Below are 110,566 nucleotides of genomic sequence, written 5' to 3' on the forward strand. Positions count from 1 at the left end.
GCGCTGGTTCGGCCGTCGGCTGCGGCACGGCAGATGATCCCAGGGGTGCCGAGCTCGACGGCCTTGGCGGCGCGGCGGATTGTGCCGGCCTCGGCGAGGGTGAGCCGGTCGGCGATTCCTGCGGCGAGGCTGTCGCGCTGTTCGGGGGTGGTGGCGCGGGCGTAGTCCTGGGCGAGGGTGAGTAGCCGGGTGCTGTCGAGCGTGCCGGGGCCGTCGTGGGGGGTTTCGGCGGCGCGGTCGCGCTCGTACTGCTCAAGTGCGGCCAGGATTCCCGCTTGGAATCGGCCGACGGCGGGCGGGGTGTCGTTGGTGCTCAAGGGGCCCTTTCAGCGTGCGGCGAAGAGTGCGCCTTGTGTGGGCGCGGGCTGGCCAATGATGACGAGTTGCTGCGCGCCGTATACGTAGGCGGGCGTGAGCTGTGCGGCGCGGCGGGCGCGCGCGGGTGCGGGTGCCGGGGAGGCCGGCGCGTCGCTGAGGTGCTGCTCGGCGACGGCGGCGGCTTCGGCGCGGTCGCGCTGCTCGGCCTTGGCGCAGGAGCGGCAGAGTTTCCAGCCTCGGGCGGCTGTGAAGATCGCGTTGCGGCCTCCGGCGGGGCGCCCGCAGTAAAGGGTGAGCGTTCCGGGACGGCGGTAGTGGCCGGTGGCCTGGTGTGCTGCGCCTCGCACGGCGTGGGTGTCCATGGGGGTGCTCCCGTGGTGGGGCGAGGTGTGGAGCCTCGCGGTACTCGGTACCGTAGCGGGGCGGTACCGAGTACCGCAAATGGCTAGAAGAAAAGGGGCGCCGGAAGTTGCCGGCGCCCCACGGGCCGTTCAGTGAGTGCGCATGATGGTGGGCCCGCTTGTGTGTGGGACTACTGGGCGTCGCGCGGGGCGGTGGCGGTACGGGCCCGAAGGATTCGGTAGACGTAGGACTCGGTCACTCCGAGGTCGTCGGCGGTGGCTGCGGGGCTGACGCCGTGGTCGGCGTCGGCGTAGATGAGCCGCGGGGTGATGGCGGCGGCGGCCTCGGCGGCGAGGCGAAGCGCGCGTACCTCGCTGGTGTCGAGCGTGTCAGTGAGGTGGTCGAGTAGGGCGGTGCGGCCGTCGGGGTTGTCGGCGGTGTCGGCCCAGTCGTCGGCGATGGCGCGCACGGTCTCGAACGGGTCGCGGTCTTCGTCGGGGTCGCCGCCCGCCGCAATGATTTCGGCGCGGCGTTCGTTCTCGTACTGCTCGAAGATGGCGAACAGCTGCTCTTGCAGTCGTCCGTTAGTAGGTGGGCGTTCTTTGTCCATGTGGCAGTACTCCTGTCGGTGGGTGTGTGACACTCACACTGTACGGAGTTCTGGACTAGGTACACAAGTGGGTGAAGAGGTGGGGCGCCAGGCCAATACCCGACGCCCCATGGGCCGTTCAGCGGCGCGCCGACTCCAGCGCCACGTACAGCGTGACCAGATCGGCCCCCGCCCATACTCGCCGGCCCCGGTCGAGCAGCACAGGTGCGGCGCATGCCGAGCCGGTCGAGCAGACCACGGTGGCGGCCATGGGATCGCCGGATCGGGTGTGGGCAGTGAGCTGCCCGGCGCAGTACGGGCACGGCCGGTCGAGCACGGTTGGGCGACCGTCGCGGCCGAGTGCGGTCTCGACGCGCTGCCGGGCGTGGCGGGCGGTCGCCGCGATCTCCTTGCCGAGCACCGGCCGGACGGGGCTGAAGAGGTCGCCGGCCTCCTCGCCGAGGGCGCGCCCCTCCAGCCACACGGCGGCCCAGTGCAGCCCGTACGTACGGCTTCCGGGGGAGGTGGGTGCAGCGTAGTGCCACCGTGCGGGGTCGTCGCGGTCGGTGGCGTCCTCGGCCCACCGTACGAGGGTGGCCTCGACAGTACGGCGGCCGACAAGGTGGCGGCGTACGGGGCGCTGTACGGCGGCGGCCACGGTGTCGCACAGGTCGAAGAGCTCGCGCTCGGTGGTGGTCGCGGCGTCGAGCGCGGTGAGGTTGGCCGGCGCGGGGTGCTCGCGGAGTACGAGCGGGAGTCGGCCGACGGCCGGTTCGTCGTCCGGCTCGGGTACGGCTCCGAGTGCGGCTCCGAGTGCGCGTGAGTCGCGGGGCGGCCACTCGGCGCGCGGCGGCCGGCCGATCGCTGCGAGGAGGTCGCCCCACTGCTCGCGCACGGCGCGCAGATCGGCGGCGACGGCGTCGGGTGCGGTTTGGGTGGTCACTGCTGCTCCTGGTGGGCGAGGTTGGCGAGAGCGGCGCGCAGCTGGTCGCGGTCGGTGACGACGCGGGCCGTGTGCTCGGTCCATGCGGCCATGGCCTTGCGGGCGCGGGCGGCGCGGGCGTTGGCCTTCTGCTCGCGCTCCTTGGCCTGCTTGGCGCGTAGGCAGGCGTTCTGCCATGCGGCCTCGAACCGGTCGGCTCGGGCCTTTCCTGCAAGCAGGCGTTCGCCGTTGCGGTTGAGGGTGCGGGCGGCGTACTCGGTGAGCTCGTCGAGGGGGGTCTCGGCGGAGCGAGCGAGGATGGCGGCGAGGTTGCGGCGGTGGGTGTCGAGGCGCTGCTCGGCCTTCTCGGCGCGGGCGGCCATGAGCCGGTTGAGCCGGTCGCGGTAGATCCTGGCGTCCTGCTCGGCTTGCTCGGCGCGCTCGCGTTCCTGGCGGGCTCCGCCGTTCACCATGCGGTTGGTGCGCTTCATCCGCTCGATGGTGGCCTCGGCCTTCTCGGCGCGGGCCCGTACGTCGGCGACGTCCTCGACCACACCCCGGACCGGTCCCATGCCGGCGCGGAGGGTGCGGAGTTCCTTCTCCGCGATCGTGGTGCGCTGCTCGGCGGTGGCGACGTGCTGCCCGGCGTCGGTGAGGGCGTGTCCGGCGCGGCCGTAGGCGTCGGCGAGCGCGGTGCGTAGCCGTTCGAGGGTGGCGGCCATGTCGTCGAGGGCGAGGCGTGCGGCGTCGGTGGGGGTGGTCACAGCTGCGGCTCCGGGGTCGAGCGGGTCAGGTGGGCGGTCTGCTCGTTGAGGAACGCCCGGATACGGCCGGCGCGCGTGCCGGGCTGTCCGGGGCAGATGAACGGGTAGGGCGGGTTCGTGCCGTGGCAGGCGGGGCAGTCCTCGGCGTTCCCGCCGGTGTGCTTCGGGGCGGCGCGGTCGGCCTGGCGCTGCTCCTCAACGGCCCGGTACACATACAGCTGCTCGGCAAGGTCGGCGGCGCGCTGCTCGGCTTCGCGGATGGCGTCATGTGCGGCGTCGAGCTGGCGGCCCTGGCGCTGAATGGCGGTCTGCTGCCCGGCCACGGTGCGGCGCAGCTCGTCGGCCTCGGTGAGCTCGACCTCGATGTGTGCGCGCAGCAACGACGCCTCGGCGGCCGTGGTCGGTACGCCTCGCTGGATGCGGGAGAGCAGCACGAGCATGCTGTCGCGGCGGGCCTGGCGGTCGGCTCCGCGAAGCTTCCGTTCGGCCATGGTGCGGCGGGCCATCAGACACGCTCCCATGTCGTCGTGGCCTTCTCGATGTGGCCGGTGGCGAGGCTGCGGCCGGTCGGCTCGAAGGTGTCCGGGTCGTGTTCGGCGTAGTGGTTGGTCCAGAACGTGACGCGGGCGCGGGCTGCTCCGGGCTTGTCGTAGGGCCCTTCGTGCTTTGTCCAGGTGGTGCCGTCGGGGCGGGTGATGGTGATTACGGCGCGGTAGACGTCGCCGTTACGGTCGGCTCCGATGCTGCGTGCCATGGGGTGGCTCCCGTGGGGTGTGGGGCCCGCCGTGGTGGCGGGCCCCGTGCGGGTCAGATGGTCAGTGCTGGCACTGGGAGCTGTGGCACCCGTGCGAGTGGCACCACTCGGGATCGCGCTGCTCTTCCTCGGTGGCCCGTACGGTGACGGGCGGGAGCGCGGCGAGGATGCGGCGTTCGCGGCGGTCGCGGATGCGGGCGGTGAGGCTGGTCATTGGCGGCGCACCTTCCGAGTGAGGCGGGCGGCGGTGTTGTCGGAGTGCCAGAGACGGCGGTTCTCGCGGCTGGCGTGGTGCGTTGAGTGGCCGATCGGCCGGCCGCAGCGGGCGCATCGGGCGAGGGGGCGGAGCCTGGGGCGGAACCAGTGGCGCGGGTCCATCCACTCGCCGACCGACTCGACGTGCTCGGCCTGGGGCCGGCCGCATGCGGAGTAGGCGCACGGCTGGTCGGCTGTGTCGGCGCGGAACCAGTGGCCGCGAATCACTGGCTGGCCTCCTGCTCCTGGGCCTCGGCAGGTGTGGTGGGGATGCCTTCGGCCCGCGGCCAGAGTGACGGCCAAAGTGACGGGCGAGGCTGCTCGGCCGGCTGCGCGTCGGCCTCAACGTCGGCTTGCGGGTCGAGCAGGGTCGCGCGGGCGTCGAGCATGCGGGCGACGTCGCGCATGCCGGTACAGGTGGCGCGGCGGCTGCGGTCACTGGCCTCTCGCATCTCGTTGCCACGCTGGGTGGTTTGCTCGTGGGCGGCGGCGGCGAGTAGGCGGGTGTGGGCGGCGAGCAGCACGCGGGCGGCGGCCTCGGCGGTGGCGGGGGTGTGTGCGTCCACGTCGAGCAGGGCGTCACGGAGGGCGGCCACCATGTTGCCGCGGTTGAAGGTGACGTTGTCGCGCTGCTCGGCGGCGGCCTGCTCGATGGTGTGGGGCGCGGCGGCCCGCCCGGCTTCTAGCTCGGCGACCCGGGCCCGCAGCTGCTTGGCCTCGGTGCGGGCGTCGTCGCGCTCGATCGCGGTCCGGGCGTACATCTCGACCGCGTGATCAGCGCGGGCCTGCCAGGACAGCGGCGCGGGCTGCTCCTCGGCGGGCGCGGCGGTGCGGGCCAGCTCGGCGCGCACCGCTTCCTGAAGTCCAGCTGTGGCAACACCGAAAGCCGCGGTCTGCTGCTCGGCGCGGGCGGCGGGGTGCGGGGTGTGATCCATAGTGTGTTCCTGTCTCGTGTGGAGTCGAGCGAGGGGACGGCGCGGGGTGCTCGCGCGCGCGGTGTGGGCGGCGACCGGACGGCCGCGCCCGGGGTTAGAACGGGGGCTCGTCGCTGTAGCCGTGGGGCTGTGCGTTCTGCTGCTGGCCGGTGGCCCATGGGTCGGTGGCGGGCTGCTGGGCGCCGTATCCGCCGTTGCTGGGCTGCTGCCGGCGCTGCGCCGAGTTCTGGTTGCCGTTGGTCTTGGTGACGGCGGCGGTCGCGGTCTTGAGGCTCGGGCCGATTTCCTCGGCCTCGATCTCGTACACGGTGCGCTTGACGCCTTCGCGGTCTTCGTAGCTGCGCTGTTTGAGGGCTCCGCGGACGATGGCGCGCATGCCGCGGGCGAGGCTGCCGGCCGTGTTCTCGCCGAGCGACCGCCACGCGGTGACGGTGAGGAACAGTGCGTCGCCGTCCTTCCACTCGTTCGTGGACTTGTCGAACGTGCGGGGCGTGCTGGCGATGCGGAACTTGGCGACGGCGTGGCCGGCGGGGGTGAAGCGGAGTTCGGGATCGTCGACAAGGTTGCCAACGATCGTGATCACGGTTTCACCTGCCATTAGGCGGCCTGCCTTTCAGTGGTGTGCGCGGGGTGGAGCTGGATTACGGGGGCGGGCTTGCGGCGGCATGCGCGGCACTGGCGGTATCCGGCGGGGGTCCGGTACGTGTTCTGCGCGTCGTACGGATGTCCGGCCGGGCAGTGCGTGGCGCGGGCGTTGCGGGCGGTGGGGGCCGTCGATCGGAGGGTGTTGACGCGGTGCGTGACGGGCTCGGTGTGGTCCGGGCGGACGCATGCGCGGGTGCGGCAGAGGTGGTCGAGTTCCAGGCCGGCCGGGATGGGGCCGAGCAGCTGCTCGTACGACCAGCGGTGAGCACCGATGACGCGACCGGCGTACTTGAATCCGCCGTATCCGCGGTTGTTGAGTCCGGCGGTCCAGGTCCAGCAGCGGCCGGGGGCCTGGCGGTGGAGCGAAATCGGGCCGTCGAAGCGGACTTTGGACCAGTAGCGCCATGCGGCGGTGGGGCGGGGCCGGGCCATGGGCGGTCCTTCCTGGTCTGAGCACAAAGGCTCGCGGTTCGTCGCATGAAACGAACTGTGTCGTTTCTGTAGAGAAATTTAGCATGCAAGGGGGTGCGATGGTGAGTTGTGCTGCACCCCCCTGCGGTGGGGCTATGCGTCTTTCTGGGGCCGTTTCGCGGCGCGGTGGTCGCGGAGTGCGGCGAGCAGCGTTTCGCGGCGCCTGGCAGCTTCCAGGGGGTGTGTCGGGTAGGGCACGTAGCCCGGATCCTCGCGCATGGCGCGGGCCTGGCCGAACGTGCCGTCAGGGACGGCTTCCGCGGCCTGCGCAGCGGTGAGTCGGGTCATCGCTGGCTACCGGTGATGTGGCGGGCGGTGGCCTGGCCGGTAGCGGCGCGGGCGATTGGCGGACGGCGCATGAGGCGGGCCATGGCGTCGCGCTCGGCCGCGGCCTCGACTGCGCGGGCCATGACGTTCCTGGCGGTCTGCTGGCCGGAGTCGGCGCGGTGTCGCTGCTCGCGCTCCTCGACGGCGGCCTGGTCCCGCTTGGCGCGCTCGGCGGCGGCCAGTTGGGCGGCGCCGTCGACTTCCCGCACAGTCCGCCACTTGAAGCCTTTCGCCTCCTCAACGATCACGTATGCCCCGTCGGCGGCGAACCCGTTCACCATGCGGTCACGCGCCTTGCGGTCGGTCGTGGTCCGGGTGGCCGGCCGGTTAGGGCGGGCGTCCCATGACGCGGTGATCCGCCACGTACGGCCGCCGCGGGTGCGGTCGCCGCTGTTGGCCTTCCGCTTATACGTGCGGTCGGGGTGCTTGCTGTACTTCATGCGGCCTGCCCCTGTCGGGCGGTGGCGAGTTCGAGCCGGGACGGGTGGGGGGTGGCCCTGCGCTTGGCGCCGTTCTTGCCCATGCGGCATGGCTGGCCGGGGTCGGCGAGGCACGGCTCGTACGGGCACCGGACGTCGAGCGGGTCGGGCAGGCCGTGCCGGGCCAAGGACTCGCGTTCGGCCCGGATCGGTCGGTGCTCGGCGAGGTCGTCAGCCACGATGCGCGGCATGTAGTTGCCGAGTGCGGCCAGGCGCTCGGCGGCGAACGTTTCGCGTTCCTCGCGGGTGGCGCCGCCGGGAAGGGCGGGGCGGTCCTCGGAGAAACCGACGGCCTGTGCGGCGGACTGCGGGGCAACGCGGCCGTCGGCGATGGCGGTAAGCAGGGCGCGGCGGCGGACGATGGATTCGGCGCCGGTCTCACCGGGCCGGCCGTCGTAGACGACGGTGGTCGCGGCAACCCGCTCGGACCGGATTTTGTGCCGCTGCTTGCGGACATGCGCGGGGGTAAGCCAGTCGGACGTTTCGACGTAGTGGCGGGCGACGGCGGCGCGGGCGTCGTCGTCGAGCGGCATGGAGTTGAGCGCGGCGGCCCATGCGCGGGCGTCGGCCTCGCCGACGGTGCGGCGGTCGAACGCGGCGGCGAGGGTCAGCAGTTCGGCGGCGTCGGCGGGTGTCACTGTGCGGCCTCCTGGGCGCGGAGACGGGCGGCGAGGGTCATGCCCTCGGCAACGCGCTGGTCGGTGGTGGAAGGGCGAGTGGTGGCGGCACCGATAGGGACGACGTTGCTGCCGGCCGCGGGGCGGGTGGCCTGGAGCCGCAAGGTGTCGTACTTCTCGCGGAGCTTCGGCATCGACAGAACGTTGCCGCGCCAGAAGTCCGAGTTCTGGCACCAGTCGATGCAGCCGTGTACCTGGTCCTCGGTGCGGCCGTCCTTGTCGAGCAGCAGCCGGGCCGCGGTCCTCCACGTCTTCGTGATCGTGGGGCGCTTGCTGCCGTTGCCCTCGATGCGGTCGGCCAGGTGGGCGCAGAGCCGTTCGACGTCTTCACGGTCCGGCGCCGGGTCGGGGGTCCGCGGAGCGGGCGCCGACGACGCGTTCTTGTTCCCTGTTCCTTTCCCTGTTCCCTGTTCCCTGTTCCTTTCCTGCGGTGAGTCCTCAGTGAGCTGTGCGTGAGTGCTCGCTGAGTCGTCATTACCGCAGGTCGGGGCGGGTTCAGGGGCGGCTTCGCCCTGCTCGGGGGCGGGGTAGCGACTTTTCGTCGGGCGGTTGATGCGCTGGTGCTCACGCCACCCCGAAACGGTGATGTACGACTTCCGCGTGAGCGTGTAACGAACGATCAGTGAGGACTCAGTGAGTGCCCTCAAGTCGGCCTCAACGTCGGCGGCGGTCCGGTCGTCGAGCGGCCAAACGGCGGCCTTGATCAGCCGGGCGTCATCGACACACCGGCCCTCGTCGTCCACATGGGTCCACAGACCGATGAACGTCAGTCGCTGTTCGGGGGTGAGGTCGGCGATGGTCAGGCTGGTGAAGAACTCGGGCTTGATGGTGCGGATGCGGGCCACTGTGGCGCTCCTGTGCGGGTGGGGCGCCCGGGGCGAGGGGCGGTGGGCTCGTCCTCGCCCCGGGGCGTGCGGGGGTTACTGCGGGGTGGCGAGAGTGGCGGCGAACTGGGTGAGCAGCCCGGCGCGTTCGGCGGCGCGGCCGATGCAGGCGGGGCACCACTCCAGACCGGGCGGCGGCGCGGTCGGCATTGGGTCGAGAATCACCGGGTCGCTGTCGCGGTGGGCCCATCCGGCGGCGTTGCACTCGCCGGACCGGCCGGGGAACTTGCCGTCCTCGCGCATGATGTGGAGGCGGCGAACCTGAGCGGCGCGGTGACCGGAACGGCTGTTGTAGCCGCGGTAGAACGCCCTCACGGCTGCTCCGGAGTGGCGTAGGGGCGGGTTCGGCTCGGCTGGTGCTCCTCACACCGCGGACCGCAGACGTACGGCCGAGTCGGGAGCGCGCGGCACTGCGGGTTGCCGTGGCCGCACGGGCGCGGCGGCCGGACGGTGGCGGGGAGTTCGACCGCGAGTTGTCCGGCGACCGGATCGGCCGGTGGGGTGTCCAGGTGGCGGCGGGCCCGGTCGAGTCGGGCGGCGGTGGTCATTGCAGTGCCTCGGCGTCGGCCAGGGCCTCGGCGTCGTTCAACTCGGCCTGGATGTTGACTCCGGCCTTTTCCAGCTCCCACATCAGGTCGGACATGTCGTAGTCGCCGCCCTCGTTGGCGGCGTAGATGACTGTGGCGAGGGTGCGGCGGGTGGTGTCGAGTAGCTGCTCGACCTCGACCAGCCGGGCGGCCAGGGCGAGCGCGTCGGCGGCGAGGAGACGGCCGACAGCAGCGCCGCTGTACCCGGAGCGGTGTACGCCGGACGCGGCGGCCACGGTGTCGGAGACGGCCAGGCTGGCGGCCGGCGCAATGGCGCCGAGCTGGGCGGCGAGCACGGCCCGCTGGTCGGCGGTCATCAGGGTGATGCGCATGGTGGTCCTTCCCGGGGCCCGCCCGCGCGGAGCGGGCCCCACGGGGGCTACTCGGCGGCGGGCTGCTCGGCGGAGGGAAGCGCGGGCGGCGATTCCGTGCTGATCTGGCCTGCCTGGATTGCCTGCGCGGCCAACTCACGGCCGTCAAGCGGCTGACGCTTGCTCGCCCGGCTGAACAGCCACCGGAAGTACGGGCTGCGCGTCGGCCGAATGGCCACGCCCGGCACGTCGTGCACCACACCCGTCGCCGGGTCGGCGTACTCAGCCACGTTGGCGGCGGTCACGGCAGACAGCACCCGATCGGCGAACGCCCCATCGACGACGGTCTCGGTGCGCGCCGGAACGACCTTGAAACTCCAGTGGTCCGGGTAGGTGTCCCGCACCCATGCGTGAAACGCGTCGCGGTCGGTCACCTGCGCCTCGGCCTCACCCCCGACCCGGGTCACGGTCGCGAACTTCGTTTCCCCGTCTGGGAGCGTGATCTCTGCCTTGGTGGACTTGGTGGCCCTGTACTGCTGGGCAAGCAACGCGGTGGCGTCGGTGTCGACCTCGGCGAACATGGCCTTGGCACGGTCAAGCTGGGCGGCCATGACCTGCCGGTGGCGGAGCACGGCGGCGAGGTACGCCGGATCCGGCGCCTGCGGCTTCTGGGCGACGTCGGTCACTGAGCACCCCCGGCGGCTTCGATGCGCTCGCGGAACGTGTTCAGCTGCTGCGCGGTGGCCTGCTCGATCGGCAGGCCGTAGACCAGTTCAAAATCGGCGTCCAGGGTGGGGAGGTTGGCGCGGGATGCGGCGAGCCTGAGCCGCTGCTCGGCGGCCTCGGCGTCGGCGACCGGCCGGGGGCTGGCCGCGGGTGCCTGCTGCGTCGTCGGGCGCTGCTCGGCGGGCGCGGACGGCTGGTTTGCGGCCGTCCGCTTCTGCTCGGCCACGGTGTCGAGCCGGGCGAGGTAGTCGGCCGGCGCCCCGGCCTTGACCGCTGCGGCCCGCACCTTGGCGAACTCCTGCGGGTTGGGGGCGGCGGTGGCCTCGGCGATGAAGTCGCGGCCCGGTCCCCGCTGCGCGGGCTGCTGCTGCGGGCCGGGCTCGGCGCGGTTGGTGCGCCGCTCCTGCCGTTGGTTCTGCTGCTGGTTGCCCTGGTGCCGCTGCTGGGCCCTGCGCTGCTGCTGGTTCGCACGCTCGGCGCGGTGCTCCTCGGAGGGCTCCGGGTGCTGGCGGTCGCCGTCATCGATGCTGCGACCGTCGACAGGCAGCATGAACAGCGTGAACAGCAAGTACTTCAAGGCCGCGCTTTGCGCTTTGTTCGTGCTCTTGTCTGCAAAGTCGAATGCCTCGCCCGGCACGTCGGCAACCAGGCAGTCACCCGCGGGCCCGTACACCCGATACCGCATGGTGATCAGGGTTCGGGTCATCTTTCCGTCGCGCTGGGTCTGGTGGTCAGCGATCGTCGGGAGGATGAACACGCCATGCGTTCGCAGCGGACCGGCCATGGCCGACATCACGTCGTCGATACCGCGGAACTTGTAGTTCTGCTGCTCGTTCCGCTGATTCTTTCCGACGGGCATCGCGTCGCGCATCACGGCGGCAATCGCAGTGAACACCCGGGGCGTGTCAACGGGGGTGCCGTCCGGGGCAGGCACGTAGGCGACGTCAGGGGCCCGGACAGGCGTGGGACCAAGCGGCGCGGTCGGGTTGGGGTGCAGCGCGGTCACGGTCACGGGGTGGCCTTTCGGGTGTGGCGGATGTGTCCGGCGAGGCGGGTTAGGTGCCCGGCGAGCGTGATTGCGGCGTCCGGGCCGAACTGCGGGTCGAGCAGGCACCCGGCCGGGAGCTCGGCGAGCAGGGCCTCGCGGCTTCCGTCGGCGAGTGCGGCGGCCACCGCCCGCTCGTGATCCGGCGCGGTGACGGAGCAAGCGGCGTGGTCCAGGCGCCGCACCGACTCGGCGTGCACGGCGAGGAGCGCGCCGACCGTCTCGGGGTCCTCGGCGTACGCGGTCGCCAGATCATCGAGCAGCGGGGCGAGCAGCGTCTCGCCGACCGGCACGCGGACCGCGAGACCGTCGGCGGTGAGTCCGGGGCGCATCATCGGCCGGCCTCGGCGGTGTCGATGGCGAGCGCGACCGGCGCGGCCGGGGTGTCCGGGGCGAGGTGTCCGGTGTGGACGTCGTACCGCTGCGGAGTCGTCCAGTCGGCGCGGGGGAACATGTGGCGCAGCAGTCGGACGGCGGCCGTACGCGCATCGTGGCCAGTGGTGACCGGCTGGATGAGGTCGTTGAGCAGTACTGCCCACGTACGGGGCTGGTCGTCGATGGTGACGGGCACGGTGCGGACCTCGGCCGTCCCGGGGGCGATCTGGTTGAGCTGGCGGCCGATCAGGGCGGTGCGGGCGAGATGCAGGCGGGCGCTGCGGGCGCCGTAGATGGCGATACCGGCGCGGAGTCTGCGGGTAGTCTGCGGGGTGTTCACGATTCGTGGCTCCTCACGGGTTGTGCGGGTCGTCCGGGGTCCAGCCGGGCGGCCCCTTTTTCGTGGTCAGGCGGCGGCGCGGTCGGCGTTACGGCGGGCGGCGCGGGCCTGCTCGCGTTCCAGGCGCCGGACGATCAGTTCGACTTCGGGGGCGAGCCGACCGGCGGCGCGATCGGCGTCGCGGCGGGCTCGGGCCCGGTCAAGGGCGGCGCGGGCGTTGGCGAACGCCTGCTCGCGGGGGATCACGTCGCCAGTCATGCGGCGGCCTGCTCGATCAACTGGGCGGCGCCAAGGCCGTATTCGCGCTGTACGGCGGCGGCGGTGTCGGCGGACGGCTTGCCACGCCCGTTCCACAGGCGCCATGCGGTGGCCCTGCTGAGTCCGAGTCGGGCACCCATCTGTTCGTAGTGCTCGTCCCCCCGGCCGTGGGCGGCGGAGAGCAGGGTTCGACGGTCGTACATGGCCGTGATTCCTCTCATGGGTGGAACCAGTTGGTTTCACGAGAGAAACGTAGCACGCGCTTTAGTGGGATGTGAGCAGACCGTGCGGTCGGGTTTACGATCCCTTCACAAGTGGATCCGCGTTGACAGGGCGCTACGTAGGGTGCACGATCGGTCAGTAGTTCGAATAAATTTGCACACCGGGGGGATCTGTGCCGATTTGGGGGGCCGCTTCCGCCCGCATGCACGTGCTGTCTGGCCAGCAGATTTCACGCGCGGTACGTTTCATCCATGAGACGAAACGGGCCCAGAGAGTTCGCCGCGTGGCTGCGCGACCAGCTCACCCAGCGCGGATACGACCTCAGCACGCGCGGAGGTGGTCAGAAGGCATTTGCTGAGCGATCCCACATCAGTCGCTCCACCATCAGCAGGATGCTTTCCGGCGAGTACGAGTCCACTGACATTCGCGCCCTTGCCTCACTCGCCGACGCGCTCGGCCTCCCCCTTCCCGCGGTCCTTGTCGCCGCAGGGGTTCTCACCGCCGAAGAAGTGGCCGGCGTGCAAGCACCCGCCGACCGCACGACGCCCGACCAGGCTGCCGACGCGCTCGGCCTCCCTGCCGACCCTCAAACCCGCAGCATTTTCGCGAATTTCGTAAAGAGTCTCAGACCGCCCGGCAACGACGCTGGGTAACCAGCACAGGAGGCACCATGCGCATCACAGTTCCGGCCGCCACCGCCATTACGGCCGGACTCACCATCGGTGCACACCTCCTGATTGCTCGTCATCGACCTCACCACGCCCCCACCGCTGCCCAACTCGCCGCGGCGCACACCGACGGATACCGCCTTGCTCTGTCCCACATCACCCACGGGCGCTTTACGACCGCGCCGGAGGAACCGTGACCACACCGCACCTACCACCCACATTCCAGGGCTCGCCGACCGAAGAGGACGGCGAGCCCTGGCTCGGTTACATCCGGGTTTCGACCTGGAAGGAGGAGAAGATCTCGCCGGAGCTACAAGAGGCCGCACTCCGGGAATGGGCCAGGCGTACCGGCCGGCGGCTGATTGAACCCCTGATCATCGACCTCGATGCCACCGGCCGGAACTTCAAACGGAAGATCATGGGCGCGATCGAACGCATCGAGGCCGGCGAAGCGCGCGGCGTGGCCGTGTGGCGGTACTCCCGCTTCGGCCGGAACCGCACTGGGAACGCGGTCAATCTCGCCAGGCTCGAAGCGGCCGGGGGGCGACTCGAATCGGCAACCGAGCCTGTCGACGCGTCCACCGCCATCGGCGAGTTCCAACGCGAGATGATCTTTGCGTTCGGCAACTTCGAGTCCAACCGCGCCTCGGAGCAATGGCGCGAGACCCACGACCATCGGCGCGACACCCTCAAACTTCCGGCCACCGGGCGAGGGCGCTTCGGGTACGTCTGGCACCGCCGATGGGATCCCCGCACGGAAACGCTCCAAAGAGAGCGCTACGACTTGTCCGCAGACAACGGCGCAGCAGAAGCCCTGTACGAGGCATATGAGCGCAAGGTGGGTGGTGACGCCTTCGCTACCGTGGCCGGGTGGCTCAACGCGGCCGGGTACCGCACGGTTCGCGGCCACTTGTGGGACGACAGCGCCCTACGGAAGTACATGGATTCCGGGTTCGCGGCCGGCCTGCTTCGGGTCCACAGCAAGGCGTGCAAGTGCGGCGCACTGTGGAAGTGCCCCAACTACACCTTCCATCCTGGCGCACAGCCATCGATTTTTGCCGAAGGTGACGATCTGTGGGATCGGTACCTCAAGCACAGGGAGCAGACCAGAGCCATCGCTCCGCGTGCACGAGCAGCAACGTACGCACACAGCGGGCTCATGCGGCACGGAGACTGCCGACAGGGCATGGCGGCCTCGCAGGGCATCACCTCGCAGGGCGAGAAAATGAACGGGTACAGCTTCCGGTGCAGTTACTACATCCGGACTGGCGGCACCGGGTGTAAGGGCGGGCAGATACTTCGCGAGCGGGTCGAACGCGAAACCCGGGAATGGCTCACCGGAGCCGTGGCCGAAGGTGTCGACGCCGCAGCGCCGGCCATTCCCGGCCCGCGGCGCGACGTGGTCAAGGACCGGGCCCGCGCGGCCCGCGAGCGGGCACGGCTGCAAGGGGAGCTGACAAAGCTTCAGGACGGACTAGCAAGGCTCCAGGCAGACCGCGCCGTGAACCCCGATGACTACCCGCCAGGTGTCTACGAAGCCGCCCGCGACCGCATCAAGGCTCAGCGTGAAACGACTGAAAAACTGCTCGCCCAGTCCGCCGACATCGAGGACACGCCCGATGTATCTGACTACGAGCCGCTGATCGTCGGGCTGCTGGACGAATGGGACACCATCAATGCGAGCGAGTGCAGCGCCATTCTCCGGCAGCTGCTCCGCCGCGTCGCCGTTTACCGGGTGGAGCGTGAAGGGTACGCCCGCGCGACAAGCCGCATCGAGTTTCACCCAGTGTGGGAACCGGACCCATGGGCCAAGTAGCCCCGCCGCTCAAAAGTGCTTTAGAGGATCAGCCGAGAAGGAGGGCGCGGGCGGTGAGGACGGTGGCCGGCATGGGCGGGCTCCAGGGCGCGGGGAGGCGGAGACAAGGAACAAGCAGCCTCGCCCGCCGGTCAGGGGGTGGCGGGCGGAGGCTACTTTGTTCCATCACGATACAAAAACCTGTCCGAGAAAGCCAATCCCTTCCGTTCCGGGTGGTCCGGTCCCTTCCGTCCGGGGTCTTCGGGGTGGCCGACGGGCTCGCCCCGGGGTCAGGACGCTCCCCGGCCCGTCGTCTCCGCCTCCAGTGCGCGGCGGGTGTTGGGTCCGTACACGCCCGAGGGATCGCCCTCGATGGACTTGTACGACTGGTAGACGCTGACGGCGTGCTCGACCTGGTTCGAGTAGTCGCCGTCGTCGCGCCCGTGGTACAGCCAGACCTCCTCCAGGCGGCGCTGGAGCTCGGCCACCTCGGGGCCCTGGTCGCCGCGGCGCAGCGCGGGCCCGGCCAGGGATGCGGGCGGTGCGGCCGAGGCCGGGCCGTCGGCGGTCGGCGAGGGCGTGGTGGCGGGCGGTCGTGAGGAGGCGGTGGACGCGGAGGGGGACGGCGAGGCGCTTGCCGTGGGCGAGGCCGAGGCCGATGCGGGCGTGGACGGTGACGCGGGAGCCGATGCGGAGGGCGAGGGTGACGGGGAGGCCGGTGCCGGCTCCGTCGCCCGGACGCTCGCCCCGGGGATGTCGGCCGCCGTGCCGGGCAGCGCCTGTTGCCGGCCCGTGTCCCCGTCGCCGCCCCCACCGAGGAGCCCGGTCGCGAACGCCGCCGTGCCCACCGCGGCGACCAGGGCCACTCCCGCGGCGACGGCGGCGAAGGGGCGGCGGCGTGGCGGAACGGGTTCCTCGTGTCCGCCGGGATCGACGGACGCGACAGGTGCGAAAGGACCGGCAGGACCGGCGGGGCCGACAGGGTCGGCCGGGTCCGGCAGTGCATCCGCCGTCGGACCGCCCGTCGGACCCGCCGTCACCGGGCCGAGGAAGAGCGGCATCGTCGACGCCGCGTCCCGCGAAGGACGCCCCGGCCCCGGCTGTTCCCCGTCGGCCCCCGCCGCAGCCGTGTCGTTCCCCAGCGTCACGTACGGCCGGATCCGCAGGGGATCGAAGTCCTCCGCGGCCGCCATCTCGGCCCGGTCGGCCGCCGATCGCCCGGCCCGGTGCCGCTCGGCGGCGAGGTACTGCTCGGCGGGCGGCTGCCCGCAGGCGCACGCGGGCCCGGTGCCGGGCGCTCCGTCAGGTCTGCTGCCGATACCGCACTCCGGGCATATATGTCCGGTCATGGTGGACCCCTCCCCTTGATTGCCCTGCGATTATGCAGCTCGCTTCCGGTCCGTACCTGCTCAGCAGGCCATAACCGTACGGAAAGGCCAGGATGGGGATGTAGCGGACCCGAGGAGATGTTCCATGGCCCAGCATCATCCGAGCCCCCCGGCCCCGGCCCAGGCCCCCGGTGAAGGGCGCTCTATGCGGTCGGTCCTCGTGCCCATCGGTGCGTTGCTCCTCGGCATGTTCCTGGCCGCACTCGATCAGACCATCGTCTCCACCGCGCTGCCGACCATCGTCAGCGACCTCGGGGGCCTGGAGCATCTCTCCTGGGTGGTCACGGCCTATCTGCTGGCGTCGACCGCCGCGACCCCGCTCTGGGGCAAGCTCGGCGACCAGTACGGACGCAAGAAGCTCTTCCAGGCCGCCATCGTCATCTTCCTCATCGGCTCGGCGCTCTGCGGCGTCGCCCAGAACATGCCGCAGCTCATCGGCTTCAGGGCGCTTCAGGGGCTCGGTGGCGGCGGCCTCATGGTGCTCTCGATGGCGATCGTCGGCGACATCGTCGCACCGCGCGAACGGGGCAAGTACCAGGGTCTGTTCGGGGCGGTCTTCGGTGTGACGAGCATCCTCGGACCGCTCCTCGGCGGCCTGTTCACCGAACACCTCAGCTGGCGCTGGGTCTTCTACATCAACCTGCCGATCGGTGTCGTCGCGCTCCTGGTGATCGCCACCGCGCTGCACATCCCGGTCCGCGGCGCGAAGCACACCATCGACTACCTCGGCACCTTCTTCATCGCCTCCGTCGCCACCTGCATGGTCCTCGTCGCCTCGCTCGGCGGCACCACCTGGGCCTGGGGATCGGCGCAGATCATCGGTCTCGCCGTCCTGAGCGTGCTGCTGCTGATCGCCTTCGTGCACGTCGAGCGCCGGGCCGCCGAACCCGTCATCCCGCTGAACCTCTTCCGGATCAGGACCTTCAGCCTCGTCGCCGTCATCAGCTTCGTCGTCGGCTTCGCGATGTTCGGCGCGATGACCTATCTGCCGACCTTCCTCCAGGTGGTGCACGGCATCTCGCCGACGATGTCCGGTGTGCACATGCTCCCGATGGTGCTGGGTCTGCTCCTCACCTCGACCGCGTCCGGCCAGATCGTCAGCCGTACCGGCCGCTGGAAGGTCTTCCCGATCGCCGGCACCGGCCTCACCGCCATCGGGCTGCTGCTCCTGCACCGGCTCACGGAGACCAGCAGCACCTGGCAGATGAGCAGCTACTTCTTCGTCTTCGGAGCGGGGCTCGGCCTGGTGATGCAGGTCCTGGTGCTGGTCGTGCAGAACGCCGTCACGTACGGGGATCTCGGTGTCGCCACCTCCGGGGCCACCTTCTTCCGTTCCATCGGCGCCTCGTTCGGCGTGGCCGTCTTCGGCACGATCTTCACCAACCGGCTCACCGACAAACTGACCGCCGCGCTCGCCGGTCACCCGCTGCCGCCCGGGGCCGGGGTGAACGGGCTGGCCTCCGACCCGCGCGCCATCGGACAACTGCCGCCCGCGCTGCGGCCCGCGGTGCTCCACGCGTACTCGACGTCGATCACGGACGTGTTCCTGTACGCGGCGCCCGTCGTGCTGATCGCCTTCGTCTTCGCCTGGTACCTCAAGGAGGACCGACTGCGCGGCTCGGTGACCGCCCCCGAGCCCACCGAGACCCTGGCGTCGAACCCGGTCGAGCGGTCCTCGTACGACGAATGCGCCCGCGCCCTCTCGGTGCTCGCCACGCGTGCGGGGCGCCGCGAGATCTACGTGAAGATCACCGAGAAGGCGGGGTACGACCTGCTGCCGGCGGCGAGCTGGATGCTGCTGCGCATCAGACGGCACGGCACGGTCGAACCGGCCATGCTCGCCGACTCCACCCCCGTGCCGCTGCGGGTGATCAGCGACGCGGCCCGTCAGCTGGAGGAACGCGGACTGGTGCGGCGCGAGGGCGTGCAACTGGTGCTCACCGCGGCCGGGGCGGAAGCGGTGGTGAGGCTCGCGGAGGCCCGGGAGGAGTCCATGGCCGAGCTGCTGGGCGACTGGTGGGGGCCGGACCGCCCGACCGATCTGGTCAGGCTCGTGGAGGAACTGACCGCCGAGACGAGCGGGTCGAGCAAGGAACGGCCGCACAGTCCCGAACCCAGGCGGGACCACGCGGCCTGAGTCCGACGGGATCTGCTACGGCCTCGTGGACGTCGGGACCGTCGCGGGCAGTTCCTTCGCGAACCAGTGCTCCGCGTACTGCCGCCGGTGGAACGCCGGGACCTCCCGGTAGCCGTGCTTGGCGTACAGCCCCCGCGCCTCGACCAGGTCGTTGCGGGTGTCGAGCCGGAGCGTACGGATGCCGAGGGCGCGTGCCGCGTCCTCGACGGCCGCCAGGAGCAGCCCGCCGCCGCCCGTGCCGCGGTGCTCGGGGCGTACGAACACCCGGGTCAGCTCCGCGGTGTCCGCATCCACCACCAGCAGCCCGGCGCAGGCCGCCGCGGCCCCGTCGAACCGGCCGACGACGAACTGACCCGTGGGCGGGACGAGCAGGCCGGCCCCGTCGTCGGTGAGCCCCTCGTCGATCTCCCGGTCGGTGGCGGGCCGCCCCCAGTACCGGCTGGCGACCTCGTCGTAGTAGTCGCGGCGCAGCGACGAGGCGTCGGGGGAGTCGAACGGTTCGGGGGCCAATGTCCAGGTCATGCCGGTCATTCTGACCTGAGCACGATCAAGCGGGCCAACGATTTCAACGGATGCCCGCCGCCGCGGGCGGCACCGTCCGCAGCCGTCGGTTCCGCCGTACCAGCAGCACCAGCGACACCGCGGCGACGAACGCCACCAGCACGGCCCCGAGCAGCGACAGCACCCAGACGGGCATGCCGCCCACGGTCAGCAGCTCGTTCCTGTACACCTGCCTGCGGTACGGGGTGTCGGCGTCGGCCGTGCGCAGCTCGTGATCGCCGTCGATCCGCTCCGGGTGCGGGAACGACTGCTCGATCGCCGTGAGGTACACCGGCTTCCCGCCCGTCAGCCTTTCCAGGTGGACCGTGTCGTCCGTCGCCGACCGGGGATCGATCCGGCCCGCGTACGTCACCTCCGGGGCGTCGCCGCCGATCGGGCCGCTCGGCTCCATCCGGTGTGCGGCGAGGACGTACAGGCCGAGCTGCTGGGGGGTCGAGGCGAGCTTCGACAGCCGCATCGGGTAGACCAGCCGCTCGCTGGCGAAGCGCAGCCGCAGCGGTTCGAGCGTGCCCATGAGCGGATTTCCGGTGTCCCGGGGAGCGAGGCGGATCGCGACGTACTCCCACTTCTGGTCGACATAGGGTTTCAGCGCCGTCGCCAGCCGGTCGGGCAGTTCGAAGCCGTTGTCCGACAGCCATTTCTGCAGCGCGTCCGGGTCGGTCGAGGCCAGCCGCGCCACATCGAAGGGGCCGAGCCGCTCCCGGCCGACCACCTGGACCGACGGTGCCGCGGCCGACGGTGGCGCGGCCGAGTCCCCGACGCTGCCGGAGCCGGAGAACGGCCAGTCGTGCGAGCGGGGCCAGAAGTAGTGCGTGGTCACGAGTTCGGGCTCGGTGAGGACCGAGAGCTCGGAGAAGAGGCCGGGATCACCGAGCTCCACGGTCGCGCGGTGCGGCACCGGCATGATCCAGGCCGCCTCGGGAGCGTTCCCGCGGACCGTGAGCCGCATGACGATCTGCTCGGTCCGGCCGTCCCAGTCGACCACCGATGTCTCCTGGCCGACGGCGACCTGTGCGTCCCCGCTCGGGACCATCGCCCCGCAGCCACAGGCGTACGCCGGACTGATCAGCGACCCCAGCTGCAGTGACAGCAGTACCAGCAGCAGAGGCAGCGCACGTGTCGTCCACGCGCGCCCGTCACCCCACGCACTCCGTTTCACCCTTGTGTGCCGCATCCGCCGCCCGCCTCCCCCGTGATCGACAACACGGGAAGGGACGTGCGAACCGGAGTTCCGGTTCCGGCCGTGCAGCCGTATCCGATGGCCCGGCACGCCTGTCCGCTCGGACACCCATTCGGACGAAAACGGGACGGTGGTCAGGTGAAGAGAGGGTTGATTGGGTCTATCTCGTAGTGCAATGCGATGGTTTGACGGCGCGCCCGGATCGAGGCACGGGTACCGGAACGGCGGGAGGGTCGGCGCAGCGTGGCGAATGCGGAGCACAGTGTGCGCACAGACGCGGTGACGGGGGCGAGGACCGGGACGGCCCGGGCTCTGCTCTGGCTGGTCGTGGCCGCTCTGGCGGTACGGCAGATGGCGGTGGTGCTGAGACGGCCGCCGGGCGAACGGCTCACCGATCTGGAGACCTGGATCGGCGAGAACGGCGTCCTGCATGTGACGGGCTCGCTGTACGACAGCGACCGGTTCACCGGCACCCCGTTCGCCGGACTGGTGCTGAAACCGCTGACCCGCATCGCCGAACAGAGCCTGGGGGTCGTCTGGACCTTCGGCTCGCTGCTGCTGGTCGCCGCGCTGGGCGTCGTCGCCGCCCGCGCGCTGCCGGGACCGGTCTCCCGCCGTACCGCGCTGCTGGCCGCGCCCGTCGCGATCAGCCTGCTGATGCTCTCGCTGCCGGTCCGCAACGCGCTGCACCTGGGGCAGACCAGCATCCTGCCGGTCCTGCTGGTGCTGCTGGGCTGTTTCACGGTCCGCGGGGAACGCGCCTCGGGCGTCCTGATCGGACTGGCGGCCGCGCTCCAGCCGACCGTGCTGCTCTTCGCCGCACTGTTCTGGGTGACCGGGCGCCGGAGGGCGGCGCTGACCGGCGGCGCCGCGTTCGCCGCCTGCACGGCGCTCGCCTGGGCCGCGATGCCGGGCGACTCCTGGACGTACTGGGTGCACCACGTCGCCGGGACCGGGCTCGGCGGGAACGCGGACAGCCTCGCCAACCAGTCCCTGCACGGCGCCCTGCTCCGGCTCGGGCTCACGGGCCCGCTGGAGATCGCGCTGTTCGTGGTGCTGGCGGCGGCCGTCTGCTTCTTCGGGCTGCGTCGCGCCGCACGGTACGCGGGTGACGGGCAGCTGCTCCTCGCCGTAGCCGTGACCGGCTGCGTCGCCGTCGCCGTCTCGCCGACCGCCTGGCAGTACCAGCTGCTGTGGGTGCTGCTCGCCGTGGTCGGCCGGGCCGGGAAGCGGGCCGGCGACCGGCTGGTCTGGCCCGCGGTCGTGGTCCTCGTGCTCACGCTGCCGGGAACCATGCTGCTGCCGAACATCGCGGTGCTCTTCCCCGTACGCGACAACGTGCTGCTGATCGCCGCGCTCGCCGCGGCCTGTGCCGTGCCGTTCCTGCCGCGGACCTCGGAGTACTGGCAGCACCCGGTTCCCACGGACTGCGCGGCCCCCGTTCCGGCCCGCTGGAGCCGCGTCCCGCTGCTGCCGTTCTGGCGGCGGGTGCTGAGCCGGCCCAACCTGCTGCTGGAACTGCTCCTGATCAGGGTCGTGTACTCCGCGTACGCCCATGTCAGGCTCGCGGCGACGGCCGGCCGCGCCACCGCCGAGCACCACGGCCGGCAGATCCACTCCATCGAGCAGTGGCTGCACATCGACATCGAGCACCGGGTCAACCACGCGGTCGTGGAGATCGGCCGGCTGCGGGGTTTCTTCGACTACTACTACTCGACGTTCCACTTCATCGTGCCGCTGGCGATCCTCGGAGTGCTCTACGTACGACGCCCCGCGGACTACCGCTGGGCCCGCAGCACCATCGGCTTCGCCACGCTCCTCGCGCTGGTCGGCTTCTGGCTCTACCCGCTGGCCCCGCCGCGCCTGATGCCGGGGCTCGGCTTCATCGACACGGTCCACGGCGTCCAGGACCTCGCGAAGCCGGACTACGGAAGCCTGACCGCCATGACCAACCAGTACGCGGCGATGCCCTCGCTGCATTTCGGCTGGTCGCTCTGGTGCGGGGTGGTCGTCGTCGCGCTGGCCCCGAAGATCTGGATGAAGGCGCTGGGGCTGCTGCACCCGCTCTTCACGGTCTCCGCGATCGTCGCCACGGCCAATCACTGGGTGCTGGACGCGGTGGGCGGAGCGGTCGTGGTCGCGCTCGGCTTCGGGCTCACCCATCTGCTGGCGGGGCCGCGGAGGCTGCGCCGGGTGACCGTACCGGCGGCGCGGCCGCCGGACGGCCTGGAGCGGCCGGTGCCGGCGCCCGTACCGGAACCGAGGACGACGGACGAGGCGCTGGGCAGCAAGCAGCTCTGAGGGCGCGAAAGGGCCGAAGGGGTGCCGGGACGAACACCTCGTCCTGGCACCCCTTCGGCATGGATCGCCGCCCGACCAGCATCCGCCCTCCGGTGCCGGTCCGCCACTCGAACGGCCCGGAGCCTGCCGGGTGACCTCAGGAGCCGGTCGCCCCGAGAGCCCATGCGGCGAGCGAGAGCGTCGCCATGGAGACCACCGTCGAGGCCACCACCGCATTGCGGGCCGGCCGGGTGTCCAGTCCGTACTGCTGGGCGTAGATGAAGGCGTTCTGAGCGGTCGGCAGCGCCGAGCAGAGCACCACGGCGAGGAGTTGGTGCTCCGGCAGATGCAGCAACGGGCCGCCGACGGCGAACGCGATCAGGGGCTGGACCAGCGTCTTCAGCGCCACCGTCACGGCGACCTCGGCACGCGCCCCGCGCCCCGCGCCCGGCGCTCGTACCGGCTGTGCCGCGTTCGGCGCGGGGTCCGCCGAACCGGCGGTGTCCGGGCGGGCGTTGAGGGACATCCCCAGCGTGATCAGGGCCGTCGGCACGGCGGCGGCGCCGAGCAGGTCGCAGGAGTGGGCGAGCGCGTGCGGCAGCCGCAGCCCGAGCGCGGACACGGCCACCCCGAGCAACGAGGCCATGATGACCGGGTTGCGGACCGGCATGGTCAGCATCCGCCGGAACACCACGGCCTTCCCGGAGCGCGCCCCCGTCCCCGTTCCCGTTCCCGTCCCCGTGTCCAGCATCGTCAGGATCACCGGGGAGACCAACAACACCTGGAACAGGATGATCTGGGCGACGAACGACGCGTCACCGAGCACCTGGACCGCCACCGGAATGCCGAGGTTGGCGGAGTTGACGTAGCCCGACGTCATGCTGCCGATCGCCCGGTCGGCCGTGCCGCGGCCGAAGAGCCGGCCGGCCGTCAGGAACCCGAGGCCGCAGACCAGCGCGGTGCCCGCGGCGAACGCGAGCATCGAGGAGTTGGCGAAGGAGGCCGGCCGCGCCCCGGACACCATGGTGAACAGGGCGGCGGGCATGGCCACATGGAAGACGAACCGGCCGAGCACGGCCTCCGCCCGGTCGCCCAGCAGACCGCTGCGGCCGACCGCGTAGCCGATGGTGGTGAGGATCCAGATGGGGGCGAAGGCGGAGAGCAGGGCGTGCATGCCCGTCATGATCCTCGCGCGGTTGTGCGCCTCCTGCGCGGGGGTTCGGCGAGGGAGCCAGGTGCCGGTACGGACGGCGGGGGCCGGGGCGTGAGGAGTGGGACCCCCGCCGTCCGAAACCCGGCGGTCAGCTCGTGGCGGTGCTGACCTGGAGCTGCTTGATCCCGTTGAGCCATGCCGAACGCAGCCGCCGAGGATCGCCGACCAGCCGCAGATCGGGCAGTACGTCGGCGATCGCGTTGAAGATCAGGTCGATCTCCATCACGGCAAGGGACTTGCCGAGGCAGAAGTGCGGACCGCCGCCGCCGAAACCGAGGTGGGGGTTGGGGTCGCGGGAGATGTCGAAGGCCTCCGGGTTCTCGAAGACCTCGGGGTCGTTGTTGGCCGACGAGTAGAACAGCCCGACCCGGTCGCCCTTCTTGATCCGCTGCCCGCCCAGTTCGGTGTCCTGGGTGGCGGTCCGCTGGAAGGAGACCACGGGGGTGGCCCAGCGGACGATCTCCTCGGCGGTCGTCTCCGGGCGTTCGCGCTTGTAGAGCTCCCACTCGTCGGGGTGGGTGAGGAAGGCGTGCATGCCGTGGCTGATGGCGTTGCGGGTGGTCTCGTTGCCGGCGACGGCGAGCAGGATCACGAAGAAGCCGAACTCGTCGGAGGAGAGGTTCCCTTCGCCCTCCGCGGCGACCAGCTGGGAGACGATGTCCTTGGCCGGGCACTCCTTGCGGGCGGCCGCGAGATTCATGGAGTACGAGACGATCTCCATGGCCGCCTCGGTGCCGACCTCCTCGGTGATCGCGTACTCGGGATCGTCGTACGCGGCCATCTTGTTGGACCAGTCGAAGATCTTGGACCGGTCCTCCTGCGGCACACCGATGAGTTCCGCGATGGCCTGGAGCGGCAGTTCGACGGCGATGTTGGTGACGAAGTCGAACGATCCGTCGTCGTCGGCCGCGGCGAGCGCCGTCTCGACGATCGAGCGGGCGCGGTCGCGCAGGGCCTGCTCCAGGGAGCGCACCGCCCGGGGGGTGAAGCCCCGCTGGACGATCTGGCGGACCCGGGTGTGCTCGGGCGGGTCCATGTTCAGCATGATCAGCTTCTGGACCTCGATCTGGTCCCGGCTGATCGACTCGTTGAAGCGGATGACCGCGGTGTTGGTGTGTGAGGAGAACAGCTCCGGGTGGGTGGAGACGTACTTGACGTCCGCATGCCGGGTGACGACCCAGTAGCCCTCGTCGTCGAAACCGGAGATGCCGGACGGCTGGGCGCACCACCAGACCGGTGCGGTCTGCCGCATCTGTGCGAACTCCGGGTGCGGAATGCGGGCTTGGAGCAGATCGGGGTCGGTGAAGTCGAACCCTTCGGGCAGATGGGGGCAGGACATCGGCAGCTCCAGGTCGGTCCGAGGGTCGCCCGGACGTTGCCTGACGACCCATCAGATGTTGACGGAAAGGTAGTAACGAGTTCTACAACTGGCAAGAGCGGCGGTCCGTTCTGTTGCGTGAAGAGTGAGTGGGGTCGGTATGAAGCGGGCGCAAGGAGCGTGCAGCACTCTTGCGTACCGGGGGTAAGCCTCATAAGACTGCTAAAGAACTAGAACGCGTACTAGTTCCATCCGCGGGCGCCGGGACGCCCCTGCGGAAGTGCGAGGAGAGGACGAGCTCATGGCCGCGGAACCCGTCATCGTCGAAGCCGTACGCACCCCCATCGGCAAGCGCCAGGGCGCGCTCGCCAATCTGCATCCCGGCTATCTGCTGGGCGAGACCTACCGAGAACTCCTCGGCCGCACCGGCATCCACGCCGACTGCGTCGAACAGATCGTCGGCGGCACGGTCACCCACGCCGGCGAACAGTCCATGAACCCGGCCCGCAACGCCTGGCTCGCCGTGGGCCTTCCGTACGAGACCGCCGCCACCACCGTGGACTGCCAGTGCGGTTCCTCGCAGCAGGCCTCCCACATGGTGGCCAACATGATCGCGGCCGGAGTCATCGACGTCGGCATCAGCTGCGGTGTCGAGGCCATGTCGCGGGTGCCGCTGGGCAGTGGCTCCAAGCACGGGCCGGGCAAGCCCTGGCCCGACGAGTGGAACGTCGACCTGCCCAACCAGTTCGAGGCCGCCGAGCGCATCGCCCGCAAGCGCGGACTGACCCGGGAGAACGTCGACTCGCTCGGGCTGATCTCGCAGGAGCGGGCCGCCGTGGCCTGGGCCGAGGAGCGGTTCAAACGGGAGACGTACGCCGTCCAGGTGCCGACCACGGAAGAGGAGCAGGCGGCCGGGCAGGGCATGTGGCGCCTGGTCGACCGGGACGAAGGGCTGCGCGACACGACCATGGAGGGGCTCGGCCGGCTCAAGCCCGTCATGCCCACCGCCATCCACACCGCGGGCAACTCCTCGCAGATATCCGACGGCGCCTGCGCGATCATGTGGGCCTCCAAGCGGATGGCACGCGCCCTCAAGCTCAAGCCCCGCGCCCGGATCGTCGCCCAGGCCCTGGTCGGCTCGGACCCGCACTTCCACCTCGACGGGCCGGTCGACGCGACCCGCGCGGTGCTCGGCAAGGCCGGGATGTCGCTCAAGGACATAGACATCGTCGAGATCAACGAGGCCTTCGCGTCCGTGGTGCTGAGCTGGACCCAGGTGTTCGGGCAGGACCTGGAGAAGGTCAACGTCAACGGCGGCGCCATCGCGCTCGGCCACCCGGTGGGCGCCACCGGGGCCCGTCTGATCACCACGGCCCTGCACGAACTGGAGCGCCGGGAAAAGGAGTTCGCCCTCATCACGATGTGCGCGGGTGGCGCACTGGCGACCGGGACGATCATCCAGCGGCTCTGAGGGACAGGCTGCCCCCCGGCCCCGGGGTGTTGTCAGGTGTACCCCGGGCCGGGGGCCCACGCCGATGTCGGCGCCGCGCCCGACGGCCTAGCGTCGCAGTCATGGAAAACGACAACAGCCGTACGGGGCAGCAGACTTCGCGCAAGGGCCGGCGCATCGCCCGCCGGACGACGGCCGCCGCGGCGCTGGTCCTCGCCGCCCTCGGCGCCGCCCCCGCCATGGCACACCAGCCCGCCGGGACACCGGGGGCACAGCACCGGGCCACTGTCCAGGGCAGAGGGACCCTGCTGGGCATCACCCCCGTGGCCGAGCTCGACCGCGCGGACGTCGCCCGCTTCCTCGCCGCGGGCGGCATGGACACCGGCACCGTCCGCCACGGACTGCGGGCCTACCGCCTCACCTACCGCACCGTCACCCCGCAGGGCGCACCCACCACCGCGACCGGCCTCCTCGCCCTCCCCGAGGGCGGCCCCCACCGGCTCGACCTGGTCTCCGACGCCCACGGCACCATGGCCCACCGCGACTACGCCCCCTCCGTCGGCGAGGACTTCGGCCGCTTCGCCCCGTACCTCCACGCCTCCGCCGGCCGGGCCGTCGCCGCGCCCGACTACCTGGGCCTCGGCAAGGGCCCCGGACGCCACCCGTACATGGACACCAAGTCCTCCGTCACCGCCACCGTCGACATGCTGCGGGCCGCCCGCACCGCCGCGCAGCGCCTGGACCGGCCGCTCACCGGCGATGTGTACGCCAGCGGCTTCTCCCAGGGCGGCCAGGTCGCCATGGCCCTGGGCAAGGCCCTCGACAACGGAGCGGACCGGCACTTCAGGCTCCGGGCCCTGGCCCCCGTGTCGGGCCCCTACGACATCGAGCACGCCGAGACACCCGCCCTGTTCGACGGCAGGGTCAACGACACCAGCGCAGTCTTCTACATGTCGTACTACCTCACCGCGCAGAGCAGACTGCACCCGCTCTACAAGGACCCGTCCGAGGCGTTCCGGAAGCCGTACGCCTCGATCGTTGACGACCTCTTCGACACCAACCACACCGAGGAGGAGATCATCCCGGCGCTGCCCGCGACGCTGAAGGAGCTGCTCACCGACGACTACTACCGCCGGCTCCAGCACCTCACCGGCGGTCTGCTGGACGCGGCGCGTGCCCAGGACGGCAACTGCGCCTGGAAGCCGGACGTTCCGGTACGGCTCTACTCCTCGTCCGGCGACACCGATGTCCCGATCGCGAACGCCCGCCACTGCGCCGCCGATCTGGCGGCCCGGGGCGTCGGGGCCCCGGTGATCGACCAGGGCGGGGCCGACCACAACACCACGTACATGAAGTCGGGTCCGCAGATCGTCCGCTGGTTCGACACGGTGGCCGCGCGTCGCTGAGCGCGGCGGGCCGTGGGGCGAGGGGGAAGTGGGGGGAGCGGGGGAGTGGGGGAGTGGGGGAGTGGGGGGAACCCCGGCCGGTCGTCCGGCCGGGGCCCGCGTCGCCGGGGCGACGGCAGGCGTGCCTAGTACGGCATGTGGGTGGGGAAGGTGGCGGTGGGGCTGAACAGCGCCGCGTATCCCTCTTCGTGGTGGTGGCGGCGGTGCCGCCCGGACCGGCCGACGTCCGCGACCGGGGTCGCGAGAGTGAGCAGCCCGTCGTTGGCGAGTTCCTGTACGCGCATCAGCAGTGTGCGTACCTCCAGGCCGAGTTCGGCGGCCACCGTCTGCAGATCGAGACCGGACTCCCAGCTCCACAGCAGTACGGAGTCCATGCTCGGCGACCAGATGACGGTGTTCTCCATCTCGACGGGCGGAGACGGCGACGGGATATAGGCCAGGGTCCCGGTCGTGGCCGGCGCGGGGGCCGAGACCGGGGCCGGGGGCGCAGCCGGTGGTGGGGTGGGCTGCGTGGCCTTGGGCGGCGGCGGAGGGGTCTCGTCGGCCGGGCGCGGCAGGGGGTTCTCCGGCGCGGCGGCGGGCTCGGCCGGCGATTCGCCCGCCGGGGACGAGGACCGGCTCAGGAGCTTCTCGGCGAGGGACCGTGCGTCGGTGCGGCCGACGGTGCGTCGTGCTAATCGCACTTCCCGCTCGTTCAGGCCCATCAGGTCCGCGATCGATCCGTCGTCGCCGACCGTGACGGCGAAAGCGGCCAGCGTTCTGCTCCGCTCCGCCTGCGTCTCGTCCAGCAACGCCTGTGCGCGGCGCATGCGTTCGTCGCTGGCGCAGAAAGCTTCCGCCAGGACGGTGTTCCGCTCCCAGAATTCTCTTGGTTCCACGAGATTCACAACGCGCGGGTGGCCGCCGGGAATGTTCGGGCGAGCTAAATGCGCCTAAATGGACTAACGAGTAATAAGTCGGCCAAGTGATATCAAGTGCTATGTGCCTGGCGGATGGCCCGGTACGGACGCGGGCACGGCGAAGGCCCCGACCGGCGGTCGGGGCCTTCGTGCCGGAAGCGCCGGCTCAGTACCAGTGGTTGGCCTGCCAGAACGACCAGGCGGCGCACGGGCTGCCGTAGCGGGACTTCATGTAGTCCACGCCCCACTTGATCTGGGTCGTGGGGTTGGTCCGCCAGTCGGCCCCGGCGGAAGCCATCTTCGAGCCGGGCAGCGCCTGCACGAGACCGTAGGCGCCGGAGGAGGCGTTGGTCGCGTGGTGGTTCCAGCCGCTCTCGCGCTGGACGATGTTGCTGAAGCACCGGAACTGCGCGGCGTCGCCGATCATCGACTTCGCCGTGGCCTGCGCGCTCGCCGCGACCGACGCCGGCGCGGTGGCCGGAGCGGCCATGGCCGGGGTGACGCCGAGGCCCAGGCCGGTGGCGCCGAGGAGTACGGCGGCGACGGCGGACGTGCGGCGGGCGGTGCGGGGCTTGGCGAGGATGGTGCGGGCGAACGACACAGAGAGACCTAACGTCGGGTACGGGGGAGTCGCGGGCCGGTCCGGATCGTGCGGTGGTGCGGGTGGACCGGTCTTCGTCGACCGCGGTCCGGTTCGGCGGACCCTGCGGTGCTCGGCGACTCGTCCAGTGTTAGCGGCGGCCTTCAGCCACCGCAACGACCCCGGGTACGAGCCCGCCTGGTACCCGGACCCGAAGGGCCCGGACCGCCCCGGCCGCCCGGCGGGCGTCGCGGCAGGTCGGCGGGGGTGCCGGGAAGGGGCCCGGCCCCAAGGCGGCTACTACCTCCGATAGTGGTGGACCAAGGTCCTGTGGGAGCCCTCACTCGCGGGGAGCGTCAAATGTGACCTGGGCCTCGAAGTTGGCGCGGCGGGTGGCCCGCCGCAGCGCCTTCAGCAGCGCCGGACCGACCGCCAGCGTCAGCACCGCGGTGAGCGCCGCCCGGCCCAGGTCCCAGCCGAGCGAGGTGGCCACGCAGTACGCGAGGAAGCGGACCAGGTTGTCGGCCGGCGGATCGCCCGCGTGGAACGAGATGCCCGAGCCGGCCGGGGGCACCATCGTCCAGCCGTACAGGTTCATCACCGTGCCGTACGCGAACGACGCCACGAACCCGAACCCCGCCAGCATCAGCAGCTCGGCCCGCCCGCGCAGCCGGTCCGGGCCCGGCAGCAGGCCCGCGCCCATCGCGAACCAGCCCATCGACAGCATCTGGAACGGCATCCACGGCCCCACCCCGCCGGTGAGCAGCGCGGACGCGAACATCGTCACCGAGCCGAGCACGAAGCCGAAGCCGGGCCCGAGCACCCGGCCGCTCAGCACCATCAGGAAGAACATCGGCTCCAGCCCCGCCGTGCCCGCCCCCAGCGGCCGCAGTGCCGCGCCGACCGCGGCCAGCACCCCCAGCATCGCCACCGCCTTGGCGTCGAGACCGGAGTCCGCGATCATCGCCACGACCACCCCGACCAGCAGCGGCAGCAGCGCGGCGAACAGCCACGGCGCGTCCTGCGAGTGCGCCAGACCGGCATCGGGGCCGGCCAGCAGCGGCCAGCCGAACGCGACCACACCGATCGCGCTGACGATGACGAGCGCGGCGATCGCGCGCGGCCCGAGCCGTACCGGCCGCACCCGGCGCCCGCTCACGACGGTTCTCCCAGCGCGGCGCGCACCTGCGCCACGGTCAGCCACTCCTGCGGCGCGAGGATCTTCGAGGTCTGCGGCGCGAACGCCGGGGACGAGACCACCACCTGCCGGGTCTCCCCGTCCGCGACGGTCTCCCCGTCGGCGAGGATCACCACCCGGTGCGCCAGTTCCGCCGCGAGCTCCACGTCGTGCGTGGCCAGCACGATCGCGTGACCGTCGGCCGCGAGGCCCCGGAGCACCCCGACCAGCCGGGCCTTCGCCGCGTAGTCCAGACCGCGCGTCGGCTCGTCCAGGAGCAGCAGCGGGGGCCGCGCGGCGAGCACGACCGCCAGGGCGAGCGCGAGACGCTGGCCCTCGGAGAGATCGCGGGGATGGGTGTCGTCCGGCACGCCCGGCAGCAGCTCGGAGACCAGCGCCCGGCAGCTGCCCGGGGCGGCCCCCGCGTCGCTGTCGGCCGCGGCGCACTCGGCGGCGACGGTGTCCGCGTACAGCAGATCGCGTGGCTCCTGCGGTACGAGCCCGACCCGGCGCACCATCTCGCGCGGCTCGGTGCGGTGCGGGGTCCGGCCGCCGACCAGGACGGTGCCGGTGGTGGGCTCGACCATGCCGACGAGGGTGGCCAGCAGGGTGGACTTGCCCGCGCCGTTGCGGCCCATCAGGGCGACGGTCTCGCCGGGGGCGACGGTGAGCGTCACCCGGCGCAGCGCCTCGACCCGGCCGCGCCGTACGCCGAGCCGTTCGACCCGGGCCGTGGCGTCGGCGACGGGCTCGGGCACGTCGGGCGTCCGCGCGCCGCGGCCCAGCAGCCGGGCCAGGGCGCCGCGCCGCACCGGGGAGGGGGCCGGGGCCGGCAGGGCGGGGACGGACACCGGCTCCGGAGCGGGCGGACGCAGCGGAGCGAGCCGCTCGCGCAGGCCCGCCGCCCGGCGCCGGGCATCGCGGACCGAGAGCGGCAGCGGCTCCCAGCCCGCCAGCCGGCCCAGCGCGACGACCGGCGGGTGGACGGGGGAGAGGGCCATGACGTCCGCCGGCGCGCCCATGACCGGGGCGGCGCCCGGCGACGGCAGCAGCACGACCTGGTCCGCGTACTGCACCACCCGCTCCAGCCGGTGCTCCGCCATCAGGACCGTCGTGCCCAGGTCGTGCACCAGCCGTTGCAGCACGGCGAGGACCTCCTCGGCCGCCGCCGGGTCCAGCGCGGACGTCGGCTCGTCGAGGACCAGGACCTTCGGGTGCGGGGTGAGGACGGAACCGATCGCGACCCGCTGCTGCTGGCCGCCGGAGAGCGTGGCGATCGGCCGGTCGCGCAGCCCGGCGAGTCCCAGCAGGTCCAGGGTCTCCTCGACCCGCCGCCGCATCACGTCGGGGGCCAGGCCCAGCGACTCCATGCCGTACGCCAGCTCGTCCTCGACCGTGTCGGTGACGAAGTGGGAGAGCGGGTCCTGGCCCACCGTGCCGACCAGATCGGCGAGTTCACGCGGCTTGTGGGTGCGGGTGTCGCGCCCGTCGACCGTGACCCGGCCGCTCAGCGTGCCGCCGGTGAAGTGCGGCACCAGACCCGAAACGGCCCCGAGGAGCGTCGACTTTCCGACGCCGGACGGACCGACGAGCAGCACCAGCTCGCCCTCGGGAACGGTCAGATCGACCCCGGAGAGGGTGGCCCGCGCCGCCCCCTCGTAGTGCACCGAGACCTGCTCGAACCGGATCACTGGATCTCCTTGGAACGCGGGGCGCCCGCGGACGGCGGCACCGGGGCCACCACCGCGGGCAGCAGCCCGATCAGCACCGCGGCCGCGGGCCACAGCGGAAGCACCGGCGCGACCAGCGGTACGACTCCCGGGTGCAGCGCCGCCCCGTCGGCACCGCCCGCCCAGATCATCGCCGCCGCCACCGCGGCACCCGAACCCGCCACCAGCCAGGCCCGCGCACCCCACCGGTCGGGCCGGTAGCGGGTACGCACCGAACGGGCCCCGCCGAGCCGCAGCCCGGCCGCCGCGGCGACGAGCCCGGCGACCAGCAGCGGCAGCCCGTACACCGCACCCTGCGCGGCCAGCAGACCGTACGTACCGGCGCACACCCCGAGCAGCCCGCCGAGGGTGAGGACGTTCGTGGTGTGCCGGACGGCGGGCGGGACCTGGGCGGTGCGCCCGTATCCGCGCGCGTCCATCGACGCCGCCACCGCGACCGACCGCTCCAGCGCGCCCTCCAGGACCGGCAGCCCGATCTGGAGGACGGCCTTGACGCCGCCGGTCGGGCGGCCCCGCAGCCGCCGGGCGGTGCGCAGCCGCATCACGTCGGCGACCATGTTCGGCGCGAACGTCATCGCGACGACGACCGCGACGCCCGCCTCGTACAGCGCGCCCGGTAGCGACTTGAGCAGCCGGGCCGGGTTGGCGAGCGAGTTCGCCGCACCGACGCAGATCAGCAGGGTGGCCAGCTTCGCCCCGTCGTACAGCGCGAAGACCAGCTGTTCGGCGGTGACCCGGCCACCGATCCTGACCCCCTTCGCCCAGTCGGGCAGCGGCACCTCGGGGAGCGTGAACACCGTGTGGGTACCGGGGATCGGTGAACCGAGAAAGACGGAGAAGACCAGCCGCACACCGACGACGAACAGCCCGATCCGGATGAACGCCCCGTACGAACGGGCCCACGGCGCGTCCGTGCGGCGCGCCGCCACGACGTAACCGGCCACCCCCACCAGCATCCCGAGCAGCAGCGGATTGGTGGTCCGGGACGCGGCGGTGGCGAGGCCGAGCGCCCACAGCCACCAGGCCCCGGCGGGCAGGGCGTTGCTCCGGTTCGCCTCGGGGGCGCGCAGCGGGCGGCTGCGCGCCAGGACAGCGGAGCCGGTCGGGGCGGTCATCCGCGGCGGCGGCGGGACTGCACGACCGCGGCGACGCCGAGGAGGAGGACGGCGCCGACCCCGACGAGCACCCCGGCGGAGGGGCCGGAGGAACTGCCCGGACCGGAGGACGCGGCGGACCCGGCCGGCGCGGCCGAGGCGGAGGCGGATCCGGCAGGCGTGTCCCGCCCGTCGTCGGAGACCTGCTCACCGCAGCCCGAGGCCGGGTAGCCGGTGATCGCGCAGAGCATCGCGTCACTGCTGTACCGCAGCGGCTTCGCCACCGCGGCGAGCGCCTCCGCGGCGCTCGCGTCGGGGCTCACCCGCGCGCACGCGGTGCGCGGCGCGGGCGGTGTCTCACCGGCCGGGGCGTCCGAGGCCGTGCCCGGGTCGATGACGAGCGCGATCCGCTTGGTGCCGTCCTCGGCCGGGGTGTTCGCGCATATCTTCGTGAAGTCGGGGGCGCTGCGCGGCTTCGCCGAGTCCTGGGAGTCCTCGCTCACCGAGAACCGGAAACCCTGCACCGTCCCGTCGTCCGGCCGGACCAGGGACGGGCCCTGGGTGGCGTACGTCCAGTCGGAGCCGGAGTTCTCCCAGAACGACCAGTACCGGTAGCCGGCCGCCTGGGCCGGTCCCGCGCCGAGCACGGCCAGGACGGCGCCCAGGACCACCAGCAGAGCGGTGGTCCGTCCCGCGCGCCTCACGGCTGCCGGTTCTTGCGGCGGCCGCTGATCAGGAAGAACGCGATCGCGGAGAGGACGAGGCCGATGCCGATGTACCACCACACGCCGCCGATCACGTCGTCGCCGCTGTGGACCTGGTCCTTCTCGGTGGCCTCGTACCCGGTGTCGGCGGACGGGTCGGGCGTCACGACGGCGGCGGGCTCGGGGCCGGCCGCGTTCAGCCGGGCGACCAGGTCGACGCCGCCGAAGTCCCGGGCGTCGTCGCCGGTCGAGTGGGCGGCCAGGATCAGCTGGGCGTAGGCGGCCGGGCCGCTCCGGGCGGCCCAGTCCGCGGAGTTCTTCTTCAGCCAGCCGATGGCCCCGGCCGCCTTGTCCTGGTGGCCGGAGGCGGACAGGGCGACGACCGCGTCGGCGGTGTTGCCGAAGTCGGGCTGCGGGGTGGTGTCGGTGGCACCGGGCATCGGCGCCAGGTCCAGGTGGTTTCCGCCGGCGAGGGCGCCGACGAGGTAGTGGGCGCCGTTCTGGGCGGCCTGCTCGGGCGTGAGGCCGGAGCCCGGGTGGCAGCCGGGCGCCTTGCCCGCGGCGTTGTTCCCGACGGCCATCGCCTTGCCCATCGTGCCGAGCACGGCGGCCGCGGTGGCATCCGCGTTCGCGGTGAGCTTCCCCTTCTTGTCGGGCTGGTACGCGAAGGCACCGCCGTCCTTGCCGCCGCACGGGATCGCGAGCGCGAGCAGTGGGTCGTAGGGGGTCTTCCCGCCGGGGGTCGTGATGTCCGCGAGCCGCTGCCCCTGCCGGGCGAGGGCGCCGATCACCAGGGAGGTGGAGTTGGCGTCGCTGGGCGCTTTGGCGGTGTAGCCCCAGCCGCCGTCCTCGTTCTGCACGGACTTCAGCCAGCGCACCGAGTCGTTCACGGTCTCCCGGTGCCCGCCGACCTCGACCAGCGCCTGGGCGGCGGCCGCGGTGGCGTTGGTGTCCCGCACCGTCTTCGCGTCGCACGGCTTGGAGACATCGGGCCGGAACGCGGCGTAGGAGCCGTCGGCGCACTGCTGGGAGACCAGCCAGTCCACCGACTTCGCGGCCGGAGTGACCCCTTCCAGCCGCTGGGCGAGGAAGGACATCGACTGCCGCCACACCCCGTCGTAGGTGGGGTCGCCCGTGCCGTACAGCCCGGCGGGCAGTGCGGCGGACGGCGAGGGCGAGGGGGACGGCGCTGCGACCGCGACCGGCGCTGCGGCCGCGCAGAGCACGGCGGCGGTGGCGGCGAGCGTCGCTGCGCTGCGGCGTACGGTCATGGCGGGCGGGGCCTCTCCTGCGGGGTGAACCGGGCACAGGCACGCTCAGGCACCAGGCTCCGGCTCCGTATACCTCGACGGTGCCGACCACCGGTGGGTCCGGTGGTCCGAGCCGGTCACGACCGCGGACAGGGCATTCCGACTCACCGTCTCCCAGACGGTTCACGGCTGCGTGGTCAGTGCCGGATTCGCACCGGCTTCCCCCTGAACGGGCATGATGACGACCCGCACACTCTACCGGGCGGGCCCGGCCGGGCCCGGGGCGGCTTCGGCCCGCCGGCGACGCGGAACACCCACCGGAGGGCAACGGGGGAAACCCACTGGCGAGTTCGGCCCCGAACGGACGACCATGTCCCGCATGAGCGATCAACCCGCACGCTGGACCCAGGCGACCGTCTACCCCGACATGTGGGCGGACCCGGACGACGACCCCCGCAGCAAGGAGGGCACGAACCCGGAGGGCGAGCTCGCGACGCTCGCGGAGTATCTCAACGACTACCGGCTGACCCTGCGGATGAAGTGCGACGGCCTGGACGCGGAGCAGCTGGCCCGCCGCTCGGTCCCGCCGTCGACGCTGTCACTGCTCGGCCTCCTGCGCCACCTCGCCGAGGTGGAGCGGGACTGGCGCAACTGGATCACCGACGGCGAACCGCTGCCCAAGCTGTACGGCAAGCGTGACGCGGACTTCGACGGAGCCGTCGCCGACCAGGCCGTGGTCGACGCCGCCTACGCCGACCTGGAACGCGAGCAGGCCGCGACCGACGCCGCGCTGGCCGGCCACCCGGACCTGGGCGAGCGGCTGGGGAAGGACCGGATCTCCGTCCGGGAGCTGCTGGTGCACAGGATCGAGGAGTACGCCCGGCACTGCGGGCAGGCCGACCTGCTGCGCGAGTGCATCGACGGACGGGTGGGCCAGTGATGCCCGGCCGGTGAGCCGAACCGCGCGGGGCGGAGCGGCCCGCCCCGCACTCACACGGCCGTGTACGTCACCGGCTCGCTCCCCGGCACCGCCTCCGCGCGCCCGAGCTTCACCAGCCGCCGCAGATGGGCCTCCGCCTCCGAGACGGCGATGTTCCGGGAACCGTGCGGGATCTGCTCCCAGGGCCGGTTCCACTCCATCCGCTCGGCCAGCTCCCACGGCGTCAGCGGCTCCGCGAGCAGTCCGAGCAGCCCGGTGAGCCGCTCCTCGTGATGGCCGAGGAGCTCTTCCACACGTCCCGCCGCATCGGTGAAGGCGTACTGATGGGCGGGCAGCACCTCGGCGGCCCCGAGCCGGCCGATCCGCTCCAGCGAGTCGAGGTAGTCGCCGAGGGGATCGCTCACCGTCGTGTCGTCGGGGTCCTCGTACAGCCCGATGTGCGGACTGATCCCCGGCAGCAGATGATCCCCGGAGAAGAGCCGCCCCCGGCCCGGCAGATTCCCCGGATGTTCCTCCTCCAGATGCAGGCACACATGCCCCGGTGTGTGCCCGGGCGTCCAGATCGCCCGCAGCCTGCGCCCCGCCAGATCGAGCAGCTCACCGGGGACGATCTCCCGGTCCGGCAGCGCGGCCCGCAGCCCCGGCAGCGCCCGCGCCCGCCCCCCGGCGGCCGCGGCGGCCCGCAACGGCGCGAGGTGCTCCTCGGGTGCGCCGACCGCCGTGAGCTTGGCCGCGAGATACGTCAGCCATCTGCCGGGTTCGGACTCCCGGGTACGGCGCACGATCGCGGTGTCCGCCGCGTGCATGGCGATCCAGGCCCCGGAGGCCTCGCGCACCTGCCCGGAGAGCCCGTGGTGGTCGGGATGGTGGTGGGTGATGACCACCCCGTGGATGTCGGCCACCTCCGTACCGACGGCGGCGAGCCCGGCACCGAGCGTGTCCCATGCCTCGGGGTCGTCCCACCCGGTGTCGATCAGGACCGGGCCCCGGTCGGTGTCCAGGACGTGCACGAGGGTATGGCCGAGCGGATTGTCCGGGATGGGCACCTTGATGCTGTGCACGCCCCCGCCGTGGTCGGTCACCTGCGCCATGAGGTCCCCATCTCTCCAGACAACGTGCGGAATTGCGGCTCCGGTGCGTCGCCCCCACTGTAACGAGAACTTGTTCCAGTAGTAGCCCTGGTCGACCATCTCGTCCGGGGTGCCGTCGCGGCCGTGGACTCCTGGAACTGGAACTGGTATCAGTTCTGACAGAGAGTCAGATGCCGGGTCGGGCACCGATCCGGGCAACGCGCCGGGCCGCGGGAGGCAGCAGCCATGACCGAGCTTGTCGAACACGGAAAACTGTTCATCGGCGGGGAGCTGGTCGATCCGCTGGGCCGGGACACCATCGAGGTCGTCTCGCCCCACACCGAGCAGGTCATCGGCCGGGTGCCGCATGCCTGCGAGGCGGATGTGGACCGGGCTGTCGCGGCCGGGCGGCAAGCGTTCGACGAGGGGCCCTGGGCGCGGATGGGCCTGGACGAGCGGATCGCGGTGGTCACCCGGATCAAGGACGGGTTCGCCGCGCGGTACGAGGAGATCGCCCGGGTCATCAGCTCGGAGAACGGCACCCCGTACACATCGAGCGTCATGGTGCAGGCGCTCGCCGCGATGATGGTGTGGGACTCGGCGATCACCGTCGCCCGCGACTTCCCGTACGAGGAGCGGCGGGCCGGGGCGCTCGGGCCGCTGCTGGTGCGCCGGGAGCCGGTCGGGGTGGTCGCGGCCGTCGTGCCGTGGAACGTCCCGCAGTTCACCGCCGCGGCCAAGCTCGCGCCCGCACTGCTGGCCGGCTGCTCCGCCGTGCTCAAGGTCTCGCCCGAATCCCCGCTGGACGCCTACATCCTGGCCGAGATCGCCGCCGATGCCGGGCTGCCGGAGGGAGTGCTGTCGATCCTTCCGGCCGACCGCGAGGTCAGCGAGTACCTGGTCGGGCACCCCGGCGTCGACAAGGTGTCGTTCACCGGTTCCGTGGCCGCCGGGCGCCGGGTGATGGAGGTCGCCTCCCGCAACCTCACCCGGGTCACCCTGGAACTGGGCGGCAAGTCCGCCGCCGTGATCCTCCCCGACGCCGATCTGGACGCCGCCGTCGCGGGCATCGTTCCCTTCGCCTGGATGATCAACGGCCAGGCGTGCGTGGCCCAGACCCGCATCCTCGTCCCGCGCTCCCGCTACGACGAGACGGCCGAGGCCTTCGCCGCCGCGGCGGGTGCGCTGAAGGTCGGCGATCCGCTGGACCCCGCCACCGAACTCGGCCCCCTGGTCGCGCGGCGCCAGCAGCGGCGCTCGCTCGACTACATCCGGATCGGGCAGGACGAAGGCGCCAAGATCCTCACCGGCGGCGGCCGTCCGGCCTCCCAGGAGCGCGGCTGGTACGTCGAGCCGACCCTCTTCGGGGACGTCGACAACTCCATGCGCATCGCCCGCGAGGAGATCTTCGGCCCCGTCATCTGCCTGCTGCCGTACGGCGACGAGGACGAGGCCGTACGGATCGCCAACGACTCCGACTACGGCCTCAGCGGCAGCGTCTGGACCGCCGACACCGGACGCGGCATCGACATCGCCCGCCGGGTCAGGACGGGCACGTACAGCGTGAACACCTTCAGCCTCGACATGCTCGGCCCGTTCGGCGGGTACAAGAACTCCGGTCTGGGGCGGGAGTTCGGCCCCGAGGGGTACGGCGAGTACTTCGAGCACAAGATGATCCACCTGCCGGCCGGATACGAGGGGGAATGATGGGGGACCGCTGGGCCGTCGAGGTCGACCGGGGGATCTGCATCGGCTCCGGGATGTGCCTGAACCACGCACCGGGCCGGTTCGCGCTGGACTCCGCCCGGCAGTCCCGCCCGTCGGCCCCGGAGACCGACGCCGACGAGCAGGTCCTCGCGGCCGCCGAGGGATGCCCGGTCGAGGCGATCACGATCACGCTGAGCGGCTCGGACGAGGTGGTGTTCCCTCCGGAGGAGTAGGCGGCGGGCAGCTCGTGCCCGAGCGGGCGAGGCGGAAGCCCACATCGTCGACGCGGAACGTCGGGTGGCTGCGGCGGCGGGCGGAGGCGCGGCAGCTCCAGTGCTCGTCGAACCAGCCGCCGCCGCGCAGCACCCGGTAGGTGCCGTACACCTCGGCGTCGTAGACGTCCCAGCACCAGTCCCAGACGTTGCCCAGCATGTCGTGGAGGCCCCACGGGTTGGGGGCCTTGCCGCCCACCTCGTGGATGCGTTCACGCGAGTTGTCGCGGTACCAGGCGATCTCGTCGATCTCCCCGTGGCGCGGCCCGGTCGTGCCGGCGCGGCAGGCGTGCTCCCACTCGGCCTCGGTGGGCAGCCGGTAGCCCTCGGAGGTCGCGTCCCACTCGATGGTGTCGTCCTCGTCGGCCGGGAGGCGGTACGCGGGCGCCAGCCCCTCGCGCAGGGACAGGGTGTTGCAGAACCGCACCGCGTCCCACCAGGAGACGGACTCGACGGGCAGCCGGTCCCCGCGCGCGGCGCTCGGGCGGAGGCCGGTGACGTGTGCGTACAGGCCCTGGGTGACGGGGACGGACGCGAGTCGGTACGGGGCCAGTCCGACCGCCCAACTGCGTTGCGTCCGCCGGTCCGTCAGCGTCACCGTTCCCGGCGGGACGTCGACCAGTTCGGTTCCCGTCCCCGGCGGGACGTCGACCAGTTCGGTTCCCGTACCCGTATGTGCGTGTGCGTCCATGACCAGGAGACCCTACTGGGGTGTACCGGACGGCCGGGCCCACCGCACGTCCGGCCCCGCCCCGCCACGTGGCTCGCGTGGGAGGTCGGCGGCTGGAAGGACCCCGTGGAAGCGGGCGCGCACGAGTCTCCGGTGGTCCGCGCCGGGATATCTCCCATGTGCCTAAATTTATCCAAGTGTTTCCTGTCGGAATTCATCCGTGTGTGATACACGCAAATGCGGCTGAAGGTTTGTGACCCCTCGGGATCCCGTTCCGCGCGAAAGGCGCGAAATGCGTGGATGCAACTTCCTGTTCGGTCAAATGACAGGTACGAAATGTTCAACCTATGATCAAGATTTTCACGCCTGCGGGGCCGCCGCCCCTGTGAGGCGCTGCGCGAGAGCGCCGTTGATCAGCGAGTGTGCCTGAAAGTGTTCATCACATCACGTTGAGTGCGTTTTTTCGATGCTGTTTCCGTCTCGTTACCGGGCGTACCGTCTCAACAGATTGTTGATCAAGATCCATGTCTCTCGGAATGCGAGAGATCTGGGTGAATTCGTCATGCCCTCATTCGTCATGTCCTCAAAAGGAGAAGGCATGCCCGCAGTGGAACAGGCGGCGCAGGCGCAGGGCCGGTCCGCACCCCGTTCCGGGCTGGTGCAACTGCGCGGCGTCGCCCAGGTCGCACTTGTTTCCAGCCCCTGGTCCGGGCTGCTGTTCACCGTCGCGCTGTTCGTCGGCGGATGGCGTATCGGTGTGTACGGACTGCTCGGCACCGCCTCGTCCGCCGGTGCGGCGGTCCTGCTGGGCGCCGACCGGCAGGGCGTGGCCAAGGGGCTCCAGGGCTACTGCGGTTGCCTCACCGGCATCGCCCTCGTCGTCCGGCTCGGTGCCTCGTGGCAGACCGCGGTGCTGGCCGTGCTCGGCGCGGCGGTCTGCTCGGTGCTGAGCGCCGCCGCGGGCCGCCTCCTCACCCAACTCGGGCTGCCCGTGCTGACGGCCCCCTACTGCCTGGTCGTCAGCGCCCTGACGATCGCGTTGCCGAACGGCCCGGTCACCGCGGGTCCGGCCGTCCGCGTCCCGGGGTTCACGGAGTTGACGGCCGCCGATGCCGGACGCGCCCTCTGCAACAACATCGGCCAGATCTTCTTCCTGGACAAGTGGTACGCCGGCCTGATCCTGCTCGCCGGGCTTCTCGTCGCCTCCCGGGCCGCGGCCCTCGCCGCGGCGGGCGCCAGCGCCCTCGCCCTGCTGACCGCCTGCGCGACGGGGCTGCCCGCCGACCGGATCGTCGAGGGGCTGTACGGCTACAACGCGGTGCTCTGCGCGATCGCCCTGGCGGCCACCTTCCTGCCCCGCACCCCCTGGACCGCCGGGTACGCCGCGCTCGCCGCCATGGCCTCGGTCCCCTTCGCCGCGGCCTGGGAAGCCTTCGCCCAGCCGTCCGGCACAACCCCCTTCACCTGGCCGTTCACCGTGACGACCTGGCTCTTCCTGGTGGCCGGTCCGGCTCTGGGCCGCCCCGGGCTCTCCGTCGAGAAAGCACCCTTCGAGAAAGCAGACGTGACGTCATGAACCTCGCACCGCGGGAAATCGACAAACTCCATGTCTACGTGGTCGCGGACCTGGCCCGCCGCCGCAGGGACCGGGGAACCAAGCTCAACTACAGCGAAGCCGCCGCCCTGATCACCGAGGCCGTCCTGGAGGCCGCGCGCGACGGCCACACCGTCGCCGAATGCATGGAGCTGGGCCGCACGGTCGTCTCCGGCGACGACGTGATGCCCGGAGTACGGGAGATGCTCACCGTCCTCCAGGTCGAGACGGCCTTCGTCGACGGAACGAAGCTGGTCACCTGCCACGACCCGATCAGCGCCTGAAAGACCGAGGAGACACAGATGTCGGGCGGAGCCCACTACCTCTACGGGGACGAACCCGTGGAGATCAATGCCGACCGGGCCAGGATCAGGCTCACCGTCGCCAACACCGGTGACCGGGCCGTCCAGATCGGTTCCCACTACCACTTCTTCGAGATCAACCGCGCGCTGCGCTTCGACCGCGAGGCCGCCTACGGCATGCGCCTGGACATCCCCTCCGGGACCGCCGTGCGCTTCGAGCCGGGCGACACCCGCGAGGTGGAGCTGTGCGCCTTCGCCGGCACCGGCCGGCTCACCGGCTTCGCCGGACTCGTCAACGGGGGCCTGTCGGCCCCGGACACCAAGCGCGTCGCGCTCCGCCGCGCCGCGGAACTCGGCTTCATCCACTCCGACGCCGACAGCGCCGGGACCAGGAACGAAGGGGACCGGATCTGATGGCGATCATCCCGCGCAAGCAGTACACGGACCTGTTCGGTCCCACCGTGGGCGACCGGTTCCACCTGGCCGACACCAACCTGGTCGTCGAGGTCGAGTACGACCACAACGCCGGTTCCTACGGCGAGGAGGCCGTCTACGGCGGCGGCAAGGCCATCCGCGACGGCATGGCCCAGGACCCCTCCGCCCTCAACCGCGAGGGCGCCCTGGACCTCGTCATCACCAACGTCGTGGTCCTCGACCCGGTCCTGGGCGTGGTCAAGGGCGACATCGGGGTCCGCGGCGGCCTGATCGTCGGCGTCGGCAAGGCGGGGAACCCGCACCTCCAGAGCGGCGTCGACCCCAAGCTCGTCATCGGCCCCGGCACCGAGGTGATATCCGGCGAGCACCTCATCGCCACCGCCGGCGGCGTCGACACGCACATCCACTTCATCGCGCCCCAGCAGGCCCAGGAGGGCCTGTCCAACGGCATCACCACCTTCTTCGGCGGCGGCACCGGACCCACCGACGGATCCAACGGCACCACCTGCACCCCCGGCCCCTGGAACATCCACCGGATGCTGGAGGCCGTGGAGGACCTGCCGGTCAACGTGGGGCTGCTCGGCAAGGGGAACGGCAGCCTGCCCGAGGCGCTGCGCGAGCAGGTCGAGGCCGGAGCCGCCGGGCTGAAGGTGCACGAGGACTGGGGCGCCACCCCCGCCTCGATCGACACCGCGCTGAGGGTCGCCGACGAGTACGACGTCCAGATGGCCATCCACACCGACACCCTCAACGAGGGCGGCTTCTACGAGGACACCCTCTCGGCGATCGACGGCCGGACCATCCACACCTTCCACACCGAGGGCGCGGGCGGCGGCCACGCCCCCGACATCATCCGGGTGTCGGGCGAGGCCAACGTACTGCCGGCCTCCACCAACCCCACCCTGCCGTACACGGTCAACGCGGTGGACGAGCTGCTGGACATGGTGATGGTCTGTCACCACCTGTCCCGGGACATCCCCGAGGACGTCTCGTTCGCCGACAGCCGGGTCCGCGCGGAGACGATCGCGGCGGAGACCGTGCTGCACGACCTCGGGGTCATCAGCATCTTCTCCTCGGACTCCCAGGCCATGGGCCGGGTCGGCGAGTCCTTCGTCCGCGCCTTCCAGACCGCGCACCACTGCAAGGAGATGCGCGGTCCGCTGGCGGAGGACAGCTCCCGCAACGACAACGCGCGGGTCCTGCGGTACCTGGCCAAGCTGACGATCAACCCCGCGCGGGCGGTCGGCGCGGCGGACGTGATCGGCTCCCTGGAGCCCGGGAAGCTCGCCGACATCGTGCTCTGGCCGATCCACTCCTTCGCCGCCAAGCCCAAGCTGATCATCAAGGGCGGCATGGTCAACTGGGCCCTGATGGGCGACCCCAACGCCTCCCTGCCGACACCGCAACCGGTGTACTACCGGCCGATGTTCGGCACCCACGGCCGCGCGAAGCAGCGCACCTCGGTGACGTTCATGTCCCAGGCGTCCATCGCCGCCGGGGTCCCCGGGGAACTGGGGCTGCAACGCCGGATCGAGCCCGTGCAGCGCTGCCGGACCATCGGCAAGCAGCACATGGTGCGCAACGACGCGCTGCCGCGCATCGAGGTGGACCCGGAGACGTACAAGGTCACCGTCGACGGGGAGCCCGCCACCATCGAGCCGGCCGAACGGCTCCCGCTCAACCACCTCTTCTACATCGTCTGACGACGCCCGAACGCACGGCATCGCCCGACGACCCGCCCGAACGGAAACCCCGGTGTGAACGACCCGATACCGATCCCGGCCCTGCTGACCGGGCTCCAGCTCACCGACTCGGCCTTCCCCAGCGGCTACTACACGCTCTCGCACGGCCTGGAGGGCTTCCAGCAGGCCCGCGCGGTCACCCCGTCGAGCCTGCCGGCGCTCCTGCACGACCTGCTGCGCCACAGTGTGGGCCCGGCCGATGCCACCGCCCTCGCGCTCGCCCACCGTGCGGTCACCGCCGACGACTGGGACGAGGTGGTGGCCGTGGAACAGCGGCTGCACGCCACCAAACTGGGCCGCGAGGCCCGGCAGGCCGCCGTCCGCACCGGACGGCAGCTGCTGGACCTGGCCGGCGAGGTGTACGGCACCGTGCCGATCGAGCGGTACCGGGGCCTCTACCGGGACGGCGCCGTACGCGGCTGCCAGCCGGTCGTCGCCGCCGTCGTCCACGCGGGCAACAAGCTGCCCGTCCGCCAGGCGGTCACCTGCGAACTGTTCGCCTTCGCGGCCAGTTTCGTGGGGGCCGCCATGCGGCTGCGGCTCACCGACCACCGCCGCGCGCAGGTCGTCCTGCACGGGGCCGCCCCGGTCATCGAGGAGACCGTCGACGCGGCCCTGGAGCGGGAACTGCCCGACATCGGCGGCTGCGTCCCGGTGGCCGACGTCATGGCCGGCCGCCACGAGCGCGCCGAGGCACGGCTGTTCGCCAGCTAAGGGCTGTCCCCGTACCCCTTCCACCGCACCCACACCACCAGGACAAGGACCCCCATGCACGACCCCATGCAGGCCAGGCACCACCACCACGACCACGACGAGCTGATGCGGCGGCCGAAGGACGGCGTGCTGCGCGTCGGTGTCGCCGGCCCGGTCGGCTCCGGCAAGACCGCCCTGATCGAGGCGCTCGTCCCGGTGCTGATCGAGCGCGGCCGGACCCCCGCCGTCATCACCAACGACATCTTCACCACCGAGGACGCCGCGCATGTGCGCCGCACCCTGGCCGGGATCCTCGACGCGGACCGGATCGTCGGCGTGGAGACCGGGGCCTGCCCGCACACCGCCGTCCGCGACGACCCGACGATGAACCAGGCCGCCGCGGACGAACTCCTGGAGCGCTTCCCCGAGGTGGACACCCTGCTCTTCGAGAGCGGCGGGGACAATCTGACCCTCACCTTCAGCCCCGCGCTGGTCGACCTCTTCCTTTTCGTACTGGACACCGCCGAGGGCGACAAGATGCCGCGCAAGCGGGGGCCCGGCATCACCGAGTCCGAACTGCTCGTCATCAACAAGGTGGACATCGCCCCCTACGTCCGGTGCGATCTCGGCGTCATGGAGTCGGACGCCCACCGTGTCCGGGAAGGCCGGCCGGTGGTGCTGACCAACTCGCTCACCGGGGAGGGCCTCGGCACCATCGCCGACTTCCTGCTGTCCCACGAAGCCGCCCAGGAGACGGCCTCCGCATGACCGAGGCGCCCGCGCGGCTGGATCCCGCGCACTACGAACCCCGTCGGGTACCGGCCCGGATGCTCGACCTCACCGGGACCCCGGACACCCTGGCCGCCGGGCGCCCCGGCAAGGTCGGCCTGCTCGAACTGCGCTACGTACGGGTCGGCGGGCGGACCGAACTCGTCGACCGGTACCAGAAGTCACCGCTGCAGATCATGCGCCCGCTGTACATCGACCCGGCGCGCCCCGACCTCCCGGTGACCTATCTGATGTCCACCGGCGGTGGCATCATCCAGGCCGACCGCAACCGGATCGACATCGACTGCGGCCCCGGCACCTCGGTCCACCTGACCACCCAGGCCGCCACCAAGGTGCACCGGATGGAGTTCGACCACGCGACCCAGGTCGTCAACCTCGCGGCCGGCGAGGGGAGTTACGTCGAGTACCTGCCGGACCCCCTGATCCCCTACCGGGACGCACGCCTCTACCAGCACACCCGGGTGACCGTCGACCCGACCGCCACCGTGCTGCTGGGCGAGACGATCGCGGCCGGACGGCTGGCCCGCGGCGAACGGCACGCCTACCGGATGCTCTTCAGCGACCTGGAGATCCGGCGCCCCGACGGGACGCTCCTGGCCGTGGACACCGTCCGTCTCGATCCGCAGGGTTTGGGCCCGGTCACCGGACCCGCCGTCCTCGGGGACCACGACCTGATGGCCACCCTGTACGCGGTCACCCCGCTCGCCCCCGCGGACCGGGTCGCCGACACCCTCCACGAGGCGCTCGCCCCGACCGGCCTGGCCTTCGGGGTGAGCACCCTGCCCGACGACTGCGGGGCGTGGGTCCGGGTCGTCGGCAGCGACCCGCCCGCCCTCACCCGCGCGATGCGCGCCGTGTGGGACGCGGTGCGGCGGATGCTCATCGGCGTCCCGGCCCCGGACCTGCGCAAGACCTGACCGCGCCGGGCCGGACACCCGCGCCGGACACCGCTCAGGCCGTGCACCCGGTGTCCGCGATCACGAAGTAACCGGACGGCGACTCCCTCAGGGTGTGGGTGACGAAGACGTTGTACAGGCCCATGTTCTCGTCCGAGCCGTTGGCGTACACATGACCGCCCGCCGTCCGGGCCCGGCCCGCCGCCACCTGCGCGTAGTTGGTCGCCGTGAAGCACCGCGCGGGTGCGCCGCCGGTCGTGGTCGCGGTCACCTGGGCCGAGGCGGTGCCGGGCGTGCCCGACCCGTCGACCGCCGCCACCGTGTAGCGGTACGCCGTGCCGGCGGAGAGACCCGGGTCCGTGTACGAGGGGGAGGCGGTGGCGGCGACCTTCACGCCGTCGCGGTGCACCGCGTACGAGCCCGCGCCCGCGACCGTGTCCCAGGACAGCGAGACACTGTCCGCCGTGACGCCCGTGACCCGCAGGCCGGACGGGGCCGGAAGCTGCCCACCGCCGCCGGGAACGCCCTGGTCCAGGCCCCAGAAGACCCCGGTGTGGTACGTCGAGCAGATGGTGCTCAGGAAGTAGGCGGCCGTCGCCCCGCACTGATCGGTGCCCGAGCCGGGGCTCACGGGCAGACCGTGGCCCATCCCGGAGACGGAGTACGTCACCACCGCGGGATCGCCGGAGGCGTCGTCGTACACACTGCGCGTCGTGCCGCCGGGGAGGCTGTCGGTGGCCGACGGGGTCTGGCCGATGCCCCAGACGTCCGTCCACTGGTCGCGCAGGGCCGTGGCGTTGGCGGGGTACACGGTGTAGTCGGCGGTGCCCTGCCAGATCGCCACCCGGGGCCAGGGGCCCGAGTACCCGGGATAGGCGCCGCGCACCTTGTCGCCCCACTGCGCGGGCGTCAGCTTCTGCGGCCCGGTCTGGCAGCCCGACGCGCCCGCCTGGCTCGTCGCGCACTGGGCGGGCAGCCCCGAGGCCACGGAGCCGCCCGCGAACACGTCCGGGTACGCGGCCAGCAGATCGGCCGTCATGCCGCCGCCCGCCGAGAGGCCGGTGACGTACACCCGGCGGCCGTCCGAGCCGTACCGCTGCTTCGCGTACTCCACCATCTGCACGATCGAGGCGGCCTCGCCCCTGCCCCTGCTGTCCTCGGCCGGATCGAACCAGCCGAAGCAGGACAGCGCGTTGTTGGCGGCCGTGGTCTGCGGGAAGACCACGGCGAAGCCCCACAGATCGGCGTACTTCGGCCAGCCCGAGGACGTGTAGTAGTCGTTCGCGGTCTGGGTGCAGCCGTGCAGGGCGACGACCAGCGGCGCGTTCGCGGGCAGGCCGGCCGGGGCGTACTCGTACATCTGGAGGTTGCCGGGGTTCGAGCCGAAACCGGTGACCTGCTGCAGACCGCCGGCGGCCGCGGCCGGCTGCGCGGCGGCGGCCGTGCTCAGTGTCGCCGCGACGAGCGCGAGCGCGGCCGCGGAGGCGACGCGCCGCAGCAGACGTCGCAGGATCGATGGGCGCACGGGTGCCTCCTGGGTGGGGGAGCGGGGCCGTTCCGGCGGTGCGGGCACGAGCTGTGGGGCGGACCCTAGGAGGCGGGGACGTGCCCGCCCATGGGCCCGGCGGACACACCCCTGACCCGGCTGTGTGCGGCCCGGCCGTTGCGTCCGCTTGCCATGAAGTGCACTCCAAGGAGCAGACTCCCGCTCGACGCCCGCACCGAGACGGGCTATCGGGAGAGGACCCGCCGTGCGTTACCGCACCATCGGCACCAACCCCGCCACCCGCCGGAAGGTGAGTGTGCTCAGCCTCGGCGCCATGCTGATGGGCACGCTCACCGACGAGGCGACCTCCTTCGCGATCCTCGACCGGTACGCGGAGGCGGGCGGCACCTTCATCGACACCTCCGACAACTACGCGTTCTGGGTCAACGGCACCCGGGGCGGGGAGAGCGAGGCGTTGCTCGGCCGCTGGCGCCGCAGCCGGGGCGTCGGCGACGGGATCGTCATCGCCACCAAGCTCGGAGCCCGGCCCAACGTCCCCGCCACCGACTTCACCAAGGGCATCGTGGGCCTCTCCGCCGGGGTGGTCCGGGAGTCCGCGGAACGCAGCCTCGAACGCCTCGGCGTGGAGAAGCTGGACCTGCTGTACGCACACGTCCAGGACCGGGACGTCCCCCTGGAGGAGACCGTCGGGGCCTTCGGGGAGCTGGTCACCGAGGGCACCGTCGGACTGCTCGGGGTGAGCAACCACTGGGCATGGCAGGTGGACCGCGCCCGCAGGATCGCGGCGGACGCCGGGGTGCCGGGCTACGAGGTGCTCCAGTACCACCACAGCTATCTGCGCCGCCGCACGGACCAGCCCAGCTGGCGTTCGCCCGACGGCCAGGAGGGTGTGACCTCCGGGGACCTGCTGAGCTATCTGCGGGCCGAGCCGGAACTCGTCCCGGTGGCCTACTCCCCGCTGCTGGCCGGGGCCTACGTCCGTGCGGACAAGCCGCTGGGACCGGAGTTCGACCACCCGGGCACGCCCGCCCGGCAGGCCGCGCTGCGGGCGGTCGCGCAGGAGACCGGCGCGACCGTCAACCAGGTGGTCCTCGCCTGGCTCATCGGCGGCGAGATCCCGTTCGTCCCGCTGGTCGGCGCCTCCTCGGTGGCGCAGCTGGACGAGAGTCTGGCCGCGGTGGACCTGGAGCTGACCGCGGAGCAGCGGGCGGCACTCGACGCGGCACACTGACGGCCCGCCGCCGGACCCGCACCATGTGGGCCGTCACCATGCCGGGGTACGACGGTGTGTGCACCGGCCCCGTGTGACGGGGGCCCCGGCCTCCTTACGGTGACGGCCATGGAGACTCCTCAGCGCCCGGACCCCGGGCCCGCCCCGCTCACCGTCCCGCCGCCCGCGAACCCGCAGCTCGCCGGGCGCACCGCCCTGGTGACCGGCGCCGCGAGCGGGATCGGGCGGGCCTGCGCCCAGGCCCTGGCGGCGGCCGGCGCCCATGTGCACGTGGTGGACAAGGCCGCCGAAGCCGCGAAGAGCCTGGCGGAAGGGATCGGCGGGACGGCGTGGGTGGTCGACCTCTCCGATCCCGACGCGGTGGACACCCTGCCCGACGGCGCGGACATCGTGGTCAACAACGCCGGGCTCCAGCACGTCGCGCCCGTGCACGAATTCCCGCCGGAGCGCTTCGCGCTCATCCAGCGCGTCATGGTGGAGACCCCGTTCCGCATCTTGCGCCGGACCCTTCCGGGCATGTACGAACGCGGCTGGGGGCGCGTGGTCAACATCTCGTCCGTGCACGGACTGCGGGCCAGCCCCTACAAATCGGCCTATGTGACGGCCAAGCACGCACTGGAGGGGCTCAGCAAGGTGGTGGCGCTCGAAGCGGCGGGGCACGGGGTGACGAGCAACTGCGTCTGCCCCGGCTACGTACGCACCCCGCTGGTCGAGAACCAGATCGCGGACCAGGCCCGTACGCACGGCATCTCCGAGGAGGAGGTGGTGGGCCGGGTCATGCTGGAACGCAGCGCGATCAAGCGGCTGATCGAGCCCGGTGACGTCGCCGAGGCCGTGCTGTGGCTCTGCGGGCCGCGCACCGGGCACATCACCGGGACCTCGCTCTCCATGGACGGCGGCTGGACCGCCAATTGATCCCCGCCCCCTACGATTGCCGGCCCGCCCATGTCTGAACCGTCCGCCTCCGCCGCGCCCCATCTGCGGCGCCTGCTCGACCTGCTGGCCGACGACGCCCCCGCCGAGGCGCTGGGCGCCGTCTCCTCGCAGGCCCGTGCCGCCGGGGTGCCCGCGGGCGATCTGGCGGAGGTGGAGCGGGCCACCGCCACCGCGCTGCGGATCAGGGGCGCCCTGCGCCAGCACCGCCGCCGCGAGCTCCAGCTCACCGCGCTCTTCGACACCGCGGGCGACCTGGCCGCCTCGCGCGACCTGGACGAGGTGCTCAAGGCGATCGTCCGCCGGGCCAGGATGCTGCTCGGTACGGACACGGCGTATCTCACCCTCCCCGACGAGGAGGCGGGGGACACCTACATGCGGGTCACCGACGGATCGGTGTCGGTGGTCTTCCAGCGGCTGCGGCTGGAGCTCGGCCACGGGCTGGGCGGCCTGGTGGCGCAGACCGCACGCCCGTACGCGACCCCCGACTACCGCACCGACGACCGCTTCCACCACACCCGCAACATCAACGCCGGGGTGCTGGACGAGGGGCTCGTCGCCATCCTGGGCGTACCGCTGCTGCTCGGCTCCAGCCGCGGCGGCACCGGAAAGGTCATCGGCGTCCTCTTCGCCGCCGACCGCGCGGCCCGCGTCTTCAGCCCCGACGAGGTCGCGCTGCTCTGCTCGCTCGCCGCGCACGCCGCGATCGCCATCGACACCGCCCGCGCGCTCGCCGACACCCGCTCCGCACTGGACGAACTGGCCGGGGCCAACGCCGAGCTGGCGGAGGCGAACGCGGCGGTACGGGCGCACTCGGCGGCGATGCGGCGGGCCGAGGAGTCCCACGACCGGCTGACCGATCTGGTGCTGCGCGGCCGGGACGTCACGGATGTCGCGGCGGCGGTCGCCGGACTGCTGGACTCCCCGCTGACCATCCATGACCCGGGCGGACGGCCCCTGGCGGCCGTCCGGCCCGACGGCACGGACTTCGCCGCCGACAGCATGGACGCCGGGTGGCTGGCCGAGACCGCCGAGGAATCCCGTACCGGCGCCCGCGCCGTGCACCGCGACGGCCGGTGGATCTGCGCGGTCCTCGCCGGGCAGGAACTCCTGGCCGGACTGGTCCTGCACCGGCGCGGACAGCTCGACGACTCCGACCGGCGGCTGTTCGAGCGGGCCTCGGTGGTCACCGGACTGCTTCTGCTGCTGCGGCGCACCGTGGCCGAGACCGAGAACCGGATACGCGGCGAGCTGATCACCGATCTGCTGACCGACGTGGACCGCGACCCGGCCGGGCTCACCGAACGCGGCCGGCGCCTGGGCATCGACCTGGACCGACCGCATCTGCTGCTGGTCGCCGAGGGCGGACCCCGGGAGCGGCTGGCCCCCGCCGCGGTGCGCTATCTGTTCGGCGGCGACATCCACGGGGTGAGCGCGGAACACGCCGGGACCGTGGTGCTGCTGGTGGCGGCCGGTGACCACGGACCGGCCGCGGGCGAAGTGGCGCGCACGGCCGCGGCCCAGCTCGGCCGGCTCGCCCAGACCCCCGTCACCGTCGCCGCCACCGGCCCGGCGCGCGGTGCCCGGGAACTGGCCGCCGCGTACGGGGAGGCCGCCCGCTGCCTGCGCGCGATGCGGGTCCTCGGGCGCACCGGGGAAGGGGCCTGTGTCGAGGAACTCGGCTTCCTGGGCGTGGTCCTGGGCAACGCCCAGGACGTCGACGGCTTCGTCTCGGCGACGCTCGGGCCGCTGCTGGAGTACGACGCGCAGCGCGGCACCCACCTGGTGCGCACCCTCGGCGCCTACTTCGGGTCCGGCGGCAGCCTCGTCCGCGCCAAGGACGAACTCCACGTGCACGTCAACACGGTGGTGCAGCGGCTGGACCGGGTGCAGGTGCTGCTGGGCCGCGACTGGAACGAACCGGGCCGCGCGCTGGAGCTGCAACTCGCCCTGCGACTGCATCTGCTGACGGGCGGCCGGGACCGGTGAGGGCGCTCCGGCCGCCCCGGGCGGCAGCGAGTGCTCAGACGCCGGACAGGTCCACCAGCCGGCGCGCGATCTCCTTGCCGCCCGCGTCCCCCGTCAGCACCGTGTAGTGGTTGACGTCCCGGACCGCCACCGGCGTCACCCGGGTCCCCCCGAGATCCGCCGCCGCCAGCCGGGCCTCGTCGTACAGGCCCTGCTCCTCGTCCATGAGGCCGCGCTGCGCCCACAGCAGCGTCGCCGGGACGGGCAGCTTCCGTACCGCCGTCAGCACCTCCTCGTCGAAGAGGCCGATGCCGTCGGTGCGCACCGCCTCGATCCGGCAGGTGGAGCGCATGGCGGGCTCGTCCCCGGTCAGGTCGCGCTGGATGTACGCGTCCACCTCGTCCGACCAGGAATCCGCGAACGCGGGGTGCGCCTGCCAGAACGAGCGGTACGCGGCCCGGTCGGCGAAGGTCATCGACAGCCGGTCCATCGCCGGGCCGATCACGGCGGTCATCAGCTCGTCCGGGGACAGGTGCGTGGGGGCGGGGAAGCCGATGCCGCCGTCGACCAGCAGCAGCGGCCCGAACCGCTCCGGGTGGCGCACGGCGGCCAGCGCCGCCACGAACGCGCCCATCGAATGGCCCGCCAGCACCACCCGGCCCGGTCCCAGCGCCGCGGCCACGGCGGCGGCGTCGTCGGCGTGCGCCGCGATCCCGTACGGGCCGGGCAGCGCCGAACTCCCGGCCCGGCCACGCAGATCCGGTGCGACCAGGGTGACGCGTCCGTCCAGCAGCCTCGCCACCGGACCCCAGGACAGTGCGTTGGCGGTGATGCCGTGCAGGGCGAGGACGACCGGCGCCCCGGGCTCCCCGGCCGGCCACCGCAGCACCGTCAGCTCGCCCCCGGTCACGGGGACTCGTACCTCTTCGTAGGCGATCACGGGCGTCCGTTCTCCTTCCGGGACTTGCTCTGCGCGGGCGTTCCGGGGCCGGCCGGTCCACGGCGTGCCGCGGCCAGCCGGGAGGGCAGCCGGGCCAGGCCGCCGGGGAGCAGGTGTACCACGGCCACGAACAGCACACCGAGCAGGAACAGCGGCTGGGAGAGCGGCACCCGCAGCACCGCGGGCAGTTCGGCGACCGCGCCCGAGCCGGCCAGATCGCCGAGCCGGTGATCGGCCCAGGTGTAGAGGATGCCGCCGGCCATCGGCCCCCACCGGGTGCCGGATCCGCCCAGCACCACCATCACCAGCAGCGACAGCGTGAAGTCGGAGGTGGTGGTCTGCGGGGTCGAGCCGCCGGTGAGCAGCAGGTGCACCAGACCGCCCAGCGCGGCCAGGGCGCCCGCCAGGACGAAGGCGGTGAGCTTGAACCCGTACGGCTTCAGCCCCAGCACCTCCACCCGGCGTTCGTTCTCCTTGATGCCCTCCCAGACGCGCCCGGTGGGGGAGTTGACCGCCCGGTGGACGACGGCGAGGGTCAGGACGAGGTAGGCGAGGGCCAGCCAGTAGAGGTTCGCGGTGTTCCCGATGCCCACCAGCCCGGACGGCAGCAGCTCGGCGGGGGCGGCCCGGCCCTCCTCGCCGCCGGTCAGACCGCCGGGGTCGCGGGAGACCAGGATCGACCCGGCCTGGGCGAAGGCCAGCGTCACCATGGAGAAGCCGATGCCGGTGACCCGCAGGCTCACCGACCCCAGGACCAGCGCGAGCACGATCCCGCAGCAGACGCCGAGCAGCGCGGACACGGCGAACGGGAGGCCCGCCTCCAGCAGGAAGGTGTTCGTGGCGTAGCTGCCCGCCGCGAAGTACAGCGCATGCCCGAAGGAGAGCAGTCCGGTGCGGCCGAGCAGCAGGTCGTAGCCGGTCGCCAGCGCGCCGAACAGCAGGCAGGTGGCGAGGAGTTGCAGACTCCCCGGGCTGCCCAGCGGACCGTCCAGGAGCCCCGGCAGCGGCAGTGCGCTGAAGGGGGCGAGGGCCAGGACCAGCAGGGCGGCGGCGGGCCACCAGCGGCGCAGCAGCCGGGCGGTGTTCCCGGGGGCCCGCGCGGCAGTGCGGTCCTCGCCGGTGCGGTGGTGTGTCTCGGTGGCGGTGCTCACGCGAGCCTCCCGGTCAGTCCGCGCGGCCGTACGAGCAGCAGCGCGGCGAGCAGGACGACGACGGCCAGGTCGCCGAGGCCCGCTGCGGTGTAGTAGTTGGCGAACTGCTGGACCAGGCCGATGACGACGGACGCCACGGCGGCGCCGCTCACCGACCCCATGCCCCCGGTGACCACCACGACGAACGCGAAGATCAGCAGCGAGGTGCCCTGGCGCGGGTCGACCGAGCCGAAGTACAGGCCCCCGAGCGCCCCGCCGAGCGCGGCCACGCAGCCGCCGATCGCGAAGACGAGCGTGAAGGCCTTCCGCACGTCGATGCCGAGAGCGGTGACCATCGCCCGGTCCTCGACCCCGGCCCGCACGACCAGACCGTGCCGGGTGCGGCCCAGGAAGAGCCGCAGCGCCATGAGCACGACGAGCGCCGCGGCGACCAGCACCAGCCGGTTGACCGGCACCTGGGCACCGAACAGGCCGAAGGTGCCGGACAGCGCCTTCGGGCCCGGGAAGGTACGGGCGTCCGAACCCCAGATGCCCGACAGCAGGGCCGGGACGGCGAGCCCCACCCCGACCGTGGCGAGCACCTGCTCGCGCGGCCGGGTGTAGAGCGGGCGGACGACGGCGAGTTCCAGCAGCACGGCGGCCGCGGTGCCCACCGCCGTCCCGAACAGGACCGCGAGGACGAAGCCCGCCCCGCCCGGACCGGCGCCGGGCAGATGGCCGGACGCCGCCCACCAGGTGCCGTACGCGCCGATGGACAGCAGCGCCCCGTGCGCGAAGTTCAGCACGTCCATCAGGCCGAAGATCAGCGAGAGTCCCGACGCGATCAGGAAGTAGAGGGCTCCCAGACCGAGTCCGGTCATGGTGAGCAGAACAACGGTGGACATCAGGAATCCGCCTCCACGGAAGGTGCTCGGGTGGCCGGGCCGTGTCCGACACCCAGCAGTCGCCGTGCCGTCTCCGCGTCGCCCAGCAGTTCGGCGGCCGGTCCCCGGTGGGCCGTCCGGCCGTCGGCGAGCACCGCGCAGTGCTCTGCCAGGCGCCGTACGACGGCGAGGTTCTGTTCCACGAGCAGCACCGGCACCGCCTCGGCCGCCCGCTCCAGCACCTGGGCGACCTCGGTGACCACCTTGGGCGCCAGGCCCTTGGTGGGTTCGTCGGCGATGATCAGCCGGTTGCCGTTGAGTAGAGTGCGGCCGATCGCCACCATCTGCTGCTGTCCGCCGGACAGCGTCCCCGCCAACTGCCGCTCCCGGAGCTTCAGTTCGGGGAACACCTCATGGACGAGTCCGTACGCGGGCCCGTCCGCGCCGCGCCGCTCGGCCAGCCGCAGGTTCTCCGCGACGGTCAGCCCGGCGAAGACGCCGCGGTCCTCGGGCGCGTACCCGATGCCCCGCCGCACCACGGTGTGGGTGGGCATTGCCACGGTCTCCTCGCCGTCCAGCCGTACGCTGCCGGTGCGCGGGACGAGGCCGAGCACACCGCGCACGGTCGTGGTCTTCCCGGCGCCGTTGCGGCCGAGGAGCGCGGTCACGCCGTGCCGCGCGACGTCCAGGTCGACGCCGTGCAGGATGTGCCGGCCGCCGATCAGGACCCGCAGGTCCCGTACGGCGAGCAGGGGCCCGGTCGTCACAGTCCCTCCCCGAGATAGGCCTGCTGGACGGTCGGGTCGGCGGTCACTGCCCCGGGGGTGTCCAGCGCCAGCAGCCTTCCGTGGTGCATCACGGCGAGCCGGTCCGCCAGCCCCAGCAGGACGTCCATGTGGTGCTCGACCATCAGGACGGTGCGGCCCTCCTCCCGGTGCAGGGTGCGGATCAGTTCGGTCAGCGCGGGGACCTCCTCCGCACTGACCCCGGCCATCGGCTCGTCGAGCAGCATGAGGCGCGGCTCGCCCACCAGCAGCACCGCGAGCTCCAGCTTCCGCTTCTCGCCGTGCGACAGTTCGGCCGCCGTCGCCCGTGCCCGGTGGCCGAGACCGGTGCGTTCCAGTACGCCGTCCACCTCGGCGGTGTACCGGGACGCCCGCCGCCACAGCCGGTAGGAGCCGCCCCGGGCCGCCTGGGCGGCCAGCCGGACGTGGTCGGCCACGCTCATCGCCGGCCAGAGGCTGGACGTCTGGAAGGTGCGGCCGATGCCACGCCGTGCCCGTGCGTGCGCGGGGTCGGCCGTCATGTCCGTGCCGTCCAGCGCGATGGTGCCGGAGGTGGCCGTGGTCAGCCCGCTGATCAGGTTGAACAGCGAGGTCTTGCCCGCCCCGTTGGGGCCGATGAAGGCCAGGAACTCGCCCTCGTGGACGCCGAACGTGACGTCCTCGACGATCGTCGCCCCGCCGACGCCCCAGCCGAGACCGGTCAGCTGGAGCACCGGGGCGGTGCCCCGTGTCCCGGCCGTGCGCCGTGCGGTGGTGTCCGGTGCGGCCACCGGTCAGCCCGCCGAGGGCTTCGCGGGCGGTGCCACCTCGGCCATCGGCGCGGTGGTCACCAGCTCCGGCCGGGCTCCCGCGCCCTTCCCCTTGAGCTTCGCGACGAACATCGGCTGCACCAGGGCGTGGTCCTCGGCCCGGACCTGCTCCTTGCCCTTCACCCCGTCGAAGCTCCAGCCCTCCAGGGCCTTCACCATGGCGGCGGTGTCGGTGGCGCCGCCCTTCTCGATCGCGCGCACCACCATCTGCGCGGCGGTGAAGCCGTCGGGGGTGAACAGGTCCGGGGTGCCGCCGGCCTTGGTGACCGAGTCGAGCATGGACTTCTCCACGGCGTTGCCGCCGCCCGCGCCCGGGAAGTAGTGCGCCAGGAACGACACCTTGGACCCGGCGTCGCCGAAGACCGGGTACGAGGCCGTTCCGGCGAGCCCCGTGACGACCTTGCCCGCCTCCAGCACGCCCTGCTGGTCCAGCGCGGTCCACAGCGCCGGCGCGGTCGAGCCGGCCCAGGCGACGAAGACCAGATCGGGCCCGCCCGCCTTCACCTGCCGGGCGAACGGGGTGAGGTCCGTGGCGCTGGGCGGAGCCAGTACGGAGCCGACCTTCGCGCCGCCGGCACCGAGGACGGCCTTCACGGCGGCGACGTTGGCCTGGCCGAAGGTGGAGTCCTGGGCCAGCACCGTGACCTTCTTGCCCTTGGCGTCGCCGAGCATCGTCCCGGCGGTGAGGATGTCCTGGTAGGACTGCCGGCCCGACCGGAAGGTGTAGTCGTTGATGCCGGTCACCGCGTCGGTGGCGGCCGGGCCGCTGATGTAGAGCACCTTGTTCTGGGCGGCGAGCGGTGCCATCTGGAGCGCCACGCCGGAATCGGTGGTGCCGGCCAGCACCTTGTAGCCCTTGCCGATCAGGTTCTTGGCGGCGGAGACCGCCTTGCCCGGGTCGCCCGCGTCGTCCTGCTCGGTGACCTCGATACGGTGCCCGGCCACCTCGCGGGTGCCCTTCGTGGCGTGGTCCAGGCCCGCCATGAACCCGTCGCGGTACTGCTTCCCGTAGTCCGCCAGGAGCCCGGTCCGGGAGTACACCAGACCGACCTTGACGGTTCGGTCCTTCGAGTCCCCGCCGGAGTCGCTCCCGCCGGCCTTCCCGGCGGCGGTGCACCCGGCCAGCACGAGACCGGCGGCGGTCAGCACGGCGGCGGTGGAGAGGGATCTGCGGTGACGGACGGTGCCCGTGGCTCTGCGACGCATGGTGACCGGCTCCTCGGCGTGTTCATGTGATGTCGCCGAACCGTATGAACACTGTGGAGCCGTCGACATGGTGCAGGACACCCCACCTGGCGCGGTGCGCGTGTGGGGGCCGCACATGGCCCGGAATGCGAAAGCCGCGCCGGGGAACCGGATCGTACGGTTCCTTCGGCGCGGCCCGGCGCTCGGCGCGTGCGCCGTGGGCGGTGGCCCGTCACATCGCGGTGATGCCCTGGACCGTGGCCACGATGATGCCCAGCACGGCGAAGGCGATGCCGACGCTGCCCATCACGATGCCGGCGACCGCCTGGCCGCGACCGCCGCCCTGGCCGCGGTCGGCCATGCGCTTGGCCGAGATGCCGAGGCACAGCGCGATGATCGGCAGGATGATCGGGATCAGCAACAGGCCGAGGATGCCGAGAACCATCGAGGCGGTGGCCTTGCCGCTGGGCAGCGGGGCACCACCGGGGTAGCCGTAGCCGGCCGGCGGCTGGGTGCCGTATCCCGGTCCGCCCGGGGCCTGCGTCCCGTTGGCGCCGCCTGCGATGCCTGACTGGTCAGCCATGTCTTCCTCTCGATCGGTACTGGTCATGACCATGGTAAAGAGCGGCTTGTGGCCCTTCCGGTCAGAACGGTGAGAGGAGTGTGATGAAAACGCCACGAAACAGGGTTCGGGTGTGCTAAGGGGCTTCCGTGGGCTTCGTCACGTCGATCAGCCGGCACACGGTATCGATGTCGATCTTCACCTGGGCGATCGATGCCCGCCCCGACAGCCAGGTGATCAGTGCCGAGTGCCAGGTGTGCTCGATGACCCGGACCGCGGACAGCTGCTCCGGCGTCGGATGCTCCAGCCCCATCGCGTCCAGGATGATCGCCGTCGTGATCCGCGAGACGGTGTCCACCTCCGGGCTGACGCTGCGGTCCGCGAAGGTCAGCGCCCGCACCATCGCGTCCGCCAGATGCGGCTCGCGCTGGAGCGCGCGGAACGCCCGCATCAGGGTGTCGGCGACCCGCTGCGCCGGGTCCTGGCCGGCCGGGGGGTGCTTGTGCAGCGTCGTGTGCATGTGCTGGAGCTGGTCCTGCATGGTCGCGACCAGCAGATGGATCTTGGACGGGAAGTAGCGGTACAGCGTGCCCAGGGCGACCCCGGCCTCCTCCGCGACCTCGCGCATCTGCACCGCCTCGAAGCCGCCCCGGCCGGCGAGCTGGGCGCTGGCGTGCAGGATGCGGCGGCGACGGGCCTCCTGCCGTTCGGTCAGGGGCGGCGATGCCGGCTTGGCTTCCGCTGTCATGTGTCCCCATCCATGGCTTCTGTCCGCGACCGGCGGGAGGCGCTCGGTCCCCCGCGGGCGCACAGCATGCCAGCGTGCCCGGTGGTGGTGCGAATCACCTGATCCGGCCGTTGCACCGACGCTACCTGCCGGTAGATTCGTAGCTCATTGAACGATCCAGTCTGAAACTTGTTCTAGATTAGCGTGAGCGGTTACGCTCCGGCGAACACGCAGGGAGAAGGGGGCCGAGTGTGACCGCTGAGGCCATAGAGTCGGGCCCCCGCACGGGCGGCGACCCGTCCGGCAGCGCCGGCGACCGTCCGTTGCGCATCGCACTCCTCACCTACAAGGGAAATCCTTTCTGCGGCGGCCAGGGCGTCTACGTACGCCACCTCGCCCGCGAGCTCGCCCGGCTCGGCCACAGCGTCGAGGTGATCGGCGCCCAGCCCTATCCGGTGCTCGACGAGGGCGTCCCGCTCACCGAACTGCCGAGCCTGGACCTCTACCGCCAGCCCGACCCGTTCCGCACCCCGAAGCGCGGCGAGTACCGGGACTGGATCGATGCCGCCGAGGTCGCCACCATGTGGACCGGCGGCTTCCCGGAACCGCTCACCTTCAGCCTGCGCGCCCGGCGCCATCTCGCCGCCCGGCGCGGCGAGTTCGACGTCATCCACGACAACCAGACCCTCGGATACGGGCTGTTGGCGGACCTCGGCGCCCCGCTCGTCACCACGATCCACCACCCCATCACCGTCGACCGGCAGTTGGACCTGGACGCCGCCGAGAGCCGCCGCAGGCGCGCCTCCGTGCGCCGCTGGTACGGCTTCACCCGCATGCAGAAGCGGGTCGCGCGCCGGCTGCCGTCGGTGCTCACCGTCTCCGGCTCCTCCCAGCAGGAGATCGTGGAACACCTCGGGGTGCGCCGGGACCGTATCCACGTCGTGCACATCGGCGCGGACACCGACCTCTGGTCGCCGGACCCGTCGGTCGCCGAGGTGCCCGGCAGGATCGTCACCACCTCCAGCGCCGACGTACCGCTCAAGGGCCTCGTCCACCTCGTCGACGCACTCGCCAAGCTCCGCGCCGGGAACCCGGACGCGCACCTCGTGGTCGTCGGCAAGCGGGCCGAGGACGGACCGGTCGCCCAGGCCATCGAGCGGCACGGACTCCAGGGCGCCGTCGAGTTCGTCAGGGGCATCAGCGACGCCGAGCTCGTCGACCTGGTGCGCGGCGCCCAGATCGCCTGCGTCCCCTCGCTGTACGAGGGCTTCTCGCTGCCCGCCGCCGAGGCCATGGCCACCGGCACCCCGCTGGTCGCCACCACCGGTGGCGCGATCCCCGAGGTCGCGGGCCCGGACGGCGAGACCTGTCTGGCCGTCCCGCCCGCCGACGCCGGAGCACTGGCCGACGCCCTCGCGCGGCTGCTCGGCGACCCGGAGCTGCGCGCCCGGCTCGGCGCCGCGGGCCGCGAGCGGGTGCTCTCCCGCTTCACCTGGAAGCAGGCCGCCATCGGCACCGCCGCCCTCTACCGCGAGGCGATCGCCGCCCGGTCCGGCGCCACGCGCCCGGGCAGCCGTCGTTGACCCCGCACCCCGTTCCCGTCGTCCCCGCCCCCTGACCCCTCGACCGCGAAAGCAGGCATTCGTGCTGACCGTGGACTTCACCCGCTTCCCGCTCGCCGCAGGTGACCGAGTGCTCGACCTGGGCTGCGGCGCCGGACGCCACGCCTTCGAGTGCTACCGGCGCGGCGCCCAGGTCGTGGCCCTCGACCGGAACGGCGAGGAGATCCGCGAGGTCGCGAAGTGGTTCGCCGCGATGAAGGAGGCCGGCGAGGCCCCCGAGGGCGCCACCGCCACCGCGATGGAGGGCGACGCGCTCAACCTGCCGTTCCCCGACGAGTCCTTCGACGTCGTGATCATCTCCGAGGTCATGGAGCACATCCCCGACGACAAGGGCGTCCTCGCCGAGATGGTCCGGGTCCTCAGGCCCGGCGGCCGGATCGCGATCACCGTGCCGCGCTACGGTCCCGAGAAGGTCTGCTGGACGCTCTCCGACGCCTACCACGAGGTCGAGGGCGGCCACATCCGCATCTACAAGGCCGACGAACTGCTCGCCAGGATCCGCGGCGCCGGCCTCAAGCCGTACGGCACCCACCACGCCCACGCCCTGCACTCGCCCTACTGGTGGCTCAAGTGCGCCTTCGGCGTCGACAACGACAAGGCACTGCCGGTCCGCGCGTACCACAAGCTGCTGGTCTGGGACATCATGAAGAAGCCGATGGCCACCCGGGTCGCCGAGCAGCTGCTGAACCCGGTCGTCGGCAAGAGCTTCGTGGCGTACGCGACCAAGCCGCACCTGCCCGTGGCCGCCGCCGAGGACCTCACCAAGGCCGAGGCGTGACCGTTCCCGAGCAGACCGAACACCTCGTACTGCCCGGAGTCCTCACCGCCGAGCAGGCCGCCGAGACCGTCGCCGCCCTCCTCGCCGTGCAGCGCGAGGACGGCGCCCTGCCCTGGTTCCGCGGCCACCACCTCGACCCGTGGGACCACATCGAGGCCGCCATGGCCCTCGACGCGGCGGGCGAGCACGCCGCCGCGGAACGCGCGTACGACTGGCTGGCCCGCCACCAGAACGAGGACGGCTCCTGGTACGCCGCGTACCACGACGGGGACCCGGACCGGCCGACCGACCGCTCGCTGGAGACCAACTTCTGCGCGTACGTGGCGGTCGGCGTCTGGCACCACTACCTCGCCACCGGCGACGACGCCTTCGTCGACCGGATGTGGCCGACCGTCTACGCCGCCGTCGAGTTCGTGCTGCGGCTGCAGCGGCCCGGCGGTCAGATCGGCTGGAAGCGCGAGGCCGACGGAACACCCGTCGACGACGCGCTGCTGACCGGCTGCTCCTCCATCCACCAGGCGCTGCGCTGCGCGCTCGCCATCGCGGAACGGCGCGAGGAGCCGCAGCCCGACTGGGAGCTGGCGACGGGCGCGCTGAGCCACGCGATCCGCAAGCACCCGGAACGCTTCCTGGACAAGAGCCGCTACTCGATGGACTGGTACTACCCGGTCCTCGGCGGCGCGCTCACCGGAACGGCCGCCAAGGAGCGGATCGAGGAGGGCTGGGACCGCTTCGTGGTCCCCGGCCTCGGGGTGCGCTGCGTGCTGCCCAACCCGTGGGTGACCGGCGGCGAGAGCTGCGAACTCGCCCTGGCGCTCTGGGTGATGGGCGAGTCCGACCGGGCACTGGAGATCCTCCAGTCCATCCAGCACCTGCGCGCCGAGGGCGGCATGTACTGGACCGGGTACGTCTTCGAGGGCGACCGGGCGTTCTGGCCCCAGGAACTCACCACCTGGACGGCCGGATCGCTGCTGCTCGCCGTGGCCGCGCTCGGCGGCGACGAGGCGACCACCGCGGTCTTCGGCGGCGAACACCTGCCGCACGGGCTGGAGCCGGACTGCTGCCGTTAGCAGCCGGACGGCGGCAGCGGACCCGGACGGCGTTTCCCGAGTGGCACGCCGTCCCGGGCCGGGCGAACCTTACCGGGAGTGGCAAGGATCGCCACTCTCCGCAGAGACCGCCCGACGTCCGGCCAGGGAGGCCCGCCGTGCCCAGATCCGCCGTGACCGGTTCCGCACCGCTTTGCCGTCCGCTCGCCCCGCTGCTGCTGTGCTGCGCCCTGGTGGTGGGTGCCACCGGGTGCGGCGGGGGTGACGGCAACAGCGCGAGCAGCTCGGCGTCCCCGAGCGGTACGTCGTCGGCCGAGGCGCAGAAATTCGCCAAGACGCGGTTCGTCGCCAACGCCGGGCTCGCCGCCGGTGCGACGTACCAGTGGATCGTGAAGCCGTACCGGGCGGGCAAGTTCAAGAAGGGTGCGGACGGGCGGACGTTCGCCCTGGTCAAGGCCGGGCTCGCGGGCGGCTTCACCTACAACCGGCTGAAGGCGGCGGTGGCCAACGCCAAGGGCGACCCACTGCTGTCCAAGGCGGTCGCGCCACTGACGGCGGGCATCGAATCGCTCAAGGGACTCGGCGACAAGCTCCGCAAGGGCGAGGCGGGTTCGGGCGACATCGGCGCCTTCGAGAGCGTGATCAACGGCATCAAGTCGGCCGGCAGCAGCGCGGGCGCAGAGGTGAAGGACAAGGTGCCCAGCGCCTCCCAACTCGGCGGGTAATCGCTGGGGTTCGGCTCATGATCGAACTAGGGTGCGTGGTATGAGCCGACTCACCCATGACCGTTACTGTGACGAGATCATCGCCCGCACCGACGCGTTGAGGGCCACGATCCGTGGCGCGGACCTCGGTGCCACCGTCCCCACCTGCCCCGACTGGACCCTGCGCGAACTGGCTCTCCACGTGGGCAGGGCCCACCGCTGGGTCGGCGAGATCGTACGGACCCGCGCCACCGAGGCGCTCCCGTTCGATCAGGTGCCGGGGGACGCCCCCGGGAGCGACGACCCGGCCGCGCTCGACGCCTGGCTGGAGGAGGGCGCCGCGCTGACCACCGAGGCGCTGCGGGCCGCCGGACCGGACGAGGACGTGTGGTCGTGGGCGTGGGAGCGGGGCACGGGCTTCTGGGCGCGCCGGATGGTGCACGAGACGATCGTCCACCACGCGGACGCGGCGCTCACCGCAGGCACCGGGTACGAGGTGGCGCCGGAGCTGGCCGCCGACACGATCGAGGAGTGGCTGGAGATCGTCGCCTTCGCGCGGGCCGCGGGCGACAAGCGGGCCGCCGGGCTGACCGGGGCCGGGAGCTCCATCCATCTGCACGCCACGGACGCGCCGGACGCCGAGTGGCTGATCGAGTTCGGCGAGGACGGCTTCACCTGGAGCCACGGCCACGAGAAGGCGACCGTGGCGCTGCGCGGCCCGCTCACCGACGTCATGCTGGTCTTCAACCGGCGTCTGGCGCCGGACAGCGACCGGGTCGAGGTACTGGGTGACGCGGAGCTGCTGGACTTCTGGCTGGAGCGCGCCGTGTTCGGCTGAGCGGACACCCGGTGCCGTTGTGCGGGCCGGGCCGGGCTGAGCGAAGCTGGAGGGGAGAGCTCGTAGTGTCCGGCGGCCCCGTGGAGGTGCCGATGGAGCCCGTCCGCGCCCTGGAACGGATCGCCTTCCTGCTCGAACGCGGCAGGGCCGACACCTTCCGTGTGCACGCGTTCCGCACCGCCGCCGACGCGGTGGCCGCCATGCCGGACGGCGAGGTCGCCCGGCGCGTGGCGGCCGGTTCGCTGGAGGCGGTCAAGGGCATCGGGCCGAAGACCGCGCAGGTCGTCCGGGAGGCGGTGGCCGGGGAGGTGCCCGGCTATCTGGAACGCCTGGAGGAGGCCGCCGCCTGCCCCGCCGAGGGCGGCGAGCGCCTCCTCGCCCTCCAGCGCGGAGACTGCCATCTGCACTCCGACTGGTCGGACGGCGGCAGCCCCGTCGAGGAGATGGGCCGCACGGCCGCGGAGCTGGGCCACGAGTGGGCGGCCCTCACCGACCACTCGCCCCGGCTGACCGTGGCGAACGGCCTCTCCCCGGACCGGCTGCGCCGGCAGCTGGACGCGGTCGCCGGACTCAACGAGCGGTGGGCGCCGTTCCGGCTGCTCACCGGCATCGAGTGCGACATCCTCCCCGACGGCTCCCTCGACCAGGAGGACGAGCTGCTGGAGCGGCTGGACGTCGTGGTGGTCTCCGTCCACTCCGGGCTGAGGACGGCCCCGGCCCCGATGACCAGGCGCCTGGTCACGGCCGTCCGCCATCCGCGGGCGAACATCCTCGGGCACTGCACGGGGCGGCTGATCGCGGAGCGCAAGCGCCCGGAGTCCCGCTTCGACGCGGACGAGGTCTTCGCCGCGTGCGCCGAGGCCGGTACCGCGGTGGAGATCAACAGCCGGCCGGAACGGCTCGACCCGCCCCGGCGCCTGCTGAGCCGCGCCGTCGCGGCGGGCACCCTCTTCGCCATCGACACCGACGCCCACGCACCCGGACAGCTGGACTGGCAGATCCGCGGCTGCGCCCGCGCCGAGGAGTGCCGGGTCCCGGCGGAACGCGTCGTCACCACCTGGCCGGCCGAGCGGCTCCTGGCCTGGTCGCACGCGGGCACGACCCCGGAGCGGGCCCGCTCCGGGGCGGACGGGGCCGTCGGCAGGGCCCCGGGACAGGAGCGGTGAAGCCATGACGGCCACAAGCGTGCGAGGCATCGACCACATCGGGGTCACCGTGCCCGACCTGGAGACCGCGACCCTCTTCCTCGCGAGGGCCTTCGGCGCCGAGGTGCTCTACGACACCCTGCGCCGCCAGGACGGCCCGAACGGCGGACCCGGCGTCGAGCAGCGGCTCGGCGTCCCGGCGGGCACCCAGCAGCTGGCGATCCGAATGCTGGCGCTCCCCGGCGGCGGGCCGGGCATCGAGCTGTGCGAGTTCCAGGGCCCCCGCCGCGAACCCCCGGCGCTGCCCTGCGACTTCGGATGGCAGCATGTGGCGCTGTACGCCGACGACCTGGACGCGGCCGTACGGGACTGCGTGGCCGCCGGCGCCTCGCTGCTCGCCGAGGCGCAGCCGCTGCCGGGCCCCGAGGCGGGGGAGCACAACCGGTTCGCGTATCTGCGCACCCCGTGGGGCAGCACCCTGCAGCTCCTGACGTACCCCGACCCCCAGCCCTGGGAGCGCACCGCGACACGACGGAGCGGACGCCCGGCCGCTACCGGCACCTGGCCGACCGACCCGGCCCGTCCAGAACCTAGTTGAGCTCCGCGAGCACCCGCAGGGTGTGCGGGTCAGGTGCCGTCACCAGGAGATCGGTGACCGGCCCCTTGCGCCACAACTCCAGCCGCTCCGCGATCCGTTGGCGCGGTCCGACGAGCGAGATCTCGTCCGCGAAGGCATCCGGAACCGCCAGTACCGCCTCCTGCTTGCGCCCTTCGAGGAACAGCTGCTGGATCCGCCGCGCCTCCTCCTCGAACCCCATCCGCGCCATCAGATCGGCGTGGAAGTTGCGGGCCGCGTGGCCCATCCCCCCGATGTAGAAGCCGAGCATCGCCTTCACCGGCAGCAGCCCCTCGGCGACATCGTCACAGACCACGGCCCGGACCATCGGCGCGATCATGAATCCGTCGGGCAGCTCCGTGAGCGATGCCTCGTACACATCGGTGCGCATCGGGGACCAGTACAGGGGTAGCCAGGCGTCAGCGATGACGAAGGCGTCCTTCTCATCCGTCTTGCCCTGGCCCCGATACGCGGTCGACGCCTGGTGCACGGCCAAGCCAGTGATATAGACCATCGGCTGGTCGTGGCTGAGTAGCAGGCCGATCAGCAACGCGGCGCACCCGTGGTTGATGTCCACCGCCCACAGCGTCTCGCCGGAGAGCGCCGGCACATCTGAAATCAGCTCCAGCAGAGCCGTCTCATCATTGAGGACTCGGCGTGAAAGCAGCTCGCCCTGGGTATCCAGCACCACGCAGTGATGGTGTTCCTTGCCGATGTCCACTCCGGCTCATATCTGGCGCACGGTCACCTCTGCCAGTTCGTCGTCCAACACGGTCCCGCAGACGACCTCGCCGACGTTGTCCTACGAAGCGATCAAGTCGCGCATCCCAATTAGCGGTCGAGTCGTCGCGGGGCTCCGGGCGGCCAAGTTCTTTGAGTCATCCAACGGCGACAAGCTCACCGCTATACCCAGAAATCCCGGGCCTGCCGACCTTATGAATGACCAGCTCAGACCCACGCTTGGATTAGGACAGGCTTGGAGGATTTCTCATGCAGCGAGTATTGCGAGCTTCTCGCAGCAGGCGAGGACTGCGGGCAGGTCGATTCGCCGCGTCGCCGCAGCTGAGACCGGTGAAGATGCATCTGGACACGGCCGTGCGGCCAGGTGTTGCGTCACGACAACACCTGGCCGCACGGCCTGCTTCATGCCCGGGCAGAGGCCTGATTGCTGCCGCGCGCGATGCCACAGGCGCAGGGTCTGTGGCGCTGACGGATCAGTGTAGGCGTAGCCATAGGCTTCTCAAGCAGGGACCGCTGGCATGAGAAAGTTTACGCATAGCCAGAATTGGACCACTTGCAGCGGAGGTTCACGCCATCCCTCCTGACGCACGCCTTCACCCAAACGACTGTCCCCTCTGCCACGTTCGCGGAATTAGTAGAACAATTCCCATTTCCGCCAGCAGAGGTGGACTTAATGAATGTGCCTTTGCCGTTGTAGACGAACTTGTAGAGGCCGGCCCATGCGCTGTTGCCGTCAGCCATGGTGTCACAGACGGTCAACTGATCGCCGTACGAACCGAATCCACCCGTCGCGTGGATGTTGGGGGACCAGTCGTACAGGCGCACCACGACGCCCGTATCCCCGCCATTCGCGCTTGCCTGTGGCGCCGACAGCAGCGAGGTGCCTATAACGAGAGCGCCCACTGCAGTGAACTTGGCTATCTCGAACTTTCGCGTCACCGATCCCCCTACTTGAATTAGGTGAGTGTGTGCAGTTCGCAACTTTATGCCCTGAGTGGAGTATTCGAACGGACTTTCTCGTCAACCTGGGCTGTGATTTACGGCACTCGTGAATAGGGGGAAAGGGGGGCTCAGTAACTAAAATCTCATGTTTGGGCCTATTTTTGCTTTTTGTCAGTCCTGTTGGCTGATGTAGTGGGGTGGTGGCGTGTGTTCCGCAGCAGGTCCTGCGCCGCTGATCATCAAGCGGTGATTGCTCTGTGGGGTGCGGAGATGACCCTTCTCCTCCCGTACGACTGCTACTGCGACGAGATCCAGCGGTGCTCAAGGATGCGGACCTCGGTGCGAAGGTCCCCACCTGCCCCGAGTGGAGCCTGCGTGCCCTGGCCGTCCATGCGGAATGGCTGATCACCTTCAGCGAGGACGCCTTCACCTGGACCCACACCCACGAGAAGGTGACGGTCGCCGTACGCGGCACGCTCGCCGACCTCATGCTGCTCTTCCACCGCAGCCTGGCTCCCACCAGCACCCGTGTGGAGCTCCTGGGAGACGCGGACCTCTTGGACTTCTGGCTGGAGCGGGCGTCGTTTGGCTGACAGCACTCAGGGGCCTGTCCTAGCCGTTGAGTTCCGCCAGTACCTGGAGGGTGTGCGGGTCGGGCGCCGTCACCAGGAGATCGGTGACCGGCCCCTTGCGCCACAACTCCAGCCGCTCCGCGATCCGTTGGCGCGGTCCGACGAGCGAGATCTCGTCGGCGAAGGCGTCCGGAACCGCCAGTACCGCCTCCTGCTTGCGCCCTTCGAGGAACAGCTGCTGGATCCGCCGCGCCTCCTCCTCGAACCCCATCCGCGCCATCAGATCGGCGTGGAAGTTGCGGGCCGCGTGGCCCATCCCCCCGATGTAGAAGCCGAGCATCGCCTTCACCGGCAGCAGCCCCTCGGCGACATCGTCACAGACCACGGCCCGGACCATCGGCGCGATCATGAATCCGTCGGGCAGCTCCGTGAGCGATGCCTCGTACACATCGGTGCGCATCGGGGACCAGTACAGCGGCAGCCAGCCGTCCGCGATCCGGGTCGTCTGCGCGATGTTCTTCGGCCCCTCCGCCCCGAGCAGTACGGGCAGTTCCGGCCGCAGCGGATGGGTGATCGGCTTCAGCGGCTTGCCCAGACCGGTGGCGTCCGGGCCCCCGTACGGATGGGAGTGGAACCGGCCGTCCAGTTCGACGGGGGCCTCGCGGCGGAGGACCTGGCGGATGACGTCGACGTACTCCCGGGTCGCGGTCAGCGGGCTCTTCGGGAACGGCCGTCCGTACCAGCCCTCCACCACCTGCGGCCCGGACAGCCCGAGGCCGAGCATCATCCGGCCGCCGGAGAGATGGTCCAGGGTGAGGGCGTGCATGGCGGTCGCGGTCGGGGTGCGCGCCGCCATCTGCGCGATGCCGGTGCCCAGCCGGATCCGGGAGGTGTGCGCGGCGATCCAGGTCAGCGGGGTGAACGCGTCCGACCCCCAGGCCTCCGCCGTCCACACCGACCCGTACCCCAGCGCCTCGGCCTCCTTGGCCAGCTCCAGGTGAGCGGGGTTCGGGCCGCGGCCCCAGTATCCGAGCGCGAGTCCGAGCCGCATGTCCGCCGCCTCCCAGTAGTTCTGACTGTCCGTCAGAAATTGAGGTACGGACGGAGGGTACGACAGCGGCCCCCCGCCCGGAAGGGGCGGAGGGCCGCTCGCGTACTGCCGTGGGGCACGGGGTCAGCCGCGCTGGATGCCCGTGGTGTCCTGGAGCAGACCGCGACGGCCGTCCTGGGTCTGGGCGATCAGGCTCGGACCGCGCTGCTCCACCGCGAGGTACCAGGTGCCGGGCGCCAGTTCGGCGATCGGCGACGGCGAACCGTCCTCCCCGTACAGCGGGCGGGCCACCGGCACCGCGAACCAGAACGGCGTGAAGTCACCGGCCGGCGCACCCGCGGCGGGAGCCTGCTGGGCCCCGGCCTGCGGCTGCGGCTGCGGCTCGGGCTGGCCGGGCTGCGGCTGGCCGCCGAACGGCTGCTGCTGACCCGGCTGGCTGCCGTACGACGGCTGCGGGGCGCCGGGGTATCCGTACCCCTGGCCGGGCTGCGGCTGACCACCGTACGGCGGCTGCTGCACGCCGCGGGGGGCCGAGGCGCTCACCAGCGGGGCCTTGAGCGCGGGGACCAGCGGGGTGGCGACCGCGCCGCCCGCGAGCACGATCGTGGCGAGCAGGCCGAGGATCATGCCGGCGCCCGCGTTGCTGGCGTCGATGATCGTCCAGAAGGCCGTCCACGCCGCGAAGACGCTGAGCGCGGCACCGAATTGACCGAGGTCGAATCCGACGACCTTGCGGCCCGGAACGGCGCGGCTCACGATGACCAGCGCCGCCGCGATGATTCCGGCCAGGTAGACGCTCATCAGGAGCCCGAGCGAGTCCCAGGCGTTCGGGGCGTTGCGACTGGAGCAGTTGATGCCCGCAGGGCAGTCGAAGCCGAAGAGGTCGAGGAAAGAGGCGATGAACAGCACGGCCGCTGCTCCGATCACCACGCCGTCGCCTCGAGTGAGGGAGCGGATATTCACGTGAAGTCCTTAGTCGATCGTCTCGTCGGGGCGGTCGTCGCTGCCGCCTGCATGGGTGCGGCGGGCACGGCACGAAGCTCGGGGGGCGGCCCCCATCGTACGGATGAATCTATCGTCTGCCCGGGCGGGTTGTGTCTCCGCCGAGACGCCGGACGCACATCCCCCCGATTTCGCCTCAGAACAACCTCTTGCTACCCGTTGAGGTAGCTGCTGATGCCATCGGCGATGCCCTGTGCCGCCTTCTGACGCCAGCCCGCGCTGGTGAGCAGGGCGGCATCCTTCGGATCACGCATATTGCCGCATTCGATGAACACTTTGGGCACGGTCGACAAATTAAGTCCGCCCAGATCCTTGCGAACGTCCAATCCGGTATTGCCACCGACGTAATTGGAAGGAGCACTTCCGGTAGCGCGGACGAATAGCCCGGCGATCCGGGTGCCGAGATCGCGCGAGGGGTCGACGATCTTCGTGGTGTCCGCCGCCCCGGCCCGCACCGGCCCGGGGAGGATCACATGGAAACCGCGGTTGCCGACCGCGGAGCCGTCCGCGTGTACCGACACCACCGCGTCGGCCCGCGCCTGGTTGCCGATCCGGGCCCGCTCGTCCACGCACGGCCCGTACGGGCGGTCGTTGTCGTACGTCAGCACGACCTTGGCACCCTGAGCCCGGAGCAGTGTGCGCAGCCGGTGCGAAACGTCGAGGGTGAACCGGGCCTCCGCGTAACCGGAGTCGGTCGATGTCCCGGTGGTGTCGCACTCCTTGTGCGTGGTGCCGATGTCCACCTGGCGGTTGATCTCGCGGGTGTGCAGATGGTTGTCCGGGTTGTGCCCGGGGTCGATGACGACGGTCCTGCCCGACAGCGGACCGGAGTTGCCGCCCGCGGGCGGGGCGGACCGGGTGGGGGAGGCGGACGTCCGCGCCGGCGCCGGAGCGCTCTTCGAGGGCGGGGCCGAGGGCGACGGCGATGGGGCGGCGGAACTGCCGCTCGGGCCGGGCCGGGCCGGCGCTCCGGCACCGATGTCGCCCGCGCCGCAGCCCGCGGCGGTCAGGCACACGGTCGTGAGCGCGGTGGCGGCGAGCAGGGACCGGCGGCGCCGGGTGGGGGGAACGCTCTCGTCGTACGGCACCACGCGATGCTATCCGGGCGGTCCGGGGACCGCCTCAGATTCCCGTACCCGTGCGCCGCAGCACCCGCAGCGAGTCCGTCACCGAGACCTCGGTGAAGGCCCCTGATTCCAGCGCCCGCAGATAGACGCGGTACGGCGCCTGGCCACCGTGCGCGGGGTCCGGGAAGACGTCGTGGATCACCAGCAGCCCGCCCTCGGCGACATGCGGCGCCCAGCCCTCGTAGTCGCCGTTCGCGTGCTCGTCGGTGTGACCCCCGTCGATGAAGACGAAGCCGAGCTTCCCGCCCCAGACCGCCGCGACCTGCGGGGACCGCCCCACCAGCGCCACGACGTGGTCCTCCAGGCCCGCCGCGTGCAGGGTCCGGCGGAAGGTCGGCAGGGTGTCCATCCGGCCGACCTCCGGGTCCACCACGGTCGGGTCGTGGTACTCCCACCCGGGCTGCTGCTCCTCGCTGCCGCGGTGGTGGTCGACGGTGAGGGCCGTCACACCGGCCGCCCGCGCCACGTCGGCGAGCAGGATCGTGGAGCGCCCGCAGTACGTGCCGACCTCCAGGACCGGCAGCCCCAGCGCGGCGGCCTCGGTGGCGGCCGCGTACAGGGCCAGCCCCTCGCCCACCGGCATGAAGCCCTTGGCGGCCCGGAAGGCGGCGAGAATCCCGGGCGACGGCTGGACGGCGGACTCGGCGGGCACGGGTTCCTCCTGGTGGGGCGGATTCGGGACTACGCGTTCGACGGCGCCCCATCGTGCCGCACGCCTCCGCCGGAGGCGTCGGCGGGGGCGTGCCCCGGCACCTTGGCCCGGCATCCATTCTCTGACTAAAGTCAGAGAATGGATGAGGCGCAGATCGACCAGGTGCGACGGTTCAACCGCACCGTCACCGAACGTGTGGGCGTGCTTCACGACCACTACCTGGGCCTGGGCCGGCCCGTCGCCGAGGCGCGGCTGCTCTGGGAGATCGGGGAGCGGGGCCAGGACGTACGATCGCTGCGTGAGCGCCTCGGGCTCGACTCCGGTTACGTCAGCCGGCTGCTGCGCTCCCTGGAGGGCGACGGCCTGGTGACGGTGGAGCCGCAGCCCCGCGACAGACGGGTGCGCACCGTCCGGCTCACCGGCGCGGGCCGCGCGGAGCGCGCCGTACTCGACGGCCGCAGCGACGCGCTGGCCGGCTCCCTGCTGGAGCCGCTCAACACCGGCCAGCGCGCCCGGCTCGTCGCCGCCATGGCCGAGGTCGACCGGCTGCTGACCGCCGCGACGGTCGCACTGGACACGGTCGACCCGGACCGCCCCGACGCCCGGCACTGCCTGCGGTCCTACTTCGCCGAAATGCAGGACCGGTTCGAGACCGGATTCGACCCCGCCCGGAGCCTGCTCCCCGACGCGGGCGAACTCCGTCCGCCGCACGGCCTGTTCCTGGTCGCCCGGCTGCACGGCAGACCGGTCGGCTGCGCGGGCCTGAAGCTGCCGGCCGGAGCCCCGGCCGAGATCAAACGCATGTGGGTCGATCCGCGGACCCGCGGCCTCGGCCTCGGCCGCCGGTTCCTCGCCGAGCTGGAGGCACGCGCGGCCCGGCACGGCTACGACGTACTGCGCCTGGACACCAACAAGGCGCTCACCGACGCGATCGGCCTGTACCACTCCTGCGGTTTCCGGGAGGTCTCCGCCTTCAACGACGAGCCGTACGCCCACCATTGGTTCGAGAAGCGGATCGCCCCGCCGCCGTCGCAATGACCTGGGGCCTCTTCCCGGACCGGGCGCGATGACGTACGCCCCCGCCGGGCGTGGTACGTGCTCGGCGGGGGCGTACGAGGGGTGAGCCCGGGTCGGGGCACCCCTGGCAGGGCTGCGATGCGGAGGTCAGCAGCTCTGCCAGAGTCGGGTCATGACGCGGACGCCGAAGCGCAGGCCCTCCAGCGGGACGCGCTCGTCCACGCCGTGGAACAGGCGGCCGTAGTCCAGGTCGTGCGGGAGCTTGAGGCCCTTGAAGCCGAAGCAGCGGATGCCGAGGTGGGTGAAGGCCTTGGCGTCGGTGCCGCCCGGGTTGCAGTACGGGACGGGGTGTCCGTCCGGGTCCTCGGCGCGCACGGCCTCGCACATGGCGTCGACCAACGGGCCGTCGAACGTGGTCTCCAGCGCGATGTCGTGGTTGACCCACTCGCGGGTGACCGAGGGGAGCAGCAGCCTGTCGATGGTGTCGATCAGCTCCTGCTCGTGGCCGGGCAGGAAGCGGCCGTCCACCCGGGCGGTCGCCTTTCCGGGGATGACGTTGGTCTGGTAGCCGGCGTCGAACATGGTGGGGTTCGCGGAGTTGCGGAGCACCACCTGCATGAAGTCGGAGACCGGGCCCAGCTTCGCGAGGCTGCCCTCGATGTCGTTCTCGTCGAACTCGACACCGTAGAGGCGGGCCGCCTCCTCCAGCAGGGCGCGGACCGGCTCGATCAGCCGGATCGGGAAGGTCTCGCGGCCGATGCGGGTGAGCGACTCGGCGAGGTCGGTGACCGCGTTCTCGTCGTTGGGGGACGAGCCGTGGCCGGCCCGGCCGGTGGCGGTGAGCTCCATCCAGGCCATGCCGCGCTGGGCGTTCTCGATCGGGTAGAGACGGCGGGTTTCGTCGATGGCGAAGGAGAAGCCGCCGCCCTCGCCGATCGCCTCGGTGACCCCGGCGAACAGCTCCGGACGGTGCTCGACCAGCCAGTGGGCGCCGAACTTCCCGCCCGCCTCCTCGTCGGCGAGGAAGGCGAGGACCAGGTCGCGCGAGGGCCGGGTGCCGGTGCGGGCGAAGTGGCGGGCGGTGGCCAGCATGACGGCCACCGTGTCCTTCATGTCGATCGCGCCGCGGCCCCACAGGTAGCCGTCGCGGATCTCGCCGGAGAACGGCGGGACCTGCCACTCGGAGGCGTCGGCGGGGACCACGTCCAGGTGACCGTGGACCAGCAGGGCACCACGCTCCGGGTCGGCACCGGCGATCCGGGCGATGACACTGGCCCGGCCCGGGGCGGACTCGACCAGCTCGGACCCGATGCCCACCTCGGTGAGGCGGCCCACCACCCAGTCGGCGCTCGCCCGCTCGTCGCTGGTGGGGTTGGAGGTGTCGAACCTGATCAGTTCGGCGCAGAGTTCGATGACCTCGTCCTGGGCCCGGTCGGACGCCGGGACGAAGGAGGCGGAGGGGTCGGCGGTGGTCATGCTGCTCCCACAGGGGTTGTCGCACGGGCGGCGGGGGCGGCGTCCTCGTCGTCCAGGGTGGAGGTGCCGTACGGCTTCACCCAGCCCAGCAGGCCGAGGACGCTGTACAGGATGAAGGCGGTGGCCAGGGAGTTCAGGGCCGGGATGCCGCCGTCGTAGAACTTGCCGACGCAGAACGCCGCGATCCAGATGGCGATGGACATCGGGACCCAGGTCGGCGAGGAGCTCGGCAGGGTCTCGGACTCGCGGGTCTCGTCCAGCGGCTTGCGCATCCGCTTCACGATCCAGTACTCGGCCACGATGATGCCGCCGATGGGCGGGATCGCGACGCCGAGGATCGAGAGGAACTCGGTGAAGTGGGTCATGATCCCCACCGCCGACAGGGCCGTGCCCGCGACGCCGAGGACGATCGTGACCGCACCGCGGTGGACCCGCTTGCCGAAGACGACCTGGAAGAAGTTGACGACACCGAGCGAGGAGCCGTACAGGTTCCAGTCGTTGATCTTGGCGGTGGACATCAGGACCACGATCACGCCGAAGGCGCCGGAGGTCGAGAGCACGATGCTGGAGACCTCGCTGCTCTTCACCAGGTGGCCGAGCAGTACACCGGTCATGCCGACGATGTACTCGGAGAGGATCATCGACGAGGCGCTCTGCAGGAAGACGTGCGAGCCCTTCCGGTTGTACCGGGTCATCTCCGGGGACACGATCGCCCCGGTCATGTAGCCGCCCGCGATGGCGGTGGCGGCGACGGCGAGCGGGATCGTCTGGCCGGGAGCCGGCGAGTTGATCAGCTCGCTGAGCGAGTGGTCCTTCAGCGTCGAGATGATCGACCAGGCGACCATGGCGAAGAAGAGCGGGGTGACGATCTTGGCGAAGACGGCCATGTACTTGAAGCCGAAGATCACCAGGGCGGTGATGGCGACGCCCGCCAGCACGCACCACATCCAGGACGGGCCGCCGACCAGCGCCGAGACGCTGTTGCCGAAGATCGTGTTCTGGACGCCGAACCAGCCGACCAGGCTGACCGCGATGACGAAGCTGACCAGCGCCGAGCCGTTGCGGCCGAAGCCGACCCAGCGGGTCAGCATCGGGGTCGCCAGGCCCTCGCGCATACCGGCCAGGCCGATCGCGAAGATCACGACCTCCAGGATCACCGCGCCGAGCGTGAAGGCGAGGAAGGCGTCCCCGAAGGTCATGCCGACGCCGATGGTGGCGCCGAGGGTGAACTGGGAGATCGAGCCGGACTGGGCCAGCCACTGGAGCAGCATCGACCAGAAGCCGAAGCGCTTGTCGCGCGGGACGCGGGACAGCGAGTAGTCGTCGCTGCCGATGCTCTTGGCCTGGGGGGCCACGGCCTCGGCCTGCGGGGTGGCTGCCATCAGGACTCCTGGGGTGTGCGGCCGAGGGTCTGGAGGTGTGCCAGCGACCCGTAGCGGTTGACGAGGTTGTCGAACTCCACCGCGTCGTGGAAGTCCAGTTGGCCGCTGCCGTAGGCCTTGGCGACCTCCACGGCGTAGCGGGCGGCGGACGCGATGTCCGTCTCGTGGCTCGCGCCCGTACCGCAGCCCGGTACCGCGGCGGCCGAGGTGACGGCCAGACCGACGACCGGGGCGGCCGTCGCGGTGGCGGGCTGCAGGATCGAATTGATGTGGTGTGCCCCATTACCGTACGGGGTGATGTCCTGTGTGGTCACGGGGTACGTGACCAACGGCTCACCGGTCACCACGGCCAGCAGTTCGCCCAGCTGCTCGCTGACGCGGAGCACCCAGCCCTCCTTGACGGTGGGCGACAGGGCGAGGCCCTTGTGGTTGATGATCCGGTTGCCCTTGGTGGTGTCGATGGAGAGCACGGCCTCCATCTCGCCGGTCACCTCGTGGCGGTTCATGGTGGCGATGTCCACGGGCGAGCCCATGAACGGCACCGGGTCGTGCGGCTCGGTCGGCGCGTTCGGGCAGATGTGGGTGGCGACGATCACATCGCCGGGCAGCACGTCGCCGCGGCGGCGCATGTCGAGCAGCTTGGCGGCGGCGGCGATCGCCGCGACCGCGCCGTCGGCGTCGGAGACCAGGCCGGTCACCTCGGGCCGGGCGCCGATGCCGCCGAGCCGGCCCACCACGCCCAGCGTGCGGGCGCTGCCACCGGACGTACGCCCGTGGGAACCCGGGATACGGACCATCACGAAGTCCGTCGAACCCTGCTCGCCGGCGACCGTGGTGACCTTCGCGGACGAGCCCTCGGTCCCGCTCACGGAGTCGAGGTACTCGACGACCGTCTTGCCATTGACCTGGGGATCGTCCAGCAGATCGACGATGTCCAGCACGTACTTCAACATGGGGGCCCTACTTTCTCGCTCATCCGGGCACCCGGGCCGAGGCCCTCGGCTGGGGAAGCGCGGGGCGGGGTGCTGAGGCCACATTCGGGATCGGATAGCGTTGAACGCAACTGTTTCCCGTTATTTGCAATTCAGGTCTGAATGGTGAGATGACGATGGCGGACTTCGATCTGGACCGGCGCACCCCCGCCGGAGCCCTGCAAACCGTCGACCGGGCGCTCCTCGTGCTGCTCGCCTTCGAGCGGACCAGGCCCGACTGGGGCGTCACCGAGGTCGCCGAGGAGTTCGGCTGGGACACCTCGGTGGCCCAGCGGCTGCTCGCCACCCTCGCCGGACGCGGCTTCCTGGTCTCCGACCCGGTCACCCGCCGCTACCGCATCGGCCCGGCCGTGCTGCGCCTGGGCCGGCTCTGGGAGCGCTCCGGATCGCTGGAGCTGCTGGCCGGGCCGGTCCTGGAGGAGCTGCGCCGGGTCACCGGCGACACCGTGCTCTTCTGCCTGCCGGACAGCTTCCACATGCGGTGCGTCGCCGCCGAGGAGGGCGTGGCCGGGCCGCTGCGCTACTACCCCCTGGTCGGCGAGCTCTACCCGGCGCACGCCGGGGCGACCAGCAAGTCGTACTACGCGTACCTTCCCGACGAGCAGCGCCACCGGCTCTTCCGGGGCCGCCCGATGGCCCGGTTCACCGACCGGACGGTCACCGACCCGGACCGGCTGGAGGAGGAGTTCCTCAAGGTCCGCGCCCAGGGGTACGCCTGGACGGTCGGCGAGTACGACACCGGCATCGCGACCGTCGCCGTACCGGTCTTCCTCGGCCGCGAACCGTACGGCAGCCTCAGCCTCGGCGGCGCCGAGGAACTCTTCGCGGGCGCACCGCACGACCGGCTCGACGCGCTGCGCCACGCGGCCCAGCTGCTGGAGAAGAGGCTCACCCACCCTCCGCAGCGCCCGAAACCCCGCACCCGACGCCCCCGTACCGACCGATGACCCGGAAGAGAACCAAGAGGAACGCCATGAATCTGCTGCTGCTCTCCAACTCCACCCAGCACGGCCGGGGTTACCTGGAACACGCCCTCGACACCGTCACCGCGTTCCTGCCCTCCGGCGCCCGGCTGGCCTTCGTCCCCTACGCGCTCGCCGACTACACCGCGTACACCGCGCGCGTCCGCGAGGCCCTCGCGCCGTCCGGGATCACTGTGCGCGGGGTCCACGAGAACGCCGACCCGGTCGCCGAACTCGCCGCTTCCGACGCCGTGTTCATCGGCGGCGGCAACTCCTTCCGGCTGCTGAGCGCCCTCTACCGGACCGGCCTGCGGGACGCCGTGACCGAGGCGGTGCGGGGCGGGCTGCCGTACATGGGGGCCAGCGCCGGTACGAACATGGCGGCGCCCACCCTGCGCACCACCAACGACATGCCCATCGTGCAGCCGCCGTCCTTCGAGACGCTGGGCCTCGTCCCGTTCCAGATCAACCCGCACTACCTGGACCCGGACCCGGCCAGCACCCACAAGGGCGAGACCCGCGAGGAGCGGCTCACCGAGTTCCTGGAGGAGAACGACGTGCCGGTGCTCGGCCTGCGCGAGGGATCGTGGCTGCGGGTCGACGGACGCCAGGCCCGGGTGCAGGGCGCCCGGCCCGCCCGGCTGTTCACCCGCGGCGCGCAGCCGCAGGAGCTCCCGGCGGGCTCGGACGTCTCTCATCTGCTCACGACGACACCGCGGTTCGACGCTCCGGTGCGCTGACCGTCAGCACCAGGTCCGTGTCGACGGGCAGGCCGTCGCCCGGGTGGACGGCCGGGCGGGCACTCGGCGCGTACCCGGTGGCCGACCCGGCCAGCACGAAACTGCCGCCGTGCGGGACGGCCAGCGTGTAGTGGCCGTCCTCGTCCGCCACGGTGAGACCGGCCTGCCGGCCCCGGTGGTCGATCAGCGTGACATTGGCGCGGGCCACCGGGGCGCCGTCCCCGTCCAGCACCCGGCCGCGGAAGCCGTCGGAGCGGGCGACCGGGCGGGAGACCGGGCGGGAGACGGCGGGCGCCGGGGCGTCCTCGTCGCTGCTCGCCAGCAGCGCCGGGCGCATCGCCTCGCGCCGCGACGGCAGGAACGAGGCGAGCACCAGCCCGATCACCACCGCACCCGTCGCGATCAGGAACGAGATGCGGAACCCCTCCATCGAGGGCAGCACGGCCCCGCCGGCGTGCACCGAGGTGTTCGCCAGCACCATGCCGATCACGGCGCTCGACACCGACGTCCCGATCGAGCGCATCAGGGTGTTGAGGCCGTTGGCCGCGCCGGTCTCCGACGGGTCGACGGCCCCGATGATCAGCGCGGGCAGCGAGGAGTAGGCGAGCCCGATGCCGGCGCCGAGCATCACCGCGATCACCACGGTCTGCCAGGCGGCGCTCATCAGCCCGAGCCCGGCCCCGTAGCCGATCGCGATGATCAGCATGCCGAGCATCAGCGAGACCTTGGGGCCCCGGCGGGCGGAGAGCCGGGCGTACAGCGGGGCGACGAGCATCATCGTCATGCCGAGCGGAGCCACGCACAGCCCGGCGACCACCATCGACTGCCCGAGCCCGTACCCCGTCGAGGCCGGCAGCTGGAGCAGTTGCGGCAGGACCAGCGAGACGGCGTAGAAGGCGACCCCGACCATGATCGAGGAGAGGTTGGTGAGCAGCACCTCGCGCCGGGCCGTGGTCCGCAGATCGACCAGCGGGGCCGGGCTGCGCAGTTCGAACAGGCCCCACAGAACGAGGATCACCAGCGCGGCGGCGATCAGCCCGAGCGTGCTGCCCGAGGTCCAGCCCCAGTCGCTGCCCTTGGTGATCGGCAGCAGCAGGCAGACCAGTCCGAGCGAGAGCCCCAGCGCGCCGGCCACGTCGAACCGGCCGGGGGCGCGCAGCGTGGTCTCCGGGACGACCAGGACGGTGAGCGCCATCGACAGCACGCCGAGCCCGGCCGCGCCGAAGAACAGGGTGTGCCAGTCGGAGTGCTGGGCGACCAGCGCGGAGGCGGGCAGCGCCAGTCCGCCGCCGACCCCGATCGAGGAGCTCATCAGCGCCATCGCCGAGCCGAGCCGCTCGCGCGGCAGTTCGTCGCGCATGATGCCGATGCCCAGCGGGATGGCGCCCATGGCGAAGCCCTGGAGCGCACGCCCCACGATCATGACGACGAGCGCGTCGGTGAAGGCACATATCAAGGAGCCGACCACCATCACGGCGAGGCTGGCGAGCAGCATCCTCCGCTTGCCGTGGAGGTCGCCGAGCCGCCCCATGATCGGGGTGGAGACGGCTCCCGCGAGGAGTGTCGCGGTCATCACCCAGGTGGCGTTCGACGGGTCGGTGTGCAGTAGGGCGGGCAGGTCCTTGATGACGGGGACGAGCAGGGTCTGCATCACCGCGACGGTGATGCCCGCGAAGGCGAGCACGGGGACGACACCGCCGCCCGCCCTGCGCGGCCGCGGATCGGGGAGTTCCCCGGCGTGCTGTCCGTTCGTCGTCTCTGGCATGCGTGCGGCCTCCGGGCGGCGTGATCGAGGGTCTGAAGAGGCATGCGGGTGCGGCGGGCGGGCAGCGCCGACCGCCAACTGCGTGCAGGCTGAAACCTTCCCGGTGTCCGCGGTATTCCGGTGAACGAGGTGCGAACGGGGGCACGACGGCGTACTCGGATCGGCGCGTGCGGAGATCCGGTCAGTATCTGACCTTCCGTCAGAATGGAACGTGTTCTACTCTTGCGCCGTTCCAGTGGCTGCGACCGGCGAGGATCCGCATGGGCATCGGAATCACCGAAGAACACAGCGAGTTGGCGCAGGCCGTACGAGGCTGGCTGGCGCGCGCCGTACCGCCGCAGGAGATCCGCAAGCTGCTCGACGCGGACGCCCCACATGCCCCCGGCGTACGCCCCGGGTACTGGGACGGGCTCGCGGAACAGGGCCTGCTCGCCGTCCATCTGCCCGAGGAACACGGGGGCGGCGGCGGCCGGCTCCTCGATCTGGCCGTGGTCCTCGAAGAGGCGGGCCGGGCCGCGCTCCCCGGCCCGTACCTGGCGAGCTCCCTCGCCTCCGCCGTGCTGCACGCGGCGGGGTCGCACGAGCTGGTGCGCGGGCTCGCGGACGGTACGCGCATCGGCGCCGTCGCCCTCGGCCCCGGCACCCTCACCGCCGTCGAGAGCGAGGACGGTCATCTGCTCGACGGCACCGCACCGCCCGTCCTCTCCGGCGCCGACGCCGACCTCCTCCTCCTGCCCGCCGAATCGGCCACCGGCACCCTCTGGTTCGCCGTCGACGCCGCCACCGACGGGCTGACCGCCCGCCCGCACCACGGCGCCGACCCGACCCGGCCCACCGCCCGGGTCCAGGCCGACGGGGTGCTCGTTCCCGCCGCCCGGCTCGTACGGACCGACACCACGCGCGTCCGCGACCTCGCCGCCGCGCTCCTGGCCGCGGAAGCCTGCGGAACCGCGGCCAGGGCGCTGCACACCGCCGCCGAACACGCCAAGGTCCGCGAACAGTTCGGCCGCCCCATCGGGCAGTTCCAGGGCATCAAGCACCTCTGCGCCGACATGCTCGTACGCGTCGAGCGGGCCCGTGCGCTGACGTGGGACGCGGCCCGCGCCGCCGACGGGGGGACGGACCCGGACGTACGGTCCATGGTCGCCGCCCTCGCCGCGTCGGAGGCCCTCGACGCCGCGTACGGCTGCGCCAAGGACTGCATCCAGATCCTCGGCGGCATCGGCTTCACCTGGGAGCACGACGCCCATCTGTATCTGCGCCGGGCCCTGGTGGCCCGGCAGCTGCTGGGGACCGGCGACACCCACCGGCTGCGGGCCGTCCGGCTGGCCGAGGGCGGGGCGCGCCGAGGGCTCGCCCTCGAACTCCCCGCCGGGGCCGCCGCCCACCGGGCCGCCGCGCGCGAGGCCGTCGCCGCCGCCCGCGGCCTCGACCCCAAGGCCGCCCGTCGCGCCCTCGCGCCGACCGGCTACGCCGCCCCCTACCTCCCCGCCCCCTACGGCCTGGGTGCCGGCCCCGTACAACAACTGGTCATCCAGCAGGAGTTGGCGGAGCAGGGAGTGAAGCTGAGCGATCTCGGGATCGCCACCTGGGTGGTGCCCTCGCTCATCGCCCACGGCACAGCCGAGCAGCAGGAGCGCTATCTGCTGCCCACCCTGCGCGGCGAACTCCTGTGGTGCCAGCTGTTCTCGGAGCCCGGTGCGGGGTCCGACCTCGCCTCGCTGCGCACGAAGGCCGAGCGGACCGAGGAGGGCTGGCGGATCAACGGCCAGAAGGTGTGGACGAGCGCCGCCCAGTGGGCCGACCACGGGATCCTGCTCGCCAGGACCGACCCGGACGCCCCCAAGCACGAGGGGATCGGCTACTTCCTCGTCGACATGAAGAACACCCCGGGCATCGACATCCGGCCGCTGAAGGAGATCACCGGCGACCGCCTCTTCAACGAGGTGTACTTCGACGACGTCCTGCTGCCCGCCGACGCCGTCGTGGGCGAGCCCGACGGCGGCTGGCTGGTCGCCCGCAACACCCTGGGCAACGAACGCGTCCACATGGCCGACCAGATGACCTTCGACACCGGTCTGGAGGCGCTGATCGCCCGCTCCGGCGAACTCGACGGCGCCTGCCGGGCCCGCATCGGCGCACTGGCCGCCGAGGCCCACGCCCTCGGCTGCATCGGACTGCGGACCACGATGCGGCAGGTCTCCGGTCTCGAACCCGGAGCGGGAGCCTCCGTCCGCAAGCTCGTCCAGACCACCCACCAGCAGAAGGTCGCCGAACTCGCCCTCGAACTCCTCGGCCCGGCGGGCGCGGCCGGCGAGGGACCGGCGGGGCGGGCCCTGCACGGCTTCCTGATGTCCCGCTGCCTGACCATCGCGGGCGGCACCACCCAGGTTCAGCTCAATGTCGTCGCCGAGCGCCTCCTCGGCCTCCCGCGCGATTGAAGGGACTTGCCATGAAGCCCACCCAGCACGCGAAGCCCATGAAGCTCATGAAGGCGTACGTCGTCGGTGTCGGGATGACGAAGTTCGAGAAGCCCGAGACACGCGACTGGCAGTACTGGGACATGGTGAAGGAGGCCGGCACGGCCGCGCTCGCCGATGCCTCCCTCGCGTACGGGCAGATCCAGCAGGCCGTCGTCGGCTACTGCTTCCAGCCCTCCACCGCCGGCCAGCGCGCGGTGTACGGACTCGGCCTGACCGGGATCCCCGTCTACAACGTCAACAACAACTGCGCCACCGGCTCCACCGCCCTGATGATGGCCCGGCAGTTCGTCGAGGGCGGCGGCAGCGACTGCGTCCTCGCGCTCGGCTTCGAGAAGATGGCGCGCGGCTCCCTCGGCGGCGGTGGCGCGGACGGCGGTGCGGCCGACTTCAAGACCTCGCCCGTGGCCCGGCACTACGGGATCATGGCCGCCGCCCACGGCTTCGAAATGAGCCCGCCCACCGCCCAGATCTTCGGCAACGCGGCCCGCGAGCACATGGAGCGGTACGGGACGACCGAGGCACAGCTCGCCGCCGTCGGTGCCAAGAACCACCGCCACTCGGTGAACAACCCGTACGCCCAGTTCCAGGACCCGTACACGGTCGAGGAGATACTCGCCGCGAAGACCGTCCACAGCCCGCTGACCAAGCTCCAGTGCTCACCCACCTCCGACGGAGCGGCCGCCGCCGTCGTCGTGTCGGAGCGCTTCGTCGAGCGCCACGGTCTGGGCGACCGGGCGGTGGAGATCGTCGCCCAGGCCATGACCACCGACACCGGCGACTCCTTCGCCTCGGGAACCTGCATCGACGCGGTGGGCCTGCCGATGTCGCGGGCCGCCGCCCGGCAGGTCTACGAGGCCTCGGGGCTCTCGGCCGCCGACCTGGACGTCATCGAACTGCACGACTGCTTCTCCATCAACGAACTCCTCACCTACGAGGCGCTCGGGCTGTGCGGCGAGGGCGAGTCCGGGAAGCTCGTCGAGTCCGGCGCCACCACGTACGGCGGCCGCTGGGTGGTCAACCCGTCCGGCGGGCTGATCTCCAAGGGGCACCCGCTCGGCGCCACCGGAATCGCCCAGACCGCCGAACTGACCTGGCAGCTGCGGGGCGAGGCGGGGAACAGGCAGGTGAAGGACGCCCGGGTCGGCCTGGCCCACAACATCGGGCTCGGCGGAGCCGCGGTGGTGACACTGCTGCGCCGGTAGGCCCGAATACCGATGTACGGGGCGCGGCACGGGTGCGAGTATGACGGGCATGCCCGACGTCAAGACACCCGTGCCGCCGCTGGAGCGGACCCCTACCCGCACCTGGGCGGCGGTGCTCGCCGCCTGCGTCGGCCAGTTCCTCGTCGTGCTCGACGTGTCCGTCGTCAACGTCGCCCTGCCGTCGATGCGTTCCGACCTCGGGATGAGCGCGGCAGGACTCCAGTGGGTGCTCAACGCCTACGCGATCGCCTTCGCCGGATTCATGCTGCTCGGCGGACGCGCCGCTGACATATACGGCCGCAAGCGGATGTTCCTCATAGGTCTCGGCCTGTTCACGGCCGCCTCCCTGGCCGGCGGGCTCGCCCAGGAGGGCTGGCAGCTGCTCGCCGCCCGCGCCGCGCAGGGACTCGGCGCCGCCGTGCTCGCCCCCGCCACCCTGACCCTGCTCACCACCGCCGTCCCCGAGGGGCCGGCCAGGGCGAAGGCGATCGGCACCTGGATGGCCGTCGGCGCGGGCGGCGGTGCGGCCGGCGGGCTGATCGGCGGAGTCCTCACCGATCTGCTCTCCTGGCGCTGGGTCCTGCTGATCAATGTGCCCATCGGAGTACTCGTCCTGGCCGGTGCCGCCGTCCGGCTCGTGGAGGGCCGGACCGCCGAGCGGCGGCGGATCGACCTCCCCGGCGCGGTCCTCGTCACGGTGGGTCTCGCCTGCGTCGCCTACGGCATCGTGCAGACCGAGGTGTCGGGATGGACCGCGACGGCGACCCTGGCGCCGCTGCTCGGCGGGGTGGCCCTGCTGGGCGTCTTCGTGGCGGTGGAGGCCCGGACGGCGGAGCCGCTGATGCCGCTCCGGGTGCTCGGGGCGCGGGCGGTGGCGTCGGCCAACGCGGCGATGTTCGTGATCGGTTCGGCGACGTTCTCGATGTGGTACTTCATGACCGTGTACGCCCAGGCCGTGCTGGGCTACACCCCGCTGGAGGCCGGACTCGCCCTGATGCCCACATCGTTGGCCGTCGTGCTCGGCTCGAAGTGCGCGCCCCGGGTGATGGCCGTGACCGGCACGAAGAACCTGGCGCTCATCGGCACGGCGATCGGCGCGGCCGGCTTCGGCTGGCAGTCCACGATGGGCGCCGACGGTTCGTACCTCACCTCGGTCTGCCTGCCCGGCGTCCTGATGATGGCCGGTACGGGGCTGGCGTCCACCCCGCTCGCCTCGCTGGCCCTCACCGGCGCAGCCCCGGGCGAGGCCGGTCTGGTCTCCGGTCTCGTCAACACCTCCCGCACGATGGGTGGTGCGCTCGGTCTCGCCGTGCTCTCCACCGTCGCGGCGGCACGCACCGCGGGCGGCACCGGCCCGCAGGCGCTCACGGCCGGGTACGCCCTCGCCTTCCGGACGGCCGGTACGGTCCTGATCGGCGGGCTGCTGCTGATGGCGCTCTGGCTGCCCCGCCACCGGTCGGACCGGCGCTGAGGCGCAGGGACGCCGGGACCGCAGGCGTCTACAGCCACCCCTGCTGCCGGGCCGCCCGCACCGCCTCCATCCGGTTGCGCGTACCCGTCTTGCCGATCGCCGACGACAGGTAGTTGCGCACCGTCGACTCGGACAGATGCAGTTTCGCCGCGATGTCGGCGACCGTCGCCCCGTCCACCGAGGCGTTCAGCGCGTCCCGCTCCCGCGCGGTCAGCGGGCTCGGCCCGGCGCTGAGCGCGGCGGCGGCCAGCGCCGGGTCGATCACCGTCTCGCCCGCGAGCACCCGCCGGATCGCGGTGGCCAGTTCCTCGACGGGACCGTCCTTGACCAGGAACCCCGCCGCCCCGGCCTCCATCGCCCGGCGCAGATAGCCGGGGCGGCCGAAGGTGGTGAGGATCAGCACCCGGCAGTCCGGCACCTCCTCGCGCAGATCGGCGGCGGCGTCCAGCCCGCTGCGGCCCGGGAGCTCGATGTCCAGCAGCGCCACATCGGGACGGGACACCAGCGCGGCGGCCACGATCCCGTCCCCGGCGGCCACCTGCGCCACGACCTCGATGTCCGGCTCAAGACCGAGCAGCAGGGCCAGCGCACCGCGCATCATGCCCTGGTCCTCGGCGAGCAGGACCCGTACGGACTTGTTCGGCCGGTGATCCTGCGGCATCTCGTTCACGGAGAACAGACTAGGGCGCGCGGTGCGCCATGGAGCGTCGTCCCCGCCCCGCTACGGCCTCTGCCGGCATTCCCTGCCGATCGACGACCTGATGGGCGCCAGCTCCAGGTCGACCGTCCTGGCCTCGGCGCCGGTCATGATGAGGGTCGGCTCCGTGCGGGGGAGCGCTTGGACGAACCGGATGCGCAAGCAGGTCGGCGGGTGCCCGCTGCCCGACGCGTCGCCCCGAAGTTCCGAAAGACGGAGCCGACGCGCTCGCTCGGTGTCCGGGACCGACGCGAGGTAGCCGCACAGCATCTCCCACAGGTCGCCGCCGCGTCGGGAGAGTCGCTCCAGGGCGAGGAGGGCCGGCTCCTCCAGCAGCAGGGCCCGCAACAGGCTCTCCGCGGAGTCGGCGGTAGCGATCCGGGCGGCCGTCCGGTCCGCCCGGTAAGCCTGGTCGACGCAGTGACCGTCCAGCCTGCGCAGCAGTGCGTGGAGGAGGTGCGCGCCCTGGGCGAGCAGCCCCAGCAGCGGACGGGCGAGCATCTCGCCCACATGGGCGATGTTGCTCGCCTGCCGACCGCCCGTGACGGAGTGGCGCGCGTCGGGACCCCGGTCCGAACGCGCGGGATCGGGCCGGAGAAGGCTCTCCCAGCCCGCGAGCGACTCCAGGGCCGACCGGATCCAGCGGGCGCGCGGCCCTGTTTCGGTTGCCGCGTGGGCGAGTTCACGGCCGAGCAGGGCGATCCGCTGATCCGGAGCGAGGGCCTCCCAGAGCGGCAGGCCCAGGACGAGCACCCGGCGGCGACGCATTCCGACGGCTTCCCAGTGGGCCCCGTACCGCGCGTCGAAGGCGATCAAGTCGGGTGGCCGGGTGACGAGTTCGCCGCTGATCCGCTCGACGATCGCGTGCAGCGCGGGTGCGGTGGCGCGGTCGACGGTGTGATTGGGCAGCCGTGCGGGGCGGGGAAACAGCATCACGGCGGCCAGCAGCTCGACGGCGCCCAGGATCCGCTGCGGGAGGGTGCCGGTGATCAGCAGCCACACCCCGGTGGCCACCAGAGCCGCGGTGGCCAGATTGACGGCGGTGGCGAGTGCGAGTGCGCCGTACACGGCGGCACCCGGGGGCGAGGTGTCCGGTCCGTGCGCTGCCATCCGGTGGAACGCGCGTTCGTGGCGGGCCAGTTCGCGGGCCCTGCCCTTCGGGATGCCGACGGGTCCGATCGGATCGACGTTCCAGTCGCAGGCCGCGCACCAGGTGCTGAACCGGTCGTCCGGTGTCGTCAGCACCGCGTCGCACCGGGGGCATATGACGTCCGAGTCGTCCTTCACAAGGTGCGATCATGCACCGCTCCCGGCTCCGGCGACAGTCGCGGTCCTCGATCCTTACCCGCTCATGACCCCGGCATCCGGGCCGGACGGTGATCCCGCGGCGTCCCGGTGTCCTCGTCCGCCGGGCCCGGCCCGTCCACCGGGAGTTCCGCCGTGACCACGAAGCCGCCTGCCGGCCCCGGGCCCGCCCGGAGGCTGCCTCCCGACGCGGCCAGGCGCTCGGTGAGCCCGGTCAGCCCGGTGCCGCCGATACCGGGCGTGGCCGGGGCGTCCGGATCGGGGCCGCTGCCGTCGTCGGCGACGGTCAGCCGGACCCGTTCGGCCGTGCCTTCGAGCACGAACGAGCAGGTGGTCGCGTGGGAGTGGCGTACGACATTGGTGACGGCCTCCCGCACCACCCAGCCCAGCAGCGCCTCCGTCTGCGGGGCGAGCGGTGGTCCCGAGCGGCGGAGCACCGGCTCTATGCCGGCGGCGGTCAGCGCGGACCGGGCCCGGTCGAGCTCGGTGGCCAGGCTGCCCTCCCGGTAGCCGGTGACGGCCTCACGGATCTCGGTGAGGGCCTGACGGCCGACGGACTCGATGTCGGCGACCTGGGTGAGCGCCGCGTCCATGTCGCGCGGCGCGAGACGGCGCGCGGCCTCCGACTTGACCACGATCACGGAGAGGGTGTGGCCCAGCAGGTCGTGCAGGTCGCGGGAGAAGCGCAGCCGCTCCTTCTCGACGGCGGTGCGGGCCAGCTCCTGGCGGGTGGCGCGCAGCTCCGTCACGGTCTCCGCGAGGGTGAGGATCGCGGCGGTCACCGCGCCCGAGATGAAGGTGCCGTAACCGATCGTCCACGGGTCCGAGCCGCCGTTGCCGCGCCACACCGCCACGAGGGTCGCGACCCCGGCGAGCCCCAGCACCCCGAGCGCCAGCTGCCGTTCGCGCAGGATGGTGCCGCAGGCCAGCGAGAGCAGCGGGAAGAACAGCAGCCAGCTCCCGCCGTAGCCGATCGCCAGCGCGAAGGTGACGGCCGCCATCGCGGCGAGCAGCCAGTACGACACCGGGCTCTCGCGCTTCTTCCTGTCGAAGCCGCGGAACACCACCGAGACGTAGAGGGAGTTGAAGGTGAACAGCCCGAGACCGCCGAGCCAGGGATTGGGTGCCTCGCCCTGGAAGAGATTGGAGAAGGCGCCCATGCCCATCAGCAGCCAGGGCAGCAGGGTGTACGGTCCCGGCGGGCCGGGGCGCCGCTCCTCGCCTTTCGCGCGCCGGCGCCGCCACGGGCGCGGCCGCCCGTCCGCACACGCATCCGTCGGGTTTCCGGCCATGTTCCCTCCTGTCACACGGTCCTCGCGGACCGACGGTACGAGATCACGGCGTACGTACCGAACAGCAGGAGCCATCCGCACAGCACCGCGACCGTGCCGGCGCCGGGCGCGTGGCCCTCGGTGGTGGCCCAGCCCAGGTCGGCGAACCGGTTGGCCGGGGTGAACCTGCCGATGGAGCGCAGCCACTCGGGCAGCAGCTCCAGCGGGAACCACAGCCCGCCGACGATCGCGAAACCCATCAGACAGGCCACGTTGACCACCCCGGTGCCCTGCGGGGTGAGCCGGTAGCCGTTGCCGAGGCCGAGCAGGGTGAACGGCAGCGCGCCGATCCACAGCAGCAGCGCCAGCGCGATCCACTGCCAGGCGTCCAGCCGCACCCCGTTGAGCAGCCCGCCGGCCAGCAGCACCGTGAGGATCGTCGGCAGCACCGTCACCGAACCGCTGATCGCGCGGCCCACGACCGCCCGCGAAGGGGCGAGCGGGGTGACCCGCAGCTGCTCCAGCCAGCCGAGCGTCTTGTCGGAGGCGACCCCCGTACCGATCGACATCGCGGAGCCCAGCGCCCCGTACGCGGCCATGCCGACCATCGAGGCGGTCTTCCAGCCGTCGACGTCCCCGCCGCCCCCGATGTTGGTGAAGAGCAGGTACATGATCACCGGCATCCCGGTCCCGAAGATCAGGAAGAAGCCGTCGCGCAGGGTCCGGCGGGTTTCGAGCACGATGTAGCGGAACATCAGACGTTCTCCCTCTCGGATTCGGTTACGGGTGCCGTGGCGGCCGGTGCCGTGAGGGAGAGGAACGCGTCCTCCAGCGTGGCCCGGGAGACCTGGAGGCCGCGGATCGCGTCGAGGCGGGCCAGCTCGCGGACGGTGGCGTCCGAGTCGTCGGTGCGCAGCAGCGCCCGGTCCCCGGACACCTCGACGGCGACCACGCCGGGCAGCAGCTCCAGCCCCTCGGTCGGCCCGCCCGCCAGGTCGAAGGAGACGAGGCTGCTGCCGGCCGAGCTCCTGATCGCGTCGCCGGTGCCGTCCGCGACGATCCGGCCCCGGTCGACGACGACGATCCGGTCGGCGTTCTCGTCGGCCTCCTCCAGATAGTGGGTGGAGAACAGGACGGTGTTGCCGCGCCGGGCGTAGGCCCGCATCGACTCCCAGAACGCGCGGCGCGCCTCCACGTCCAGGGCGGCGGTCGGTTCGTCCAGCACGATCAGCTCCGGATTGCCGGCCAGCGCGACGGCGAAGCGGACCCGCTGGGTCTGGCCGCCGGAGAGCTTGTCGACGCGCCGGTTCGCGTACGTGCTCACGCCCGCGAGGGAGAGCGCCTCGGACACCGGCATCGGCTTCGGATAGGTCGAGGCGACGAAGGCGATCAGCTCGCGGACGGTGACCCGCTGGATCGGCTGCCCGTCCTGGAGCATGGCGCCGACCAGTCCGTCCAGCACCGCGCGCTCGGCACTGCGGTCCAGCACCCGCACCGTGCCGGAGTCCGGCCGGTCCAGGCCCAGCAGAAGCCGGATGGTGGTGGACTTGCCCGCGCCGTTGCGGCCGAGCAGGGCGACGGTCTCGCCGCGGCCGATGGACAGATCGATCCCGTCCACGGCCCGCACGGCGCTGCCCGCCCGGCCGAAGGTCTTGACCGCCCCGGTGAGGACCACCGCGGCTCCGCTCCCCGTTGTCTGCTTCATGGACATGACGCTACGGAGGCCGCCGGGGTCCCCGGCAGATGTGTGTGTACGGACTTCGCCATGACATATGTCATGGCCGGGCGCCGCCCCACGGATGAATCTGACGCCACGTCAGCAGTGGTCTTCCCAACTGCTGGACGCTGCGTTATACATGGGTTCATCGGCTAGAACGCGTTCTAGAACGGGCGCGGCGGCCGGTCCCGCGCGACCTCGGTGCGGCCGACGGTGCGGACGGCCGCGCCGAGGTCTTCCCACCATCAAGGAGCAGCTCTCCCATGCCCATTGATGCCGAAAAGGCTCTCGCCGCCGAACCCCGCTCCACCCGGATCGGCTGGGACCACAAGGACGTACAGCTCTACCACCTCGGGATCGGCGCCGGCTTCGACCCCGACCGTGCCGACGCCGCCGTGGACCCCCACGAGCTGCGCTACACACTGGAGTCCCGGCTCCATGTGCTGCCCTCCTTCGCCACCGTCGCGGGCGCGGGCATGGGAGTCGTCGGCGGACTCTCCTCGCCCGGCATCGACATCGACCTCGCCGCCGTCCTGCACGGCGGGCAGAGCGTACGGGTGCACCGGCCGATCCCGGTCCGGGGCAGCGCCGTACAGACCTCGAAGGTCGCCGCGGTGTACGACAAGGGCAAGGCGGCCGTGCTGGTGCTGCGCACCGAGGCCGCCGACGAGGAGGGCCCGCTGTGGACCAACGACGCCCAGATCTACGTCCGGGGCGAGGGCGGCTTCGGCGGTGAACGCGGCCCGTCCGAGCGCGTCGCGTATCCCGAGGTCGCCCCGGACCACATCGTGCGGCGGCCCGTCCGCCCGGACCAGGCGCTGCTGTACCGCCTCTCCGGGGACTGGAACCCGCTGCACGCCGACCCCGAGTTCGCCGCGCTCGCCGGCTTCGACCGGCCGATCCTGCACGGACTGTGCACCTACGGCATCACGCTCAAGGCCGTCACCGACACGGTCCTCGGCGGCGACGTGACCCGTATCCGCTCCTACCGCACCCGTTTCACCGGGATCGTCTTCCCCGGCGAGACCCTCCGCATCGAGATGTGGACCGCCGAGAACCAGGTGCGGGTCGAGGTGAGGGCCGTGGAGCGGGACGACGCCATGGTCCTCGGCGACACCTTCGTCGAGCACTCCTGACCCGAGCCGGACCGACTCCACGAGGATCCGCAGGCCCACGTTCCACACGCCCATGAGGGGAGCCGCACCATGCGCGCAGCCGTACTGCACGAGATAGGCCAGGACAAACTGGAGGTCCTCGACGACGTCGAGGCGGTGGGCTTCGGCCCCGGCAAGGTCAGGCTCCGCATCAGGGCCACCGGACTGTGCCACTCCGACGTCTCGGCGATGAACGGGGTGCTGCCGCAGCCCGCCCCGTTCATCCCGGGCCACGAGGGCGCCGGCGAGGTCCTGGACGTCGGCGACGGCGTCACCGGGCTGAGCGCGGGGGACCGGGTACTGGTCTGCTGGCTGCCCGCCTGCGGGGCGTGTCCGTCCTGCAAACGAGGCCAGACCCAGCTCTGCCTGGCCGGCTTCATGAACGCCGGCACCCCCAACTTCAAGCGCCCCGGCGGCGATGTGTTCGGCTTCGCGGGCACCGGCACCTTCACCGAGGAGGTCGTCGTCGGTGCCGGCTGCGCGGTGCCGATCCCCGACGACGTACCGTTCGAGATCGCCGCGCTGATCGGATGCGGGGTGACCACCGGACTCGGCGCGGCCATCAACACCGCGCGGGTGGAGGCGGGTTCGTCGGTCGCCGTGATCGGCTGCGGCGGGGTCGGCATCTCCACGATCCAGGGCGCCAGGGTGCAGGGCGCCGCCCAGATCGTGGCCGTGGACCCGGTCGCCTCCCGGCGCGAGGCGGCACTGCGCTTCGGCGCGACCGAGGCGGTGTCGCCCGACGAGTTCGCCGACGCCAAGCAGCGGATCACCGCGGGCGAGGGCTTCGACTACGTCTTCGAGGTCGTCGGCAAGTCGGCCACCGCGCGCACCGCGTACGAGAACACCCGGCGCGGCGGCACCCTGTGCGTCGTCGGCGCGGGCGCGATGGACGACAACTTCCAGGTCAACATGTTCGAGCTGTTCTTCGACGAGAAGCGGATCCTGCCCTCCATGTACGGGGGAGGCGATGTGCTCCGCTCGTACGAACGGGCCATCGCGCTCTGGCGGGCCGGCCGGATCGACCTCGAATCGATGATCACCCACCGGGTGCGGCTCGAAGGGATCAACGACGCGCTCGACCAGATGCGGACCGGCGAGTCGCTGCGCACCTGCGTCGAGCTCTGACCACCGCCCGCCCCTCCCGAGAGGACTGGAGAGATTCCGATGTCACTTCCCCTGGACGGCATGTCCGCGATCGTCACGGGCGCGGGCCGCGGCCTCGGACGCGCCGAAGCGCTGGAACTGGCGGGGCTGGGCGCGGCCGTGGTCGTCAACGACTACGGGCAGCCGGGCCGCGACGGCTCCGGCGAGGCGTCCGCGACGCCCGCCGAGGAGGTCGCCGAGGAGATCCGGGCCGCGGGCGGCCGGGCGGTCGCGCACCTCGGCGACGTCTCCGACCACGAGCAGGCCCGCGCCCTGGTGGAACTGGCCGTCGACACCTACGGAAAGCTCGACATCCTGGTCAACAACGCGGGCATCCTGCGCGACCGGATGATCTTCTCGATGACCGAGGACGAGTGGGACTCCGTCATCAGGGTCCATCTCAAGGGCCACTTCAACACCACGCACTTCGCCGCCGCGCACTGGCGCACCCGCTCCAAGGCGTCCGGCGGCCCGGTCCACGGCCGGATCATCAACACCTCCTCGGAGGCGTTCCTGGCCGGTTCGGCGGGCCAGCCGAACTACGCGGCGGCCAAGGGCGGCATCGTCGGCCTCACCACCTCCACGGCCCTGGCCCTGGCCCGGTACGGAGTCACCGCCAACGTCATCTGCCCGCGGGCCCGTACCCGGATGACCGAGGACGTCTTCGCGGGCTTCCAGGAACCGACGGACGGCGGGCTCGACGCGCTCGCCCCCGAACACGTCGCGCCACTGGTCGGCTATCTGGCCTCCCCGGCCGCCGCCAAGGTCAACGGGCAGCTGCTCGTCGTGCACGGCGGGATGGTCGCGATCGTCGAACGACCCAGGGTCGCGGCCAAGTTCGACTCCTCGAAGGAGACGTTCTCCTTCGGCGAGCTGGACGAGCTGATCTCGCCGTACTACGAGGACCGCCCGCCGAACGAGACCTTCGCCGCGGCGGAGGTGCTCGGCCTGAAACGGGGCTGACGAGGGAGACGGGGGAACGGGTGGGCCCCGGCAGCCGTCTTCGGCCGCCGGGGCCCACCCGTCCCTCGTTGCTGTTCCGCGTGGTCAGGCCGCCCGGCCGTCCCCCTCGGAGGGGCGGCGGTGGCGGCCGTGCGGCTGTGCGGACGTGTCGTCCACCGACTCGCCCCCTCGGTGCTTTCCGGAGCCGCCGGCTTCGGCCCGGTCTGCGTCCGCCGGACGCGTCTGGGTCGTGTCGGTTCGGGCTTCAGACATGTGGGAAGTCACCCCGTCGTGATCGCTTACGTGTGTGTCACCAGGCCGATCACGTCAACCGCAACACGGCGCGGTCGCCGTGGGTGACCGCCGGATACGGCTGCGTGGCCCGGGCCCAGATTTTAACCAGGCACCCTGCGTCCCGTGAGAGGCGCCTGCCCCAGTGGAATCGGCTTGCACACGGGTAGAGGCGCGGCGGCGGCGGACGGTTGCATACCGCTTTCCGCGCCGGGTTCCGCCGGCGGCCGCACACCGTACCCGTGGTCCGCCGGTGCCTCCAGCAGGGCCACGCCGCACGCCACGTTCCCGGCGGCGTACGGAAGTCTGAGCACGCCGTCCCGGGTCCACACCCCGCGGCCGGCCTGCCACCCCTGGGGGGCGGCGAGTTGATGCAGTCGGCGCCCGGCCGGGCGCCACACCCCGACCCAGCTGCCCGCCGCCCCGTCGATCCGCAGCGCCACCGCGCAGCTCTCCGGCGTCAGCACCTGGCCCGGCTGCACGGCGAACGGCGTCACCGCCACATCGGCCGGGCGCAGGCACTCCGGGAAGCGCACCGGCAGACAGCTGCCGAGCACGCCCCAGCCCAGCCGGTCGTGTCCCGGCGCGTCCGAGCGGATCAGCAGCAGCCCGCTGTCCGGGTCGGCGAGCAGCAGCCGGTCGTTGCTGTCCGGGGCGATCTGCAGCAGCGGCGTCACCTCGCCGCCCCGCTCCAGGTCCACGGCGACCGCCTTGACCGGGCCGCCGCCCGGCATCTCCCGGTCCAGGGCCAGCATCCGGCCCGCCCGGTCCAGCCAGACGCCGCCGGAGCAGCGCCCCGCGACCTCCGCGACCGGCTCAGGGCCGTGGACGCCGCCCGCCACCAGCCAGACGGAGGTGGAGTGCGCACCGGCCGACAACGCGTACGCGCTCGCACCGTCCGGCGTGGGCGGCAGCAGGGTCAGCTCCGCGCATTCGACGGCGCCGAGGGGGAGTTCACCGGTTCCGGGGCCGGTCGGATAGAGCAGCGACACCGCGTGCCGGTCCGCGACCCGGCGCCGGATCAGCACCCGCCCGTCGGCCAGCGGCAGCACCTCGGAGTCCGGCTCCTCCGGCTGGTCGAGGGGGAGCGGCACGGCGTACGGCTCGGGCCCGTCGAGCGTCCAGCGCTCCACGAACCACGCCCCGCCGGCCCCGTCCGCCGCCACTTCCGCGAACGCGAGCCGGGCCGCGTACGAACCGTCCGCGGCGAGCGTGAACGCGGGCGTGGCCGGGGCCGCCCCGAGTGGCGCGCCGCCTCCGTCCGCTCCGTCCGGCGGGTCGTCCGGCGCGCCGGACGCCTTCGGCCCGCTGTCGTCCGGGGCCGCGTCCCCGTGGTCCTCGGCGGCTCCGGTCGCGCCTACGGTTCCGTTCTCGATGGCACAGACAGTCATGGACTGGTCACCTCCGGCAACCGAAGGTAGTTTTCGCACTTCCAGCCGGACAACGCGAGACCTGTCACTTCACACATAAGGGTGGCGATGCCGGTGTTCGCCTGAGAAGGAGGGGGTGGCTGTGCTGGGCGTGAGGCGAATGAGTAAGGTTAGGCAGCCCTAAGCGTTATTGGTGTGTTCGTTACCACTGGAGCAAGTGATGTCCCTTCGTCGCCGCGGCACCGCCGCAGTCGGCCTGGCGGTGGCTGCCGCCCTTTCCCTCTCGGCCTGCGGGAGCGACGACGGGGGCTCGGGCGGCTCGGCCAAGTCCGAGGGCGGCGACAAGAAGGCGGCCGTCGCCACGGGCGGCAAGGACTTCGGCGACGCCGCGAAGAAGACGGCGGAGTACGGGACGGACGCCAAGGCCGGCCAGTTCCCCCGCACCCTCACCCACGCCATGGGCAAGACGGAGATCAAGTCCGCCCCCAAGCGCGTCGTCGTGCTGGACGTCGGCGAGTTCGACAACGTCGTGTCGCTGGGCGTGAAGCCGGTCGGTTACGCCCCCTCCGAGGGCGACGCCGCGATTCCCTCGTACCTGAAGAAGGACGCGGGCAACCCCAAGAACGTCGGCACGATCAACAACCTCAACCTCGAGGCGATCGCCGGTCTGAAGCCCGACCTGATCCTCGGCAGCCAGCTGCGCGCCGCCGACAAGTACGACGCGCTCTCCAAGATCGCGCCGACCGTGTTCTCCATCCGTCCGGGCTTCACCTGGAAGGAGAACTACCTCCTCAACGCCGCCGCGCTGGACAGGACGGCCGAGGCGAAGAGCGAGCTCGGCGCCTACGAGGCCAGGGCGAAGAAGCTCGGCGAGGACATCGGCCCGGACAAGCCGACCATCTCCATGGTCCGCTACCTGCCGGACCGCATCCGCCTCTACGCCAAGGCCTCCTTCATCGGCACCATCCTCGACGACGCCGGTCTGCCGCGGCCCAAGAACCAGCAGATCGACGACCTCGCCGCGGAGATCAGCCCGGAGAAGATCGACGAGGCCGACGCCGACTGGATCTTCACCGGTGTCTACGGCGACGTGAAGGCCACCAAGCGGGACACCACCCAGGCCAACCCGCTCTGGAAGAACCTGAAGGCCGTCAAGGAGGGCCGGGCCAAGGACGTCTCCGACGAGACCTGGTACCTCGGCCTCGGCGTGACGGCGGCGAACCTGGTCCTCGACGACCTCCGCGCCGACCTCGTGAAGTAACGACCTCCGTGCGGACCGTGGCGGTCCGCACGGACCGCCACAGCCATGGGCGACGGGGCACGGAGGGCAGGTAGCCTTTCCTTGTGCCCCGTCTGTCTGATGTCCTCGCCGAGCTCGACGCTCTCTGGCCGCCCGAACGGGCCGAAGGCTGGGACGCGGTCGGTACCGTCTGCGGGGACCCCGGCACCGTCGTCGACCGGGTGCTCCTCGCCGTCGACCCCGTCCACGAGATCGTCGACGAGGCGATCCGGCTCGGCGCCCAGCTGATCGTGACCCACCACCCGCTCTATCTGCGGGGGACGACGACGGTCGCGGCCGACACCTTCAAGGGCCGGGTCGTGCACACCCTCATCAAGCACGACATCGCGCTGCACGTCGCCCACACCAACGCCGACACCGCCGACCCGGGCGTCTCCGACGCCCTGGCCGGCGCGCTCGACCTGCGCGTCGAGGGCCCGCTCGTACCGGACCCGTCGGACCCCGAGGGCCGACGCGGCCTCGGCCGGATCTGCGTGCTCGACCACCCCGAGACCCTGTCCGACTTCGCCGCCCGCGCGGCCGCCCGGCTGCCCGCCACCGCGCAGGGCATCCGGCTCGCCGGCGACCCGTCGGCGACCGTGCGCACCGTCGCCGTCAGCGGCGGCTCCGGCGACAGCCTCTTCGACGCGGTGCGCGCCGCGGGCGTCGACGCCTTCCTCACCGCCGACCTGCGCCACCACCCGGCCTCCGAGGCCATCCAGCACTCCCCGCTCGGCCTGATCGACGCCGCGCACTGGGCCACCGAGTGGCCCTGGTGCGAACAGGCCGCGACGCAGCTCGACGCGATTTCCGACCGCCACGGATGGGACCTGCGGGTCCATGTCTCGAAGCAGGTCACCGACCCCTGGACCACCACCACCCACCACTCTTCTGGAGCCCCCAACTGAACGCCGCGCCCGCCGACCAGATCCGACTCCTCGACGTCCAGGCCCTCGACGTACGCCTGTCGCAGCTCGCCCACCGGCGCAAGTCGCTGCCCGAGCACGCCGAGATCGAGTCGCTCACCAGCGACCTCGCGCAACTGCGCGACCTGCTGGTCGCCTCGCAGACCGAGGAGAGCGACACCGCCCGCGAGCAGACCAAGGCGGAGCAGGACGTCGACCAGGTGCGCCAGCGCGCCGCCCGCGACCAGCAGCGCCTCGACTCCGGCGCGGTCACCTCGCCGAAGGACCTGGAGAGCCTCCAGCGCGAGATCGCCTCGCTGGCCAGGCGCCAGGGCGACCTGGAGGACGTCGTCCTCGAAGTGATGGAGCGCCGCGAGTCCGCCCAGGAGCGCGTCACCGAGCTGTCCGACCGGGTCTCCGCCGTCCAGGCCAAGACCGACGACGCGACCGCCCGCCGTGACGCCGCGACCAAGGAGCTCGACGAGGAGGCCGCGAGCGTCACCAAGGAGCGCGAGGTCGTCGCCGGTTCCGTCCCCGCCGACCTGCTGAAGCTGTACGACAAGCTCCGCGTCCAGCAGGGCGGGGTCGGCGCCGCCCGCCTCTACCAGCGCCGCTGCGAGGGCTGCCGCCTCGAACTGAACATCACCGAGGTCAACGACGTGAAGGCGGCGTCCCCGGACACCGTCCTGCGCTGCGAGAACTGCCGCCGCATCCTGGTCCGTACGGCGGAGTCGGGCCTGTAATGACCCAGCCGCGCCAGTTCGTCATCGAGGCCGACGGCGGATCCCGGGGCAACCCCGGACCCGCCGGCTACGGAGCGGTCGTCATCGACCCGGTGACGGGGGAGACCCTCGCCGAGGCCGCCGAGTACATCGGCGTCGCGACGAACAACGTCGCCGAGTACAAGGGCCTCATCGCGGGCCTGAAGGCGGCGAAGGCGCTGGTACCGGACGCCTCGGCGGACGGCGCGGTCCAGGTGCGGGTCCGGATGGACTCCAAGCTGGTCGTGGAACAGATGTCGGGCCGCTGGAAGATCAAGCACCCCGACATGAAGCCGCTCGCGGCGGAGGCCGCCAGGATCCTGCCCGCCTCCGCCGTCACGTACGAGTGGATCCCGCGCGAGAAGAACAAGCACGCCGACCGGCTCGCCAACGAGGCGATGGACGCGGGCAAGCGCGGCAAGCAGTGGGAGCCGTCGGCGTCCACCGCCGCCCTCGACACCCCCCGGCCCTCGACCACCGCGGATCTCCCCCCGGTGTCGGGTCCGCCCGGCGACGCGGCGGCGGGCGCCGCCAAGGCCCGCGCGGCCCTGGCCTCCCGGCCGGCGGCGGCCTCCCCGGCGGCCCCCCAGGTCGGCTGGGGCGCGGCGCCGGATCTCGGGGCGCCCGCCACCTTCGTACTGCTCCGGCACGGCGAGACGGCCCTCACCCCCGAGAAGCGGTTCTCGGGCAGCGGCGGCAGCGATCCCGAACTCTCGGCGGCCGGCCGCCACCAGGCCGAACGCATCGCGCAGTCGCTGGCCGCCCGCGGCACGATCGAGGAGATCGTCAGCTCCCCGCTGCGCCGCTGCCGCGAAACGGCGGCCGCCGTGGCGGCCCGGCTCGGCCTGGAGGTCCGGATCGAGGACGGCCTGCGCGAGACGGACTTCGGCGCCTGGGAGGGCCTGACCTTCGCCGAGGTACGTGAGCGCCACGGCTCCGACCTGGACGCCTGGCTGGCCTCCGCGAAGGCGGCCCCCACCGGCGGCGGCGAGAGCTTCGCCGAGGTCGCCCGCCGGGTGTCGGCCACCCGTGACCGCCTCACCACCCGCTACGCGGGCCGCACGGTCCTCCTGGTCACGCATGTGACCCCGATCAAGACCCTGATCCGGCTGGCACTCGGCGCCCCGCCGGAAGCCATGTTCCGGATGGAACTCTCGGCGGCCTCGGTCTCGGCGGTGGCGTACTACGCGGACGGGAACGCGTCGGTGCGACTGCTGAACGACACGTCGCACCTGCGGTGAGGCGGGGGCGGCGGAGCGTCGCCCACTGGGGCGGAGCAGCGGAGCGCCTTCCGGTTCGGCGGGGCAGCGGACCGGCGCCGGTGGTGCGGAGCTGCCGCTTCCGCTGGGGGCCGGGGTGCCCCGCATCCCCGCCCGCACCCACCGGGGTCCGGGGCGGAGCCCGGTTCCGGGAAGGGGCGGGTAGGGGAAATCAGCCGCGCAGCGCCGACGCCTCGCTCGCCAGCCGCTCCACCCGCGCCCAGTCCTTCGCCGCGACCGCATCCGCCGGAACCATCCAACTGCCGCCCACGCAGCCCACGTTGGGCAGCGCCAGATAGGACGGTGCGGAGTCGAGGGAGATGCCGCCCGTCGGGCAGAAGCGGGCCTGGGGCAGCGGTGCGGAGAGCGCCTTCAGATAGGCCGTGCCGCCGGCCGCCTCGGCCGGGAAGAACTTCATCTCCGTGACCCCGCGCTCCAGCAGCGCGACCACCTCGGACGTCGTGGAGACACCCGGCAGGAACGGCACCCCCGACGCCTTCATCGCGTCCAGCAGCCGGTCCGTCCAGCCGGGGCTGACCAGGAACCGGGCCCCCGCGGCGACGGTGTCGGCGACATTCCGTACGGAGATGACCGTGCCGGCCCCGACCACCGCGTCCGGCACCTCGGCCGCGATCGCCCCGATCGCGTCCAGCGCCGCGGCGGTGCGCAGCGTCACCTCGATGGCCGGGAGCCCGCCCGCGACCAGGGCCCGGGCGAGCGGCACCGCGTCCGCGGCGTCCTCCAGGACGACTACGGGCACGACGGGGGCGAGGTCCAGCACAGAGGAGGTCATGGGCCCATCTTGCCGCGATGCACGCACTGTACGCAACGAGCGTTGCGCATGATGCAACAGGCGGGATTCGGCGGCTCCTGCGGCCGGCCGACGGCTCAGTGGATCTCCGTCACCACGACATCGAGCGACCACGCCCGCCCGGCCCGCGCCGGAGCCTCGGCCTCCACCACGTACCCGAGCCCGCGCAAGGTCTCCACCAGCTCCGCGGGCCCCTTCGGCCGCGCACCGGAGACCAGCAGATCGCGGACCATCCGCCCCTTCGTCGCCTTGTTGAAGTGGCTGACCACCGACCGCTTCTCGACCCCGTCCACCAGCTGGGAGTGCAGCACCCGCACACTCGCCGTGCGCTCGGCCACCTCGCCCTTCGGCTTCCACGCCGCGGTGTAGGCGGAGGACCGCAGGTCCAGGACGAGCCCGTCCCCGGCCGCCTCCGGCATCACCTCGGCCATCGGCCCACGCCAGTACGCCCCCAGCGCGCCCAGGCCCGGCAGCTTCACACCCATCGAGCAGCGGTACGAGGGGATCCGGTCGCCCACCCGCACCGCGCCCCACAGCCCGGAGAAGACCAGCAGCGACTTCCCGGCCCGCCGCCTGGCCGCCGCGTCGAGGGAGGCCAGGTCCAGCGCGTCGTACAGCACCCCCGTGTAGATCTCCCCGGCCGGACGCGTCCCGGCCGTCCGGAGCTCCACGTTCTTCGCGATCTCGCCGCGCAGCCCCTCGCTCAGCCCGAGCACCTCGCGGGCCTTCCCCCGGTCCGCCGCGCACAGCTCGACCAGCTCGTCGAGAACCGCCGCCCGCGCCTCGGCCAGGCCCGGAAGCGACAGCGACTCCGGCTTCAGGGGCACCCCGCGACCCGAGGCGGCCTTTCCTTCGGAGGGCGGCAACAGCACGAGCACGGCGGTTCTCCTTCGTACGCACAGTCGGGGCGACGGGACCAGGCCCCCGCGCCAGCGTACGGGCACGCCGGGACCGGCCGGCCGTCACCCGGGATGCCGCCCGCCCCGCCCCGCCATACGCTCGGTCCATGCCCCGCCGCCACATCCGTATGACCGGGCCGGCCGACACCCCGCTGGGGGCGTCCCTGCGCAAACTGCGCACCGAGCTCGGCCTTCCCGACGACTTCCCGCCCGAGGTCCTCGCCGAAGCGGCACAGGCGGCCAAGGACCCGGCGGTATCGGCCCACGAGGACGCGACGGACCTGCCGTTCCTCACCATCGACCCGCCCACTTCCGACGACCTCGACCAGGCCATGTACCTCGAACGCCGCCGACGCGGCTACCGGGTGCACTACGCCGTCGCCGATGTCGCCGCCTTCGTACGCCCCGGCGGCGCACTCGACACCGAGGCCCACCGCCGGGTGACGACCCTCTACTTCCCCGACGGCAAGGTGCCACTCCACCCCACCCTGCTCTCCGAGGGCGAGGCCAGCCTCCTGCCGGGGCGGACCCGGCCCGCCGTGCTCTGGCGGATCGACCTCGACACCGAGGGCGGCACCGTCGCCACCTCGGTACGCCGGGCCCTCGTCCGCAGCCGCGCCAGGCTCGACTACGCGGGCGTCCAGCGGCAGATCGACACCGGCACGGCCGAGGAACCCCTCGCCCTGCTCCGCGACATCGGACGGCTCCGCGAGGAGCAGGAGGTCGTTCGAGGCGGCATCTCCCTCGACGTGCCCGAGCAGGAGATCGTCGAGCGCGACGGCGGCTACGGCCTGGAGTACCGCGCCCCGCTGCCCGCCGACGGCTGGAACGCCCAGATCTCCCTGCTGACCGGCATGGCCGCCGCCCACCTCATGACCGAGACCGGCACCGGCATCCTGCGGACCCTGCCGGTCGCCCCGGACGGCGCCGTGGCCCGGCTCCGCCGCTGCGCCGAGGCGCTGCACATCGACTGGCCGCACCACGTCCCGTACGCCCAGGTCGTCCGCTCCCTCGACCCGCGCAGGGCCAACCACGCCGCGTTCCTCCAGGAGTGCACCACCCTGCTGCGCGGCGCCGGGTACACCGTCTTCGAGCACGGCGAACTCCCCACCCCCGCCGTCCACGCCGCCGTCGCCGACCTCTACACGCACTGCACCGCCCCGCTGCGCCGCCTCGTCGACCGGTACGCGGCCGAGCTGTGCCTGGCCGCCGTCGCGGAACAGGACCCGCCCGAGTGGGTCCGCGCCGCGCTGCCCGGCCTGCCGAAGGAGATGGCGGACGGGACCGGGCGCGCCAACACCGTCGAGCGCGAGTGCGTCGACCTGGTCGAGGCCGCGCTGCTCAAGGACCGGATCGGCGAGGTCTTCGACGCGGTCGTGGTCGACGTGTCGGAGCAGGAACCCACCACCGGCACCGTCCACATCGACGACCCGGCCGTCGTCGCCCGGATCGAGGGCGGCGACGCGAGGCTCCCCCTGGGGGAGCGGCTGCGGGTCAGGCTGGCCCGGGCGGATCCTGGTTCGGCGAAGGTGCTCTTCGCCCCCGCCTGAGCGCGGCCACGGCGGCCCCCGGATCATCCGCGTGGAACCGGACCTTCCGGGCCCACTCGCGTTTGCCCAGCGGCCGTACGAACTCCACCGGACCGGCCAGCTCCACGGTCACCGTCGTCTGACCGCCCACGACCAGGTCGAGCACCCCGTCCGCGTCCAGCCGCACCGGCCCGCCCTCGGGGAAGCGCCGGTCGACCCGCGCCCCGGTGACCGCACCGGCCGGAATCCGCAGGTCGAACAGCCCGCCGTAGCGAATCCGCAGCGCACCGTCGGCGTCCACCACATGCGGCCGGGTCACGCACGCGGCATGCGTGCCCAGCACGAACAGCACCCCGTACACATCGAGCACGAGCAGAATCCCGTGCACCACCGGCCACGGGACCAGCAGCGCCAGCATCACCGTCTCGACCAGGGAGACGAACAGCAGGCCGTACATCATCGCCGTCTGCGGCCCCGTGTACGGGACGGCGACGGCACCCTCGGGCACGGCATGACGCCGCCTCAGCACCCAGAGCCCGAGACTGTGCAGGGCACGCATCTCGTGCCCGACGAGCCGGCGCACGCTCATCCCGCCGCCCTCCCCGCCACGCGAGCCGCCAGGGCCGCCATCACCCGGCGCACCACCTCGGCCTGCGCGGGCGCGTAGTCGTCGAGCAGCGCCTCGCCGAGCCCCGTCAGGACCGGCCCGTCCGGGGGGATCGCCGCCAGCACGCCGTCCGGCACGGCGTCCGCCAGCTCGGCGGCGAGCGGGGGAATCCGGGGATCGTCCACGGCCGCCCCGGCCAGCGCGTCCAGCCGCTCGTACAGCACGTGCACGGCCGGGTCCTCGGCCAGCGGCGCCAGCGCGGCGTAGATCTCGCCGTCGACGCCCGTGGTGTCCAGCAGCACGAGATGCTCTCGGTCCTTGGCGGCCATGGGGGAGCCGGTCGCCGGGACCTTGCCCAGCAGCTCGGCAAGGGCCGGCGACACGGGCTCCTCGGCGGAGACCGGTCCGTCCAGCAGCCGGGCCAGTCGGCGCCGCCGCTCCCGGATTCCGCTCTCCTGCCGGGCCAGATCCGCGTCCAGCTCCGCCAGCACGTCCATGAGCTCGCGCCCCGCCGCGTCGGCGAGCACGTCCCGCACCTCGTCCAGCCCGAGCCCGAGCTCGGTGAGCCGCCGGATCCGGGCCAGCACCACGGCGTCCCGCACGCTGTAGAAGCGGTAGCCGTTGGAGCGGCGTACGGGCTCGGGAAGCAGCCCGATGTGGTGGTAGTGCCGGACCGCCCGCGAGGTGACCCCGACGAGCGCGGCTATCTCTCCGATACGCATGGAGCCAGTAGAAACCTTGACGCTGCGACAGGGTCAAGCGCTCACCGCACCTCTCCGTATCCGACAACTCCGCGGCCGCCTGTGCCACGATCGAGGGGCGTACTCCCATCTCACGGACGGCGGGTCCATCGATGTCCCAATCTGGCGAGCGACCGAGGAAGGGGCGTGACATGACTGCCATGCCGCATGAACTGCTCACGCAGGCGGACGTCCTGCTGGAGGGCTTCCTGGCGCTGGATACGCCGGAGGGCTTCCGGGCCGAGCTGATCGAGGGGGAAATCGTCGTGACACCGCCGCCGGACGGGGACCACGAGGACTACATCGGAGTGATCCTGGAGCAAGTGATCACTCGCTCGCGCACCAGGATGCGATTCTCCGGGAACAAAGGGCTGAAGCTGACCAGTGGTGGGCGCTGTCCCAAGAACCACGTCATCCCCGACGGCACCTTCGCCCCCACCGAACTCCGTCTGTACCGGGGAGCCGAACCCTGGATGCCGTGCGACGGGGTGGCCCTCGTCGTCGAGGTCACCTCGACCAAGCCGCGGGCGGACCGCACGGACAAGCGTCACTGCTACGCCCGCGGCCCCATCCCGCTCTACCTCCTGGTGGACCGGGAGGAGTCCTCGCTGACGCTGTTCAGCGACCCGGAGGGCGACGACTACCGCCAGCACTGCACGATCCCGTTCGGCAAGCGGCTCGCTCTCCCGGCGCCGTTCGCCTTCGACCTGGAGACCGAGGACTTCATCTGAACCCGGCCCCGACCGGCCGCCCCCGGCGGACGGGTAGCATGGTCGGCACGGCAGACGAGCCGGGCGGACGGCCGCGTGGGGATCCCTGGATCTCCCCGAGGAACGTCCGGGCTCCACAGGGCAGGGTGATGGCTAACGGCCACCCGGGGTGACCCGCGGGACAGTGCCACAGAAAACAGACCGCCGGGGACTTCGGTCCTCGGTAAGGGTGAAACGGTGGTGTAAGAGACCACCAGCGCCTGAGGTGACTCAGGCGGCTAGGTAAACCCCACCCGGAGCAAGGTCAAGAGGGGCCGTCGCAAGACGGCTCTGCGCGAATGATCGAGGGCTGCCCGCCCGAGTTCGCGGGTAGACCGCACGAGACCGGCAGCAATGCCGGTCCTAGATGGATGGCCGTCTCCCCGGCCGCCGCGAGGCGACCGGGCGACAGAACCCGGCGTACAGCCCGACTCGTCTGCCGCCACCTGCGGTTGTGCACCGAGTAGGGCCTCCGACCTGCGTCGGAGGCCCTTTCCGATCTTCCGGCGGCTTGTTGCTTCAGGCGGCTGAAAGTCCCTCCTGTGTCCCTCCGACAGCGTCGGAAGTCCCTGGAGCGGGCGCGGGGCGATGAGCGCGTTCAGCGTTGCGTGTCCGTCCTTGTCCAGGGTTGTCAAGGTGATCCTGCGGGTCAGGGCGCAGTCGCCTCTTCCGGCACATGAGGCAAGGACTCGCAGTTGTTCCGTGCGGGCTACGCGGACGTTTTCGACCCTGGAGGACTGGTGATCCCGAACGTCATGCTCGTTTCTTTCGGCCCGCCCACGTCAGCCAGGTGAATTCGGTTGCGGCGGGACCGGCGAGCCCGGTGAGGTACGTCCATGGACAGTGCCACGGGGCAGGCGCAACGGGCGAGGGCAGGAAGAGACCGTGCGGTCACGGGGCAACCGGCTCCATGGCGAGCGACGGCGGTGCTCGTGGCCCTGATGCTGGCTGCCTTCACCTTCAACACCGCGGAGAACCTGCCGGTCGGTCTTCTGGAACTCATCTCCGAGGGCCTTCGGGTGTCCCTGTCGGCGGTCGGTCTCTTGGTCACCGGTTACGCCGTGACGGTGGCTGTCGTGTCGGTGCCGCTCACCCACTTCGTGCGGGCTGTGCCCCGACGTCATGTGCTCACGGCGCTGCTGGCCGTGCTTGTCCTGTCCAGTCTGGGTGCGGCGCTGTCGACCTCGTACTGGCCGCTCCTCGTGGCGCGGCTGCTGACGGCGCTCGCCCAGGCGCTGTTCTGGGCCGTGATGGGGCCGGTCGCGGTGGGTCTGTTCGCGCCCGAGGTCCGTGGGCGTGTGGTCGGGGCGCTGTCCGTTGCCGGTTCGCTGGCCCTGGTGCTCGGTGTTCCTGCCGGAACCTGGCTGGGGCGGCAGAGCGGCTGGCAGGTGCCCGTCGCCACGCTGGCGGTGCCGGGGCTCGTCTCTCTGGTCACGGTCGCCGTTCTGCTGCCGACCTCACGGCCGGAGGAAGAGCGCGCCGCCCGTGGAACCGGTCCCGACGTCCGGCGGTTCGCGACGGTGCTCGTGGCCGGGGCTCTGTCCGCCACCGGAGCGTTCTCGGGATACACCTACATCGTGAAGTTCCTCGGCGACGTGAGCGGGTTCTCCCCGAGCACGGTCGGTGCCCTGCTCGTGGCCTTCGGCGTTGCGTGTCTGGTCGGGGTGAGTGTCACCGGGGCGCTGCTGGACCGCTTTCCGCAGTCCGCGCTGACCACGGCCACAGCCACGCAGGCAGCGGGCATGCTCGGCCTGTACTCGGCCGGCACCGATCCGGTGGCGGCGGTGGTGTTCCTGGCGCTGATGGGCGGTGCGCTCGGGCCGGTGTTCATGGCCACGCAGAACGCGATGCTGCACTGCGCACCGGGCCGCACGGATATCGCACTCGCAGCCAACTCCGGTGCGTACAACGCCGGCATGGCGGCGGGCGCCGCGCTCGGGGGACTGATTCTGCCGCTGGCCGGCGTGCGGGACACCTTCCTGGCCGGTGGGCTGCTGACCGTCGGGGCCTGCGCGGTGCTGCTCGGCGGGCGGCTGCGGCGTCGTGCCACGGAGTCCGCCGAGTAGGACCGGCGTCAACGGCATCTGCGCGACGTGGATCCGGCCGCGTGCGGGCCGATACCCGCTGGTGCCGGGTGCCCACGACGGCCGGCCGGCTGCCGCCGGACTTTCGGCCCACCCTGCTGGTGCAGCCGTCACGCATGGTGACGCGAGCCCGGCGTCACACCAGCGACTGCGCGCCCCCGCGCATCGGGGAAGCGCTCCTGGAAAGCAGCGGTCCCCGGCGCTGACTTGGATGCTGCCGGCAGTGCCGGCGCGGGCCGGGGGAGGGGTGCAAGTGGACGCCGGCACAGCCTGGCCGCCGCTACCGCCCCGGGGTGCTGCCGCGTACGACCGGCTCCGCAGGGAGCAGCAGCCCGCTCGCCGGGACGGCGGCGGGGTCCTCGACGGCGCTGATCAGCCGGTCGACGAGGGCGTGGGCGATGGCGGCCAGGGGCAGGCGCGCGCTGGTGAGGGCGGGCTGGAGCAGCGTGCAGAGCGGGATGTCGTTGAAGCCGGTGACGGCGACGTCGTCACCCACGGCGAGGCCTGCGGCGCGGACGGCCTGGTAGGCGGTCAGGGCGAGCCAGTCGCTCGCGCAGACCAGGGCGGTCGGCCGGTCGGGGCCGGTGAGCAGGCGCTCGACGGCCTGGGAGAGCGCGGCCGGGTCGTCGTCGGGGACGCCGACCTCGAAGGCGCCGTCGGGGGCGGCTGCCGCGGCCTGCAGGAAGCCGGCCCTGCGGTCGGCGAGCCAGGGCAGGGACGCGGCGGAGTTGAGGTAGCAGATCCGGCGGTGGCCCTGGTCGAGCAGGAGTCCGGTCAGGGCGGCGGTGGCGGCGGTGGAGTCGATGTCCACCCAGTTCTGCGGGCGGCCGGGGGCGGTGCGGCCGAAGGCGGTGAACGGGAAGCCGGCCTCGGTGAGCACGTCGACGCGGGGGTCGTCGTGGACGACGTCGGAGAGGACGAACCCGTCGACCTGGCGGGCCGCGATCAGGCCGTTGAAGGACCTGGCGACTGCTCCGGCGCCTTGCTGGGGGTCGGAGCGGAACACGAGGATGCGGTGGCCGACCGCGTCGGCGGCGGTCACCAGCGCCTGGAGGAAGCCGCCCATCAGGGGGTTGGGGTCGGCGGGGTTGTCGGCGGGGGCGGGATAGCCGATGACCTTGCGGGTGCCGGTGCGCAGGCTGCGGGCGGACTGGTCGGGCTGGTAACCGAGTTCCTCGATGGCGGCGGTGACCCGGGCGAGGGTGGTGGAGCGCAGCCGGTGGGGTGCGTTGAGGGCGTTCGAGACGGTCTGGCGGGAGACGCCGGCCGCGTGTGCGACGTCCTCGATGGTCACCTGTCGAGCGGTCATCGTTCCTCTGTGGTCGGCGGGCTGGGAGCGGCGGGTGGCCGCCCCCGGCCCCCGGTCGTCAGTGCTCGCGGGTCAGGGTGAGCAGGCCACCGGTCGGCACCGTCACCGAGTTCACTCCGGCGACGAGGTCGAGCACGGTCTCGGACAGGATCTCACCATGGCAGTCCTGGACGCGGGCGAGGGCCTGTTCCGGTCGGGTGGCGGCCAGGAGCACCACGGGGTCGCCGTCCGCGTTGGCGACGAGCAGGGTCTGCGGGCCGTCCGCGGAGTACCGGTCCGGGAGGGCGACGGGCAGCGGCGCGTAGCGCGCGACCACGGTGGTGCGGTGGTCGCGGGCGAGGACCATGGGGTAGCCGAGGTCCGGTCGGGCGGGTTCCAGGACGCCGAGCTGGAGGACGTCGGCGTACCGGCGGAAGACGCCGAGCCAGAAGCGCAGGGCGGCGAGCTGCTCGGGGCTCTGGGCGGCGAGGTCGACGGAGATCTGTGGCACCGAGAACAGGGCGTTGACGAGGTGGACGGCGATCGACTCGGGTGTCTCGGCGGGGTTCCACGTGATCATGTCGGCGTGGACGGCGAGCGGGCCCGCGGTGAGCCGGCAGTCGACGGTGCGCTGGCGGTTCTCGGCGGGGCTGAGCGGGCAGTCGGTGGCGCGGACCATGGTGGCGTACGGCCACAGCCCTGGGCCGACGTACGGCTGGCGGTGCTCGACGATCACGTCCGGCCGGGTGCGGCGCAGGCGGGTGTCGAGGTCGGCGAGCAGCTGGAGCACGCCCTCGTGGACGGTGGTGAGGTCGGCGCCGGCCGGGGCGGGCGGAGGGTCGGTGACGGCGAAGCGGTCGATGAAGTCGAGCTTCAGACCGTCCATGTCCCACTGCTCGACGGCGCGGGAGACCTTCTCGACCAGGTAGGTGCGGACCTCGGGGTGGCGGGGGTCGAGCACGGCCGCGTCCAGGTGGGGTTCCTCGCGCAGGATCATGCCCTTGAAACGGTCCCAGGCGTCGTTGTGCCGGCCGATGAACGGCAGCGCGTACCAGAGGAGGTAGGCGAGGCCGAGCCGGTGGACCTCGGCGACGTGGGCCGCGGGGTCGGGGAAGGCCACCGGGTTGGCCTCCCAGTCGCCGCAGTGGCCGTAGCCGCGGGCGCGGTCGGTGGTCTGCCAGCCGTCGTCGACGATGATGCTCTCGCAGCCGACGGCCACGGCGAGGGCGGCCTGGCGTTCGACGGCGGCGGTGTCGACGTTCTGGTGGAGGCTGTACCAGGTGGAGTAGGCGGGCATCCGGGCGGCGGGGGCGACGCCGGGGTGGTGCAGGCCCTCGGCCCACCAGGCGCTGACGGCCTGGAGGGTGGCGGCGAAGTGGCGGCCGCCGAGGTCGATCCGCAGCCGCAGCGGCGGCCCGTCCGGGGTGAGGTCCTGTTCGACGGTGAAGGCGAACTCGCCGCTCTCCTCCACCACGCCAGCGCCGAGGCGCACGGGTGCGGAGGTCTCTCCGGCGGCGGCGGTGCACAGGGCACGGTCGTCGGCGCCGACCAGGCTGGCGACGGGGGCGCCCAGGGCGAGCGACACGGTCCGGGGGGCGATCCAGGACGGCGGCAGCCAGCGGGAGGCGTTGGTGTTCGGGGTCCAGTAGGCGGTGGCCCCGACGCAGGGGACCCGCCATTCGGCCCGGACGGTGGCCGCGGCCGCCGTCGTGGCCTCGATCAGGGCCACGCCGTCGCCGACCGGGGTGACGGAGGTCTCCAGCCGGTCGCAGCCGAGCCCGGTGAGGTGGACGGTGAGCGGTGCTCCGGTGGAGTCGGACAGGCCGGTGGCGAGCTGCTGGTGGACGACGGTGTCGGGGGTCGCGTCGGCCGGCGTGTTGGGGCGCCAGACCGGGACGGGCTGCTGCGGGACCGCGGGTGTCTCGGTGGTCACGGTGGTCACTCCTTGGTGGCCCCGGCCAGCAGGCCGGAGATGAACTGGCGTTGCAGGACGAGGAAGAGGGCCATCACGGGGATGGCGGCGATGGCGGCGGCGAGCAGGACCTGCGCGTAGTCGGTGGTCGCGAGGCCCTGCAGGGTGGCGGTGGCCACGGGCAGCGTGTACATGTCGGGGCTGCGCAGCGCGATCAGCGGCCAGACGAACTGGTTCCAGCCGCCGAGGAAGACGAACAGCGCGAGCGCCGCGATGACCGGCCGGTTGACCGGGATGACGATCCGCCACAGCACCCGCAGTTCGCCCGCGCCGTCGACGCGGGCCGCGTCCAGGAGTTCGTCGGGCATGGAGCGCAGTGCCTGCCGCATCAGGAAGATGCCGAACGGGGTGACCAGGCCCGGGAGGATGACGGACTGGTAGGAGTCGATCAGGCCCAGTTTCATCATCATCTCGAAGATCGGGATGAGCATCACCGTGTCGGGGAGGACGAGGGTGCTGAGCAGCAGGACGAAGAACAGACCGCGCCCGCGGAACTCGAACTTGGCGAAGGCGTAGCCCGCGAGGACCGAGACGACGACCGCGCCTGCCGTCTGAACGCCCGCCACCAGCACGGTGTTGAACAGCACGCGGGTGAGCCCGATGGAATCCTGGAGCCCCTGGAGGTTCTCCATGA

Annotated in this window: 114 protein-coding genes, 1 other RNA gene, 1 pseudogene and 1 riboswitch (2 of these 117 only partly in view); of the genes and pseudogenes, 45 read left to right on the forward strand and 71 right to left on the reverse strand. The window is 72.1% G+C overall.

Going from position 1 to position 110,566, the window contains the following annotated elements; genetic code table 11:
* The 24 genes from ACWCPY_RS02930 to ACWCPY_RS03045 all read right to left on the reverse strand — a co-directional run.
* Positions 1-317: the 5' portion of a hypothetical protein gene (locus tag ACWCPY_RS02930; protein WP_451262535.1), read on the reverse strand. It extends 370 nt beyond the left edge of the window; only the first 317 of its 687 coding nucleotides appear in the window; its start codon is at positions 315-317; its stop codon lies off the left edge, out of view.
* Positions 318-326: 9 nt separating this feature from the next.
* Entirely contained in the window at positions 327-680 is a 354-nt protein-coding gene (locus ACWCPY_RS02935) for a hypothetical protein (RefSeq protein WP_451262536.1), read from the reverse strand.
* A 170-nt stretch (positions 681-850) separates the two neighbouring features.
* Positions 851-1,270: a hypothetical protein gene (locus ACWCPY_RS02940; RefSeq protein ID WP_451262537.1), complete on the reverse strand. Its 420-nt coding sequence runs from the start codon at positions 1,268-1,270 to the stop codon at positions 851-853.
* Between the two features lie 118 nt (positions 1,271-1,388).
* Entirely contained in the window at positions 1,389-2,192 is an 804-nt protein-coding gene (locus ACWCPY_RS02945; protein ID WP_451262538.1) for a hypothetical protein, read from the reverse strand.
* Entirely contained in the window at positions 2,189-2,935 is a 747-nt protein-coding gene (locus ACWCPY_RS02950) for a hypothetical protein (RefSeq protein WP_451262539.1), read from the reverse strand. Before ACWCPY_RS02950 ends, ACWCPY_RS02945 begins: the two co-directional genes overlap by 4 nt.
* Complete coding sequence (locus ACWCPY_RS02955; RefSeq protein ID WP_451262540.1) at positions 2,932-3,441, reverse strand: hypothetical protein; 510 nt, start codon at positions 3,439-3,441, stop codon at positions 2,932-2,934. The genes ACWCPY_RS02950 and ACWCPY_RS02955 overlap by 4 nt, the downstream gene beginning before the upstream one ends.
* Positions 3,441-3,689, reverse strand: a complete 249-nt coding sequence (locus ACWCPY_RS02960; RefSeq protein ID WP_451262541.1) for a hypothetical protein — start codon at positions 3,687-3,689, stop codon at positions 3,441-3,443. Before ACWCPY_RS02960 ends, ACWCPY_RS02955 begins: the two co-directional genes overlap by 1 nt.
* Positions 3,690-3,750: 61 nt before the next feature.
* Positions 3,751-3,903 carry a hypothetical protein gene (locus tag ACWCPY_RS02965; RefSeq protein ID WP_451262542.1) on the reverse strand — a complete coding sequence of 51 codons (153 nt, stop codon included), beginning with the start codon at positions 3,901-3,903 and terminating at the stop codon, positions 3,751-3,753.
* 265 nt (positions 3,904-4,168) lie between these two features.
* Entirely contained in the window at positions 4,169-4,879 is a 711-nt protein-coding gene (locus ACWCPY_RS02970; protein ID WP_451262543.1) for a hypothetical protein, read from the reverse strand.
* A 94-nt stretch (positions 4,880-4,973) separates the two neighbouring features.
* Entirely contained in the window at positions 4,974-5,477 is a 504-nt protein-coding gene (locus ACWCPY_RS02975; protein ID WP_451262544.1) for a single-stranded DNA-binding protein, read from the reverse strand.
* Entirely contained in the window at positions 5,477-5,956 is a 480-nt protein-coding gene (locus tag ACWCPY_RS02980; RefSeq protein ID WP_451262545.1) for an HNH endonuclease signature motif containing protein, read from the reverse strand. The genes ACWCPY_RS02975 and ACWCPY_RS02980 overlap by 1 nt, the downstream gene beginning before the upstream one ends.
* Before the next feature lie 132 nt (positions 5,957-6,088).
* Entirely contained in the window at positions 6,089-6,283 is a 195-nt protein-coding gene (locus ACWCPY_RS02985) for a hypothetical protein (protein ID WP_451262546.1), read from the reverse strand.
* Positions 6,280-6,762, reverse strand: a complete 483-nt coding sequence (locus ACWCPY_RS02990) for a hypothetical protein (RefSeq protein ID WP_451262547.1) — start codon at positions 6,760-6,762, stop codon at positions 6,280-6,282. The genes ACWCPY_RS02985 and ACWCPY_RS02990 overlap by 4 nt, the downstream gene beginning before the upstream one ends.
* Positions 6,759-7,439, reverse strand: a complete 681-nt coding sequence (locus ACWCPY_RS02995; RefSeq protein ID WP_451262548.1) for a zinc finger domain-containing protein — start codon at positions 7,437-7,439, stop codon at positions 6,759-6,761. The genes ACWCPY_RS02990 and ACWCPY_RS02995 overlap by 4 nt, the downstream gene beginning before the upstream one ends.
* On the reverse strand, positions 7,436-8,323 hold the full coding sequence (locus ACWCPY_RS03000) for a hypothetical protein (protein ID WP_451262549.1): 888 nt from the start codon (positions 8,321-8,323) through the stop codon (positions 7,436-7,438). The genes ACWCPY_RS02995 and ACWCPY_RS03000 overlap by 4 nt, the downstream gene beginning before the upstream one ends.
* Positions 8,324-8,398: 75 nt before the next feature.
* On the reverse strand, positions 8,399-8,677 hold the full coding sequence (locus ACWCPY_RS03005; protein ID WP_451262550.1) for a hypothetical protein: 279 nt from the start codon (positions 8,675-8,677) through the stop codon (positions 8,399-8,401).
* Positions 8,674-8,910, reverse strand: a complete 237-nt coding sequence (locus tag ACWCPY_RS03010) for an aromatic ring-opening dioxygenase LigA (protein ID WP_451262551.1) — start codon at positions 8,908-8,910, stop codon at positions 8,674-8,676. The genes ACWCPY_RS03005 and ACWCPY_RS03010 overlap by 4 nt, the downstream gene beginning before the upstream one ends.
* Positions 8,907-9,281: a hypothetical protein gene (locus tag ACWCPY_RS03015; RefSeq protein WP_451262553.1), complete on the reverse strand. Its 375-nt coding sequence runs from the start codon at positions 9,279-9,281 to the stop codon at positions 8,907-8,909. Before ACWCPY_RS03015 ends, ACWCPY_RS03010 begins: the two co-directional genes overlap by 4 nt.
* Positions 9,282-9,328: 47 nt before the next feature.
* Complete coding sequence (locus tag ACWCPY_RS03020; protein WP_451262554.1) at positions 9,329-9,946, reverse strand: hypothetical protein; 618 nt, start codon at positions 9,944-9,946, stop codon at positions 9,329-9,331.
* Positions 9,943-10,998: an ERF family protein gene (locus ACWCPY_RS03025; RefSeq protein ID WP_451262555.1), complete on the reverse strand. Its 1,056-nt coding sequence runs from the start codon at positions 10,996-10,998 to the stop codon at positions 9,943-9,945. The genes ACWCPY_RS03020 and ACWCPY_RS03025 overlap by 4 nt, the downstream gene beginning before the upstream one ends.
* Positions 10,995-11,366 (reverse strand): hypothetical protein, encoded by a 372-nt coding sequence (locus ACWCPY_RS03030; protein ID WP_451262556.1) that lies wholly within the window; start codon positions 11,364-11,366, stop codon positions 10,995-10,997. Before ACWCPY_RS03030 ends, ACWCPY_RS03025 begins: the two co-directional genes overlap by 4 nt.
* Complete coding sequence (locus ACWCPY_RS03035; RefSeq protein WP_451262557.1) at positions 11,363-11,746, reverse strand: hypothetical protein; 384 nt, start codon at positions 11,744-11,746, stop codon at positions 11,363-11,365. Before ACWCPY_RS03035 ends, ACWCPY_RS03030 begins: the two co-directional genes overlap by 4 nt.
* 66 nt (positions 11,747-11,812) lie before the next feature.
* Complete coding sequence (locus tag ACWCPY_RS03040) at positions 11,813-12,004, reverse strand: hypothetical protein (RefSeq protein ID WP_451262558.1); 192 nt, start codon at positions 12,002-12,004, stop codon at positions 11,813-11,815.
* Positions 12,001-12,207: an XRE family transcriptional regulator gene (locus tag ACWCPY_RS03045; protein ID WP_451262559.1), complete on the reverse strand. Its 207-nt coding sequence runs from the start codon at positions 12,205-12,207 to the stop codon at positions 12,001-12,003. The genes ACWCPY_RS03040 and ACWCPY_RS03045 overlap by 4 nt, the downstream gene beginning before the upstream one ends.
* A 270-nt stretch (positions 12,208-12,477) precedes the next feature.
* On the opposite strand from ACWCPY_RS03045, the gene ACWCPY_RS03050 reads away from it, so the two are divergent.
* From ACWCPY_RS03050 to ACWCPY_RS03060, 3 genes are read left to right on the forward strand one after another with little or no spacing between them, the layout of a single operon-like run.
* Positions 12,478-12,879, forward strand: coding sequence for a helix-turn-helix domain-containing protein (locus tag ACWCPY_RS03050; protein WP_451262560.1), 402 nt, complete (start codon positions 12,478-12,480; stop codon positions 12,877-12,879).
* Positions 12,880-12,896: 17 nt separating this feature from the next.
* Complete coding sequence (locus tag ACWCPY_RS03055) at positions 12,897-13,091, forward strand: hypothetical protein (protein ID WP_451262561.1); 195 nt, start codon at positions 12,897-12,899, stop codon at positions 13,089-13,091.
* Positions 13,088-14,710: a recombinase family protein gene (locus ACWCPY_RS03060; RefSeq protein ID WP_451262562.1), complete on the forward strand. Its 1,623-nt coding sequence runs from the start codon at positions 13,088-13,090 to the stop codon at positions 14,708-14,710. Before ACWCPY_RS03055 ends, ACWCPY_RS03060 begins: the two co-directional genes overlap by 4 nt.
* A 269-nt stretch (positions 14,711-14,979) precedes the next feature.
* Here the strand turns inward: ACWCPY_RS03060 and ACWCPY_RS03065 are convergent, their stop codons facing one another.
* A complete protein-coding gene (locus ACWCPY_RS03065; protein ID WP_451262563.1) occupies positions 14,980-16,038 on the reverse strand; it encodes a peptidoglycan-binding protein in 1,059 nt (352 codons plus the stop codon).
* A 124-nt stretch (positions 16,039-16,162) separates the two neighbouring features.
* On the opposite strand from ACWCPY_RS03065, the gene ACWCPY_RS03070 reads away from it, so the two are divergent.
* Positions 16,163-18,214, forward strand: a complete 2,052-nt coding sequence (locus ACWCPY_RS03070; protein ID WP_451262564.1) for an MFS transporter — start codon at positions 16,163-16,165, stop codon at positions 18,212-18,214.
* Positions 18,215-18,229: 15 nt separating this feature from the next.
* Here the strand turns inward: ACWCPY_RS03070 and ACWCPY_RS03075 are convergent, their stop codons facing one another.
* Complete coding sequence (locus ACWCPY_RS03075) at positions 18,230-18,736, reverse strand: GNAT family N-acetyltransferase (protein ID WP_451262565.1); 507 nt, start codon at positions 18,734-18,736, stop codon at positions 18,230-18,232.
* 43 nt (positions 18,737-18,779) lie between these two features.
* The gene (locus tag ACWCPY_RS03080; RefSeq protein WP_451262567.1) at positions 18,780-19,949 is read right to left on the reverse strand and encodes a DUF2330 domain-containing protein; all 1,170 of its coding nucleotides are present in this window, start codon (positions 19,947-19,949) and stop codon (positions 18,780-18,782) included.
* A 318-nt stretch (positions 19,950-20,267) separates the two neighbouring features.
* Here ACWCPY_RS03080 and ACWCPY_RS03085 point away from each other — a divergent pair, with 318 nt between their 5' ends.
* Complete coding sequence (locus tag ACWCPY_RS03085; protein WP_451262813.1) at positions 20,268-22,256, forward strand: bifunctional glycosyltransferase 87/phosphatase PAP2 family protein; 1,989 nt, start codon at positions 20,268-20,270, stop codon at positions 22,254-22,256.
* A 136-nt stretch (positions 22,257-22,392) separates the two neighbouring features.
* Here the strand turns inward: ACWCPY_RS03085 and ACWCPY_RS03090 are convergent, their stop codons facing one another.
* Positions 22,393-23,418, reverse strand: a complete 1,026-nt coding sequence (locus ACWCPY_RS03090; RefSeq protein WP_451262568.1) for an AEC family transporter — start codon at positions 23,416-23,418, stop codon at positions 22,393-22,395.
* A gap of 118 nt (positions 23,419-23,536) precedes the next feature.
* The gene (locus ACWCPY_RS03095; protein WP_451262569.1) at positions 23,537-24,787 is read right to left on the reverse strand and encodes a cytochrome P450; all 1,251 of its coding nucleotides are present in this window, start codon (positions 24,785-24,787) and stop codon (positions 23,537-23,539) included.
* A 280-nt stretch (positions 24,788-25,067) separates the two neighbouring features.
* On the opposite strand from ACWCPY_RS03095, the gene ACWCPY_RS03100 reads away from it, so the two are divergent.
* The gene (locus tag ACWCPY_RS03100) at positions 25,068-26,237 is read left to right on the forward strand and encodes a steroid 3-ketoacyl-CoA thiolase (RefSeq protein ID WP_451262570.1); all 1,170 of its coding nucleotides are present in this window, start codon (positions 25,068-25,070) and stop codon (positions 26,235-26,237) included.
* A 101-nt stretch (positions 26,238-26,338) separates the two neighbouring features.
* On the forward strand, positions 26,339-27,622 hold the full coding sequence (locus ACWCPY_RS03105) for an alpha/beta hydrolase (RefSeq protein WP_451262571.1): 1,284 nt from the start codon (positions 26,339-26,341) through the stop codon (positions 27,620-27,622).
* A 125-nt stretch (positions 27,623-27,747) separates the two neighbouring features.
* On the opposite strand, the gene ACWCPY_RS03110 is transcribed toward ACWCPY_RS03105, so the two are convergent.
* The 7 genes from ACWCPY_RS03110 to ACWCPY_RS03140 all read right to left on the reverse strand — a co-directional run bounded on the left by ACWCPY_RS03110 (position 27,748) and on the right by ACWCPY_RS03140 (position 35,077).
* A complete protein-coding gene (locus ACWCPY_RS03110; RefSeq protein WP_451262572.1) occupies positions 27,748-28,500 on the reverse strand; it encodes a hypothetical protein in 753 nt (250 codons plus the stop codon).
* 187 nt (positions 28,501-28,687) lie between these two features.
* A complete protein-coding gene (locus ACWCPY_RS03115; protein ID WP_451262573.1) occupies positions 28,688-29,122 on the reverse strand; it encodes an aggregation-promoting factor C-terminal-like domain-containing protein in 435 nt (144 codons plus the stop codon).
* A 319-nt stretch (positions 29,123-29,441) separates the two neighbouring features.
* Positions 29,442-30,260, reverse strand: a complete 819-nt coding sequence (locus tag ACWCPY_RS03120; RefSeq protein WP_451262574.1) for an ECF transporter S component — start codon at positions 30,258-30,260, stop codon at positions 29,442-29,444.
* Positions 30,257-31,969 carry an ABC transporter ATP-binding protein gene (locus ACWCPY_RS03125; protein WP_451262575.1) on the reverse strand — a complete coding sequence of 571 codons (1,713 nt, stop codon included), beginning with the start codon at positions 31,967-31,969 and terminating at the stop codon, positions 30,257-30,259. The genes ACWCPY_RS03120 and ACWCPY_RS03125 overlap by 4 nt, the downstream gene beginning before the upstream one ends.
* Positions 31,966-33,123 carry an energy-coupling factor transporter transmembrane component T gene (locus ACWCPY_RS03130; protein ID WP_451262576.1) on the reverse strand — a complete coding sequence of 386 codons (1,158 nt, stop codon included), beginning with the start codon at positions 33,121-33,123 and terminating at the stop codon, positions 31,966-31,968. The genes ACWCPY_RS03125 and ACWCPY_RS03130 overlap by 4 nt, the downstream gene beginning before the upstream one ends.
* Positions 33,120-33,806: an SCO2322 family protein gene (locus ACWCPY_RS03135; protein WP_451262577.1), complete on the reverse strand. Its 687-nt coding sequence runs from the start codon at positions 33,804-33,806 to the stop codon at positions 33,120-33,122. Before ACWCPY_RS03135 ends, ACWCPY_RS03130 begins: the two co-directional genes overlap by 4 nt.
* On the reverse strand, positions 33,803-35,077 hold the full coding sequence (locus tag ACWCPY_RS03140; protein ID WP_451262578.1) for a prenyltransferase/squalene oxidase repeat-containing protein: 1,275 nt from the start codon (positions 35,075-35,077) through the stop codon (positions 33,803-33,805). The genes ACWCPY_RS03135 and ACWCPY_RS03140 overlap by 4 nt, the downstream gene beginning before the upstream one ends.
* 110 nt (positions 35,078-35,187) lie before the next feature.
* A riboswitch (cobalamin riboswitch) is annotated at positions 35,188-35,321 on the reverse strand.
* A 105-nt stretch (positions 35,322-35,426) separates the two neighbouring features.
* Between ACWCPY_RS03140 and ACWCPY_RS03145 the strand changes: the two genes are divergently transcribed.
* Positions 35,427-35,996 (forward strand): DinB family protein, encoded by a 570-nt coding sequence (locus tag ACWCPY_RS03145; protein WP_451262579.1) that lies wholly within the window; start codon positions 35,427-35,429, stop codon positions 35,994-35,996.
* 50 nt (positions 35,997-36,046) lie between these two features.
* Here ACWCPY_RS03145 and ACWCPY_RS03150 read toward each other — a convergent pair whose 3' ends face one another.
* Positions 36,047-37,087 (reverse strand): MBL fold metallo-hydrolase, encoded by a 1,041-nt coding sequence (locus ACWCPY_RS03150; RefSeq protein WP_451262580.1) that lies wholly within the window; start codon positions 37,085-37,087, stop codon positions 36,047-36,049.
* A 225-nt stretch (positions 37,088-37,312) separates the two neighbouring features.
* Here ACWCPY_RS03150 and ACWCPY_RS03155 point away from each other — a divergent pair, with 225 nt between their 5' ends.
* Both ACWCPY_RS03155 and ACWCPY_RS03160 read left to right on the forward strand, forming a co-directional pair.
* Positions 37,313-38,773, forward strand: a complete 1,461-nt coding sequence (locus tag ACWCPY_RS03155) for an aldehyde dehydrogenase (protein WP_451262581.1) — start codon at positions 37,313-37,315, stop codon at positions 38,771-38,773.
* On the forward strand, positions 38,773-39,006 hold the full coding sequence (locus ACWCPY_RS03160; RefSeq protein ID WP_451262582.1) for a ferredoxin: 234 nt from the start codon (positions 38,773-38,775) through the stop codon (positions 39,004-39,006). The genes ACWCPY_RS03155 and ACWCPY_RS03160 overlap by 1 nt, the downstream gene beginning before the upstream one ends.
* Here ACWCPY_RS03160 and ACWCPY_RS03165 read toward each other — a convergent pair.
* Entirely contained in the window at positions 38,960-39,736 is a 777-nt protein-coding gene (locus ACWCPY_RS03165; RefSeq protein ID WP_451262583.1) for a formylglycine-generating enzyme family protein, read from the reverse strand. The two genes, ACWCPY_RS03160 and ACWCPY_RS03165, sit on opposite strands and share 47 nt — an antisense overlap.
* 577 nt (positions 39,737-40,313) lie before the next feature.
* Here ACWCPY_RS03165 and ACWCPY_RS03170 point away from each other — a divergent pair.
* From ACWCPY_RS03170 to ACWCPY_RS03200, 7 genes are all read left to right on the forward strand, one after another.
* On the forward strand, positions 40,314-41,291 hold the full coding sequence (locus ACWCPY_RS03170; RefSeq protein WP_451262584.1) for an urea transporter: 978 nt from the start codon (positions 40,314-40,316) through the stop codon (positions 41,289-41,291).
* Positions 41,288-41,593: an urease subunit gamma gene (locus ACWCPY_RS03175; protein WP_093543040.1), complete on the forward strand. Its 306-nt coding sequence runs from the start codon at positions 41,288-41,290 to the stop codon at positions 41,591-41,593. The genes ACWCPY_RS03170 and ACWCPY_RS03175 overlap by 4 nt, the downstream gene beginning before the upstream one ends.
* An 18-nt stretch (positions 41,594-41,611) precedes the next feature.
* Entirely contained in the window at positions 41,612-42,025 is a 414-nt protein-coding gene (locus ACWCPY_RS03180) for an urease subunit beta (protein WP_451262585.1), read from the forward strand.
* Positions 42,025-43,749, forward strand: coding sequence for an urease subunit alpha (gene ureC / locus ACWCPY_RS03185; protein WP_353781388.1), 1,725 nt, complete (start codon positions 42,025-42,027; stop codon positions 43,747-43,749). Before ACWCPY_RS03180 ends, ureC begins: the two co-directional genes overlap by 1 nt.
* A 54-nt stretch (positions 43,750-43,803) precedes the next feature.
* Positions 43,804-44,502 carry an urease accessory protein UreF gene (locus tag ACWCPY_RS03190; protein ID WP_451262586.1) on the forward strand — a complete coding sequence of 233 codons (699 nt, stop codon included), beginning with the start codon at positions 43,804-43,806 and terminating at the stop codon, positions 44,500-44,502.
* 105 nt (positions 44,503-44,607) lie between these two features.
* Positions 44,608-45,249 (forward strand): urease accessory protein UreG, encoded by a 642-nt coding sequence (gene ureG, locus ACWCPY_RS03195; protein ID WP_451262814.1) that lies wholly within the window; start codon positions 44,608-44,610, stop codon positions 45,247-45,249.
* A complete protein-coding gene (locus tag ACWCPY_RS03200; RefSeq protein WP_451262587.1) occupies positions 45,246-46,187 on the forward strand; it encodes an urease accessory protein UreD in 942 nt (313 codons plus the stop codon). The genes ureG and ACWCPY_RS03200 overlap by 4 nt, the downstream gene beginning before the upstream one ends.
* Positions 46,188-46,221: 34 nt before the next feature.
* Here ACWCPY_RS03200 and ACWCPY_RS03205 read toward each other — a convergent pair whose 3' ends face one another.
* A complete protein-coding gene (locus ACWCPY_RS03205; RefSeq protein WP_451262588.1) occupies positions 46,222-47,691 on the reverse strand; it encodes an extracellular catalytic domain type 1 short-chain-length polyhydroxyalkanoate depolymerase in 1,470 nt (489 codons plus the stop codon).
* Positions 47,692-47,917: 226 nt separating this feature from the next.
* Between ACWCPY_RS03205 and ACWCPY_RS03210 the strand changes: the two genes are divergently transcribed.
* The 3 genes from ACWCPY_RS03210 to ACWCPY_RS03220 all read left to right on the forward strand — a co-directional run bounded on the left by ACWCPY_RS03210 (position 47,918) and on the right by ACWCPY_RS03220 (position 51,826).
* A complete protein-coding gene (locus ACWCPY_RS03210) occupies positions 47,918-48,904 on the forward strand; it encodes an aldo/keto reductase (protein ID WP_451262589.1) in 987 nt (328 codons plus the stop codon).
* A gap of 108 nt (positions 48,905-49,012) precedes the next feature.
* Entirely contained in the window at positions 49,013-49,819 is an 807-nt protein-coding gene (locus ACWCPY_RS03215; RefSeq protein ID WP_451262590.1) for a 3-hydroxybutyrate dehydrogenase, read from the forward strand.
* Between the two features lie 30 nt (positions 49,820-49,849).
* Positions 49,850-51,826: a helix-turn-helix domain-containing protein gene (locus tag ACWCPY_RS03220; protein WP_451262591.1), complete on the forward strand. Its 1,977-nt coding sequence runs from the start codon at positions 49,850-49,852 to the stop codon at positions 51,824-51,826.
* A gap of 34 nt (positions 51,827-51,860) precedes the next feature.
* Here the strand turns inward: ACWCPY_RS03220 and ACWCPY_RS03225 are convergent, their stop codons facing one another.
* The 8 genes from ACWCPY_RS03225 to ACWCPY_RS03260 all read right to left on the reverse strand — a co-directional run bounded on the left by ACWCPY_RS03225 (position 51,861) and on the right by ACWCPY_RS03260 (position 58,848).
* On the reverse strand, positions 51,861-52,745 hold the full coding sequence (locus tag ACWCPY_RS03225) for an alpha/beta hydrolase (protein WP_451262592.1): 885 nt from the start codon (positions 52,743-52,745) through the stop codon (positions 51,861-51,863).
* Positions 52,742-53,896 (reverse strand): branched-chain amino acid ABC transporter permease, encoded by a 1,155-nt coding sequence (locus ACWCPY_RS03230; protein WP_451262593.1) that lies wholly within the window; start codon positions 53,894-53,896, stop codon positions 52,742-52,744. Before ACWCPY_RS03230 ends, ACWCPY_RS03225 begins: the two co-directional genes overlap by 4 nt.
* Complete coding sequence (locus tag ACWCPY_RS03235) at positions 53,893-54,780, reverse strand: branched-chain amino acid ABC transporter permease (RefSeq protein ID WP_451262594.1); 888 nt, start codon at positions 54,778-54,780, stop codon at positions 53,893-53,895. Before ACWCPY_RS03235 ends, ACWCPY_RS03230 begins: the two co-directional genes overlap by 4 nt.
* The gene (locus tag ACWCPY_RS03240; protein ID WP_451262595.1) at positions 54,780-55,526 is read right to left on the reverse strand and encodes an ABC transporter ATP-binding protein; all 747 of its coding nucleotides are present in this window, start codon (positions 55,524-55,526) and stop codon (positions 54,780-54,782) included. Before ACWCPY_RS03240 ends, ACWCPY_RS03235 begins: the two co-directional genes overlap by 1 nt.
* Complete coding sequence (locus ACWCPY_RS03245) at positions 55,523-56,314, reverse strand: ABC transporter ATP-binding protein (RefSeq protein WP_451262596.1); 792 nt, start codon at positions 56,312-56,314, stop codon at positions 55,523-55,525. Before ACWCPY_RS03245 ends, ACWCPY_RS03240 begins: the two co-directional genes overlap by 4 nt.
* A 3-nt stretch (positions 56,315-56,317) precedes the next feature.
* Positions 56,318-57,559, reverse strand: a complete 1,242-nt coding sequence (locus ACWCPY_RS03250; protein ID WP_451262597.1) for a substrate-binding domain-containing protein — start codon at positions 57,557-57,559, stop codon at positions 56,318-56,320.
* A 211-nt stretch (positions 57,560-57,770) separates the two neighbouring features.
* The gene (locus tag ACWCPY_RS03255) at positions 57,771-58,121 is read right to left on the reverse strand and encodes a DUF4190 domain-containing protein (RefSeq protein ID WP_451262598.1); all 351 of its coding nucleotides are present in this window, start codon (positions 58,119-58,121) and stop codon (positions 57,771-57,773) included.
* 115 nt (positions 58,122-58,236) lie between these two features.
* Positions 58,237-58,848 (reverse strand): TetR family transcriptional regulator, encoded by a 612-nt coding sequence (locus ACWCPY_RS03260; protein WP_451262599.1) that lies wholly within the window; start codon positions 58,846-58,848, stop codon positions 58,237-58,239.
* A gap of 230 nt (positions 58,849-59,078) precedes the next feature.
* Here ACWCPY_RS03260 and ACWCPY_RS03265 point away from each other — a divergent pair, with 230 nt between their 5' ends.
* The 7 genes from ACWCPY_RS03265 (at position 59,079) to ACWCPY_RS03295 (ending at position 65,561) form a co-directional block, all read left to right on the forward strand.
* Positions 59,079-60,410 (forward strand): glycosyltransferase family 4 protein, encoded by a 1,332-nt coding sequence (locus tag ACWCPY_RS03265; protein WP_451262600.1) that lies wholly within the window; start codon positions 59,079-59,081, stop codon positions 60,408-60,410.
* Between the two features lie 61 nt (positions 60,411-60,471).
* Positions 60,472-61,227 carry a class I SAM-dependent methyltransferase gene (locus ACWCPY_RS03270; RefSeq protein WP_451262602.1) on the forward strand — a complete coding sequence of 252 codons (756 nt, stop codon included), beginning with the start codon at positions 60,472-60,474 and terminating at the stop codon, positions 61,225-61,227.
* Positions 61,224-62,297 carry a prenyltransferase gene (locus ACWCPY_RS03275; RefSeq protein WP_451262603.1) on the forward strand — a complete coding sequence of 358 codons (1,074 nt, stop codon included), beginning with the start codon at positions 61,224-61,226 and terminating at the stop codon, positions 62,295-62,297. Before ACWCPY_RS03270 ends, ACWCPY_RS03275 begins: the two co-directional genes overlap by 4 nt.
* Positions 62,298-62,449: 152 nt before the next feature.
* The gene (locus tag ACWCPY_RS03280; RefSeq protein WP_451262815.1) at positions 62,450-63,001 is read left to right on the forward strand and encodes a hypothetical protein; all 552 of its coding nucleotides are present in this window, start codon (positions 62,450-62,452) and stop codon (positions 62,999-63,001) included.
* A 40-nt stretch (positions 63,002-63,041) separates the two neighbouring features.
* Positions 63,042-63,818, forward strand: a complete 777-nt coding sequence (locus tag ACWCPY_RS03285; protein WP_451262605.1) for a maleylpyruvate isomerase family mycothiol-dependent enzyme — start codon at positions 63,042-63,044, stop codon at positions 63,816-63,818.
* 92 nt (positions 63,819-63,910) lie between these two features.
* Positions 63,911-64,984: a PHP domain-containing protein gene (locus ACWCPY_RS03290; protein ID WP_451262606.1), complete on the forward strand. Its 1,074-nt coding sequence runs from the start codon at positions 63,911-63,913 to the stop codon at positions 64,982-64,984.
* Positions 64,985-64,988: 4 nt separating this feature from the next.
* On the forward strand, positions 64,989-65,561 hold the full coding sequence (locus ACWCPY_RS03295; RefSeq protein WP_451262608.1) for a VOC family protein: 573 nt from the start codon (positions 64,989-64,991) through the stop codon (positions 65,559-65,561).
* On the opposite strand, the gene ACWCPY_RS03300 is transcribed toward ACWCPY_RS03295, so the two are convergent.
* Both ACWCPY_RS03300 and ACWCPY_RS03305 read right to left on the reverse strand, forming a co-directional pair.
* The gene (locus ACWCPY_RS03300) at positions 65,554-66,300 is read right to left on the reverse strand and encodes an LLM class flavin-dependent oxidoreductase (RefSeq protein WP_451262609.1); all 747 of its coding nucleotides are present in this window, start codon (positions 66,298-66,300) and stop codon (positions 65,554-65,556) included. The genes ACWCPY_RS03295 and ACWCPY_RS03300 overlap by 8 nt on opposite strands.
* A 548-nt stretch (positions 66,301-66,848) precedes the next feature.
* Positions 66,849-67,259 (reverse strand): hypothetical protein, encoded by a 411-nt coding sequence (locus tag ACWCPY_RS03305; RefSeq protein ID WP_451262610.1) that lies wholly within the window; start codon positions 67,257-67,259, stop codon positions 66,849-66,851.
* A gap of 395 nt (positions 67,260-67,654) precedes the next feature.
* Between ACWCPY_RS03305 and ACWCPY_RS03310 the strand changes: the two are divergent.
* Positions 67,655-67,855, forward strand: a pseudogene (locus ACWCPY_RS03310) (hypothetical protein); the annotation flags it as partial.
* Between the two features lie 19 nt (positions 67,856-67,874).
* Here ACWCPY_RS03310 and ACWCPY_RS03315 read toward each other — a convergent pair.
* From ACWCPY_RS03315 to ACWCPY_RS03330, 4 genes are all read right to left on the reverse strand, one after another.
* Positions 67,875-68,885 (reverse strand): LLM class F420-dependent oxidoreductase, encoded by a 1,011-nt coding sequence (locus tag ACWCPY_RS03315; RefSeq protein WP_451262611.1) that lies wholly within the window; start codon positions 68,883-68,885, stop codon positions 67,875-67,877.
* A 123-nt stretch (positions 68,886-69,008) separates the two neighbouring features.
* Complete coding sequence (locus ACWCPY_RS03320) at positions 69,009-69,848, reverse strand: DUF5336 domain-containing protein (protein WP_451262612.1); 840 nt, start codon at positions 69,846-69,848, stop codon at positions 69,009-69,011.
* Between the two features lie 191 nt (positions 69,849-70,039).
* Entirely contained in the window at positions 70,040-70,975 is a 936-nt protein-coding gene (locus tag ACWCPY_RS03325) for an N-acetylmuramoyl-L-alanine amidase (RefSeq protein ID WP_451262613.1), read from the reverse strand.
* A gap of 34 nt (positions 70,976-71,009) precedes the next feature.
* On the reverse strand, positions 71,010-71,666 hold the full coding sequence (locus ACWCPY_RS03330) for a class I SAM-dependent methyltransferase (RefSeq protein ID WP_451262614.1): 657 nt from the start codon (positions 71,664-71,666) through the stop codon (positions 71,010-71,012).
* A gap of 138 nt (positions 71,667-71,804) precedes the next feature.
* Here ACWCPY_RS03330 and ACWCPY_RS03335 point away from each other — a divergent pair, with 138 nt between their 5' ends.
* On the forward strand, positions 71,805-72,704 hold the full coding sequence (locus tag ACWCPY_RS03335; protein WP_451262615.1) for a bifunctional helix-turn-helix transcriptional regulator/GNAT family N-acetyltransferase: 900 nt from the start codon (positions 71,805-71,807) through the stop codon (positions 72,702-72,704).
* Between the two features lie 126 nt (positions 72,705-72,830).
* On the opposite strand, the gene ACWCPY_RS03340 is transcribed toward ACWCPY_RS03335, so the two are convergent.
* The 3 genes from ACWCPY_RS03340 to ACWCPY_RS03350 are packed head-to-tail and all read right to left on the reverse strand — an operon-like array spanning position 72,831 to position 76,494.
* Positions 72,831-74,159, reverse strand: a complete 1,329-nt coding sequence (locus tag ACWCPY_RS03340) for a M20/M25/M40 family metallo-hydrolase (RefSeq protein WP_451262616.1) — start codon at positions 74,157-74,159, stop codon at positions 72,831-72,833.
* A complete protein-coding gene (locus ACWCPY_RS03345; protein WP_451262617.1) occupies positions 74,156-75,541 on the reverse strand; it encodes a cytosine permease in 1,386 nt (461 codons plus the stop codon). Before ACWCPY_RS03345 ends, ACWCPY_RS03340 begins: the two co-directional genes overlap by 4 nt.
* Positions 75,541-76,494, reverse strand: coding sequence for a DUF1177 domain-containing protein (locus tag ACWCPY_RS03350; protein ID WP_451262618.1), 954 nt, complete (start codon positions 76,492-76,494; stop codon positions 75,541-75,543). The genes ACWCPY_RS03345 and ACWCPY_RS03350 overlap by 1 nt, the downstream gene beginning before the upstream one ends.
* A gap of 155 nt (positions 76,495-76,649) precedes the next feature.
* Here ACWCPY_RS03350 and ACWCPY_RS03355 point away from each other — a divergent pair, with 155 nt between their 5' ends.
* The gene (locus ACWCPY_RS03355) at positions 76,650-77,480 is read left to right on the forward strand and encodes an IclR family transcriptional regulator (RefSeq protein ID WP_451262619.1); all 831 of its coding nucleotides are present in this window, start codon (positions 76,650-76,652) and stop codon (positions 77,478-77,480) included.
* Positions 77,481-77,506: 26 nt separating this feature from the next.
* A complete protein-coding gene (gene pepE, locus ACWCPY_RS03360; protein ID WP_451262620.1) occupies positions 77,507-78,235 on the forward strand; it encodes a dipeptidase PepE in 729 nt (242 codons plus the stop codon).
* On the opposite strand, the gene ACWCPY_RS03365 is transcribed toward pepE, so the two are convergent.
* The gene (locus ACWCPY_RS03365) at positions 78,198-80,000 is read right to left on the reverse strand and encodes an MFS transporter (RefSeq protein ID WP_451262622.1); all 1,803 of its coding nucleotides are present in this window, start codon (positions 79,998-80,000) and stop codon (positions 78,198-78,200) included. The genes pepE and ACWCPY_RS03365 overlap by 38 nt on opposite strands.
* Positions 80,001-80,260: 260 nt before the next feature.
* Here ACWCPY_RS03365 and ACWCPY_RS03370 point away from each other — a divergent pair, with 260 nt between their 5' ends.
* The 3 genes from ACWCPY_RS03370 to ACWCPY_RS03380 are packed head-to-tail and all read left to right on the forward strand — an operon-like array spanning position 80,261 to position 85,156.
* Positions 80,261-82,441 carry an acyl-CoA dehydrogenase gene (locus ACWCPY_RS03370; protein ID WP_451262623.1) on the forward strand — a complete coding sequence of 727 codons (2,181 nt, stop codon included), beginning with the start codon at positions 80,261-80,263 and terminating at the stop codon, positions 82,439-82,441.
* A 47-nt stretch (positions 82,442-82,488) separates the two neighbouring features.
* Positions 82,489-83,685 (forward strand): lipid-transfer protein, encoded by a 1,197-nt coding sequence (locus ACWCPY_RS03375; protein ID WP_451262816.1) that lies wholly within the window; start codon positions 82,489-82,491, stop codon positions 83,683-83,685.
* A gap of 40 nt (positions 83,686-83,725) precedes the next feature.
* Positions 83,726-85,156 (forward strand): MFS transporter, encoded by a 1,431-nt coding sequence (locus tag ACWCPY_RS03380; protein WP_451262624.1) that lies wholly within the window; start codon positions 83,726-83,728, stop codon positions 85,154-85,156.
* A 28-nt stretch (positions 85,157-85,184) separates the two neighbouring features.
* On the opposite strand, the gene ACWCPY_RS03385 is transcribed toward ACWCPY_RS03380, so the two are convergent.
* From ACWCPY_RS03385 to ACWCPY_RS03405, 5 genes are all read right to left on the reverse strand, one after another.
* Entirely contained in the window at positions 85,185-85,817 is a 633-nt protein-coding gene (locus ACWCPY_RS03385; RefSeq protein WP_451262817.1) for a response regulator, read from the reverse strand.
* Between the two features lie 60 nt (positions 85,818-85,877).
* Positions 85,878-87,140, reverse strand: a complete 1,263-nt coding sequence (locus tag ACWCPY_RS03390) for a hypothetical protein (RefSeq protein WP_451262625.1) — start codon at positions 87,138-87,140, stop codon at positions 85,878-85,880.
* 62 nt (positions 87,141-87,202) lie between these two features.
* Positions 87,203-88,450, reverse strand: coding sequence for a sensor histidine kinase (locus ACWCPY_RS03395; RefSeq protein WP_451262626.1), 1,248 nt, complete (start codon positions 88,448-88,450; stop codon positions 87,203-87,205).
* An 11-nt stretch (positions 88,451-88,461) separates the two neighbouring features.
* On the reverse strand, positions 88,462-89,184 hold the full coding sequence (locus ACWCPY_RS03400; protein WP_451262627.1) for an ABC transporter permease: 723 nt from the start codon (positions 89,182-89,184) through the stop codon (positions 88,462-88,464).
* On the reverse strand, positions 89,184-90,134 hold the full coding sequence (locus ACWCPY_RS03405) for an ABC transporter ATP-binding protein (RefSeq protein WP_451262628.1): 951 nt from the start codon (positions 90,132-90,134) through the stop codon (positions 89,184-89,186). Before ACWCPY_RS03405 ends, ACWCPY_RS03400 begins: the two co-directional genes overlap by 1 nt.
* A gap of 275 nt (positions 90,135-90,409) precedes the next feature.
* On the opposite strand from ACWCPY_RS03405, the gene ACWCPY_RS03410 reads away from it, so the two are divergent.
* The 3 genes from ACWCPY_RS03410 (at position 90,410) to ACWCPY_RS03420 (ending at position 93,409) form a co-directional block, all read left to right on the forward strand.
* Positions 90,410-91,282, forward strand: a complete 873-nt coding sequence (locus ACWCPY_RS03410) for a MaoC/PaaZ C-terminal domain-containing protein (RefSeq protein WP_451262629.1) — start codon at positions 90,410-90,412, stop codon at positions 91,280-91,282.
* Between the two features lie 69 nt (positions 91,283-91,351).
* Positions 91,352-92,428 (forward strand): Zn-dependent alcohol dehydrogenase, encoded by a 1,077-nt coding sequence (locus ACWCPY_RS03415; RefSeq protein ID WP_451262630.1) that lies wholly within the window; start codon positions 91,352-91,354, stop codon positions 92,426-92,428.
* Positions 92,429-92,467: 39 nt separating this feature from the next.
* Positions 92,468-93,409, forward strand: a complete 942-nt coding sequence (locus ACWCPY_RS03420) for a 3-oxoacyl-ACP reductase (protein WP_451262631.1) — start codon at positions 92,468-92,470, stop codon at positions 93,407-93,409.
* Positions 93,410-93,493: 84 nt separating this feature from the next.
* On the opposite strand, the gene ACWCPY_RS03425 is transcribed toward ACWCPY_RS03420, so the two are convergent.
* Entirely contained in the window at positions 93,494-93,661 is a 168-nt protein-coding gene (locus ACWCPY_RS03425; RefSeq protein ID WP_451262633.1) for a hypothetical protein, read from the reverse strand.
* Between the two features lie 122 nt (positions 93,662-93,783).
* Positions 93,784-95,070 (reverse strand): hypothetical protein, encoded by a 1,287-nt coding sequence (locus ACWCPY_RS03430; RefSeq protein WP_451262634.1) that lies wholly within the window; start codon positions 95,068-95,070, stop codon positions 93,784-93,786.
* Between the two features lie 199 nt (positions 95,071-95,269).
* Between ACWCPY_RS03430 and ACWCPY_RS03435 the strand changes: the two genes are divergently transcribed.
* The 4 genes from ACWCPY_RS03435 (at position 95,270) to ACWCPY_RS03450 (ending at position 99,235) form a co-directional block, all read left to right on the forward strand.
* Positions 95,270-96,310: an ABC transporter substrate-binding protein gene (locus ACWCPY_RS03435; protein ID WP_451262635.1), complete on the forward strand. Its 1,041-nt coding sequence runs from the start codon at positions 95,270-95,272 to the stop codon at positions 96,308-96,310.
* A gap of 83 nt (positions 96,311-96,393) precedes the next feature.
* Positions 96,394-97,236, forward strand: coding sequence for a Nif3-like dinuclear metal center hexameric protein (locus ACWCPY_RS03440; RefSeq protein WP_451262636.1), 843 nt, complete (start codon positions 96,394-96,396; stop codon positions 97,234-97,236).
* Positions 97,233-97,976, forward strand: coding sequence for a zinc ribbon domain-containing protein (locus ACWCPY_RS03445; protein ID WP_451262818.1), 744 nt, complete (start codon positions 97,233-97,235; stop codon positions 97,974-97,976). The genes ACWCPY_RS03440 and ACWCPY_RS03445 overlap by 4 nt, the downstream gene beginning before the upstream one ends.
* On the forward strand, positions 97,976-99,235 hold the full coding sequence (locus tag ACWCPY_RS03450) for a bifunctional RNase H/acid phosphatase (RefSeq protein WP_451262637.1): 1,260 nt from the start codon (positions 97,976-97,978) through the stop codon (positions 99,233-99,235). Before ACWCPY_RS03445 ends, ACWCPY_RS03450 begins: the two co-directional genes overlap by 1 nt.
* A 190-nt stretch (positions 99,236-99,425) precedes the next feature.
* Here ACWCPY_RS03450 and eda read toward each other — a convergent pair whose 3' ends face one another.
* Both eda and yaaA read right to left on the reverse strand, forming a co-directional pair.
* On the reverse strand, positions 99,426-100,046 hold the full coding sequence (eda, locus tag ACWCPY_RS03455; RefSeq protein WP_451262638.1) for a bifunctional 4-hydroxy-2-oxoglutarate aldolase/2-dehydro-3-deoxy-phosphogluconate aldolase: 621 nt from the start codon (positions 100,044-100,046) through the stop codon (positions 99,426-99,428).
* Positions 100,047-100,141: 95 nt separating this feature from the next.
* Positions 100,142-100,942 carry a peroxide stress protein YaaA gene (gene yaaA / locus ACWCPY_RS03460; protein WP_451262639.1) on the reverse strand — a complete coding sequence of 267 codons (801 nt, stop codon included), beginning with the start codon at positions 100,940-100,942 and terminating at the stop codon, positions 100,142-100,144.
* Positions 100,943-101,070: 128 nt separating this feature from the next.
* On the opposite strand from yaaA, the gene ACWCPY_RS03465 reads away from it, so the two are divergent.
* A complete protein-coding gene (locus ACWCPY_RS03465; RefSeq protein WP_451262640.1) occupies positions 101,071-102,513 on the forward strand; it encodes an RNB domain-containing ribonuclease in 1,443 nt (480 codons plus the stop codon).
* Here ACWCPY_RS03465 and ACWCPY_RS03470 read toward each other — a convergent pair.
* Positions 102,458-103,081, reverse strand: a complete 624-nt coding sequence (locus tag ACWCPY_RS03470; protein WP_451262641.1) for a hypothetical protein — start codon at positions 103,079-103,081, stop codon at positions 102,458-102,460. The genes ACWCPY_RS03465 and ACWCPY_RS03470 overlap by 56 nt on opposite strands.
* Positions 103,078-103,821, reverse strand: coding sequence for a MerR family transcriptional regulator (locus ACWCPY_RS03475; RefSeq protein WP_451262642.1), 744 nt, complete (start codon positions 103,819-103,821; stop codon positions 103,078-103,080). The genes ACWCPY_RS03470 and ACWCPY_RS03475 overlap by 4 nt, the downstream gene beginning before the upstream one ends.
* Positions 103,822-104,000: 179 nt before the next feature.
* Here ACWCPY_RS03475 and ACWCPY_RS03480 point away from each other — a divergent pair, with 179 nt between their 5' ends.
* From ACWCPY_RS03480 to ACWCPY_RS03490, 3 genes are all read left to right on the forward strand, one after another.
* Positions 104,001-104,570: a Uma2 family endonuclease gene (locus tag ACWCPY_RS03480; RefSeq protein ID WP_451262819.1), complete on the forward strand. Its 570-nt coding sequence runs from the start codon at positions 104,001-104,003 to the stop codon at positions 104,568-104,570.
* A gap of 55 nt (positions 104,571-104,625) precedes the next feature.
* Positions 104,626-105,027, forward strand: an RNA gene (rnpB, locus tag ACWCPY_RS03485) — RNase P RNA component class A.
* Positions 105,028-105,529: 502 nt separating this feature from the next.
* Positions 105,530-106,654, forward strand: coding sequence for an MFS transporter (locus ACWCPY_RS03490; protein ID WP_451262643.1), 1,125 nt, complete (start codon positions 105,530-105,532; stop codon positions 106,652-106,654).
* A gap of 298 nt (positions 106,655-106,952) precedes the next feature.
* Here the strand turns inward: ACWCPY_RS03490 and ACWCPY_RS03495 are convergent, their stop codons facing one another.
* The 3 genes in view from ACWCPY_RS03495 to ACWCPY_RS03505 are tightly spaced (at most 58 nt apart) and all read right to left on the reverse strand, a layout consistent with a single transcriptional unit that may run on beyond the window.
* Positions 106,953-107,981 carry a LacI family DNA-binding transcriptional regulator gene (locus tag ACWCPY_RS03495; protein ID WP_451262644.1) on the reverse strand — a complete coding sequence of 343 codons (1,029 nt, stop codon included), beginning with the start codon at positions 107,979-107,981 and terminating at the stop codon, positions 106,953-106,955.
* 58 nt (positions 107,982-108,039) lie between these two features.
* On the reverse strand, positions 108,040-109,893 hold the full coding sequence (locus ACWCPY_RS03500) for a glycoside hydrolase family 36 protein (RefSeq protein WP_451262645.1): 1,854 nt from the start codon (positions 109,891-109,893) through the stop codon (positions 108,040-108,042).
* Positions 109,894-109,898: 5 nt separating this feature from the next.
* Positions 109,899-110,566, reverse strand: partial view of a carbohydrate ABC transporter permease gene (locus tag ACWCPY_RS03505; protein WP_451262646.1) — the 3' portion only. 148 nt of this gene lie beyond the right edge of the window; 668 of the gene's 816 nt are visible here — the last part of the coding sequence; the start codon falls outside the window, past its right edge; the stop codon is at positions 109,899-109,901.

This window comes from Streptomyces sp. NPDC002403, assembly GCF_053593015.1.

Excerpts from the sequence above, each read along its gene's own strand:
- ACWCPY_RS03285 (WP_451262605.1), top strand. The coding sequence starts at position 63,042 with ATGAGCCGACTCACCCATGACCGTTACTGTGACGAGATCATCGCCCGC.
- ACWCPY_RS03420 (WP_451262631.1), top strand. The coding sequence starts at position 92,468 with ATGTCACTTCCCCTGGACGGCATGTCCGCGATCGTCACGGGCGCGGGC.
- ACWCPY_RS03015 (WP_451262553.1), bottom strand. The coding sequence starts at position 9,281 with ATGCGCATCACCCTGATGACCGCCGACCAGCGGGCCGTGCTCGCCGCC.
- ACWCPY_RS03170 (WP_451262584.1), top strand. The coding sequence starts at position 40,314 with ATGCCCGCAGTGGAACAGGCGGCGCAGGCGCAGGGCCGGTCCGCACCC.
- ACWCPY_RS03100 (WP_451262570.1), top strand. The coding sequence starts at position 25,068 with ATGGCCGCGGAACCCGTCATCGTCGAAGCCGTACGCACCCCCATCGGC.
- ACWCPY_RS03385 (WP_451262817.1), bottom strand. The coding sequence starts at position 85,817 with ATGCCGCAGGATCACCGGCCGAACAAGTCCGTACGGGTCCTGCTCGCC.
- ACWCPY_RS03405 (WP_451262628.1), bottom strand. The coding sequence starts at position 90,134 with ATGAAGCAGACAACGGGGAGCGGAGCCGCGGTGGTCCTCACCGGGGCG.
- ACWCPY_RS03255 (WP_451262598.1), bottom strand. The coding sequence starts at position 58,121 with ATGGCTGACCAGTCAGGCATCGCAGGCGGCGCCAACGGGACGCAGGCC.
- ACWCPY_RS03340 (WP_451262616.1), bottom strand. The coding sequence starts at position 74,159 with ATGACCACCGCCGACCCCTCCGCCTCCTTCGTCCCGGCGTCCGACCGG.
- ACWCPY_RS03080 (WP_451262567.1), bottom strand. The coding sequence starts at position 19,949 with ATGCGGCACACAAGGGTGAAACGGAGTGCGTGGGGTGACGGGCGCGCG.
- ACWCPY_RS03105 (WP_451262571.1), top strand. The coding sequence starts at position 26,339 with ATGGAAAACGACAACAGCCGTACGGGGCAGCAGACTTCGCGCAAGGGC.
- ACWCPY_RS03365 (WP_451262622.1), bottom strand. The coding sequence starts at position 80,000 with ATGCCAGAGACGACGAACGGACAGCACGCCGGGGAACTCCCCGATCCG.
- ACWCPY_RS03165 (WP_451262583.1), bottom strand. The coding sequence starts at position 39,736 with ATGGACGCACACGCACATACGGGTACGGGAACCGAACTGGTCGACGTC.
- ACWCPY_RS03470 (WP_451262641.1), bottom strand. The coding sequence starts at position 103,081 with ATGAGCGTGCGCCGGCTCGTCGGGCACGAGATGCGTGCCCTGCACAGT.
- ACWCPY_RS03315 (WP_451262611.1), bottom strand. The coding sequence starts at position 68,885 with ATGCGGCTCGGACTCGCGCTCGGATACTGGGGCCGCGGCCCGAACCCC.
- ACWCPY_RS03130 (WP_451262576.1), bottom strand. The coding sequence starts at position 33,123 with ATGACCGCCCCGACCGGCTCCGCTGTCCTGGCGCGCAGCCGCCCGCTG.
- ureG (WP_451262814.1), top strand. The coding sequence starts at position 44,608 with ATGCGGCGGCCGAAGGACGGCGTGCTGCGCGTCGGTGTCGCCGGCCCG.
- ACWCPY_RS03045 (WP_451262559.1), bottom strand. The coding sequence starts at position 12,207 with ATGTACGACCGTCGAACCCTGCTCTCCGCCGCCCACGGCCGGGGGGAC.
- ACWCPY_RS03065 (WP_451262563.1), bottom strand. The coding sequence starts at position 16,038 with ATGACCGGACATATATGCCCGGAGTGCGGTATCGGCAGCAGACCTGAC.
- ACWCPY_RS03380 (WP_451262624.1), top strand. The coding sequence starts at position 83,726 with ATGACGGGCATGCCCGACGTCAAGACACCCGTGCCGCCGCTGGAGCGG.
- ACWCPY_RS02975 (WP_451262544.1), bottom strand. The coding sequence starts at position 5,477 with ATGGCAGGTGAAACCGTGATCACGATCGTTGGCAACCTTGTCGACGAT.
- ACWCPY_RS03075 (WP_451262565.1), bottom strand. The coding sequence starts at position 18,736 with ATGACCTGGACATTGGCCCCCGAACCGTTCGACTCCCCCGACGCCTCG.
- ACWCPY_RS03055 (WP_451262561.1), top strand. The coding sequence starts at position 12,897 with ATGCGCATCACAGTTCCGGCCGCCACCGCCATTACGGCCGGACTCACC.
- ACWCPY_RS03150 (WP_451262580.1), bottom strand. The coding sequence starts at position 37,087 with ATGGCGCAGGTGACCGACCACGGCGGGGGCGTGCACAGCATCAAGGTG.
- ACWCPY_RS03370 (WP_451262623.1), top strand. The coding sequence starts at position 80,261 with ATGGGCATCGGAATCACCGAAGAACACAGCGAGTTGGCGCAGGCCGTA.
- ACWCPY_RS03180 (WP_451262585.1), top strand. The coding sequence starts at position 41,612 with ATGTCGGGCGGAGCCCACTACCTCTACGGGGACGAACCCGTGGAGATC.
- ACWCPY_RS03095 (WP_451262569.1), bottom strand. The coding sequence starts at position 24,787 with ATGTCCTGCCCCCATCTGCCCGAAGGGTTCGACTTCACCGACCCCGAT.
- ACWCPY_RS03435 (WP_451262635.1), top strand. The coding sequence starts at position 95,270 with ATGTCCCTTCGTCGCCGCGGCACCGCCGCAGTCGGCCTGGCGGTGGCT.
- ACWCPY_RS03220 (WP_451262591.1), top strand. The coding sequence starts at position 49,850 with ATGTCTGAACCGTCCGCCTCCGCCGCGCCCCATCTGCGGCGCCTGCTC.
- ACWCPY_RS02985 (WP_451262546.1), bottom strand. The coding sequence starts at position 6,283 with ATGACCCGACTCACCGCTGCGCAGGCCGCGGAAGCCGTCCCTGACGGC.
- ACWCPY_RS03040 (WP_451262558.1), bottom strand. The coding sequence starts at position 12,004 with ATGACTGGCGACGTGATCCCCCGCGAGCAGGCGTTCGCCAACGCCCGC.
- ACWCPY_RS03430 (WP_451262634.1), bottom strand. The coding sequence starts at position 95,070 with ATGACTGTCTGTGCCATCGAGAACGGAACCGTAGGCGCGACCGGAGCC.
- ACWCPY_RS02970 (WP_451262543.1), bottom strand. The coding sequence starts at position 4,879 with ATGGATCACACCCCGCACCCCGCCGCCCGCGCCGAGCAGCAGACCGCG.
- ACWCPY_RS03345 (WP_451262617.1), bottom strand. The coding sequence starts at position 75,541 with ATGGCAGCCACCCCGCAGGCCGAGGCCGTGGCCCCCCAGGCCAAGAGC.
- ACWCPY_RS03400 (WP_451262627.1), bottom strand. The coding sequence starts at position 89,184 with ATGTTCCGCTACATCGTGCTCGAAACCCGCCGGACCCTGCGCGACGGC.
- pepE (WP_451262620.1), top strand. The coding sequence starts at position 77,507 with ATGAATCTGCTGCTGCTCTCCAACTCCACCCAGCACGGCCGGGGTTAC.
- ACWCPY_RS03250 (WP_451262597.1), bottom strand. The coding sequence starts at position 57,559 with ATGCGTCGCAGAGCCACGGGCACCGTCCGTCACCGCAGATCCCTCTCC.
- ACWCPY_RS03415 (WP_451262630.1), top strand. The coding sequence starts at position 91,352 with ATGCGCGCAGCCGTACTGCACGAGATAGGCCAGGACAAACTGGAGGTC.
- ACWCPY_RS03215 (WP_451262590.1), top strand. The coding sequence starts at position 49,013 with ATGGAGACTCCTCAGCGCCCGGACCCCGGGCCCGCCCCGCTCACCGTC.
- ACWCPY_RS02960 (WP_451262541.1), bottom strand. The coding sequence starts at position 3,689 with ATGGCACGCAGCATCGGAGCCGACCGTAACGGCGACGTCTACCGCGCC.
- ACWCPY_RS03050 (WP_451262560.1), top strand. The coding sequence starts at position 12,478 with ATGAGACGAAACGGGCCCAGAGAGTTCGCCGCGTGGCTGCGCGACCAG.
- ACWCPY_RS02990 (WP_451262547.1), bottom strand. The coding sequence starts at position 6,762 with ATGAAGTACAGCAAGCACCCCGACCGCACGTATAAGCGGAAGGCCAAC.
- ACWCPY_RS03140 (WP_451262578.1), bottom strand. The coding sequence starts at position 35,077 with ATGACCGTACGCCGCAGCGCAGCGACGCTCGCCGCCACCGCCGCCGTG.
- ACWCPY_RS03375 (WP_451262816.1), top strand. The coding sequence starts at position 82,489 with ATGAAGGCGTACGTCGTCGGTGTCGGGATGACGAAGTTCGAGAAGCCC.
- ACWCPY_RS03200 (WP_451262587.1), top strand. The coding sequence starts at position 45,246 with ATGACCGAGGCGCCCGCGCGGCTGGATCCCGCGCACTACGAACCCCGT.
- ACWCPY_RS03350 (WP_451262618.1), bottom strand. The coding sequence starts at position 76,494 with ATGTTGAAGTACGTGCTGGACATCGTCGATCTGCTGGACGATCCCCAG.
- ACWCPY_RS02955 (WP_451262540.1), bottom strand. The coding sequence starts at position 3,441 with ATGGCCCGCCGCACCATGGCCGAACGGAAGCTTCGCGGAGCCGACCGC.
- ACWCPY_RS03475 (WP_451262642.1), bottom strand. The coding sequence starts at position 103,821 with ATGCGTATCGGAGAGATAGCCGCGCTCGTCGGGGTCACCTCGCGGGCG.
- ACWCPY_RS03290 (WP_451262606.1), top strand. The coding sequence starts at position 63,911 with ATGGAGCCCGTCCGCGCCCTGGAACGGATCGCCTTCCTGCTCGAACGC.
- ACWCPY_RS03480 (WP_451262819.1), top strand. The coding sequence starts at position 104,001 with ATGCCGCATGAACTGCTCACGCAGGCGGACGTCCTGCTGGAGGGCTTC.
- ACWCPY_RS02980 (WP_451262545.1), bottom strand. The coding sequence starts at position 5,956 with ATGGCCCGGCCCCGCCCCACCGCCGCATGGCGCTACTGGTCCAAAGTC.
- ACWCPY_RS03260 (WP_451262599.1), bottom strand. The coding sequence starts at position 58,848 with ATGACAGCGGAAGCCAAGCCGGCATCGCCGCCCCTGACCGAACGGCAG.
- ACWCPY_RS03465 (WP_451262640.1), top strand. The coding sequence starts at position 101,071 with ATGCCCCGCCGCCACATCCGTATGACCGGGCCGGCCGACACCCCGCTG.
- ACWCPY_RS03160 (WP_451262582.1), top strand. The coding sequence starts at position 38,773 with ATGGGGGACCGCTGGGCCGTCGAGGTCGACCGGGGGATCTGCATCGGC.
- ureC (WP_353781388.1), top strand. The coding sequence starts at position 42,025 with ATGGCGATCATCCCGCGCAAGCAGTACACGGACCTGTTCGGTCCCACC.
- ACWCPY_RS03090 (WP_451262568.1), bottom strand. The coding sequence starts at position 23,418 with ATGACGGGCATGCACGCCCTGCTCTCCGCCTTCGCCCCCATCTGGATC.
- ACWCPY_RS03335 (WP_451262615.1), top strand. The coding sequence starts at position 71,805 with ATGGATGAGGCGCAGATCGACCAGGTGCGACGGTTCAACCGCACCGTC.
- ACWCPY_RS03175 (WP_093543040.1), top strand. The coding sequence starts at position 41,288 with ATGAACCTCGCACCGCGGGAAATCGACAAACTCCATGTCTACGTGGTC.
- ACWCPY_RS03010 (WP_451262551.1), bottom strand. The coding sequence starts at position 8,910 with ATGACCACCGCCGCCCGACTCGACCGGGCCCGCCGCCACCTGGACACC.
- ACWCPY_RS03235 (WP_451262594.1), bottom strand. The coding sequence starts at position 54,780 with ATGTCCACCGTTGTTCTGCTCACCATGACCGGACTCGGTCTGGGAGCC.
- ACWCPY_RS02940 (WP_451262537.1), bottom strand. The coding sequence starts at position 1,270 with ATGGACAAAGAACGCCCACCTACTAACGGACGACTGCAAGAGCAGCTG.
- ACWCPY_RS03070 (WP_451262564.1), top strand. The coding sequence starts at position 16,163 with ATGGCCCAGCATCATCCGAGCCCCCCGGCCCCGGCCCAGGCCCCCGGT.
- ACWCPY_RS02965 (WP_451262542.1), bottom strand. The coding sequence starts at position 3,903 with ATGACCAGCCTCACCGCCCGCATCCGCGACCGCCGCGAACGCCGCATC.
- ACWCPY_RS03410 (WP_451262629.1), top strand. The coding sequence starts at position 90,410 with ATGCCCATTGATGCCGAAAAGGCTCTCGCCGCCGAACCCCGCTCCACC.
- ACWCPY_RS03490 (WP_451262643.1), top strand. The coding sequence starts at position 105,530 with ATGCTGGCTGCCTTCACCTTCAACACCGCGGAGAACCTGCCGGTCGGT.
- eda (WP_451262638.1), bottom strand. The coding sequence starts at position 100,046 with ATGACCTCCTCTGTGCTGGACCTCGCCCCCGTCGTGCCCGTAGTCGTC.
- ACWCPY_RS02935 (WP_451262536.1), bottom strand. The coding sequence starts at position 680 with ATGGACACCCACGCCGTGCGAGGCGCAGCACACCAGGCCACCGGCCAC.
- ACWCPY_RS03155 (WP_451262581.1), top strand. The coding sequence starts at position 37,313 with ATGACCGAGCTTGTCGAACACGGAAAACTGTTCATCGGCGGGGAGCTG.
- ACWCPY_RS03355 (WP_451262619.1), top strand. The coding sequence starts at position 76,650 with ATGGCGGACTTCGATCTGGACCGGCGCACCCCCGCCGGAGCCCTGCAA.
- ACWCPY_RS03450 (WP_451262637.1), top strand. The coding sequence starts at position 97,976 with ATGACCCAGCCGCGCCAGTTCGTCATCGAGGCCGACGGCGGATCCCGG.
- ACWCPY_RS03495 (WP_451262644.1), bottom strand. The coding sequence starts at position 107,981 with ATGACCGCTCGACAGGTGACCATCGAGGACGTCGCACACGCGGCCGGC.
- ACWCPY_RS03295 (WP_451262608.1), top strand. The coding sequence starts at position 64,989 with ATGACGGCCACAAGCGTGCGAGGCATCGACCACATCGGGGTCACCGTG.
- ACWCPY_RS03145 (WP_451262579.1), top strand. The coding sequence starts at position 35,427 with ATGTCCCGCATGAGCGATCAACCCGCACGCTGGACCCAGGCGACCGTC.
- ACWCPY_RS03425 (WP_451262633.1), bottom strand. The coding sequence starts at position 93,661 with ATGTCTGAAGCCCGAACCGACACGACCCAGACGCGTCCGGCGGACGCA.
- ACWCPY_RS03395 (WP_451262626.1), bottom strand. The coding sequence starts at position 88,450 with ATGGCCGGAAACCCGACGGATGCGTGTGCGGACGGGCGGCCGCGCCCG.
- ACWCPY_RS03030 (WP_451262556.1), bottom strand. The coding sequence starts at position 11,366 with ATGATGCGCCCCGGACTCACCGCCGACGGTCTCGCGGTCCGCGTGCCG.